Annotated in this window: 79 protein-coding genes and 5 pseudogenes; 36 read left to right on the top strand and 48 right to left on the bottom strand. The window is 64.1% G+C overall.

Annotation, left to right across the window (positions count from 1 at the left end):
- The 4 genes and pseudogenes from ACFTZB_RS01415 to cofG all read left to right on the top strand — a co-directional run.
- Positions 1-447, top strand: a 447-nt coding sequence (locus ACFTZB_RS01415; protein ID WP_378429753.1) for an LLM class flavin-dependent oxidoreductase, incomplete at its 5' end; no start/stop codon positions are given.
- A gap of 2 nt (positions 448-449) precedes the next feature.
- Positions 450-2105 carry a glucose-6-phosphate isomerase gene (gene pgi, locus ACFTZB_RS01410; RefSeq protein ID WP_378429759.1) on the top strand — a complete coding sequence of 552 codons (1656 nt, stop codon included), beginning with the start codon at positions 450-452 and terminating at the stop codon, positions 2103-2105.
- A 125-nt stretch (positions 2106-2230) separates the two neighbouring features.
- Positions 2231-2368, top strand: coding sequence for a WhiB family transcriptional regulator (locus ACFTZB_RS01405; protein ID WP_378429758.1), 138 nt, complete (start codon positions 2231-2233; stop codon positions 2366-2368).
- Between the two features lie 263 nt (positions 2369-2631).
- Positions 2632-3337: pseudogene (gene cofG, locus ACFTZB_RS01400) on the top strand (7,8-didemethyl-8-hydroxy-5-deazariboflavin synthase CofG); the annotation flags it as partial.
- Positions 3338-3449: 112 nt separating this feature from the next.
- Here the strand turns inward: cofG and ACFTZB_RS01395 are convergent.
- The 3 genes from ACFTZB_RS01395 to ACFTZB_RS01385 form a co-directional block, all read right to left on the bottom strand.
- Positions 3450-4145 (bottom strand): GntR family transcriptional regulator, encoded by a 696-nt coding sequence (locus ACFTZB_RS01395; RefSeq protein WP_378429752.1) that lies wholly within the window; start codon positions 4143-4145, stop codon positions 3450-3452.
- Positions 4146-4377: 232 nt separating this feature from the next.
- Positions 4378-5307 carry a hypothetical protein gene (locus tag ACFTZB_RS01390; RefSeq protein ID WP_378429751.1) on the bottom strand — a complete coding sequence of 310 codons (930 nt, stop codon included), beginning with the start codon at positions 5305-5307 and terminating at the stop codon, positions 4378-4380.
- 138 nt (positions 5308-5445) lie between these two features.
- Positions 5446-5868 (bottom strand): limonene-1,2-epoxide hydrolase family protein, encoded by a 423-nt coding sequence (locus ACFTZB_RS01385; RefSeq protein WP_378429750.1) that lies wholly within the window; start codon positions 5866-5868, stop codon positions 5446-5448.
- 453 nt (positions 5869-6321) lie between these two features.
- Between ACFTZB_RS01385 and ACFTZB_RS01380 the strand changes: the two genes are divergently transcribed.
- From ACFTZB_RS01380 to ACFTZB_RS01370, 3 genes are all read left to right on the top strand, one after another.
- Positions 6322-6486, top strand: coding sequence for a hypothetical protein (locus tag ACFTZB_RS01380; protein WP_378429749.1), 165 nt, complete (start codon positions 6322-6324; stop codon positions 6484-6486).
- A 496-nt stretch (positions 6487-6982) separates the two neighbouring features.
- Entirely contained in the window at positions 6983-7576 is a 594-nt protein-coding gene (locus tag ACFTZB_RS01375) for a hypothetical protein (protein WP_378429748.1), read from the top strand.
- Between the two features lie 176 nt (positions 7577-7752).
- Positions 7753-8193 carry a hypothetical protein gene (locus ACFTZB_RS01370; RefSeq protein WP_378429747.1) on the top strand — a complete coding sequence of 147 codons (441 nt, stop codon included), beginning with the start codon at positions 7753-7755 and terminating at the stop codon, positions 8191-8193.
- Between the two features lie 170 nt (positions 8194-8363).
- On the opposite strand, the gene ACFTZB_RS01365 is transcribed toward ACFTZB_RS01370, so the two are convergent.
- Positions 8364-9257, bottom strand: coding sequence for a hypothetical protein (locus ACFTZB_RS01365; RefSeq protein WP_378429746.1), 894 nt, complete (start codon positions 9255-9257; stop codon positions 8364-8366).
- Positions 9258-9510: 253 nt separating this feature from the next.
- Between ACFTZB_RS01365 and ACFTZB_RS01360 the strand changes: the two genes are divergently transcribed.
- The 12 genes and pseudogenes from ACFTZB_RS01360 to ACFTZB_RS01305 all read left to right on the top strand — a co-directional run bounded on the left by ACFTZB_RS01360 (position 9511) and on the right by ACFTZB_RS01305 (position 20336).
- Entirely contained in the window at positions 9511-10449 is a 939-nt protein-coding gene (locus ACFTZB_RS01360; protein WP_378429745.1) for a tyrosine-type recombinase/integrase, read from the top strand.
- Positions 10439-10882 (top strand): DUF6262 family protein, encoded by a 444-nt coding sequence (locus ACFTZB_RS01355; protein WP_378429744.1) that lies wholly within the window; start codon positions 10439-10441, stop codon positions 10880-10882. Before ACFTZB_RS01360 ends, ACFTZB_RS01355 begins: the two co-directional genes overlap by 11 nt.
- Positions 10883-10962: 80 nt before the next feature.
- Positions 10963-11229: pseudogene (locus tag ACFTZB_RS01350) on the top strand (transposase); the annotation flags it as partial.
- A gap of 331 nt (positions 11230-11560) precedes the next feature.
- Entirely contained in the window at positions 11561-12439 is an 879-nt protein-coding gene (locus tag ACFTZB_RS01345; RefSeq protein WP_378429743.1) for a hypothetical protein, read from the top strand.
- An 805-nt stretch (positions 12440-13244) separates the two neighbouring features.
- Positions 13245-14906 carry a reverse transcriptase domain-containing protein gene (locus ACFTZB_RS01340; RefSeq protein ID WP_378429742.1) on the top strand — a complete coding sequence of 554 codons (1662 nt, stop codon included), beginning with the start codon at positions 13245-13247 and terminating at the stop codon, positions 14904-14906.
- Between the two features lie 203 nt (positions 14907-15109).
- Entirely contained in the window at positions 15110-15787 is a 678-nt protein-coding gene (locus ACFTZB_RS01335) for a hypothetical protein (RefSeq protein WP_378429741.1), read from the top strand.
- Positions 15788-15879: 92 nt separating this feature from the next.
- Positions 15880-16455: pseudogene (locus tag ACFTZB_RS01330) on the top strand (enoyl-CoA hydratase-related protein); the annotation flags it as partial.
- A 210-nt stretch (positions 16456-16665) separates the two neighbouring features.
- Positions 16666-17682, top strand: a complete 1017-nt coding sequence (locus tag ACFTZB_RS01325; protein WP_378429740.1) for an SDR family oxidoreductase — start codon at positions 16666-16668, stop codon at positions 17680-17682.
- Between the two features lie 152 nt (positions 17683-17834).
- The gene (locus ACFTZB_RS01320) at positions 17835-18413 is read left to right on the top strand and encodes a hypothetical protein (protein WP_378429739.1); all 579 of its coding nucleotides are present in this window, start codon (positions 17835-17837) and stop codon (positions 18411-18413) included.
- A gap of 21 nt (positions 18414-18434) precedes the next feature.
- Complete coding sequence (locus ACFTZB_RS01315) at positions 18435-19568, top strand: IS701-like element ISRhosp4 family transposase (protein ID WP_378429738.1); 1134 nt, start codon at positions 18435-18437, stop codon at positions 19566-19568.
- Complete coding sequence (locus ACFTZB_RS01310) at positions 19565-19726, top strand: hypothetical protein (RefSeq protein WP_005569480.1); 162 nt, start codon at positions 19565-19567, stop codon at positions 19724-19726. Before ACFTZB_RS01315 ends, ACFTZB_RS01310 begins: the two co-directional genes overlap by 4 nt.
- A gap of 43 nt (positions 19727-19769) precedes the next feature.
- Positions 19770-20336 carry a PucR family transcriptional regulator gene (locus ACFTZB_RS01305; protein WP_378429737.1) on the top strand — a complete coding sequence of 189 codons (567 nt, stop codon included), beginning with the start codon at positions 19770-19772 and terminating at the stop codon, positions 20334-20336.
- A gap of 17 nt (positions 20337-20353) precedes the next feature.
- Here ACFTZB_RS01305 and ACFTZB_RS01300 read toward each other — a convergent pair whose 3' ends face one another.
- The 17 genes from ACFTZB_RS01300 to ACFTZB_RS01220 all read right to left on the bottom strand — a co-directional run bounded on the left by ACFTZB_RS01300 (position 20354) and on the right by ACFTZB_RS01220 (position 40281).
- Entirely contained in the window at positions 20354-21460 is a 1107-nt protein-coding gene (locus ACFTZB_RS01300) for a CaiB/BaiF CoA transferase family protein (RefSeq protein ID WP_378429736.1), read from the bottom strand.
- A gap of 31 nt (positions 21461-21491) precedes the next feature.
- The gene (locus ACFTZB_RS01295) at positions 21492-22349 is read right to left on the bottom strand and encodes a TetR family transcriptional regulator (RefSeq protein WP_378429735.1); all 858 of its coding nucleotides are present in this window, start codon (positions 22347-22349) and stop codon (positions 21492-21494) included.
- Between the two features lie 360 nt (positions 22350-22709).
- A complete protein-coding gene (locus ACFTZB_RS01290; RefSeq protein WP_378429734.1) occupies positions 22710-23720 on the bottom strand; it encodes an NAD(P)H-dependent flavin oxidoreductase in 1011 nt (336 codons plus the stop codon).
- Between the two features lie 10 nt (positions 23721-23730).
- The gene (locus ACFTZB_RS01285) at positions 23731-25899 is read right to left on the bottom strand and encodes a 3-hydroxyacyl-CoA dehydrogenase NAD-binding domain-containing protein (RefSeq protein WP_378429757.1); all 2169 of its coding nucleotides are present in this window, start codon (positions 25897-25899) and stop codon (positions 23731-23733) included.
- A 13-nt stretch (positions 25900-25912) separates the two neighbouring features.
- A complete protein-coding gene (locus ACFTZB_RS01280) occupies positions 25913-27124 on the bottom strand; it encodes an acetyl-CoA C-acetyltransferase (protein WP_378429733.1) in 1212 nt (403 codons plus the stop codon).
- A 936-nt stretch (positions 27125-28060) separates the two neighbouring features.
- A complete protein-coding gene (locus tag ACFTZB_RS01275; protein WP_378429732.1) occupies positions 28061-29413 on the bottom strand; it encodes an NlpC/P60 family protein in 1353 nt (450 codons plus the stop codon).
- Between the two features lie 74 nt (positions 29414-29487).
- Positions 29488-30540 (bottom strand): ABC transporter ATP-binding protein, encoded by a 1053-nt coding sequence (locus tag ACFTZB_RS01270; RefSeq protein ID WP_378429731.1) that lies wholly within the window; start codon positions 30538-30540, stop codon positions 29488-29490.
- A 68-nt stretch (positions 30541-30608) separates the two neighbouring features.
- Positions 30609-31139, bottom strand: a complete 531-nt coding sequence (locus tag ACFTZB_RS01265; RefSeq protein WP_378429730.1) for a hypothetical protein — start codon at positions 31137-31139, stop codon at positions 30609-30611.
- Complete coding sequence (locus ACFTZB_RS01260; protein WP_378429729.1) at positions 31136-31750, bottom strand: hypothetical protein; 615 nt, start codon at positions 31748-31750, stop codon at positions 31136-31138. Before ACFTZB_RS01260 ends, ACFTZB_RS01265 begins: the two co-directional genes overlap by 4 nt.
- Positions 31726-33195, bottom strand: a complete 1470-nt coding sequence (locus tag ACFTZB_RS01255) for an MCE family protein (protein ID WP_378429728.1) — start codon at positions 33193-33195, stop codon at positions 31726-31728. The genes ACFTZB_RS01260 and ACFTZB_RS01255 overlap by 25 nt, the downstream gene beginning before the upstream one ends.
- Positions 33195-34346 (bottom strand): MCE family protein, encoded by a 1152-nt coding sequence (locus ACFTZB_RS01250; RefSeq protein ID WP_378429727.1) that lies wholly within the window; start codon positions 34344-34346, stop codon positions 33195-33197. Before ACFTZB_RS01250 ends, ACFTZB_RS01255 begins: the two co-directional genes overlap by 1 nt.
- Positions 34343-35452 carry an MCE family protein gene (locus ACFTZB_RS01245; protein WP_378429726.1) on the bottom strand — a complete coding sequence of 370 codons (1110 nt, stop codon included), beginning with the start codon at positions 35450-35452 and terminating at the stop codon, positions 34343-34345. The genes ACFTZB_RS01250 and ACFTZB_RS01245 overlap by 4 nt, the downstream gene beginning before the upstream one ends.
- Positions 35449-36447 carry an MCE family protein gene (locus ACFTZB_RS01240; RefSeq protein WP_378429725.1) on the bottom strand — a complete coding sequence of 333 codons (999 nt, stop codon included), beginning with the start codon at positions 36445-36447 and terminating at the stop codon, positions 35449-35451. Before ACFTZB_RS01240 ends, ACFTZB_RS01245 begins: the two co-directional genes overlap by 4 nt.
- The gene (locus ACFTZB_RS01235; protein ID WP_378429724.1) at positions 36447-37451 is read right to left on the bottom strand and encodes an MCE family protein; all 1005 of its coding nucleotides are present in this window, start codon (positions 37449-37451) and stop codon (positions 36447-36449) included. The genes ACFTZB_RS01240 and ACFTZB_RS01235 overlap by 1 nt, the downstream gene beginning before the upstream one ends.
- Positions 37448-38611 (bottom strand): MCE family protein, encoded by a 1164-nt coding sequence (locus ACFTZB_RS01230; protein ID WP_378429723.1) that lies wholly within the window; start codon positions 38609-38611, stop codon positions 37448-37450. Before ACFTZB_RS01230 ends, ACFTZB_RS01235 begins: the two co-directional genes overlap by 4 nt.
- Position 38612: 1 nt before the next feature.
- The gene (locus ACFTZB_RS01225) at positions 38613-39392 is read right to left on the bottom strand and encodes an MlaE family ABC transporter permease (RefSeq protein WP_378429756.1); all 780 of its coding nucleotides are present in this window, start codon (positions 39390-39392) and stop codon (positions 38613-38615) included.
- A 139-nt stretch (positions 39393-39531) separates the two neighbouring features.
- A complete protein-coding gene (locus ACFTZB_RS01220) occupies positions 39532-40281 on the bottom strand; it encodes an ABC transporter permease (protein WP_120662218.1) in 750 nt (249 codons plus the stop codon).
- Positions 40282-40600: 319 nt separating this feature from the next.
- Here ACFTZB_RS01220 and ACFTZB_RS01215 point away from each other — a divergent pair, with 319 nt between their 5' ends.
- Positions 40601-41209: a TetR/AcrR family transcriptional regulator gene (locus tag ACFTZB_RS01215; RefSeq protein WP_378429755.1), complete on the top strand. Its 609-nt coding sequence runs from the start codon at positions 40601-40603 to the stop codon at positions 41207-41209.
- A gap of 29 nt (positions 41210-41238) precedes the next feature.
- Here ACFTZB_RS01215 and ACFTZB_RS01210 read toward each other — a convergent pair whose 3' ends face one another.
- Together ACFTZB_RS01210 and ACFTZB_RS01205 are read right to left on the bottom strand one after the other, a co-directional pair.
- Complete coding sequence (locus ACFTZB_RS01210; RefSeq protein WP_378429722.1) at positions 41239-42483, bottom strand: acyl-CoA dehydrogenase family protein; 1245 nt, start codon at positions 42481-42483, stop codon at positions 41239-41241.
- A gap of 9 nt (positions 42484-42492) precedes the next feature.
- Positions 42493-44067, bottom strand: a complete 1575-nt coding sequence (locus ACFTZB_RS01205) for an acyl-CoA synthetase (protein ID WP_378429721.1) — start codon at positions 44065-44067, stop codon at positions 42493-42495.
- Between the two features lie 115 nt (positions 44068-44182).
- Between ACFTZB_RS01205 and ACFTZB_RS01200 the strand changes: the two genes are divergently transcribed.
- A complete protein-coding gene (locus tag ACFTZB_RS01200; RefSeq protein WP_378429720.1) occupies positions 44183-45298 on the top strand; it encodes a LuxR C-terminal-related transcriptional regulator in 1116 nt (371 codons plus the stop codon).
- Positions 45299-45311: 13 nt separating this feature from the next.
- Here ACFTZB_RS01200 and ACFTZB_RS01195 read toward each other — a convergent pair whose 3' ends face one another.
- From ACFTZB_RS01195 to ACFTZB_RS01170, 6 genes are read right to left on the bottom strand one after another with little or no spacing between them, the layout of a single operon-like run.
- Positions 45312-46589 carry an NAD(P)/FAD-dependent oxidoreductase gene (locus ACFTZB_RS01195; protein ID WP_378429719.1) on the bottom strand — a complete coding sequence of 426 codons (1278 nt, stop codon included), beginning with the start codon at positions 46587-46589 and terminating at the stop codon, positions 45312-45314.
- An 8-nt stretch (positions 46590-46597) separates the two neighbouring features.
- Positions 46598-46816 carry a ferredoxin gene (locus tag ACFTZB_RS01190; RefSeq protein WP_378429718.1) on the bottom strand — a complete coding sequence of 73 codons (219 nt, stop codon included), beginning with the start codon at positions 46814-46816 and terminating at the stop codon, positions 46598-46600.
- 5 nt (positions 46817-46821) lie between these two features.
- Positions 46822-48150 (bottom strand): cytochrome P450, encoded by a 1329-nt coding sequence (locus ACFTZB_RS01185; protein WP_378429717.1) that lies wholly within the window; start codon positions 48148-48150, stop codon positions 46822-46824.
- 32 nt (positions 48151-48182) lie between these two features.
- Complete coding sequence (locus ACFTZB_RS01180; RefSeq protein ID WP_378429716.1) at positions 48183-49703, bottom strand: aldehyde dehydrogenase family protein; 1521 nt, start codon at positions 49701-49703, stop codon at positions 48183-48185.
- A gap of 4 nt (positions 49704-49707) precedes the next feature.
- Positions 49708-50766: an alcohol dehydrogenase catalytic domain-containing protein gene (locus ACFTZB_RS01175; RefSeq protein ID WP_378429715.1), complete on the bottom strand. Its 1059-nt coding sequence runs from the start codon at positions 50764-50766 to the stop codon at positions 49708-49710.
- Positions 50767-50770: 4 nt separating this feature from the next.
- On the bottom strand, positions 50771-51169 hold the full coding sequence (locus tag ACFTZB_RS01170) for a hypothetical protein (protein ID WP_378429714.1): 399 nt from the start codon (positions 51167-51169) through the stop codon (positions 50771-50773).
- 351 nt (positions 51170-51520) lie between these two features.
- Here ACFTZB_RS01170 and ACFTZB_RS01165 point away from each other — a divergent pair, with 351 nt between their 5' ends.
- Positions 51521-51778, top strand: coding sequence for a hypothetical protein (locus ACFTZB_RS01165; protein ID WP_378429713.1), 258 nt, complete (start codon positions 51521-51523; stop codon positions 51776-51778).
- 168 nt (positions 51779-51946) lie between these two features.
- On the opposite strand, the gene ACFTZB_RS01160 is transcribed toward ACFTZB_RS01165, so the two are convergent.
- The 7 genes and pseudogenes from ACFTZB_RS01160 to ACFTZB_RS01130 all read right to left on the bottom strand — a co-directional run bounded on the left by ACFTZB_RS01160 (position 51947) and on the right by ACFTZB_RS01130 (position 58426).
- Complete coding sequence (locus ACFTZB_RS01160) at positions 51947-52783, bottom strand: SDR family oxidoreductase (protein WP_378429712.1); 837 nt, start codon at positions 52781-52783, stop codon at positions 51947-51949.
- Between the two features lie 151 nt (positions 52784-52934).
- Complete coding sequence (locus tag ACFTZB_RS01155) at positions 52935-53819, bottom strand: hypothetical protein (RefSeq protein WP_378429711.1); 885 nt, start codon at positions 53817-53819, stop codon at positions 52935-52937.
- Between the two features lie 8 nt (positions 53820-53827).
- Positions 53828-54664 (bottom strand): annotated as a pseudogene (locus ACFTZB_RS01150) (serine/threonine-protein kinase); the annotation flags it as partial.
- Between the two features lie 191 nt (positions 54665-54855).
- Positions 54856-55164 (bottom strand): annotated as a pseudogene (locus tag ACFTZB_RS01145) (acyl-CoA dehydrogenase family protein); the annotation flags it as partial.
- Between the two features lie 232 nt (positions 55165-55396).
- A complete protein-coding gene (locus tag ACFTZB_RS01140) occupies positions 55397-56527 on the bottom strand; it encodes a hypothetical protein (RefSeq protein WP_378429710.1) in 1131 nt (376 codons plus the stop codon).
- Positions 56528-56984: 457 nt separating this feature from the next.
- Positions 56985-57689, bottom strand: coding sequence for an RES family NAD+ phosphorylase (locus ACFTZB_RS01135; RefSeq protein WP_378429709.1), 705 nt, complete (start codon positions 57687-57689; stop codon positions 56985-56987).
- Positions 57683-58426 (bottom strand): helix-turn-helix domain-containing protein, encoded by a 744-nt coding sequence (locus ACFTZB_RS01130; RefSeq protein WP_378429708.1) that lies wholly within the window; start codon positions 58424-58426, stop codon positions 57683-57685. Before ACFTZB_RS01130 ends, ACFTZB_RS01135 begins: the two co-directional genes overlap by 7 nt.
- Positions 58427-58677: 251 nt before the next feature.
- Here ACFTZB_RS01130 and ACFTZB_RS01125 point away from each other — a divergent pair, with 251 nt between their 5' ends.
- Positions 58678-59526 carry a hypothetical protein gene (locus ACFTZB_RS01125; RefSeq protein ID WP_378429707.1) on the top strand — a complete coding sequence of 283 codons (849 nt, stop codon included), beginning with the start codon at positions 58678-58680 and terminating at the stop codon, positions 59524-59526.
- A gap of 202 nt (positions 59527-59728) precedes the next feature.
- Here ACFTZB_RS01125 and ACFTZB_RS01120 read toward each other — a convergent pair whose 3' ends face one another.
- From ACFTZB_RS01120 to ACFTZB_RS01110, 3 genes are all read right to left on the bottom strand, one after another.
- Positions 59729-60304, bottom strand: coding sequence for a hypothetical protein (locus tag ACFTZB_RS01120; protein ID WP_378429706.1), 576 nt, complete (start codon positions 60302-60304; stop codon positions 59729-59731).
- A gap of 241 nt (positions 60305-60545) precedes the next feature.
- Positions 60546-61451: a hypothetical protein gene (locus tag ACFTZB_RS01115; protein WP_378429705.1), complete on the bottom strand. Its 906-nt coding sequence runs from the start codon at positions 61449-61451 to the stop codon at positions 60546-60548.
- Positions 61441-62079 (bottom strand): serine/threonine protein kinase, encoded by a 639-nt coding sequence (locus tag ACFTZB_RS01110; protein WP_378429704.1) that lies wholly within the window; start codon positions 62077-62079, stop codon positions 61441-61443. Before ACFTZB_RS01110 ends, ACFTZB_RS01115 begins: the two co-directional genes overlap by 11 nt.
- 564 nt (positions 62080-62643) lie before the next feature.
- Between ACFTZB_RS01110 and ACFTZB_RS01105 the strand changes: the two genes are divergently transcribed.
- The 4 genes from ACFTZB_RS01105 to ACFTZB_RS01090 all read left to right on the top strand — a co-directional run bounded on the left by ACFTZB_RS01105 (position 62644) and on the right by ACFTZB_RS01090 (position 67304).
- Positions 62644-63174 carry an MmpS family transport accessory protein gene (locus tag ACFTZB_RS01105; RefSeq protein ID WP_378429703.1) on the top strand — a complete coding sequence of 177 codons (531 nt, stop codon included), beginning with the start codon at positions 62644-62646 and terminating at the stop codon, positions 63172-63174.
- A 423-nt stretch (positions 63175-63597) separates the two neighbouring features.
- A complete protein-coding gene (locus tag ACFTZB_RS01100) occupies positions 63598-65175 on the top strand; it encodes a serine/threonine-protein kinase (RefSeq protein WP_378429702.1) in 1578 nt (525 codons plus the stop codon).
- Positions 65176-65455: 280 nt separating this feature from the next.
- Positions 65456-66043 (top strand): hypothetical protein, encoded by a 588-nt coding sequence (locus ACFTZB_RS01095; RefSeq protein WP_378429701.1) that lies wholly within the window; start codon positions 65456-65458, stop codon positions 66041-66043.
- Between the two features lie 355 nt (positions 66044-66398).
- Positions 66399-67304, top strand: coding sequence for an HNH endonuclease (locus tag ACFTZB_RS01090; protein WP_378429700.1), 906 nt, complete (start codon positions 66399-66401; stop codon positions 67302-67304).
- A gap of 262 nt (positions 67305-67566) precedes the next feature.
- Here ACFTZB_RS01090 and ACFTZB_RS01085 read toward each other — a convergent pair whose 3' ends face one another.
- Positions 67567-68394: a class I SAM-dependent methyltransferase gene (locus tag ACFTZB_RS01085; protein WP_378429699.1), complete on the bottom strand. Its 828-nt coding sequence runs from the start codon at positions 68392-68394 to the stop codon at positions 67567-67569.
- Between the two features lie 548 nt (positions 68395-68942).
- Between ACFTZB_RS01085 and ACFTZB_RS01080 the strand changes: the two genes are divergently transcribed.
- The 4 genes from ACFTZB_RS01080 (at position 68943) to ACFTZB_RS01065 (ending at position 71871) form a co-directional block, all read left to right on the top strand.
- Positions 68943-69401, top strand: a complete 459-nt coding sequence (locus ACFTZB_RS01080) for a hypothetical protein (protein WP_378429698.1) — start codon at positions 68943-68945, stop codon at positions 69399-69401.
- Between the two features lie 268 nt (positions 69402-69669).
- Positions 69670-70095, top strand: coding sequence for a hypothetical protein (locus tag ACFTZB_RS01075; RefSeq protein WP_378429697.1), 426 nt, complete (start codon positions 69670-69672; stop codon positions 70093-70095).
- 87 nt (positions 70096-70182) lie between these two features.
- Positions 70183-70353, top strand: coding sequence for a hypothetical protein (locus ACFTZB_RS01070; RefSeq protein WP_378429696.1), 171 nt, complete (start codon positions 70183-70185; stop codon positions 70351-70353).
- Between the two features lie 1029 nt (positions 70354-71382).
- Positions 71383-71871, top strand: a complete 489-nt coding sequence (locus ACFTZB_RS01065) for a hypothetical protein (protein ID WP_378429695.1) — start codon at positions 71383-71385, stop codon at positions 71869-71871.
- Between the two features lie 216 nt (positions 71872-72087).
- Here the strand turns inward: ACFTZB_RS01065 and ACFTZB_RS01060 are convergent, their stop codons facing one another.
- The 5 genes from ACFTZB_RS01060 to ACFTZB_RS01040 all read right to left on the bottom strand — a co-directional run bounded on the left by ACFTZB_RS01060 (position 72088) and on the right by ACFTZB_RS01040 (position 77115).
- Positions 72088-72864: a hypothetical protein gene (locus ACFTZB_RS01060; RefSeq protein WP_378429694.1), complete on the bottom strand. Its 777-nt coding sequence runs from the start codon at positions 72862-72864 to the stop codon at positions 72088-72090.
- 118 nt (positions 72865-72982) lie between these two features.
- The gene (locus tag ACFTZB_RS01055) at positions 72983-73639 is read right to left on the bottom strand and encodes a hypothetical protein (protein WP_378429693.1); all 657 of its coding nucleotides are present in this window, start codon (positions 73637-73639) and stop codon (positions 72983-72985) included.
- A gap of 379 nt (positions 73640-74018) precedes the next feature.
- Positions 74019-75605, bottom strand: a complete 1587-nt coding sequence (locus tag ACFTZB_RS01050; RefSeq protein ID WP_378429692.1) for a protein kinase — start codon at positions 75603-75605, stop codon at positions 74019-74021.
- Positions 75606-76132: 527 nt separating this feature from the next.
- On the bottom strand, positions 76133-76447 hold the full coding sequence (locus tag ACFTZB_RS01045; protein ID WP_378429691.1) for a hypothetical protein: 315 nt from the start codon (positions 76445-76447) through the stop codon (positions 76133-76135).
- Between the two features lie 278 nt (positions 76448-76725).
- Positions 76726-77115: a hypothetical protein gene (locus ACFTZB_RS01040; protein ID WP_378429690.1), complete on the bottom strand. Its 390-nt coding sequence runs from the start codon at positions 77113-77115 to the stop codon at positions 76726-76728.
- 385 nt (positions 77116-77500) lie between these two features.
- On the opposite strand from ACFTZB_RS01040, the gene ACFTZB_RS01035 reads away from it, so the two are divergent.
- From ACFTZB_RS01035 to ACFTZB_RS01020, 4 genes are all read left to right on the top strand, one after another.
- Complete coding sequence (locus ACFTZB_RS01035; RefSeq protein ID WP_378429689.1) at positions 77501-78574, top strand: hypothetical protein; 1074 nt, start codon at positions 77501-77503, stop codon at positions 78572-78574.
- A gap of 8 nt (positions 78575-78582) precedes the next feature.
- Positions 78583-79725, top strand: coding sequence for a hypothetical protein (locus tag ACFTZB_RS01030; protein ID WP_378429688.1), 1143 nt, complete (start codon positions 78583-78585; stop codon positions 79723-79725).
- A gap of 482 nt (positions 79726-80207) precedes the next feature.
- A complete protein-coding gene (locus ACFTZB_RS01025; protein WP_378429687.1) occupies positions 80208-81344 on the top strand; it encodes a hypothetical protein in 1137 nt (378 codons plus the stop codon).
- Between the two features lie 647 nt (positions 81345-81991).
- A complete protein-coding gene (locus tag ACFTZB_RS01020) occupies positions 81992-86503 on the top strand; it encodes an NACHT domain-containing protein (RefSeq protein ID WP_378429686.1) in 4512 nt (1503 codons plus the stop codon).
- Positions 86504-86599: 96 nt separating this feature from the next.
- Here ACFTZB_RS01020 and ACFTZB_RS01015 read toward each other — a convergent pair whose 3' ends face one another.
- Positions 86600-91165 carry a hypothetical protein gene (locus ACFTZB_RS01015; RefSeq protein ID WP_378429685.1) on the bottom strand — a complete coding sequence of 1522 codons (4566 nt, stop codon included), beginning with the start codon at positions 91163-91165 and terminating at the stop codon, positions 86600-86602.
- Between the two features lie 1316 nt (positions 91166-92481).
- Positions 92482-93114, bottom strand: coding sequence for a Clp protease N-terminal domain-containing protein (locus ACFTZB_RS01010; RefSeq protein WP_378429754.1), 633 nt, complete (start codon positions 93112-93114; stop codon positions 92482-92484).
- Here ACFTZB_RS01010 and ACFTZB_RS01005 point away from each other — a divergent pair.
- On the top strand, positions 93052-93198 hold the full coding sequence (locus ACFTZB_RS01005) for a hypothetical protein (protein WP_378429760.1): 147 nt from the start codon (positions 93052-93054) through the stop codon (positions 93196-93198). The two genes, ACFTZB_RS01010 and ACFTZB_RS01005, sit on opposite strands and share 63 nt — an antisense overlap.
- A 246-nt stretch (positions 93199-93444) precedes the next feature.
- Here ACFTZB_RS01005 and ACFTZB_RS01000 read toward each other — a convergent pair.
- Positions 93445-93770 (bottom strand): hypothetical protein (locus tag ACFTZB_RS01000; RefSeq protein WP_378429684.1); only part of this gene is annotated, 326 nt, incomplete at its 5' end.

Below are 93770 nucleotides of genomic sequence, written 5' to 3'. Positions count from 1 at the left end.
GGTGACGGGTTCATCTGCACGTCCGGTAAGGGCATGGAGTTGTACACGGAGAAGTTGATGCCTGCGGTCGCGGAGGGGGCGGCCAAGGCCGAGCGTGATGTGGCGGAGATCGACAAGATGATCGAGATCAAGATTTCGTACGACACGGATCCGGAGTTGGCGCTCGAGAACACGCGGTTCTGGGCGCCGTTGTCGTTGACGCCGGAGCAGAAGCATTCGATCGACGATCCGATCGAGATGGAGAAGGCGGCGGATGCGTTGCCGATCGAGCAGGTCGCGAAGCGGTGGATCGTGGCGTCGGATCCGGACGAGGCGGTGGCGCAGATCCGCCCGTACCTCGACGCCGGGTTGAATCATCTCGTGTTCCACGCTCCCGGGCACGATCAGAAGCGGTTCCTGGAACTCTTCGAACGCGACCTAGCCCCGCGGCTGCGAGCCCTCTCATGATCATGAGTTCCGAAGTCATCGAATCCCCGCTGTGGAAGAAACTTGCCGATCACCAGCAGGAGGTCGCCGCTCTCCATCTGCGGGAGCTGTTCGAGACCGATCCGGACCGCGGCACGGATCTGACCGTCACCGCAGCCGACTTGTATGTGGATTACAGCAAGCACCGGGTGACCCGTGAAACCATCGGACTTCTACTCGATCTCGCGTGTGCCGCCGGCGTAGAGGAACAGCGCGACTCGATGTTCGCCGGTGCACATCTCAACGTGTCCGAAGACCGGCCGGTCTTGCATACAGCGCTTCGCAGTTGCCGGGATTCCACTCTGGTCGTGGACGGCCAGGACGTCATCGGTGATGTCCACCATATCCTGGATCGTATGGGTGAGTTCACCGATCGGATCCGATCTGGAGACTGGCGCGGGGCCACCGACAAGGCCATCCGAACCGTGGTCAGTATTGGCATCGGTGGCTCGGACCTTGGTCCTGCGATGGTCTACCGTTCGCTGCGCCACTACGTCGACGGACCTGAGGTGCGATTTGTGTCGAATGTCGACCCCGCGGACTTGCTGTCTGTGTTGTCGGACCTCGATCCCGCCAGCACACTGTTCGTCGTTGTTTCCAAGACGTTCTCGACCCTGGAAACCATGACCAACGCGAAGTCTGCGCGCAGATGGCTCACCGGTGCGCTCGGCGAAGCCGCGGTCCAGCAGCACTTCGTCGCTGTATCGACCGACGCCGACCGGGTGGCCGCCTTCGGCATAGACCCGGAGAGCACCTTCGGATTCTGGGACTGGGTCGGGGGACGCTACTCGGTGGGCTCGGCCGTCGGACTTGCAGTAATGGCGGCCATCGGCCGAGAACGATTCGCGGACTTCCTCGATGGATTCCACCGGCTCGACGAGCACTTCCGGATTGCGCCGCTCGAGTCCAATGCTCCAGTGCTCCTGGGTATGCTGGGCGTCTGGTACGCCAGCTTCTTCGGCGCCGACTCACGCGCCGTGCTGCCCTACTCGAACGATCTCGCACGGTTCCCGGCGTACCTGCAGCAACTGACGATGGAATCGAACGGAAAGTCCGTCCGGGCGGACGGAACTCCGGTCACAACAGGCACCGGTGAAGTCTTCTGGGGTGAACCCGGCACCAACGGTCAGCACGCCTTCCATCAGCTCCTACACCAGGGAACACGATTGATCCCCGTTGACTTCCTGGGGTTCGCGGAACCTACCGAGGACCTGCCGACGCTCGACGGCGCGGGTTCGATGCACGGCGTGCTGACGGCGAATATGCTCGCTCAGTCGAAGGTTCTAGCATTCGGAAAGACCGCCGCCGAGATCACCGCCGACCGGACACCGTCCGAGCTCGTCCCGCACAAGGTGATGCCCGGAAACAGACCTTCGACAACCATTCTCGGAACGAAACTCACACCCTCGGCCCTCGGGCAGCTGATCGCACTTTACGAACACCAAGTCTTCGTGCAGGGAGTGGTGTGGGGTATCGACTCGTTCGATCAGTGGGGAGTTGAACTCGGGAAAACATCGGCTCTGGAATTGGCTCCCGCGCTATGGGACCTCGACCGCACCGATCATGTCGTGGATAGTTCCACGGCTGGGTTGATTCGCACCTACCGTCTGGCGAGGGGAGAACACAGTTGCCCGCTTTGATGTTGCGGCTCCCGTCACCAACTGCCGAGTCCTGGGATTGGCAGCTCTCCGCAGCATGCCGGGGTACCGAAACTACGATGTTCTTCCATTCCGACAACGAACGAGGCGAGCCCCGTGCGCGTTGAATACGCGCCGCCAAACAGCTGTGCCGAGGATGCCCAGTGCGTGCCAGGTGTCTCAACTACGCACTCGACGCATACGAACCCCACGGAATCTGGGGTGGCTACACCGAGGACGAACGAAGGAAACTCTGGCGCCGATAGGACACGCGAAGCTCATCAGCATCCATTTGGAGTGAGAATGCACGTCAACAACGGGCAAACGTCGTCGGAGTCTGTCGTCCGCGAGCGTAGCCAATCTGCTAGTGATGTACCGTGCTCAGTCCATATGGAAGAGTAGAGATCTCCCGTAATGCTGAACCATTTGACACTTGGCGCAACGAGGTACACCACTTGTGTCCAGGTGATTGGGTGCCTCGTTCGCAACAAAGCCGTAGACAGGACCCCTGGTGACTGAGACAAGCTCAATGACCCCACACGCCCCGGCACCGTCCGCGTCTGCGATGCGGCGGGTGTTGCGGCGGGCGCGGGACGGTGCCACGTTGAACGTGGACGAGGCGACGGTGTTGTTGCAGGCGCGCGGCGAGGATCTGGTGGATTTCTGTTCGTCGGCGGCGAAGGTGCGTGATGCCGGGTTGCTGGCGGCGGGCCGACCGCGGGCGGTGACGTATTCGCGGAAGGTGTTCATCCCGTTGACCCGGTTGTGCCGGGACAAGTGCCATTACTGCACGTTCGTCACGGTGCCCGGCAAGTTGCGGGCGGAGGGGCGCGGGGCGTACCTGGAACCGGACGAGGTCCTCGAGATCGCCCGGCAGGGCGCCGAATTGGGCTGCAAGGAGGCCCTGTTCACGTTGGGGGACCGGCCGGAGGAGCGGTGGCCGGAGGCCAAGCAGTGGCTCGACGAGCGGGGCTACGATTCGACGCTGGACTATCTGTGGGCGATGTCGATCCGGGTGCTCGAGGAGACCGGGCTGCTGCCGCACCTGAACCCGGGTGTGATGAGCTGGGAGGAGATCTCCCGCCTCAAGCCGGTGGCCCCGTCGATGGGGATGATGCTCGAGACCACCTCGACCCGGTTGTTCACCGACAAGGGCGAATGCCATTACGGCAGCCCGGACAAGGATCCGGCGGTGCGGTTGCGCACCCTGACCGACGCGGGGCGGCTCAGTATGGCGATGCGCGAAATCCGCAAACCGGGGGCGAGTACGACCACATCCGCAGTGCGCGGAGTACTCCAGTCCAATGCCGCCTCGCGATCCGAGGCGCTGAACTTGATTCTGCGCAGCTAGGCGTTCAACGCGGGGAAGTTCAGCTGAGGTGCTCGCCGGGCCGACGACAGGTGATGCCGCATCGCCGCTGCGGCGGACTCCGGGTTATGTGTAACGATCGCCGCGAGGATGGCCTCGTGCTCCCTGACGGAGTCGGCGCGCGGGTCCGCGCGATCGCCGTCGCGGTACTGCTGCATGACGAGCGGATAGAGCAGGCTGTCGACGAACCTGGTGAGGGTGGCCTGCCGCGCCGCCTGCTTGACCTGTTCGTGAAACGTGCGGTTGAGGTTCCAGTATTCCTCGCGCCCACCGGGTACCTGCAAGTCCCACATGCGCTTACATGTTTCGGTCATCGCGGCGATGTCTGCCTCGGTGGCGCGTTCGGCGGCCTTCGCTGCCAGTTCCGACTCCAGGACTGCGCGGGTCTCCATTATCTCGATCGCCTCGTCCACCGAGAACGTGCGAGTGCGGGCGCTGCGGTTCGCTTCGGTGGTGACATAGCCCTCTTGCGCGAGGCGCGCCAGTACCGACCGGATCGTCCCTCGTGAGACCTGGAGTTGGGTGGTGAGGCCCGACTCGGTGAGGCGTGAGCCTGGTTCGTAGTGACCGGAGAGGATCAGGGCGCGCAGGTCGTGATACGCCTGCAGCGTCCGGTTGCCGCCCGCATCGAGGCCGCCTTCGGTGTCCGGGTCTGCGCCCGCAGCTAGCACCATCGTGTGACACCTCGGGAAAGTGCGGACCCGAGGGCAGGCAGATCCCGCACCCCGGCCACGTCAGTCGGTCCAGAACGTCGATGCCACGGACCTCACAAGGTCAAGCTTCGCCGCCTGAACATCGGCCGTAAGGTCCGGATGCGACTCGACCATGGAGGCAAAACCACACTGGGTAGAGAGCGCGAGTTGACGGCAGAGACATACTTCGATGCATCGCGTAGGCGATCGAGGATCAGTTCTTCGCTCTCGACCGCTGACGTCTTCGTCGATACGAGCCCGAGGACAACAGCCTTGTCCGACGGAGTCGCGGCCAAGGGCTCGAAAGTGCCGGATCGATCGCGTCGTCGTACTCGAGCAGGAACCGATCGAACCCACTGCAGCGTGCGAATAGAGCCGCTGCAACGTAATCGTATCCACCCGCCGCCATCCACCGACCGTGACGATTTCCCCGGCAGAGATGGATGCCAAAATCGACCCCAGCCACGTCAGTGACAGAGTTCAGTAGATCGAGTCCCTCCGTGAGAATTCGATCGATCGAAATGCCCTGTCGCTCGTACCATGCCCGTGTCTCTCGCTGCACGAGAGTGGCGATCTCCGGTGCATCGATGTGGATGTAAGTGCAGCCCAGCGCTGCCAGTTCACGAACCTCCTCTCGAATGATCGCGGCGGCGTCGTCGACCATCTCGAATGCATCGCGGTAGGCGGCAGTGGAATGCTGTGGTGACCAGCGCAGTAGCATCATCAGGGGACTGGGCAGCGTCACCTTGACGGGAGTTCGAGCACGCGCTCGTGCGTAGGCGAACTCCTCCGTCACCGCCGAGCGACGGAGACGGAGCCGCTCAGTGACCACAACGGGAAGCTCCTCTTCGACAGGTCCCTGCGGGGTGTACCACGTCCGCGTCACTTCGGGCACATACTCGAGTCCGTCGATGTTCTCCGTTAACGGGCCGGTGAAGATACCGCGGCGCAGTTCGCCGTCCGTGATCACGTCCAGGCCCGCGGCTTCCTGGACGGCGATGGCAGCGTCGACCGCGCGATCCTCGATGACCTTGAACGCGTGCGTCGATAGTCGACCGTCGGCATGGTCCTGACGGGCACGGACGAGATTCGGTTGCCGTAGGAGTGATCCAACGACTTCAGCCCGGATGGGACGCGACGACATGAGTTCCTCTCACTTCAGTGAAGAATGCGTTACAGAAGCCGACGTGCGGCGTCGGCGTGCGGGTTATCGGTCGCGTGACCGTCAACCCAGGGTGGATTGTCCGGAGTAATCCCAGATGTACAGGGCTGTTTTACTTGGTCAACCAACGCTATTCGACTTCTGCAGCTTCTCGATATCTTTATGCAGTTTTGCAGTGTCGAAGTAATCTCTCCAGTGTAGAAGTCGACCGTTCTCAGCCTCCAAGACACCGGCCACGCGGATCGTCAGCAACGGTGTCCCATCCGCCGTGCAGAAGTGATCGACGCGCTCGGTCAGCACTTTGTTTCCGGACGAGGACATCAAGAGGTCCTCGACGCGCATGTGGTCGAACGAGACTGGGAATGCGCGAGCGAAGGCCACTGCCTCGTCGCGACCGACCGTTCGCGCGAGACCCACGTTCTCCCACACCGTGCGTTCGTCGAAGTATTGATCGAACGAAGACCAGAAGGCTTCAGCAGTCGGCCCAAGTGATGCGAAGTAGCTTTCGACCAACTCCTCTGCGGAGCTACCGGCGACAGTCATAATTCCCTTTCGTCGCGATTTCATGCGGGCTGACCAACGGTTTCTCCGTCGTATCGAACCGCTCCCCAGCGACCGAGTACATGACGTCCTTCCGAGTGGCAACGATTCGCGTAGAAGACCGACGGTATGTCGCCAACTGCTCCGGAGCATCGACCCTTTGACCGACGGCGAACGGCTGGCCATCCGGCACCTACTACGTCATCTGACAGACCTGAAGTTCAGCTGGCCCGGACTGGGCCCGCGACTATTGAGGGACCTCGCTTATGCGGAGTATGCGAAGTTCACGATCCTCGATGTCGAAGCGCCGCAGCACATCACTCGGGCCCGCGCTCTGACGCGGTGGTGGCGGGGCCGGCAGGACGCGATCCGCGGCGGTGACGGGTTTGGTGGCCGGTTCACCCCGGGGTTCGTCATCGATGCCCTCTACCCTCAGGATGCCGGTCCGTTCGAACGGTGTGCGCGCAGAATGCGCGGGCGGCGTTCGATCACGCACTGTCCGCGGAGATCCCGACGGTCGAGTTGCTCGTCGAGCATGCCGGTGGCGGCGACGAGACGTGTGTGAAGGAGAACGGTGTGGTGGTCTACCCGCAGATTCCGGCCGACCGGCCCGAGGCCTGACCCCAGGCCGAGGGCGCGTAGCGCGGACGGAACAGGGCATCCGAGATTGGTGGATCCGATCCGCGTTTCTCGCGGCCGCGATCAGGGCAATCCCCGCGGTCCCGATCGGGTGCACGTTGAACGAGCCATTCGCGTGGATCGCGGGTCGGGACGGAGGTGAGCGAACCCCGCCAGCCACTGGGGGTCGGTTGGCGGGGTCGCGGCACCGGCTCGAATGCGGGGGAGGGCCGGTGCAACGATGAGTGTAGAAAGTTCGGCACGACGATTCGGATGTTGTGACGCAGGACACGCCACTTTCTAGGTGGGATGTTGCGGTCGTCGGATCCGACGTACCTTCCTCATCGATGATGCGGCCCTCGGAGCATGGGTGTGCGAGCCTGTGGTGCGTGGAACAGGGTTGTCGCGCTCACTGGTGGCCACGGGATGGGTGTGCCGGATCCGCGCCGGTGGGCGTGGCGCCGGGACCTCGACCGGCCGCGTGGCTAGGGTCGGGTAGGTGAGCGGCAGCGAGCGAGTGGTGATGTTCGACATCGACGGCGGTCTGGCCGACCTGTCGGCCTTCACCCACCTCCTGACCGGCGACTCGGACGGAAGCCGCCGACAGGCGTGGCAGCGGTTCTTCGACCATGTCGGGCAGGCGGCGGTCGTCGAACCGGGCCGAGATCTGGTGGAGGCGGCGGCCGGTCTGGGGTTGGTGGTGGTGTATTCCACGACCCGGCCCGTCTCCTGCGCGGAGCAGACCCGGATATGGCTCGGGGGGAACGGATTTCCGCCCGGTCGCGCGTTGTTGTGCCGCTCCCGCAATGATGTCCGGCCGGCGGTCGAGGTCAAGGCCGGCCACTGCCGGGCCGTGGGGAAATGGTTGTCAGCGTTCGTCGACGACGAACCAGACACCGTGGACGCACTGCGTTCCGGCGGGGTGCGGGCGCACTCGTTCGACGAGTTGTCGGGCCTGCGGGTCCGCGAGCTCGAGACGGTGCTGGCCGCCGGGAGTCCCGGTGCGCGGACCGGCGACGGGACGCGCCGGCGACGGCGTCCACGCAGTACACCGCACCACCGACCGGGCCGGGTGGCCCAGAGATCGCCCTGAACCGAGACTCGACCAGACGCCGGCGATCGGTGTCGAAGCGACTCCCTAGACTCTTCACTCATGCTGACTGCCTGGGGCGATGAGAGCGGATCGCAGCCCCCGACCGCGATCCCGACATTTACCTGATCGCGACAGCGTTGTGCGACGAGGACGATGTTCCGGAGATCCGCAAAACGATGGAATCGTTGCGTCTGACGACGGAGAAGAAGGTCCATTGGCACGGCAGCAGCGCCGACCGCCGGCACGACCTGGTCGAGGCCATCGCAGCCCTCCCGCTGGCAGATCTTGTCGTCGTTCACACCGAAGCCGCGGTCTCCGACCGGCGCCACCGCAGAAAGTGCCTGGAGTATCTGCTCCCCAACCTGGCCGAGATGCCGTGCAGTCACCTCACACTCGAATCCCGCAGTCACCTCGACGCCAGCGACGTCGACATCCTGCAGAAGTTTCGGGCCCAGAAGGTGATCACCTCGTCACTGCGGGTGAACCACGCCGTCGGAATGGTCGAGCCGGCGCTCTGGGTCGCGGACATCGTGTGTGGCGCGGTGGTCCAATCCCGGGTCGGGAATCCGAGCTACCTGGCGAAACTCTCGGGTGCGGTCGACGTGCGACAGATTTGACCTGGAAACGACGCGAGCCACAGGCCTCGTCGTCCGGCGAGTTGTCCTGTGGCTCACTTCCAGCCCCACCTCGATGGGGTGGCTTCACCACGGAATATACCAATCACGTCGCATTTCTTCCAATGAAGATGCAATTCGCCTGCTCATCGGCGCAAACGGTGATGCCGACGCTAGTAGGCCCCGATATGGGCAGCCGCGTCCATAATGGTCGAGAAGGTGGCTGCAGTCGCACCGATGTCCGTGATTGCCCAGACGTGATGCGCTTTTGTACTGGTGGCCGTTCCCGGGCTGACGGCATATTCGAGTCCTTTCGCCGTCGCTGCGGATCGAACATCTTTGCCGGTGAGTTTCTTCGGACCGCCCCACTTCAATCCGTTCTGCCGAGCCCTGGCCTGTGCAGTGAGTTGGTATTCGGTGGGCGCCCCGAGCTCTAGCGCGGCGGCGCGGAGCTGCGACCGGAGCGCCAGTCGGTCCTTCTGGATGAAGCGAACTGCGGACAGTGCCCACAGCATCGAACATGCGATGAAGTGGACGAAGGGTGCCGGGTCTGGTTCCTCCGGCACCGGAATGAATTCGTAGCCGTTTGATCCGGGCGACTCGTCGAGCGCGAGGTATTGGTCGGTCAGCATTGGTGAGGCGTGGTTGAAGCCGCACAGGAAGCGGTAGATCACGTACAGATCGCGACCTCGTTCGAGATCGTTGGTCATCTCCGCGAACTTGTCGGCTTGCGTGTCAGACGACGATTCGATGTCGAGGGGATCGGTGCTCGCGACCTTGGCGGCCACCTCGCGGAGTTCTGGGCTGTCTGCGTAGCGCAGACTGGCCTGCATTGCTCGCCGGGTGGCGGGTTCCCGCGCGAGCCAGGCCTGGACGCCGTCCACGGATTGAGCTATCCACATGGCGGTAATCGAGCACTCGAAGCACGCCCTGATCGTCGGAATCGAGACCAGCACCCCGTCGGAGGCAATGTCATCGAGGGCAGCAGCCGCCAGCCGGCGCACATGATGGGCGAGGGACAGCACCCGGGTAGCCTTCGCCGGGTCGAACTGACCGCCGCTGATCACCTTGAACGAACCTCCCTGGAGGCATTCATCCCAGATGCTGACGAGTTGTTGCGCGATCGCGTCGTAGTTCGAGGGCGTTTCCGTGAGACTCACGGGCCGATGTTATCTGCGGGGTGGGACCGAACCGCTGGCAAGCCCCCAGGCGATCCGCCAACACGACTGGGACCAGAGTCTGCCGACCACCGCGACATTCTTCCCTGGCGACATCCCCTCTCGTCCGCTCAGAGTGGCTCGTCACGTTGCCGAGCACATCATGGCCCAGGTCGAGGAACCGGCCAACCTCGACAGGTGGCCCACCGTCGAGGGCCGACTGATTACGATCATCTTGATCCGGTGCGGCCTGCGCGCCACAGACGCCTGCACGTTGCCCTTCGATTGCTTGCTCCACGATGGGCAGAAAGCTGCCTACCTGCGCTACTTCAACAACAAAATGCGGCGCGAGGCCGCCGTCCCGATCGATGAGGAACTCGAAAACGAAATCCGCGCCCAGCAGCAGCGGGTTTCGGCCCGCTGGCCCGAACATCACCCGCACTTGTTCCCTGCCCTCACCCGCAACGCCGGCGGTCAGAACCCGATGACCTACTACAGCTATCGAGGCATGCTCAACTCGTGGCCGACCACCTGTGAGGTCCACGACGAGTATGGCCGTCCCGCGCACCTCACGCCACATCAGTGGCGTCACACGTTCGCCTGTCGCCTGATCAACCGGGACGTCCCCCAAGAAGTTATCCGAGTCCTGCTCGATCATGAGTCGAACCAGATGACCGCCCACTACGCCCGGCTCACCGACCAAACTGTCCGGCGCCGGTGGGAGGCGGCGACCAAGGTCAACATCAAGGGCGAAAGGGTCTCGATCGATCCGAAAGGACCACTAGCACAAGCACAATGGGCCAAGATCCGCTACAGTATGGCCACGCAGACCCTCCCCAACGGGTACTGCGGTCTGCCATTGCAGCGAACCTGTCCGCATGCCAACGCGTGCTTAACCTGCCCGGTCTTTCTCACCGGTCCGGAATTCCTGCCCGAACTGCGCGAGCAGCAGCGGCGCACTCTCACACTCATCGATGTGTCCGAACGCAACGGGCAGACTCGCATGGTCGAGATGAACCAACAGGTCATGACCAACCTGGACTGGATGATCGGTGAGGTCGAGAAGGCAGCAGCCGAGGAGGAGACAGAGCATGCGGGTTGACAACTCCCACCACATCATCGCAGCGGCTCGGCGCCGAGCGACCGCTACGCGCCGCCGAGCTGCCGCCGCCCTCCGCCGGATGGACAATGACGGACAGCCGATCTCGTTCGACGCCCTCGCTCGGGAAGCCAAGGTTTCCCGCTCCTGGCTCTATAGCCAGCCCGACCTCCGCGCGGAGGTCGAACGCCTCCGCGACCGGCGGATTCCATCACCTGCCGCCAGGCAAGTTCCCGACCGGCAACGCGCATCCGTCCCATCCCTTCGACGACGACTCGAGGTCGCGACACAACGAAACCGAGAGCTCGAGATCGAAAACCAGCAGTTGCGCGAGGCGCTCGCCATCGCCCTCGGCGAACAACGGGCGTCAGCGATCGTCGGCAGACCCCGCGACACGCCGCGGAGCAAATCTCAAACCATCATCGGACCATGCTGACTGCCGCGTCGACGACACTTCCCGCAACGTGTCCGCGCAGGTCAGCGACCCAGGAACCGCCCGAGCTGAAGATAACCGACGGCCGGTTCACCGCGAACGCCGCCTGGCTGGTCTGCGCGGTGATGGCATTCAACCTCACCCGCGCCGCCGGTACCCTCACCGGCGATCCGAAGCTGACGAGGGCGACCACCGGCACCCTCCGCCGCACCATTGTCTCGGTCCCCGCCCGCGTCGCCTTTTCCGCCCGGAGGTTGACGCTGCACCTCCCGCAGAACTGGCCGTGGGAAACAGCGTGGCGCAACCTGTTCGACAACACCATCGGTCGCACACAGCCGATCCTCGCCTAACGCCCGCGACACCTGCCCGCCCTCGACGCGAAAGTCTCAGTGGAACAACCCGACACGAGAGGTCGGACGCTCAACCATGCCCACACACCGTCCCATGCCACCCAACGAAACTCGCAGCGATCAGGCCAGCGAATCGGTGCATCCGGGCTTAAACGCGACTGTAGTACTACCGGTGCTTCGCCCCAGCCCGACGAGTCGTGTGGTGACCGCTGCGGTCCGGGGGGGCTCCGGCCGGTCGGGGTGATGACCCTGGTCGACGACGTCGATCGGGTGTATGAACCGTCGCAGCGGTTGGTTGGCCTATTGGCCGCCCGATCGTCCGGAGCTCATCATGACCCTACCGCGCAGCGTCGCCGACGTGTTGAGCACGCACACCCTCTTCGAGGTCGAGTGCATCGACCGGATGTACCTCAACGTCTACGTCCCCGGTTTGCAGTACGCCCCAGGCCTGGTCGCCTACGTGCACCGACAGCTCGGGTTGCCGGTCGCCTCCACCGCCCCGTTGGCCAGGATCACCGACCGCTTCGCTGCGGCGGTGCACCGCTTCGCCGACACCCGACACATCCCATGGGTCGACTTCGTCAAGGGTCAGCGTAAGGACGACGTCATGCACGAACACCTGCGGCAGTTCACCGCACCCGAGGGGGTGGTGTTCATCGGCCGGGCCCAGGAAAGGACACCGCTGTTCCGCACCGAGAAGCGCCGCGACGCCGCCGGCAAGAGTTATCCGTGGATCGTCAAGTCCACCGGCATCTTCAACCATTACTACTTCTATTGCGTCGACGCCGACTTCGGCCCGTTCTTCCTCAAGTTCTGCTCGTACTTTCCCTACAACGCCAAACTGTGCATCAACGGCCATCACTGGGCCCAGCGTCAGGCCGCGAGAGCCGGGCTCGGGTTCACCGCACTCGACAACGCCTTCGCCGCCGTCGACGATCCGGCCGCGCTGCAGGCGATCTGCGACCGGCTCACCGATCCACGCATCGATGCCCTGCTCCGGAAGTGGCTGGCGATTCTGCCCGATCCGTTCACCGACGCCGATCGGGACGCCGGCTACCGCTACGACCTGTCGGTGCTGCAGGCGGAGTTCTCCCTGACCCAGATGCTCGACGCCCCGGTCTCCGGGCGGGTGTTCTTCGAACAGGTCATCCGCGACAATCTCGACGTCGGTCGCCCCGATCAGGTCACGCGGTCTTCGACCGCAGGTTGATGCGCCGCGGCCCGCGTGCCACCCCGGGACGATTCCGCATCCGGGTGATCACCGAGGGCGTCACCCCGAGCCTGCACGTCGACTACAAACACACCACCATCAAGCAGTATCACAATTGCGACGTGAGGTCGCACGTAAGGAGTGGCTATGCCGATTGGAGGGTCAGCCGATGCTGAAGACGTAGCCCGGGTCAGTGTCTGAGACCTGTCCCCACCGTGACGTGCGTGACCGCTGCCGCCAGCGGCGGTCGGGTGCGAAGCTCACGGGAAAGCCCAAGAGATCCCGCTCCGTCCGGGGTCCACAGGCGAGGGGAAGGCTGGGCATGGGGTGAATGCCAGTGAACCCTCGCTGATGCCTCGTTAATTGCACATCCTGGGACGGGTTGCGACGCCAGGGTGACAGGGACCGGCCGTTGAAAGGCGGCAGGTGGCGGCCAAGGATTGTGCGCGGCCGCGTGGACACCACCGTCCCCGGGGTACAGGGGGCACCCAATCCCAGCCGTGTCTCATGCGTGTGGAACACGGAAACCCCGTCGGGGTCCGCCACGCCCTCGGGGGTGGCGGTAAGCCGGAGGTAACGAAGGCTCAACTCCCCGGCGGGTACAGGATGCCCAAAAAGCAAATGCCGGCGGCCGAAAGGCGACAGGAAGGCGAACGAGGTCGATCGGCCCTCCGCCGATCGGTTCGTATAACTGGCCGGATACCGGGCCGTGTGCCCGGGCGCGAAAGCGCGCCCACATGGGCAGGTGAGCCTTTGACGACGATCTGCCGAAACAGCTGAAACCCAAGGACAAGTTAGGCGCCTGATGGTGAACGGACCGAAGGACCTCCCGCCGGAGCTGGACCTGGACGCGGTCGATTGGGACCGGGTCGAGTGGTCCACCTGCGAGCGGGAGGTACGGCGACTGCGGCAGCGGATCTTCAAGGCGACGCAGGAGGGCGACTGGCCCAGGGTCAGAAGCCTGCAGAGGCTGATGCTGCGTTCCCGGTCGAACACGCTGGTGAGCGTGCGGCAGGTGACGCAGCGCAATGCTGGGCGCAAGACCGCGGGGATCGACGGGGAGGTTGCGTTGACCTCCGAGGCGCGGGCGGATGTGGCGGTGCGCGTGCACTCGAGCATCCAGACCTGGGAGCCCTCCGCGGTCAAGCGCGTGTACATACCGAAGGCATCAAACCGTGCGAAGCTGAGGCCGCTCGGGATTCCGGTGATAATGGATCGGTGTCACCAATCTCGGGTGCGTAACGCACTCGAGCCCGAGTGGGAAGCCCGGTTCGAACCACGCTCGTATGGGTTCCGGCCGGGCCGCAGCTGCCAGGACGCGATCGGCGCGATCTACGCAACGTGCAAAGGCCCTCGGGCCAAGCGCGTGTGGGCGCTCGACGCGGACCTGGCCTCGGCGTTCGACAGAATCGATCATTCCCGGCTACTCGACGAGCTCGGATCGTTCCCGGCCAGGGAAATGGTCCGGAAGTGGCTCAAGGCCGGGGTGATAGCTCAGCGGTGCAGGACTCGAAGTGCACCAACGAAAGGACACACATGTCCGGCAACAAAGAGCGCAATCGAGAACGGCGGGTTCGCGCCGACCGAGGAGGGTTCTCCTCAGGGCGGTGTGATCAGTCCGTTGTTGATGAACGTCGCGTTGCACGGGCTGGAGGAGGCCGCCGGGGTGCGGTACGCGCCCGGAACTCGTTCCAGGCACACACGGCCAGGCACCCCGGTCGTGATCAGATACGCCGACGACCTGGTCGCGCTCTGCCACACCCGGCAGCAGGCCGAACAGGTCAAGGCGCGGCTCGCGGAATGGCTGGCGCCCAGGGGCCTGTTCTTCAACGAGGGCAAGACGCAGATCGTGCACCTCGGTGAGGAAGGATTCGATTTCCTGGGGTTCAACGTCCGCCGTTACCACTCCAAGCTGCTGATCAAGCCGAGCAAGGCGGCCATCAGGCGGCTCCGGCAACGGCTCGCGTCCGAAATCCGCGCACTGCGCGGATCGAATGCGGCGGCGGTCATCGCCAAGCTCAATCCGATCATTCGGGGTTGGGCAGCCTATTACCGGGGTGTGGTGTCGTCCAAGGTGTTCCACACGCTGGATCATCAGATGTGGAAACTCACCTACAAATGGGCGACATGGCACCACAACAACAAGCCGAAGCAGTGGACCGTCGACCACTACTTCGGCAGGCACAACAGGTTCAGAAACGATCGGTGGGTATTCGGCGACCCCGGAAGTGACGCCTACCTGATCAAATTTTCCTGGACCGACATTGTTCGGCACGTCATGGTCCAGGGCGCGGCCTCACCAGATGATCCCGCCCTGGCCGACTACTGGGCCGAGCGGCGACGAAAGGTCAAGCCCCCGTTGGACAACTACACTCTGCGCCTGCTCGCCAGGCAGGACGCGCGCTGTCCGCTCTGCGGGGACCACCTGCTCACCGCCGAACAGCCGCCACAATCCCCGACCGAATGAGAGCGCTGGTGGCTGCACGTCACCCGTCAGGCAATAGCCGCGGACTACCTCGTCCACCTCGGGCGACCGGCCCCACCGCACAATGATCCAACCCGCCTCGTGCACGCCTCCTGCCGACGCGGGCTCCATGCCCGCCGAGGTCGGAAACCAGCACAGTCAACCTGCACGCCCTCGCGGCTTGCTTGAGCCGTATGCCGCGATGAGTGGCACGTACGGTTCTGAGGGGGATCGGCGGGGCAACCCGCCGGTCCTACCCGGCGGAAGGACGGGCGCTGCGCACCGAAACCACCATCAACGACACCCGCGATTTCCACCTCGGGAAACGACTGACACATCTGCCCGCCCTGCAGGAGATCGGCTTTCACGCCAACCGACGCCTGCTGCGCGTCCAACGACTCAGTCACGACCCGATCACCGGTGCCGACGCCCTCACCACGATCACCGGGCCCGTCACCACCGCCGCCGGCACCCGAGTGCCGGGACTGCGATTCGCCGACGGGCGCAGCCACGCCCTGCTGTCTGCGCTGCTGGTCTTCCGGCTGCACCCGAACGGTTTCATTAACAAGGACCTGCGCAACCTCACCGGCGAGCTGCGCGGACTCGACCCGGGCACGGTGTCCACCGGGCCGATGACCTACGACCTGCGCCGCCTGAAGGCCCGCAACCTCATTGTTCGGATCGAAGGCCCCCACCGCTACCAGGTCACCGACCTCGGACTCGACACCGCGAAGCTCCTCACCTGTGTCCACGATCGGGTCCTACGCACGGGTCTGGCCGAACTTGCCGCCCCGACAACCACTCTCGGCCGCCTGCGAGCAGCTGCCACCGCGTACCGCATCGCCGTCGACACCCTTACCGACACAGCGCAACTCGCGGCCTGAAATATCAAGCAGTCGAACATGACCCGAACTCCTCAAACTTGACTCAATAATCTGGCTACGCCGCTTTTAGCTACCTAGGTGAACACGACGGTGGCATCGACGGGCTGCTCATCCGTGAACAGGGTGAATTGGCCAACTACGCCCAGCGTGCAGCCTACGATTGGGTCGAGCTTCCTATTCCTGTAATTGCCGCAATCTCGGGCAATTGCTTCGGAGGGGGACTACAGATCGCGCTCGGCGCCGATATACGTATCGCGTCTCCGGACGCGAAGTTGTCGATCATGGAGGTCAAGTGGGGACTTGTGCCCGACATGGCCATCACCCAGACACTCCCACGGATAGACGGTATCGATGTCGCCAAGGAACTGACCTTCACCGGACGCATCGTTACCGGTGATGAGGCCAGAACCCTCGGTCTAGTGACCCGCACCGACGATGAACCACTCGCCGCAGCGCTCGCGCTAGCTCGTGAGATCGCAGGAAAGTCTCCTCACGCGGTACGTGCAGCAAAACGACTCTACGACGAAACCTGGACAGGCGCAGATCCTTACGCTGCACTTGTTCTCGAGAGTGAATTGCAGACCGGCCTGTTGGATACCCCCAACCAGGCGGAGGCCGTTGCTGCCGGCCTCGCCAAGCGGACTCCCACGTTCGCCGACCCGGACTGACATATGGGCGGTGGCGCCGAGCCACGTGCCACAGATGCGGCCCCGCCGCGAGCGTTCTCGTCCGATTTGATGAAGGCTTGCCGGACCATTCGCCGCAATCAGTAGGGGCTCGTTCCGGCGCGAATAACCCGGATCAGACCATGCTCCGCTTCGGAGTACTTCTTGCTCCCGCCGTGTCCTACCGCGCATCCGCGATGTAACAGATGCTTTGTGAGCGCCACCACATTGCTTGGTGGCATTTACAAAGCAAAGGAGCTTGCAATGGGCATCAAACCAACTCTTCAGCGGATCCTGGTATTCGGCGCGAACGGTCACATCGGGGGTCCTGCCGCCAGCGCCATCCGACGTGACGCGCCCGACACCTCGCTGAGACTCGTCACACATCGGGCGAGTACCGCAGAGGAATTGGGGAAGCAGTTTCCCGAGGCCGAGGTGGTCATTGCAGACTATTTCGATCTTCCGGCGTTGATCCGTGCCTTCGACGGTGTCGACGGATGTTTCATTGTCACCCCAGACTTTCTGGATGAAGACGTAGCTATGACCAATGTCGTCGCCGCCGCGCGACACCATGGCACTCTTCGCCATCTGGTTCGGCTCGTTGCCGACCCCATCGGCATGACACTGGAACGAGTCCCCGCTGCCCTCATGGCGGTCGGCGGTGGGACCGCTGTACAGCACCTTCGCGCGAAGGCGATCCTCGATCGCAGCGGGCTCCCGGTCACCTACGTCAACAACGCCGCGTACTTCATGGACAACTTCCTGTCGTTCTTCGCGCCTCCGATCCAGCAATTCCGAAAGCTTGTCGTCCCGCGCAACAGGCGCATGGGATTCCTCGACACCACGGATACGGGCGAATGCGCCGCCGCGCTGCTCGTCTCCGACAACGATGTGCACATCGGTCAGATCTACCATCTCGACAACGGACACGACGTCATGCGTTTCGACGAGGTCGCCGAGCTCGCATCGCAGGTACTCGGAGAGACGATCACGTACGACGGCACTGATGAGGGGTTCGAAAAGTACTGCGGCGAAGCGATCCGGGCGTACATCGGCGAACCCGATGCGGTCCAGTACTACCTGGACTACTTCCAATTCGAACAGGATAACGAAACAGGGTGGCGCAAGTCCGATATCGTCGAGTACCTGCTCGGGCGGCCTGCGAAGCGGTTGGAGACCTGGCTGGGAGAGAATCGCGAAGCGGTTTTGGGGATTGCGCCTACCGCGTAAGCCTCGATATCCTGAGTGCAGGGCGGGGATCGTTCTCAGCGGCAACGTTTCCCGCCTTGTCTCATGGAGGTATAACCCAAATGTCGGCGCGACGATCGCACGAGCTTGGTGACCAAACGGAACAGCTCCTACGCCGCGTGGCCGTTGGCCTCTTGGCCGATCTCGATTCGCTATCGACGAAGATCAGCACCAACGTGTCGAAACATCAGCTACCGCCGGCGTCGCTGAACGACACCGCCTATCTGGATGTGCTGCACCGCTCCACAAGTGTGAATGTTGGTGCGTTCCTTTCGACGCTGGCGTACGGGGTCCCCGCGGATTCAGTGGATCCGCCGGAGGGGGCCTTGGAACTTGTGGACCATATCGCATGCAACCCAGAGGGCTTGCCCACACTACTGCGCATCTACAGGCTCGGCGCAGCCGAGTCATGGCAGCAGTTCGCCACATACTTGGGTGAGAATGTGCACGACGCCGCGACGCTGGCAAAGCTGGTACTGGTGGCAAGCGAGCACCTCAACACCTACGCGGACCATGTCGTGCAGTGCCTGAGTGAAAGATGGGGCGAGCGCAGTCGAGAAGCAGCTCGCAGTGGACGCAGACGCGAAGCCGTGCTGAGAGCGCTCCTGGCAGGTGAGAACGTGGACGCCGACGAACTCGCGCACCCGCTGGACCGCTTTCATGTTGCGATCGCGCTACGGCGCTGTGCTAATACTGCAACGGCACTTGCTTGACAGGTAGACGATACTGGTTGTGTGGTCCTCGATCTGGTTGCTGCCGAGTTGGAAGCGTTGCATGAGCGGATCTCCGGTCGGTTCGCCCGGTCGGAGCCGCGGTCCCGGGTCCGTGAATATGTGACGGGTTTGGTTGCGGGTCTGGAACGCAAGAACGGGTGGACCCTCGCCGAGCGGGCCGGCGAAATGAGCCCGGACGGGATGCAACGGCTGCTGCGGCGGGCGGACTGGGACGTCGACGGGGTCCGCGACGACGTCCGTGACTACGTGGTCGAACGCCTCGGCGATCCGGCCGGTGTGTTGATCGTCGATGACACCGGATTCTTGAAGAAGGGCACCCGCTCGGCCGGGGTGCAACGCCAGTACTCGGGCACCGCCGGGCGGGTGGAAAATTGTCAGATCGGGGTGTTCCTCGCCTACGCGAGCACGGCCGGGCACGCGCTCATCGACCGGGAGCTGTACCTGCCCGAGTCGTGGACCTCCGACCGGGACCGGTGCCGCGCCGCCGGGATCGGTGACGAGGTGGAGTTCGCGACCAAACCGAGACTGGCGCAACACATGATCGAACGCGCCCTCGACGCCCGGGTCCCGTTCTCCTGGGTCACCGCCGACGAGGCCTACGGGCAGGTGAAGTACCTGCGGGTCTGGCTCGAGGAACGCGATGTTTCGTATGTGTTGGCTACCCGGTGCAACGACGATGTGTTCACCCCGCACGGTCGCGCCGGTCGCGCCGACGAGATGATCGCCGCGGTCCCGGCAAAGCAGTGGCGCCGGATCTCCGTCGGCGACGGCGCACACGGGCCGCGGGAGTATTCCTGGGTGCGGATCCCGATCCGGATCGCCTGGGCACCCGGGCGCGGGCACTGGCTGCTCGCCCGCCGATCCCTCTCCGATCCGACCGAGATCGCGTACTACATCTGCGCCGGACCCCGCCGCACCACGCTCACCGAACTCGCCACCATCGCCGGCTCCCGGTGGCGGGTCGAGGAATGCTTCCAGCAGGCCAAGAACGAGGCCGGCCTCGACCAGTACCAGGTACGGACCTACCGGGCCTGGTACGCCCACATCACCTTGTCGATGCTCGCCCTCGCCTGGCTCGCCGGAACGAAAACCGAAGCGGTAAAGGGGGAATCGGGATCGAAGATCAGGGCATGATCGCGTACACGCTACCCGAGATCCGCCGCCTGCTCGTGCAACTGATCCTGCGACACGCCCACCCGGACGAGCACATCTGGTCCTGGTCGAACTGGCGACGGCGCCGACAACACCAGGCCCGCACCTCCCACTACCGACGTCGCGGACACCTCCCATAAGTGCCGTTGCAGTACTAATACACGGTCCGATTCGCCTGCTCGATTGGGTGAGATCGTTCGTCGTCTGCTCCCCGGCGTCCCGTGGGTCGACCTCGAAGGCTACGACGGAACTCAAATGTTGTGGATATCGCCAACCGCACCGCCGGATCATGAATTGCTTCACCGACTCGGCGCTTCGGTCGGTCCAGGAAAGCTCGTAGCGGTGTCCGATGTCGCTACCGGACGTGAGGGATTCGTCGCGGTTGCCCGCGAGGCTCGTGACACCCTGCACGTTCTCGAAAGGCTTCACCCGGCCGGCGGGGCAGTGACATTTCGGCAGGCGGCGCTACTCGTCACACTTCTCGCCGAGCCCGATCGCGCTCGGCGATTCGCAGAAGTGATACTCGGGCCGTTGTCCGCTCGAACCGACGACGCCGAGCGAATGAGGACTACCCTTCGGGCCTACTTCGGCTGTGGGGGAAGCAAGATCGCGGCAAGCTCGGTATTGCACCTTCACGAGAAGACGGTGGCCTATCGACTCCGCCGTGCCACTAATCTACTCGGAGTCTCGATCGACGAACACCGCCTCGATCTGGAGGCCGCGCTATCCGTGTTCGCAGCGATGTCATAGCCGCGCACACGGGTCGACTAATTCGTAGCGCGCCCCAACCAGTCATGAAACACATCCTGTGTGTCCGCACCCGACGGCCGCGGACCGGACGGCGCGGACGCAGGGGTCCGGGAAAAGCGCGGCGCCGGTGCAGGCTGACGCACACCGTCGACCTCGGTGATGATCGCGCGGTGCACCATGTGCGGCTCCGAGGCGACCTCGTCCAGCGACAGGACGGGCGAGACGCAGGCGTCGGTGCCGGAAAACATGGCACACCAGTGATCTCGATCCTTGCTCGCAATCACATCCGAGAGATGTTTGCGGAGGACCGGCCACTGATCGCGGTCATTCTGTTCGGGCAGAACGTCGGCGCTCAGTCCCAGTCCGTCGAGCAGCTGCGCATAGAACTGCGGCTCCAGCGCACCCACGGCGATCCACTTGCCGTCAGCACACTGATAAGTGTCATAGAAGGGAGCACCGCCATCGAGCAAGTTGACGCCACGCTGGTCGGTCCAGACCCCTGCACTGCGCATCGCCCAAACCATCTGCATCAGGACGCTTGTGCCATCGACCATGGCAGCATCGATGACCTGACCGAAACCGGAGGTCTGCCTCTCGAACAGTGCGGAGAGGATGCCCACGAGAAGAAGCATCGATCCACCGCCGAAGTCACCCACCAGGTTGAGGGGTGCGACCGGTTTGTTCCCGGCAGTTCCGATCGAATGCAGTGCGCCGCTGAGGGCGATGTAGTTGATGTCGTGCCCTGCCCGGGAGCTCAAGGGGCCGCTCTGTCCCCATCCCGTCATGCGCGCGTAGATGAGTCGCGGATTCACACCCGCGCACTCGTCCGGGCCGACACCCAGGCGCTCTGCAGTCCCAGGCCGAAAGCCCTCGATCATGACATCGGTGACAGCGGCGAGCGCGAGGACCTCCTCGCGGCCCTTGGGCGACTTCAGATCGACATGGACGGACCGTCGGTTGCGAAGCATTTGGTCGGGATGCCCACCGACAATATCCAGCCCGCCCGACGGACGCTCGACCCGCACCACGTCGGCGCCGAGGTCACCGAGGATCATTGCAGCGTGGGGAGCTGGGCCGATTCCGGCCAGCTCGAGTACTTTCAAACCCTGAAGTGGTCCAACCATCGTTTGTGCCTTTCATGTCGAAGCGAGCTGCTCATGGCGTGCGCGGATCCGCTGGAGGGGTGGCGGACTCGAACTTTCTAGGTACGAGGCTCGGTCGAAGGGATAGGAGGTCTGCCCGCGTGGTGCTACCCGGGAATTGCTGAGGCGACACTTCCATGATTGCGCTACCGGAGTTGTGGTCCACCCTCTGGATCGGAAGATCGGTGAGAGAGACGCTTCTTCGTTCGATCCTCCGACCAGGACTTTGCGCTGAAGCCGTCTCCGCGGTGTGAGCCCGGAGAGTTACGAACTGGCGGAAATACTTGACGTGTTCTTCATCGACCAGCCCCGGTAGCAGCAGCAACCAACATCGTGCAATCCGAACAGGCGAACGGCGTGCGCCGACTGTCAAGTGCCGGACGCCATACGACAGATCTACAACCAACCGCGCGACATCGTCAGGGTCGACGTCATCGCGAAGATCCGCCTGTGAGATCGCTCGACAGACGAGGTCTCGGATCGCGGTCACCAGCGTGGTCAATATCGGAGCGATGTCAGAAAGACAGTCTCCGACTTCGGCCGACAATCTGAACGCACTCTGGATAAGGGTGTTCCGCTCACCCGCCACAGCGACCACGAAGGAAATGTCGATCAGCGCTTCGAGGGCCGGCGACCGTGCCTGTAGGGGACTCGTACACAGAGTGACGAGCTGGAGTATGCCTTCCTCGACCACGGCTCGCGCGAGCGATATCTTGGACGGGTAGTGGCAGTACACGGCGCCTTTGGTCAACTGCAGGCCTTCCGCGATGCCTCGGATCGTGGTTCTGGAGTGGCCCAATCGTCCGAACTCCTGCGCCGCCACGTTGCGAATCTGCAGTGCGGTCCCGTCCAGGGGGTTGCACCTGGGCATCACCGGTCACCAGTCACGATTGGAGCCAGAATGAGCGCTCGTTGGTCCGCAATCGTGCGGAGTGGTAGTTTCGGACTCCTTTTGGATAGACGAATGACGAAGAAAGAGCAATCATTCTGATGTACAAAAGAAAGAGCTGAGTTCGCGATCCCACATCCTGTGCGAGTCGCGCGGGACCCCGAAGAAATAAATGTGCAAGTGTGATCATTACCTGGACGAAGAGAGCAATCATTTGTAACCGTCTTGTTCTGGAGTTCCGGACCGCACGCGAACGTCGGGTGGTAGGTGAGCAAGTCCTCGGCCCTTCGGCTGTCGGCTTTCGGCGCGTCGAAAGGCCGAGGACTGCTTCGTAGTCGATCCCTACGTCGCCACAGTCGAAGGCACCATGAGTTCTTGGAAAAGAGACTGCGTGCGGAACAGCTCGGCGTGGGCCTGCGTAACGATACGTCGTACTAGGTCGCCGGCAGTGGGGATGTCCTCGATGAGACCCTGCACCATTCCGACAGTCCATATTCCGGCCTCGGGGTCGCCGAGCTCGTAGACCTTGCGGCCACGGACGCCGGCAACCAACTCCCGAACGTCGGGGAACTGTCCGCCTCGATCGAGGATGTCGACTACTTCACGGCTGACGGTGTTACTGGATACGCGAGCAGAGTTGCGCAGTGGCCGGAAGATGAGTTCGGTATCTCGCTCATCGGCGGCAACAATTGCATCCTTGATATTCTGGTGAATCGGAGATTCGGCCGTACACATGAATCGTGTTCCCATGTTGATACCGTCGGCGCCGAGTACCAGGGCTGCGGCCAGACCGCGACCGTCAGCGAAACCGCCCGACGCGATCATCGGAATAGTCAGCTCACGTGCCGCGGTGGGAATCAGAACAAGGCCGGGTATGTCGTCCTCACCAGGATGCCCGGCGCACTCGAACCCGTCGATACTGACCGCGTCGACTCCCACCCGTTCGGCTTTGATGGCGTGCCGGACGCTGGTGCATTTGTGCAGAACCTTGACGCCGTGTTCCTTGAACAGCTCAATGTGAGGTTCAGGATTGGATCCTGCTGTTTCGACGATCGTGATTCCCGCATCGATGATCGCGCGCCGGTACTCGTCGTAAGGCGGCGGTGTGATCGAGGGGAGGATGGTCAGGTTGACCCCGATCGGCTTGTCCGTGAGGGCTCGCGCCCGTTCGATCTCTGCGACGAGATTCTGGGGAGTGGGTTGAGTCAACGCGGTGATCATGCCCAGGCCGCCGGCCTCGGAGACCGCGGCGGCAAGTGCGGCCCGACCCACCCATTGCATTCCGCCCTGCACGATCGGGTGCTCGACACCGAAGGCTTCGGTGAACTTCGTGGTCAGTGTGGTGTTGGTCATCGTCCTGGCCCTACTCGAGGATTCCGCCCGTGGCGGCGACGGCTTCCAGCGACGCCGGGGGCCGCAGGTGATCGCCATAGCGGTCGGCGAGTTCGTGTGCGCGTATCACGAACCCCGCCGGTCCACCGGGGTGGCCGTTGATGTATTGAACGACGCCGCCGGTCCACGACGGGTATCCGATGCCCAACAGCGATCCGACATTGGCGTCGGCGACCGAAGTCAGTACACCTTCATCGAAGCAACGCACGGTCTCGATTGCCTCGGCGAACAGCAACCGCTCCTGCAGATCGACAAACGGGATCGACACCTCGGGTTTGGTGAATTCGGTCCGCAACCCGGGCCAGAGGCCGAGACGGGTGCCGTTGTCGTCGTAGTCGTAGAACCCGGCACCGGCCGCCCGGCCGGGGCGCCCGAACTGTTCCACAAGTTTGTCGATCACAGCCTCGCTGTGATGAGGTGTCCACGGCTCGCCGGCCGCCTCGGTGGCGGCTCGGGTCTCGAGGCGGATCTTGCGCACGAGCCGTGCGGTTAGCTCATCGATGAGCTGTAGTGGTCCGGCGAGGTACCCGATTTGAAGTGCGGCTTGCTCTACGGTGGCCGGGTCGACGCCTTCCGCTACGGCACCGACCGCCTCGTTCAGAAAGGCGATGATGACGCGGGTGGTGAAGAAGCCACGGCTGTCGTTGACAACGATCGGGGTCTTACGAATTTGCCGGGCGTAGTCGAAGGTTCGCGCAAGTGTTTCGTCCGATGTGTTCTGTCCGCGAATGATTTCGACCAACGGCATTTTGTCGGCGGGTGAGAAGAAGTGAAGTCCGATGAACTTGTCCTGCTTTTTCACTTCCTCCGCGAGGTCGGAGATGGGGAGGGTCGAGGTGTTGGACGCGAGTATCGCGTCCGGGTCGACGATATCCTGAATTTCCTGGAAGACACTCTGTTTGAGGCCGGGGTCTTCGAAGACCGCCTCGATGACGAAGTCCACTCCTGCGAAGTCGGTAGGGTCGTCGGTGGGGTGAATGCGGTCGAGGAGTGCTTGCGAGGTGGTTTCGTCGGTTCGCCCGGCTTTGAGTGCCTTCGCTTCCACGCTCTGCGCGTACTTCTTCCCGCGCTCGGCGGCCTCGAGTGTGGTGTCCTTGAGGACGACGTGAATTCCCGCCTTGGCGGAAACGTAGGCGATACCCGCACCCATCATGCCGGCGCCCAGGACCCCGACTTTGGTTACCGGAACTCGATCGATACCGTCGGGCCGGCTCTCTCCCGAGTTGATCCGCGCGAGGTCGAAAAAGTTCGCCTTGATCATATTGGACGAGACCTGGTCGGTGGCGAGGCTGACGAAGTAGCGAGTCTCGATCAACGACGCGGTGTCGAAGTCGACCTGGGCACCCTCGACAGCAGCTGCAAGAATAGCGCGCGGTGCGGAAAGCGGTGCTCCTCGAAGTTGCTTGCGCAGGAGGGCAGGAAGTGCCGGAAGATTGGCGGCGAAGACCGGATCAGCAGGTGTGCCGCCGGGGATCTTGTGCTTCTCGAGATCCCAAGGCTGCCGGGCGTCGGGGTGAGCCTGAATCCAGGATTTCGCGGCGGGCAGCAGATCGTCTGCTGAGGTGACGAGTTCGTCGATCAGCCCGAGTTCGGCGGCCTGGGCGGCGCCGCGGCGCTGTCCATGCAACAGGAGTGCAGTCAACGCCTTCTGAATGCCGAGCAGACGGACCGTGCGTACGATGCCGCCGGCTCCGGGCAGCAGGCCCAAGGTCACTTCGGGCAGGCCGACCACGACCGCGCGGTGGTCCACGGCGATGCGGTGATGTGCGGCGAGGGCGATTTCGAGTCCGCCGCCGAGTGCGGCGCCATTGATCGCCGCGACGACGGGACGGTTGAGGGTTTCCAGTCGCCGGAGCTGCGACTTCAGCCCGTTGGCGAAGTCGGTGAACTTCTGTGCGTCGCCGGGGCCGGCGGTGACCAGGTCATTCAGGTCGCCCCCAGCGAAGAACGTATTCTTGGCCGAGGCCAGGACCACGCCCGTGACCGAGTCGATTTCGGCTTCGAGCCGATCGAGGACGGTATTCATCGAGGAGAAGTAGTTGGCATTCATCGTGTTCGCCGACTGATTCGGGTCGTCGAAGGTGAGGACGACGACCCCGTCGGTATCCTGCTGCCAGCGGATGGTTTCAGTGCTGTTCATGATGGCTCGGTCCTCAGATTCGCTCGATGATGGTGGCGATGCCCATGCCGCCGGCGACGCACAGCGTGACGAGGGCGCGTCGGTCACCGCGTCGCTCCAGCTCGTCGATGACGGTTCCCACGAGCATCGCGCCCGTGGCACCGAGGGGGTGACCCATTGCGATGGATCCACCGTTGACGTTCAGTTTCTCGTCGGGAATGTTGAGGTCCTTCTGGAACTTGAGGACCACCGAGGCGAAGGCCTCGTTCAGCTCGAACAGGTCGATGTCGTCGACAGAGAGTCCTGCGAGATCGAGCGCCTTCTGAGTTGCCGGTGTCGGGCCTGTGAGCATGATGGTCGGGTCGGCTCCGGTTACCGCGGTGGCGACTATGCGGGCGCGAGGAAGCAGCCCGAACTTTTCGCCTGCCGATTCGGTTCCGACCAGAATCACCGCTGCGCCGTCGACGATGCCGGAACTGTTGCCGCCGTGGTGAACGTGGTTGATCTTCTCGACGGCTGTGTATTTCTGGAGGGCGACGGCGTTGAAACCGCCGGCCTCGCCGAGTCCGGCAAAGGCAGGTTTGAGTCCTGCGAGCGATTCGAGTGTGGTGGCGGGACGTCGATGTTCGTCGTGGTCGAGGAGAGTGATGCCGTTCATGTCCTTCACCGGTACGACGGACTTGGCGAAGTATCCGCCGGACCATGCGCGCTCGGCGCGGGTCTGTGATCGAACGGCGTAGCCATCGACATCCTCACGCGTGAAGCCCTCGATTGTCGCGATCAGGTCGGCACCGATGCCCTGTGGGGCGAAATGCAGGTCGTAGTTGGTAGTCGGGTCGTTGAACAGTGCTCCGCCGTCGGAACCCATCGGTACCCGCGACATCGATTCCACACCGCCGGCGATGACCAACTGTTCGAACCCGGACCGAACCTTCTGTGCGGCCAGATTGGTTGCCTCGAGCCCGGAAGCGCAGAATCGATTGATCTGGATGCCGGCGACGGTGTTCGGCAGCCCCGCCGCGAGTGCAGCGGCGCGGGCGATGACGCCACCCTGGTCACCGACAGGGGAGACGACTCCGAGCACGATGTCGTCGACAGCCGTCGGGTCGAGCTGAGGGAAGCGTACGGAGAGTTCACGAATCAGCCCGACCACGAGATCGACAGGCTTCACCCCGTGAAGGGCGCCCCGTTTGCCCTTTCCGCGGGGCGTTCGAATCGCCTCGTATACAAATGCTTGTTCTGACACAGTTGTGGCCCTCCTGGCAGTTGGCGTGTGCTACATCGCATGGATGGTGTGGTCGATCGACGGACGACGCCGCAGATCCGTGGATTGTGTACGCAACCAGCACAAGTAGGGCGCGCACGGTGCGATTCAGCGTAGATCCCTGGCTGCAACCAGTCAAGACTGACTGTTAATGTCTGTAGGCATGTCTGAGGGCTGGCCGTCGACGCGCCGGATCCGGGGTATCGGTGTCGACGGAGCGGCTGTCCTGTGTCAGCGAATCGTCCTTGAGGCCGACGCGGACCTGGGGTGAGGAATCTCGAGTGGCGAACTTGGTCTTGGTCAAGGCTGCTGGCAGACCGGGGATCCGGAGAATTTCGCCATTGGATCTTGCTTGATTCACGTGAGTGGCCGCGGTGGAGGATCTGCGAAACGCGGATGACGGCGTCGAGGCAGATCGCTGCATCCGCATCGAAAAAGCCCAGCTCAACCAGCCATACATGGCCCTCTGCGCACTCGGCAGCAGCTTCGCTTACGTGCTCCCATCCAGCCCGAACGATCAGAATGCGAGCAAACCGTAGTGGCAGGCGAGCAGCACGAGCAAGATTCAGTGACAAAAAGGACGATCAACTGTCACAGGACGGCGGTGGCGCAGAGGCGGTGCCGGTGCAGCAAGAAGGCTGTGGGTCCTCGTCGCACTTGTCGCCGAGTTGTCTCGTAACCTGCGGTTTCGCGCAGCTTTCTCACCGTTCTGTCGGTGGCTTTGTCATCGAAAGGTCGCTGTCCTCGGGCAAGGGCCCGTTTCTACCGCTCGGCGGAGCCTGCCGCCCAATACGCATGAGTCGCTGACCTGGAGGTTTGTTAGTCATCCGGTTTGCCGACGACGAGTTGGCGACAGAATCGTGAGAAGGGCGAGAGTAGCGTGAGAACCTGCAAAGGCATCGGTGCACCTCAGTGCGCTCACATCCCGTGACGTGCCCGCATGTCGTTGAAGACTGATGCCACACGTACGACGTCTCCGGTTGTGGGGGCATGAATCATCTGCCCGTTCCCGATGTAAATGGCGACGTGGCCGGGACCGTTGGGGCCCCAGTTCCCGAACAGCAGGTCGCCGGGCACTGCCTCCGAGAGGGGCCGTTCGACCCCGACGTTCCATTGGGTTTCCGAGGTGCGGGGCAATGTGACCTGGCCGGCGGTTGCGGTGTATATCGCGTACGACGTCAGGCCGGAGCAGTCGAATCCGCCCTGGGACGGTCCGTGGATGTTACCGCCGCCCCACACGTAGGGAAGGCCGAGGAAGTTCATGGCGCTTTCGACCACCCGCGCGCCCAGCTCGGACAGGACCGGTCCGCCGAAGGGGGAGAGCAGTCGGGCGAAGTAGTCCTGCGATGCACGGATCTTTGCGACGTACGGTTTGGTCTGGTTCTCGTAGTCGGGACTGCCGGAGGGCATGCCGCCGGACGCGAGCACGGCGCCTGCCCCGGCGTTGTAGCCGGCGATCGCGAGGTCGAGCGTGTCCCCACGGACTCGTCCTTGGTGCTTCCATGTGTCGATCTGGTTGTACATGTCGCACAACAGCTGTCCCGACGCCATGACAGAGTCCGCGACGCCGAGGATGTCGGCGGTGCCGTCGCCGTCGGCGTCCTTGCCGTAGGTGCGCCAGGTGCCCTCCATGAACTGGCCGGGACCTTTCGCGCCGACCGGTGACACCGGCGCCGAGGGTCCATAACGGAACCCGTTCTCGGCGGAATAGAGCGCCGCCAGAGTGGGCGCTGTGATCCCGTCACACAATGTGCCGGCCTTGGTAAACCAGGGTACGAAGGTAGCGAACGCATTGCCGGGGGCGAAGGTGAGGCGGGGCAGCACGCTGCTGATCGGTGTGGGAAACACAGTTTCGGTGCCGATGTCGGCGTTGTTTGTGTTTGCCCCGCTCGAGACGCCGGGGCTGTCCGCGCTGCCGAGCTCGGATACGACACGACCCTCGGTCGGTGGCGCGGGTGTTGCAGGGGGTGAGTCCGGGCGTGGTGGTGTGTCGGCGGGTGGGAGCGGGGGTGCGGCCGGGGCCGGAGGGGGTATCACCCCGGACAGGGCCTGTGCGGCGTTGTCGATACCCTGCTGCGCAATTTGCTGGACGGGGGCGGGAAGTGTAGCCAGTACATCCCCGACCTGCTGATCTAGGGCAGGTGCTGTCTGCTCGACCGCGGCCAGGGTGTCGGTGACTTGCGTCTTCACCTCTGGGGGCAGGTCAGTGTTGTTTGCGGCGCCACCGGCGGCGATCACGATCGCCGCAATGATGGCGGAGGGGTCGGACATCGTTCACTCGTTTCTCTACATCGGACAGGCGTCGTCGGATTCCGGTGCCGGGCTCGCTCGTGCGGTGAGTTCGGTCACGGAGTGCTCCAATCGTGGACGTCGATGGCGCCGAGTTCCTCTGTCACGGAATCGAAGTCGCTGTAGAGGTCGTGTTCTTCGAAGCTTTCCTGGATGGCGATCTGGGCGCTCTCGGGCAGGGTATGCAGGATCTCGCGGACCCGTTCCTGCCGGCGGGCGACGGCCTGGCGGAACGGCATCCCCGGGGTGGCCTTCATCTGCGGGACGATGCCCTCGACGTCGTCGACACCACCGGCGTGGTGGCCGGCGTCGACCATGGCCTGTTCGGCGGCCATGGTGGCCTCGTCCTTTTCCTCGGACATGCCGATCGGGCCGATCATGGTGCCGTTGAGGAACTGTTTGACCACTGGTTCGTCCGAGGTCAGTAGCACCTCGCGGGGTCCGAACATCACCAGCTTCCGGCGGAAGAGCATGCCGATGTTGTCCGGCACCGTCCGCGCGAGGTTGATGTTGTGCGAGACGATCAGGATCGTCGCGTCGATCTCGGCGTTGATGTCGATCAGCGTCTGGCTGATGTAGGTGGTGCGCACCGGGTCCAGGCCGGAGTCCGGCTCGTCGACGAGGATGATTTGCGGGTCCAGCACCAGCGCCCGGGCCAGGCCGGCCCGCTTGCGCATACCGCCGGAGATCTCCCCGGGCAGCTTGTCCTCGGCCCCGAGCAGGCCGACGAGTTCCATCTTCTCCATCACGATCTTGCGGACGTCCGACTCGGATTTCTTGGTGTGCTCGCGCAGCGGGAAGGCCACGTTGTCGTACAGGTTCATCGATCCGAACAACGCGCCGTCCTGGAACAGCACCCCGAACAGCTTGCGGATCTCGTAGAGCTCCTTGGACGAGCATTCGAGAATGTTGGTGCCGTCGATCACGATCGAGCCCTGTTCCGGACGGAGCAGACCGATCAGCGACTTCAGGAACACCGACTTACCGGTGCCGGACGGCCCGAGTAGCGCGCTGACTTCACCGGCGGGGAGGGTCAACGACACGTCCTGCCAGATCCTCTGTGAGCCGAACGACTTGGTCAGGTCGCTGACTGAAACTTCGACACCCATCGAGTCTTCCTTACGTCGATTCGTGAATTTGCGGGGTGGAACACGTCATGCAGTCGGTGCTCTGTGATTCACACCGGAGTCATCTCGGTGATCTGCCAGGAATCGCCATCGCGCTGCAGCGATACCTGCACGCGGCTGCCGTCGAGCTTGGGGGCAGGACTGTCGGTACTTGTCGTGGACTGATTGAGGAACATCAGCACGGTGGCAGCATCGGCGTCGACCGAGACGACAGAGGACTCGATGACGGTGGCCGAGGTAACGACCTGCCGCTCCTTCGCGGACGGAATGATGACGTCCTTGCTCACGCTTTCGAACTGGTTACGGAACTCACCCCCGAGATGCTCGAGCGAACTCGTGAAATGGTTATCGACCGTGTTGAAGTCGTAGGACAGGATGTCGGGAACCAATTGCGCGGCCTGCGTGAGGGCCTGCGCTCTGATTTCCTCTTGGCTGCGGCCGTCGTGGGCCCGGATGGTCAGCGTCACACTGGTGACCGTCACCGCCATGGCCGCAATGGCGAGGCCGGCGACCACGAGTGTGCGTTTGCGACTGCTCCAGGCGTCGAGGAGCGCGGTGATACGAGCGATGTAGGTGATCATGCGACAAACTCCACGTTCGATACGAGCCAGCGACCTTCGACGAGGTCGAGGGTCATCTTCATGCGGTAGACACGCATCTCACCGTCGGGGGCCTCGGTGTTCTTGACCGTCGACGTCACTGCCGCGAGGACGGTGGCATGATCGTCCGTCGCGTCGACAACGCCCGCGGATTTCACTTCACCGGTCGACTCGACCTGACCCTGGTTCAGGACATCACCGAAACCACTCGAGGACGTCGCGAACTGCTCGTGGAACGGTCCGGTGGTCCCATCGGCGACCTTCTGGATGTCCTCGTCGATGCTCTGGTGCCGAAGGGTGACCAGATTGGTCGCCATCTGGGTTGCGGTGTCGAGGACCGTGGCGTTGCGTGCCGCGGCCGCTTCCGTGGTTCGCCAGTCGCTGAACGACTTCACCCCCAGCACGCCACTGGCCAGTGCGACCACACCGAACAATACGATCGCGGCCAGGGTGAGACGGCCGACGGGACGTCGGCCGCTCCCGTCCGCATCGTCGGTGCGGTCGGTCCCACTCTCCGGGGGCGGTTCGGGTTGATCGAGGACGGTTTCCTCGTCGATCGTCTCGGGTGCTAGCCCAATAGCAGACTTTGCCATGTCAGTTCCTCCTCGGACTGGGTTGGGGATGTGGTGTCGATGGAGTACAGGGCGCCGTCTGGGGCGCGGAAGGTGCCGCTGATCGGGTCGTAGGGGGCGGTGGCGGCGGGCGGGTTCTGACCGCCCTGCCAAGACGCCGGGGTCGCAGCGACAGGAGCCTGGTTGGGAGCCTCCGCCGGTTCGGGCGCTGGGGACGCCTCGGGCGGTGCGCTCGGGGCCGGGGAGTAGGGCTGCCCTGGCCGGGCCAGCACCTGCGGCCAGGTCGAGGGCAAGCCACCGGGGCATTCCCCGACTTCGGCGGTCCGCACAGAGGGGTCGGTGGCGCAGGGAACATTGCGGGCACCGCGGACCACGCGGGGCTCGTTCGGCGGCAACTTGCAGTACGGGTCGGTGGCAGGTTCGGCCGGGGTCAGATCGCCCGGGTCGCGTCGCTGTGTCTGCTCGTATCCCTCGGTGCAGGGCAGGGGGTTGGCGGTGTTGCCGAGCTTGATATCCAATGGCCCCTGACCGTAGGTGCGGTCCTCGCCTTGCATCCCGATGTGCATGTGATTGATGGCAGCCGACAACGCGGGGTAGATCACCAGAATCTGCCGGATACCAGGAATGTTGACGCGCAACACTTCCCCTGTGCTCTGCAGGTTTGCCAGCAGGAGCGGCAGTGAGGGTTGCAGGTCGGCCATGGTTCCGCCGAACGCGTCGAAGAAGGCGGGCCCGGTGTCCAATGCGCCGCGAATCTGAGTGTCGTTCATGGTCAGTTGCTCGGTGAACGAAGCCAGATTGGTCGAGAAGCTGGCGATATCCGGCCCTGCCTCGTTTGCGGCACCGAGCACCGGTTCGGCGTCGTTGATCAGGGTGGTGGTCGGTTTCAGATCCGCTTGTGCGAGAGCGATAAGTGGGCGGGCGGAGTCGATCAACCGGGACAGGGGGGGGCCGGCGCCGTTGAATGCGGTGTACGCCTCGTCGACGGTGGTCTTCAGATCGTCTGTGGGTAGTCCTTCGAGGAGGGTGTTCACCTCGTCGACCACCTTGGCCGCCGGCACGGGCAGGGTGGTGCGGGATCGGTCGATCACGTCGCCGTCGGCCAGAAACGGGCCATCCGAGGTGGAAGGGACAAGGTCGACATATTGTTCGCCGATCGCGGAGACGCTGCGCACGTATGCGTCGGTCGACTGGGGGATCTTATGGTCCGAGTCCAGTTGTAGGTGCACGGTCACGTGGTCGGGATTAACGTCGAGCGACTCGACCACCCCGACGTCGACGCCGCGGTAGGTGACGAGCGCGTTCGTGTAGAGCCCTCCGGCGCGATCGAGTTCGACGTCTATCGAGTACATTCCGATTCCCGAGACCCTCTTCAAGCCCATGTAGCTGTAGACGGAATTGCCGACAGCGACCACCGCGACGACGGTGAAGATGACGAGTTGGGCGCGGACCAGCTTCGTACGCATCAGCGCTGCCCTCCCTGCGGTTGAGGTGTGCCGGCCGCTGGAGTGACGGGCGGTGGTGTGCCCGGGCGCGGCTGCGTGGGCACCAACAGTGGGTTGGCTGCTTGTCGCGCCGGGTTGAGTCCGGCGAGCTCGGCGACCGGGATGCTCCCGAGGACCTTCCCGCCCACCGTTTCCGCACTCAGGTCGAGGGTGAGGAACAGGTTCATGTAGTCGCCGCGCAACGCCCGGTCGGCCGTTTCGACGGGGAAGGGGATGGTCCCGGCGATCTTCAATGCCTCGGGGATCGACTCGCCGACCGAGGCCAGCTGGCTCAACGTGGGCTGCAGAGCCGTTAGGTTGGCGTGCAGATCGTCGCGGCTGCTCTCGAGCACGTGCGTCGCAACCTGGCCGAATTCGCCGACGCTGGTCAGCATCGTTGTCAGTTGTTTCTGTTGGTCGTTGAGTACTTGCACGGCCGGGGTGATGGTCTCGATGCCCCGATCGAGTGTTCCGTTCTGTGCCGCGAGTTCGGCACCCAGCCGGTCCAGCCCGTCGATCGCGCGCACGATGTCGCCGCGCTGCTGATCGAGTCCGCCCATGAGGCTCTCCAGGTTCCCGAACAGCGCGTGCAGGTTCTGCTCCCGACCATCCAGGACCCGGACGAGTTCGGAGGTCACGGTGCGGACCTGCTGCAGTCCACTGCCATTGAGGACAAGCGAGAGGGCCGACAGTACCTCTTCGGTCGAGGCGTACTGGCTGGTGCGGGACAGGGGAATGACGGCGCCGTCCTGCAGGGTTCCGATCGGCTCCTCGCCGTCGGGCACCGTCAGCTCCAGATACTGGGACCCGAGCACACTGGTCTGCGCCAACTTGGCGCCCACGTTGGCGGGAATCTTGGCGTCGTCGCGCAGCTCGAGGGTCAGGTGGGCGATCCAGTCCTTCCCGCCGATGCCCGCGATGTTCCCGACGATGACGTTGTCCGCCTTGACCGGAGAGTTGCCGACCAGGTTCTGGATGTCGGCGAGCTCGACGATGACCTCGTAGGTGTCGCCACTGAGCGCGTTGCCTGGTAGGGGAAGGGAATTGACTCCGTCGAATCGGCATCCGGTGGCGGTGACCGCTACGCCGAGCGCCATAGCGGACCAGGCGGTGAGTCGTCTGATCGAGCTCATCGTGTTCCTCCGGTCGGGGCCGGTGCGCCGGCGTGCTGGATCAGACCATTGGCGAGTGCGCCCGTGGCCTTGGTGCATTCGTCGGCTGGGGCATTGGCGGTGGTGAGAAGAGCGCAGATCAACGACCGCGGGTCGGGTGCGTCCGCGACGGCCAGTGCACCGGTCAGCGAATTCGAGTCGGGGTCGTAGATGTTGTAGAAGTTCGCCATCGAGGTCGGGCCCGTGTGGAGGATCGAGGCGAGGGTGTCCTCGCGGTCGACCAGCTGCCGGGTGAGGTCGGTCAGCTTGCCCACGTCGGTGGTCAGTGCTCCACGATTGTCCTGCAGAAACTGGGTGACCTCGTTGAAGGTCGTGAGCATGCTGTTGAGCAGGGCATCGAGCTCGGTGCGGTTGTCGTTGAGCACCGACGACGTGGTGGCGAGCTCCCGGCTGAAGGCGGTGATCTGCTGCTCGTTGGCCGCGAGTGCACTGGTGAAGGTCTGCAGGTTCCGGACGGAGGCGAACAGGTCCTCGCCGCCCCTGCTGACCGTGCTGGTCGCATCGGAGAGCTGCACGAGCGAATCGTGCAGTGTCTGTCCGTTGCCCCGCAGCGCATCTGCGGTGTTCGTCACGAAATCATTGAGTGATCCGTCCGGGTTCTCGGGCGTTCGCCCGACGTCCTGGGCCAACTTGACGACCTGTTCCTTGACCTCGTCGAATTCCACCGGCACCGCAGTGCGCTCGACCGGGATCGTCTGTCCGTCCTGCATCTTCTCGCCCCCGGTGTAGGCGGGCGCCAACTGGATGTATCGACCGGTGACCAGAACCGGCGCCACGATCGCTGCTCGCGCGTCGGCCGGTACGTCGTAGTCGCCGTCGTACTCGAATCCGACGCGCACCTGATCGCCTTCCGGGACGATCTCGTTGACCCGGCCGACCTGAACGCCGAGGATCATGATCCGGTCACCGACATACAGTCCCGTCGTGCTGCGGAAGTACGCGGTGACGTGGTGGGTCGAGTTCCCGGCGACCCAGGCGCCGGTGCCGACCACAAGCGCCGCGATGACCACGAGCAGCAGCAGTGCCTTCGCCGGAATCCCGGACGTGGATGTGCGCACAGCCTTCATCGCGGACCTCCCAGGCTGCCGGGCAGCTGACCGGACAAGTTCGCGGGGAGAATGTTGTGCAACAGGACCCCGAAGAACGGTCCGCTGCCCACGACGTCGCCGATCTGCTGGGAGTAACGCTCGAGGCCGGTCAGGGACGCGTTGATGTTGTCGTAATTGTTGTTCAAGGTGGTTACCAGCGTGTCCATCTGCGCGAGGGTGGGTCCGAGGGTGTCCGCGTTGTCCCGCTTCAACGCGGTGAGTTCGTCCGTGATCTGCCTGGCTTGCACGAGAATGTGGTGAATGGAATCGGCGCGCTGATTGAGTGCGTCGAACAGGGTCTGTCCCTGCCCGAGCAGCTCCGCAACACGCTGACTGCGATCGGAGAGCACGGTGCTGACCCCCGCGGTGTTCGTCAGCAGGTGCCGCAGGTCGGCGTCGCGACTGGCCACTGTCTCGGACAACCGTGAGACTCCGGTCAGCGACGACTGCAGGTTCGGCGGCAGGGCCTGCTCGACGGCCGAGAGTTGATCGAGGGCGCCCGAGAGATCGACAGTGTCGGTCTTGGAGACCTTGTCGGTCACCTCCTCGAGCGAGCGGGTCACGTCGTATCCGGATGTGGTGCGTGCGAGCGGGATCGTGTCGTCACTGCCTATTTCGCCGTGACCACCCGGGGTGAGCTCGACGTACCGACGCCCGAGTGCAGTTTCGACTTTGATTGCCGCACGGGTGCCGTCGCCGAGGCGCACGTCGCCGCTGTCGGCATCGAACTCGACATCGACCTTGTCACCGTGCAGCGAGATCTCGCGCACCTCGCCGACCTTGACGCCGGCGATCTGGGTGGTATCGCCGACCGCCAGGCCGCTCGCGTCGCCGAATTCGGCGTGATAGGACTTCGCCGCGACGCCGGGGAGGGTGTCGAAGTTCAGGGCCAGGGCGAGGGCGCCGACGAGGACAAGGGTGCCGACGACGCCGATGCGGATTGGGTTCCGTTCGAGGAACGACTTGGTTGCCATTACTTGCACCTTTCGGCGGGCGCGGTGAACATCGGGGTGACTCCGCCCGGGCCTTGCGCGTACTTGATCGCCAGCCCGCACACGAAGAAGTTGACGAAGTTGCCGTAACCGGCTGCCCTGCCGGTCAATCGGTAGGTTTCGGGCAGCTTGGACAGGACTAAGTTCAGCGTGTCGGTTTTGGCGTTGAGTTGCCCCGCGAGATCACCGAGGGCGGTCACGTCCTGCGCGATGGTGGGACGGTTTTCGGTCAGAACCTCTCCCAGGGTCGCGGTGACGTCGTCGATCTGTCCCAGGGAGCGGGTGATCAGGTCCCGATCACCGTTGAGGCCGGCAACGAGCTGCTGGAGCTGATCGACCAGCGTCGCAAATTGATCCTGCCGGTTGTTGACCGTGCCGAGAACGGTGTTGAAGTTGGTGATGACCTGACCGATGGCCTGGTCCCGGTCGGCGAGGGCATTGGTGAAGGTGTCGATCTGAGAGATCAACGTGCTGATACTCGCCTCCTGACCGTTGAGAACCTGAATAAGCGAGGCGGACAGCTGATTGGTCTGATCCGGATCCAAACCCTGAAGAAGGGGGCGGAAGCCGTTCACGACCTGATCGAGATCCAGAGCCGAGGTCGTCTGCTCGAGCGGGATGGGGCCGTCGAGCGGCTGTGTGCCGAACGCACCCTGGGCCAGGTCGACGTACCGGTCCCCAATCAGATTCTTGTACTTGATCTTCGCTTCTGTCGCGGAGGTCAGCGGCCGCTCGGTGGAGAGGGAAAACGTGACCAATGCCGTGCCATCGGAGTTGAGGGCAACATCGGTGACCTTGCCCATGGGCACTCCGGCCACCCGCACGTCCTCCCCGTTTCCCAGACCGGAAGCGCTGGTGAAGACCGCACTGTAGGTGTGCGAGCTGCCGAACCGAAGGTTACCCACCACCGTTGCCACACCGAATCCGGTCAGCGTGGTCGCCAGCACGAAGATCAGCAACTTGATCACTGGTGTGCTCTTGGTCATCGCAGACCTCCCAGGAAGAACTGCGCGAAGGGGTTTCCGATCAGATCCATCGGGGTGCGCGCGGGCCGGTAGGCGGCGCTTCCGTCATTGAAATCGGTGTGGCCCTGCGGCTGTGCCCAGTCGTAGCACGCGACGGGGCCGTCGGCCTCCACCACCGGGAGATTGGCGGGGTTCGTATAGGGCGGATCACCCATCAACAGCGTTCCGAGGATGTTCAGACCGGGCTGGTCACTGCCGCCGACGGTGCGCTCGAGGTACGTGTTGGTCTGCGCGAGGCTCTCGACGAGGCACGACAGGGTCGGTGCCCGTTCGGCGAGTAGTTCTGTGGTCGGTGCGAGTGAGGACAGTGACTCCGTCAGCGGTGTGCCGCTCGCGTCGAAAAACGAGCGGCCACTGTTGCCGAAGCCGGTGAAGCTGAGGATGAACGCATTGAGTTGATCCTGGCGTTCGGTGATCGTCGATGAGGTTGTGCTCGTGTGATCAACGGTCGCCATCACATCAGGAGTGGCGGCCGCCAGGATGTCGGTGGTCTGTGCTCCTTGCATCAGGTCGCGCTGCAAGGTGGGAAGGTTGTCGTTGAAACTCGACAGGTAGGTGTTGAGTTCGACAAGCGTGTCGCCGAGCTGGTCGCCGCGCCCGTGCAGCGAAGTCGCCAAGGCATTGAGTGATCCATTGACCTTCTCCGGCTCCACGGTGCGCAACACCGTCACCAGCGACTCGAGCAGATCATTCACCTCGGTCGCCACCTGACCGGTCGACAACACCGTCCCCGCTGAGATCGGTTTCCCAGAGGGGGATTCCGGTTGGGCGAGGGTGACGAACTTGCGACCGAACAGGGTGGTGGTGTCGATCGCCGCGGAGACGTTCGCGGCGATCGAGTTCGCCCGGCTCTTGTCGATGTCCATGGATATTTCTGCCTGCCCGTCCACCAGTTTCACGGCGGTGACGCGGCCGACGACGACCTCGCGCATCTTCACGTCGGACCCGGGTTCGAGCATCAAGCCGGCACGTGTGGAGTAGAGCTTGACCGGAATGGCCGCGGAGAAGCTGCCTCGGTAGACGGCGATCGAGGTTGCCGTCGCGAGTACCCCCACCACGACCAGGACGAGGCCGAGTGCGACGTAGGCCTTGCGGCTGCGTTCTGCAAGATGTCCACTCATGTCAGCCCGACACCCTTACCGCACCAGCGGTGCCGCCGTACACGGCGATACCGATGAGCAGGTCGATGACCATGATGGAAATCAGTGATGTGCGGACTGCTCGACCGACCGCGACACCCACCCCCGCGGGCCCCCCGCTGGCGTTGTAGCCGTGATAGCAGTGCACGCACATCACCACAACGGACATCGCCAGCACCTTGACTGCGGACCAGATCACGTCGCTCGGTACGAGGAAGACGTTGAAGTAGTGCCAGAACGTTCCTTCTGCCTCCCCGACCATGTAGACGGTGACCAGTTGGGTAGCGGCGTACCCGACGAACAGCGCCACCGAGTAGAGCGGGATCACTGCGATCACGCCGGCCATCACGCGGGTGGTGACGAGATAGGGGAGAGAGGGGATCGACATCGTCTCCATTGCGTCGATTTCTTCACTCACACGCATGGCACCGAGTTGTGCGGTGAATCCGGCACCTACGGTGGCGGTCAACGCGATCCCGGCGATCACCGGAATCGCTTCACGGGTGTTGAAGAACGCGGAAATGAAGCCGGACAGCGCACCCAGGCCGATTCGCCCGAGTGACGTGGAACCTTGCTGGCCTACTTCGTAGCCGACTGCGGCGGTCAGCATCGAGATCACCACGAGAGTTCCGCCGATCACCGCGAGCGCTCCCGTGCCCATGCTGACTTCGGCCAGCAGCCGCACCGTCTCGGCACGATAGCGTCGGAACGTTCGAGGGATCGAGGTGATCGTGTGGTTGTAGAACGAGAACTGCCTGCCCATCTCCTCGAGATGGCCGACCGGTGCATCAAGAACTTTGATCGCCACGGCGCCAGTTGCCCGGAGCCCGGTGGGTTTGTTCGATTTCGACACGAGATTCCCGTCGTCCTTTGGTGCGGATGTTGTCAGTTGCCCAGTGTTCTCAGTGCAGAGCCAAGGTCGTGATGATCGAGTTCGCGAGAAAGAGCAGCAGGAAGCTGAAGACGACGGTCTGGTTGACCGCGTCACCGACGCCTTTCGGACCGCCTCGGACATTGAGACCGAGATGGCAGGCCACCAGACCGGCGAGCATTCCGAAGACTGCAGCTTTGATTTCGCTGATGCAGAAGTCTCCGAGACCGGTGAGGATCGAGATCGCGGTGACGTACTGCCCCGGAGAGGCGCCCTGCATGTACACGGTGGCGATGTAGCCGCCGACGAGGCCGACCGCCGAGACGAGACCGTTGAGAAACATTGCGATGACGGTCGAGGCCAAGACCCGGGGAACACAAAGGCGGTGAATGGGGTCGATGCCGAGGACCTTCATCGCATCGATCTCTTCGCGGATGGTCCGGGAGCCCAGGTCTGCGCAAATCGCCGTCGATCCGGCGCCGGCAACGACGAGGACTGTGACGACCGGTCCGATCTCTCGGATGATCGCGACACCGGCACCGGCGCCGCTGAGGTCGACCGCTCCGATCTCCGCCAGCAGGATATTGATCTGGTAGACGAACATCATGCAGAACGGGATCGCCATCAGGAGCGCAGGCATGATCGACACGCTGGCGATGAACCAGGCCTGCAGGAGGAACTCTCGCAGGTGGAACGGCCGGCGGAACATGAAGCGATACGTTTCGAGCGAGGTGGCGTAGAAGGCGCCAACCGCGCGCGGTGCGACCCGCAGCGCGGCCATTGCCTGGGCACTTGTCGCACCCGCCGAGCCGGATTTGTCGAGCAATTGCACGTTGTCCTCCGCGCTGATGTTTGAGGTGCCTGAATGGCGGATGCGACCCGCTGTGAGACACGACACGTTCGATGTGTTCAGCATGCCGCATCACGCCCAATACAGTCAACCCTGACCGTTCGGTGAAAGGTAGGTGTTAGGAAGTGAAGCCTTGGGGCGAGACCGTTTTCGCAGCAAACCCCTACTAACGTCGGCATTGGTCAGGACCGCTGGAATAGGTGCGGCCCTGGTCTACCGCACCGCGGGTCGGATGGGGCATGCTGTGAACATGCAGCCGCGCAGCACCATTACCCAAGGGCGCATCCTCGACGCCGCCGTTACCGCACTGGTCAAACACGGATATGCCGGGGCGTCGACCCTGCGTATTCAGGAAATAGCAGGAGTGAGCCGTGGCCGGCTCCTGCATCACTTCCCGTCGCGCGATGACCTCCTGGTCGCAGCTGTCCAGTACCTCGCGTCTGCCCGCGTCGATGCGTTGGCACATGCAGTGAAATGGCCGCCTAGTCCCAGGAAACGGATTTCGGCAGCCATCGACGCCATGTGGTCGACCTACCAACAGGACTACTTTTGGGCCGCTACCGAGCTCTGGATGGGTGCACGACACAACGCGCAGATCCGAAGCGTGCTGGTCAATGAGGAGCGCGCTCTCTACCAAAAGATCCGTACCGCAGCAGATTCAATGTTCGGAACACCACTGAACGAGCACCCGAGCTATACCGATGTGCGCGAACTCCTCAACACCAGCATGCGCGGCGTCGCACTGACCTACTCGTTCGACCGCCGACCGCCTGGGCGCGATCCCCACCTTCGCCTCTGGAAGAAGTACGCCACCGAAACCCTGCTCACACCGGCGCCCGACGCCGGTGCCGATTCATAGAGAACCGGCACCAACGCGGGCGGCGGCGCTCATCCGGTCAGGTCCCTCCCCAGCGCGGCACGCGCAATGCTCCACAGCTGAACTTCATTCGCGCCCTCGTAGATCTCGCCGATCTTGCAGTCCCGCCAGATCGATTCCAGGGGGTAGGAGCAGCCGTCGGCGCTGAGCTCGCGGAGGAATCCGTAACCGCCGTGCACTTGGATTGCATCACGGGTGACATCGACCGGAACCCGGCTCCCACTGACCTTGGCCATGGACGCCTCGGGCTCGGGCACCCGGCGTGAATCAACCTTGAGCGCCGCCTTCTGGTACAGGGATCTCGCCGATTCGATCGCGATGGCGTGTTCGGCAAACCGAAACTGCCAATGCTGAAACTCCGCAAGCTTCTTGCCGAATGCGCTCCGCTCGCGCATGTGAGCCACCGCAAGATCGAAGGACCGCTGCGCCATACCCACCCCCACCGCACCGATCCCGATCCGGCCGAGCGCCAGACTCGCGAGAGCCGCACGCAACCCCGACCCGGGCGCAGCAATGACCTGGTCGTTCGCCACGAAGACGTCATCGAAGTACACGTCCGAGGTGAGCTGCAGCCGATTGCCCATCTTGCGGTCGGGATCACCGACGTGCACCCCGTCCTCGTGCATGTCGACCAGGAGCATTGCCTGCTCTCCATCGACTACACAGAGGACGGTCATGATGTCCGCAACACAGGAATTGGTGATCCAGCGCTTCTGCCCCGAGAGCCGAAAACCACCCTCGACGCGGCGGGCGATGGTCTTCATCGCCTGCGCACTCAGATCGGTGCTCGCTGCCGGCTCGCTCGTGGCGAACGAGCCGACGATCTCGCCGCGGATGAGCATCGGAAGATAGTCGTTCCGGATATGGGCAGGCGCGGCTTCGAGGGTCTTGCCGACCAGGATCGCCTGGCCGTCGTACAGCGCGGAGGCGACGCCGGGCGAGTAGTAGGCGAGCTCTTCGAGAACTGTCGCAGTGGCCAACATCCGATGCTCGAGCCCGCGGCCACCGACATCCTCGGGATAGGGAATCTCGTAGAGACCCGCCGCCGCCATCTGCCGCAGGATGTCGTGCGGAAAGACGTCCTTGCTCTCTTCCGCAGTGTTCAGTTCGACTGCACGTGGCGCGAGGACGGTGTCCGCGAACTCGCGCACTTGCGCACGAAGCGTGACGATTTCGGGTGGAAGCAAGAAGTCGTCGAAGAGGTCGTTCGCGGTACGACGCAGCGAGGACAAAACAACCGGGGTTGCGGTAGACATGATGATTCCCTACTGACTGACGGGTTCGGCCGAGGCCGACGGGCTGGAGGCAAGAGACGAATACTTCTGCTGAAGCTCACGTTTGACCAGCTTGCCGGTCGGTGTGCGGGGGAGGCTGTTGGCGAACTCGATGCGGCGCGGCACCTTGTAACCGGCAATGTTCGCCCGCAGATGCGTGATCAGCCGTTCGGAAACCTCCGGGCCCTCTTGGATCTCGGAACCCAATTGGACGACGGCGAGAACGGATTCACCGAATTCGGGGTCCGGAATTCCGACAACCGCGACGTCGTAGACATCCGGATGCAGGACGAGGCAGTCCTCGATCTCTTGCGGGTAGATGTTCACACCCCCGGAAATGATCGTGAACGCCTTCCGGTCCCGCAGGAACAGGAACCCCTCTTCGTCGACGAATCCGATATCACCGCACGTCGACCAGTTCGGATGGGCGGGATGCTGCGCGGCAGCGGTCTTCTCCGGGTCCCCGTGATACGCGAACGGCATGGCGTCGCGTTCGAAGTACACCAGACCGGTCTCCCCCTGAGGAACCTCGGCGCCGTCGTCATCGCACACGTGGATGACCCCGAGCTTGGCCCGGCCCACCGATCCGGGCTTGTCGGCCCATTCGTCGGGACCGATCATCGTGACACCGTTCGCTTCGGTCGACGCATAGTACTCGTGCAGGATCGGCCCGAACCACGCCATCATTTCCCGCTTGACCTCAACCGGGCACGGTGCTGCGGCGTGAATGGCGTGGGTTTGACTGGTGAGGTCGTACGACTCGCGTACACCGCGTGGAAGGCGCAGCATTCGAACGAAGTGCGTTGGTACCCACTGGCTGTGGGTGACGCCGTAGTCGTCGATGATCGAAAGGCACTGTTCGGGATCGAACTTGCGAGTGGTGATCACCGTTCCGCCGAGCGAGTGGATCACCATCCCGAACCGGAGCGGCGCGGCGTGATAGAGCGGCGCAGGCGAGAGGTAGACACTGTCCGGTCCCATCGCGTACCCGCCACCGAAGACCGCGACATACGGGTCTCCGGGATCGCCGACCTGACGAGGCGGACGCGGCGGTTTGACGCCCTTGGGCCGGCCGGTCGTCCCTGAGCTGTACAGCATGTCGGCGCCGCGAGGCTGGTGATCGGGTGCGACCGGAGATCCGCTGGCAACAAAATCCTGATAGTCGCCGTAACCGGGTACCGCGCCACCGAAAGCGAGGAAAGTCCTCACCTGCGGTACCGAGCCCACCAATTCGGCTGCGATGTCCCCGAGATCGGCCGAGACGATGAGAGCCTTTGCGCCGCAGTCGTCGACCACATAGGCAACTTCGGGCACCGCCAGGTGGGAGTTGATCGGGGTCAAGTACAGTCCTGAGCGCAGGCACGCCCAGTACGCCTCGAATATCTCGACAGCGTTCGTCGACAACAGGGCGACGCCATCACCTTCGACCAGGCCCGCATCGCGAAACGCGTTGGCGAGCCGACACGACCGGGACTCGAGCTGGCTGTAGGTCAGACGCTGATCCGTGCCGGCGACGATGACTGCCGGTTTGTCGGGGGTGGTGGCGGCATGTACTGCGGGATACACAGGAGCTCCTCTTCGATGGTTCGTGCGTCGGGTGCGGCTGCGCGGATAGCGCGTTAACGGGATGACCTAGGATTGTGGTGTGGATCACCATTGCGACGGAGGTGAAGCGCCTGTCATGGGCGACCAGGAAGCTGTTCGAGACGTCCTCGCGGGACTTCGTTCTGTCCTCGACGCGGACGACCCGTCGACCGCCCTGCAGTCGGCGCAAGCCCGTGCCGTGGTGGAACAGGCGTGGGGCACGCTCGCAGCGGTTTTGGGTGAGGCCAACCACGTAAGCGCCACCGAGGTTCTGGCGGCGCTGCGTCGACTGCGCGGTCTCGACCAGGCGCTGCTGCATGCCGGGCCCGAATTCGACGCGTCGGCATCCAGCCGTCGACTCGGTGAGGCCCTGGCACGCCTCGAGGCCGCGCCGTGCTCGATCTCTGCTCTCGTCGAACTCGCACCGCGCCTGGTGTGCGAACTCGGCTTCGACCGCGCGATCGTCTCGCACGTCGCCGACGGCCTGTGGGTGTCCGAATCGGTGTTCGTGATGGACGACCCGCAGTGGGCCGCCGACATCAACAGAATCGGACAGGAGCAACCGCAACCGCTCGTGGCGGGGCTGTTCGAGACGGAGGTCGTGCGACGCCGCGAGCCGATCGTGGTGACCGATGTCCAGCATCAGTCCCGGGTCCACAAGCGGATCGCTGACGCGTCGATGTCGCGGTCGTACGTAGCCGCCCCCATCGTGTCCCGCGGACGTGTGGTGGGTCTGTTGCATGCTGACCGCTACAACCAGGGGAGGGACACCGACGAGCGCGACAGTGAGCTGCTCCTGTCGTTCTCCCACGGCCTGCGCCTTGCGCTCAGCAGGGCACAGATCACGGAGCAGTTGGAAGCGACCGGAGACACGCTCGCGCGGCTGACCGCATCTCTCGAGGATGCGTCCGCGGGTGTGCGTGAGGTGTCTCTGAGGCTGACCGGCGCACCCGCGAGCGAGCCGGTCAACGATCATCCGCAGTCCCGGCCTGCGCTGATACGGAACACGCCGCGCACCCTGCCCGCGGAGCTGACCAGCCGGGAGCTGCAGGTCCTCGAGCTGATGGCGGAGGGCCGGACGAACTCGGCGATCGCGAAGGAACTGGTCATCTCCGACGGCACCGTCAAGCAGCATGTGAAGCACATCCTGCGGAAGATGCAGGCCGGAAACCGGGCGGAGGCCATCGCCCTGTGGTTCCGGGCCGGCAGGTGAGGCCGCGGCCGGATCAGCTGGCCGCCGCACCGAACTGCACCCCGTCGAACCAGCTGGCCTTCTGCGCGATCAGACGCCGGTACTTCATCACCAGGTCCGGTCGCCCAATCGTCAGCGTTCCGACCAAGCGGTCTTCCTCGCGATAGAGCACGACCGTGCCGCCCTTGTTGTCGGTGCGGTGCTGGACCAGGATCTCGTCGGCCTGGGGGACCCCGACGAACTGCAATCGGGTGTCGTACCAATCCGACCAGAAGTACGGAACAGTTGTGTACTGCTTCCACTGGTCGGGGGTGGTCAGTGCGTTCCGCGCAGCGGTGGCGCCCTGTTCGGCGGCGCTGGTCCAATGCTCGAGTCGCATCGTTCGATCGAATAACGGGTTGTCCCAGTGAGCGACGTCTCCCGCGGCCCAGACGTGCTCGAGCCGTGATCCGTCCTCGTGCAGGACGCCCATGGTTCCGTCGCAGACGATCCCACCGTCTCGTTCGTGCAGCTTGACCCCGCTGCCACGAAGCCACGCTGTAGACGGGGCGGCACCGACACCCACGACCACCAGATCGGCGGCCAAGGACGATCCGTCGGATAATTCGACGGTGCCCACCGGGCGCCTACCGGCGTAGTCCGGTGCCGAACCCGCAAGTGGTGTCAGTGCCGCGACGCCGACACCCAGCCGCAGGTCGGCGCCGTTTTCGAGATGCAGCCGCGAGCACAGGGCCCCCACCTCCACTCCGAGCGAGCGCACCAGCGGGGCGTCGAGCGCTTCGACGATGGTGACCGGTCGGCCGCGCTTGCGCGCCGCCGACGCCACCTCCGACCCGATGAAGCCGGCGCCGACCACGACGATGTTCGCGCCCGCTTCCAGACCGTCGCGGACGGCGTGCGCGTCGTCGAGGGTGCGGAGCGCGAGGACACCGGTGAGGTCCTCGGCGCCGGGGAGGGTCTGCGCGGCGGCCCCGGTGGCGATCACGAGTTCGTCGTAGCTGATGTGATCCACCTGTGGCGGGTAGCCGGACTCGACGGCCACTGTCTTCGTGGTGGTGTCGAGTCCGACCGCCCGCCTACCGGTCCGCGCGTCGATGTCGAGTTCCTCGTAGATCATCTCGGCGGGCCGAAGGAGCGGATCGCCCACATCGGCTCCCTCGGCTGCCAGGAACTCCTTCGACAGCGGCGGCCGGTCGTACGGCAGGTGGGTTTCCTCGCCGAGCAACACGAGGGGACCGTGATGGCCCGCTCGGCGGGCTGCCTCACAGGCACGCAGCCCGGCCAACCCGGCGCCGATCACTACCAACTTCACGTCATCGCTCATTGCTCTGCGTCGACCTCGATCGTGATTGCTTGCGTCGGGCACGCTGCGGCGGCCTCCTCGAGTTCGGCAGCGCGCTCGGTGTCGACTTCGTGTGCGTGGACAACGAGATGACCGGTGTCGTCGATCTCGAAGACATCGGGTGATACCGCCTCACACAGGCCCAGTCCGGAGCACTTGGCCATGTCGACGACGACTCGGCACTTTCCGGTGGTCATCGTCATCACTTCCTCACATTTGTCTTGAAGGGCAGGCTGATGACACCTCGCATGAAGTTCGTCTTCATCAGGTTCGGCTCGCCGGCCACGAAATCGGGCATCTGCTCGTGGAGCTCACGGAACAGCGATCGCAGCATCGACTTCGCCAGCTGGTTCCCCAGGCAGAAATGCACGCCACCTCCGCCGAACACGACGTGGGGGTTCGGGCTGCGCTGCAGGTCGAACTTGTCCGGGTCGGTAAAGACGTCGGTGTCCCAGTTGCCGGATCCGTACATCATGACAACCTTGTCGCCGGGCAGGATTGGTTGACCGTTGAGCGTGTGCTCCGCGATGGCAGTGCGGCGGAAGGTGAGGACGACCGAGGCATAGCGGAGGAACTCCTCGATCGCAGGGTTGATCCGTGCCCCGTAGTCTTCCCACAGCCACGCCCGCTGCTCCGGAAAGTCGGTCAGCGCCTTGACCGCAAAGCTCGCAGTGTGCCGGGTGGTGTCCGTGGCTGCGACGGCCATCAGGGTCATGACCGCGCCGATTTCGAAATCGGTGAGATGTTCACCGTCCACCTCGGCATTGACGAGGTTCGTCAGGAGATCGTCGGCGGGTTCGGCGCGCCGCTCGGCGATGAGCTTCTCGGCGATGTCGTGGATGACGAGCGCCGCCTCGACCTGCACCTCAGCGGCATCACGGCCTGCCAGCAGTTCTGGATCAGCCCAGGCCACCACTTCGTCTGCGGCGTGGGCTACCGTCGCCCGCAATTCATCGGGAATGCCGAACATGTCGCCGAACATTTCGATCGGGAGGTGACGCGAGATGTCCGCGACGAAGTCGATGTCGTCCTTTTTCGCGGCTTCTGCAACGATCCGCTTCGCGCGAGAGGCTATGTCTGCGTCGATCTTACGGATCTGCTTGGGAGTGAACGCTGCGCTGACGAGCTTGCGGAGCTTGTCGTGCTTGGGGTTGTCCATGGCGAGGAAGGCCATCGCCATCTCCAGCAGCATCGGCGGGAGGAGGTCGAACATGACGCCGTAGCCCGACACGAACACGTCGTTGCGCTGACTGACCTCGACGATGTCCTTGTGCTTGACGACCGCCCAGAATCCGGGGTCGTCCGGGTCGGGAACGACGGCGGACTCGATCGGTCGCTGCCAGGTGACCGGCCGCTTCTCACGCAGTTCGCGGAACACCACTTCCCGTGCCGGCGCATCCTGGCTCCAGAAGGCGTCACTGGAAATATTGATGTCGTCATAGTCGCGGGTCGCCGCAACATCGTTCGTGGGGACGATGTCCTCGTTGTCGTCGTCGAAACTGAGCTCGGTGTCATCGAAAGATGTGGTCATGGTGTGCTCCATGTCTGTGAAGGTGAAATGGATCAGTCGTCGGCGTGGCTGAGCAGGATGTCGTACGGCTTGCGATCGCGGCCACCGGACAAGTCGAGGTGCACCACTTTGGTTTCGGTGTACTCGTCCAGCGCGTCCGGGCCGAGTTCGCGGCCGACGCCGCTCTGCTTGTAGCCGCCGAACGGCACCTGACAGTTGATCTGATGGGCGTCGTTGATCCACACACTTCCGGACTGGATTCGCGCCGAGACACTCAGGGCCCGTTCGTTGTCCGAGGACCAGACACTGGCGGCGAGCCCGTACTCGCTGTCGTTGGCGATCGCAACCGCTTCGGTTTCGTCGCCGTAGGGAATCACCACGAGCACCGGTCCGAAGACTTCCTCGCGGGCGATACGCATGTTGTTGTGCACATCGGTGAGGATGGTGGGTTCGACCCAATGGCCCTTCTCGAACTCCGCTCCGCGGGGGGTGTCTCCGCCGAGAGCAACGGTTGCGCCCTCCGCGACGGCACCCTCGATGTAGGAGAGAATGCGGGCCTTCTGCTTTCCATCGATGACCGGTCCGAGGTCCGTGTCCCAATCCCGGGTGGCGCCGATCTGAATGGTCCTGGCCCGCTGAACGAGACGCTGCACGAACTGGTCGTGGATCGACGCCGGGACCAGCGCGCGGGTGCCGGATTCGCAGACCTGGCCGGAGTAGACGAAGCATCCGTACAACACACCGTCGACGGCCATGTCGAGATCGGCGTCATCGAGAACGATCGAGGGCCCTTTGCCGCCGAGTTCGAGGGTGACCTTCTTGACAGTGCCCGACGCCAGGCGCATGATCTCGCGGCCGACCTCGGTGGAACCGGTGAAGGCGATCTTGCCAACCCCCGGGTGCGACGCCAGGCGCGCGCCCGCCTCGCGTCCGTCACCGGGCACCACGTTCAGAACACCCTTGGGGAGGCCGTTCTCCTCCGCGATCCGCGCGAACGCCAGGATCGACAGTGGAGTGTGCTCGTCCGGCTTGACGACGACACTGTTACCGGCGGCCAACGCCGGACCGACCTTCCACAGGGTCAGCAGCAGCGGGAAATTCCACGGTGCGATTGCCCCGACGACGCCGATCGGCTCACGATGGATGGTGCTCTGCCCGAGGGCGGGGAAACTCGACATCGGTGCCGGCCGAGACCACCGGTAGCTTTCGGCCAGATCGGCAAAGTACAGGAAGTGCGACAACGCGTATCCGATATGAAATCCGGTGGCCTGGCGTACGGTTGCGCCATTCGCGGACATTTCCAGTTCGACGAGTTCCTCGACGGCGTCATTGGCCGCGTTGGCGATTCGGCGCATCACCGCGGCGCGTTCCTGCGGTGTGGCCCGCGACCAGGACCCTTCCGCGAACGCCGCCTGTGCCGCCGCGACGGCGGCGTCGATGTGCGAGGCGTCGCCCTGCGCGACGGTGGCGACGACGGACTCATCGCTCGGGTCGTAGATGTCCATGCGACGATCGGAATCGACTTCCTTGCCGCCGATGCGCATGAGTTGGTGCTGAACTTGCAGCGTTGTCATCGTGTCAGCTCCTGGGGTCGAGGATGATCTTCGTGGCTTCGCGGGCCTCGAAGAGCTTGTAGGCTTCGGCGGCCTCGGACAGGCCCATCCGGTGCGAGATCATGGTGCTGGGGTTCAGCTTTCCCGACGCCATCAGTGCGATGACCTCGTCCATGTACTCGGTGATATGAGAAACACCCATCTCGACCTTGACCCCCTTGAGGTACAGCTCGGAGAACGGCAGGGTCAGCGATTCTTCGGTGTAGACGCCGGGGATGGATAGGGTGCCGCCGGCGCGCACCAGTGAGATCGCCGAGACGAGTGCTGATTCGTGGCCGACCGCGTCGACGACGACGTCGGCGCCGCGCCAGTTCGTCAGGTCGAGAACGGCATCCGAGGGGTCGCCGTGGCTGGCGTCGACTCCGACGGCGCCGTAGCTTTCCGCCTCCTTCAGCCGGGCGGCGACCCGGTCGACCACGATGACCTGCCCGGCGCCAAGGGCGACGGCGGCCATGGCGGCGCACAGGCCCACGGGACCGGCGCCGACGACGGCGACGGTGTCGCCGGGTCGCAGGGCACGTGCGACGGCCTCGTACCCGGTGGTCATGATGTCGCCGGCGAACAGGATGTCGTCGTCGTTGGCGGTGCCGCTGTCGGGGATCTTGCGGGTGGTCAGGTCCGCGGAGGGGACGACCACGTATTCCGCCTGTCCGCCGTCGAGATCACCGAGCGCCAGCCCGAGGCCGAAGATGCGGCTTCCGGCGCAGTTTCCGGGCTGGTGGCGTCGGCACTGGTAACACGCGCCGCAGCTGACCACGCAGGAGGAGACCACACGGTCGCCTTCGGAGAGCTGGCCGACGGCGTCGCCGACCGCTTCGACCGTGCCGAGGAACTCGTGGCCGAGGATGACGTCGGGCTCGATTTCGAGCCGGCCCTCGTACGGATGAAGGTCGGTGCCGCAGATCGCGGTGCGTTCTACCCGCAGAAGGATGTCGGTGGGTTCGGTGATTGTCGGGACGGGCACGTCCTCGATCTCGACCATGTGCGGCGCCTTGAGAACAGCCGCCTTCATCGTCTTCGTCATGGGATCAGACCTGCGCGTCCTTCTTGGCCACCAGTTCGCGATACATCGGGAACAGCGGCTTGGTGAGCGGCACCAGCTTGAGGATCTTGTTCACCGGGCCCTTGGCCTTGACCTGGCCCTTGGCCAGACCGACGGCTAGGTTGTAGTCGCCGCGCCAGAACTGATCGGCGGTGTCACCACGCATGAGCAGGGTGATGTCGGGCTTGAGGTCGGAGGGCCCGGTCACGACGTGATAGTCGTCGCGGAACGCGATCGTCACCTCACACTCGGGGTCGGTGTAGACCACGCGCATGACGATGTTCGCGGCCCGGAACTTCGGGCCCGCCTCCGGATGGTCGCCGGCGTCGCGGAAGACACCACCGATGTACTCGTCGAGCTCGGCGGCGTCTTTGAAGAATCCCATCTCAATGCTCCTAAAGGGTTGTGCGGGTTGATGGATTCCATGCAATCAGCGGACGGCGTGCGTGTGCAGATCCCGTTGGGGGACTCTTCATACCCCCAAAGAGGTATGAAGCAGGTCACAGCATCACTCGAGGGCGACGCCGTTCACAGATTCGAGACCACAGCCCCTGCCCATATCGGCACGGCAGGCGCACGGCGGCATGTCAGCCTGTGACCTGGGGCATATACCAAAGGGGATAGGTAGATACCCCCTGCAGGGGCTGCCGTGGACATACGGCCGGTGTTTGACTTTCTACGGCCGTGGTGAATCCGGCCTCATCCTTCGGCTCCGCGATGACATGCGAGGAATCTCATGACCCACGAAGAACATTCGATGCTGACCTTTGCCCTCCGGTGGTTGCCATACGGCGGGGGAGACGAGCATCTGTTTCCCGAGTTCGGGTTACTTCCATCAGCGTTCTACCAGCGTTTGCAAACAATGCTGATCAGTCGAGCATTTCTCGGGATCGACTTCGCCACGCGACAGCGGCTGCTCGAGCAATGTGCACTGAAACTCGCGACCACGGCTGAACCGACCAACCCCAAGCGGAGGGGAATGCAGATCGCCTAGGATCTGCGACCTCTTCGGCCGATCCCGCCGTGAACACCGGACCCGACCCGCGTCCGGTGCTCACGGGGGTAGGTTGCCTCTTCCCAAGGTAGACGCGAGTGAACTGTCAGCAGTGAACTGGCGTAGCCGCGAGATTGACCAAGAAGTCGAACAGCCTTACGCGCGGACCTATACCGTGCCCACGTCCGATGTCGCCTCCGCCACCGCGAGGCTCAAGGATCCCAATCCGGACAAGCCCAGGCCCCCATCGACCACGATCTGCGCTCCGGTGACGAAGGACGCGAGCGGTGACGACAGGACCGCCGCCATCGCCGCCATCTCGTCGACCGACCCGAATCGACCTAGCGGGATCGCCTCTGTCCACACCTGCTCCCCGACAGGTCCGGCGAGCCTCTTCATTCCCTCGGTTCCCTCGATCGGGCCCGGGACGAGAGAGTTCGCTCGGATGCCGAACCGGCCCCACTCGAGCGCGAGATTGCGCATCAGGTTCTCGACGCCGGCCTTTGCCGCGCCGACATGAGCTTGCAGTGCGAAGGGAAGGTACGCCTGCCCCGCCGAGATGAACAGCAGACTGCCGCGGGTCTCCCGCAACTGCTCGAACGCTGCATGAGCAGTGTGGAAGCTACCGAGTAGGTCGATCTCGATGACCGTCCGGAACCCTTTCGGGGACAGAGTTTCTGCCGGAGCGAAGAAATTGCCCGCAGCACCCGCGACTACGATGGATACCGGCGCCAACTCGTCAGCTGTCCGCTGCAATGCTGCGTTGACCGCGTCGGGGTCCCGCACGTCGGCTTGCGAGTAACTCACGCGGGCACCGAGCCGCGTCAGCTCCTCAGCGGCAGCCTGCAGTTTCAGTTCGGAGCGCCCGCAGATCGCAACATTCGCGCCGGTACGAGCAAAGGCGCGTGCGATGCCCAGATTGATGCCGCTACCGCCGCCAGTGACGAATGCGGTATGCCCACGCAAGAGTTCTGGTGGCAGCAAGTCGACGGGTCCCGGGGTCATGAACGCTCCTCATTACGATGGAGACCCGTCGGACCAAGCTCAACGACCCTCCGTGTCCTCTCTGGCGAGTCAACCAAAAGTCAGCTCACAGCGGCACTGACCGAAGGGGATATTTTCGTCCCCCCGACGGTATATACGCGGCGGCTACCCCTCACGTTCTCCCGGAGTCGCCACCGCCCCTGACGTTCGAACCTCCCTCGAGGGTGTCGAGAAGGAAGGACGCAGTCACGTCGGGCCACTCCTGCAGCCATGGAGATCCGGCGTGAACGTCGGTAAGCAGCATCGACAGGACACCCGAAATCTGCCCCCCGGCGTCGAGGAGGATCCGCGGCAACCCGAGCGACGCGCATCGCGAGACCACCGATGCGATCGACCGTTCCGCTTCTTCCAATCGCCCTGTGGCGGCAAGGCAACACACCTCTAACCCCTTCCACGCCAACAGGGCCCGTGGGCGGCCCTGTTGCGCGACCCGCCCGACCATCGCACGACTTCGGGCCAGCGCCTCCGCGATCGCCGTGTTAGATCCGTCGGCGAGGAGGAGCCTGATCGTCGAATCTTCGTCGAGTTGGGAGCAGACCTCCGTGATGCCGTCGCGCCCGAGTTCGCGGGGCCTCGCGTGTCGCAGGCGAGCACGTGTCGTGGGGTCGAGTGGCAGTCCCGCGCGGATCCGCTCATTCGAGATGCACTTGTCCAACCGACGCAGTTGGAGCTTTGCCGCCGCGGCCGCCCCTTCATCCAAGCGGATCGCCGCGGCAGAAAGATCGCCTCGAAGAACCTTGATTCGCGATCCCACACCATAAGTCGCGAGCATCATGTCGACCACGCCGCCCTCGGCGCCGAGTTCGTTGGCATGATCGAGCAACTGTTCGGCGGTGTTGACATCACCCTTGTCGTACAACAGCGAGCCGAGGAGGGCACCGGCCAGCCGCGCGGCGTGACTGTGCAGACCAGTCCGGCGTCCGAGCGTCAACGCTGTTCGGAAGCTTTCTTCCGCGTCCGCGACATCGAGAAGCTCGTACGCGGCTATCCCGGCCATGCAGTGCCCTCGCCCAGCGCTGCAGCGGTCGGGGGTCGATCGGTCGGCCCCTTGGCCATCGCATGCTCGATCGCGGTCACCACGTCCGGCTGAAAATCCTGCATGCGGAGGTCGGGGATCGACGCGTTGGTGATTCGGATGAACTGCGCGACCATGCCCTCACCGGCTCGGCGCTCGAAGGCGGCGTGGCCACTGATCAGTGTGAACAACGTCGAGCCCAGACTATAGATGTCGGATGCCGGTCCGGGCGCCCGCCCGTGCAGCAGCTCCGGGGCGGTGTAGGCGGGCGAACCCGCGACATTTCCCGTCGACGTCTTGAAGGCCCCACCGACCCGAGCGATGCCGAAATCAGCCAGCTGGGGCTCACCGTAGTCGGTGATCAGGATGTTGGCCGGCTTCACATCGCGATGCAGGATTCCGAGATCATGCGCCGCCTGCAAGGCGCCAGCGAGTTTGATTCCGAACAAGAAGGCGTCGGGCCACGGCAAGGGACCGTGGTGGCGAACCCAGGTGTCGAGAGAGTCCCGTGCGTGGTACGGCATCACGATGTAGGGGCGGCCCCCGTTGAGGACCCCCACCTGCAGTATCTGGACGATATTCGGATGCCCGGACAGCCGACCCATAGCGCGTTGTTCCCGGACGAAGCGTTCGCGGTCACCATGCTCGACGCCATCGAGAACCTTGATCGCGACTGTGCGATCCAACGAGGTTTGCACGCACCTGTACACGGAGCCGAAGCCGCCGCGCCCCACCTCGTGTGCGTTGTCGAACCCCTCGGCTTCCAACTCGGAGACGACAGAGACAGCCAGGTCGCGTTCAGTACCCGCCGGGTCTACATCCGCCATCTCCGAAGCCTGACTCCACTGACGTGCCGCCACTCATTTGGGAACCCCTATCGGAAGAATACGGCTGGAGAGTTCCGGCCACTACTGAATCGGCAGGCCAGAGGCTCAACAATGTGGTCTCACCTCCGTCCAGGGAGGTACAGCGAACTCCCTCGCTGCACCTCACGCGACCGCACAGATTCGCTGACGGCTCCCCTGTGGTTGGGGGTGGCGGCCGGATCGGTCTTGCACAGCAGCGCGATCAGCCCGGACCGGCGGGCATTGGAAATCCACGTCTTCGAGCCGCTGATCACCAGATCGTCGCCGTCGGTCTTGGCGTTGGTCGACATGGCCTGCAGATCCGACCCGCCACCGGGCTCGGTCAGCGCCATCGTGGTCCGGATCTCGCCGGTCGCCATCTTCGGCAGGTACTGCTGCTTCTGCTCCTCGGTGCCATACAGCGACAGCAACTTCGCGACGACGGTGTGCCCGCCCATCGCCCCGGCCAGACTCCAGCGACCGTGCGAGCTTTCAGCCCGGTGACTACCAGTTCGGCGGACGCGACCTCGACGCCGTCGCGCACGGCCCGTCCGCCCACAAGAGCGCGGTTGGTACGCAAGCGCATCGGTGATCAGCCCGACCACCACCTTGGCGGCGACCGGTCCCAGGAACCATGGCCGGTGCCGGAATCGGTTGTGATTCGCTTACGAACCGGCCCCTACTTCCGGGCTGTCGGGCCCCAGTCATCCCGCCCTAATCTGTGGCTTGTTCCGCAGTGTCAACGCTGAGTTGCTCAGCGAATGTCAGCACTTTCGGTGAAAGCAGTTGGTAAGGAGGTACTCTGACCGCCTTGGTGAATCCGGGGCCGAGTTGCAGTGCGTACATCCCCTCTCTGCCCTCGAACCGACCGATGAGTTCACGCACGATGGCGGCGTCCTCGCTGGTTTCGGGGTACAGGATGTCGTCCAGCTGATCCTGTATCGCGGCCAGCGCCGGCATGGCTTCCTGCGTCATCGTGATCACGCTCGGGTCGGTAGTCATCGCTAGCAGCGGCTCGCGGTTGTACTTTTTGTCCATCACTCCGGAGGACTTCTTCATCCACTCGCGATCCATGTTCACCTCTAGGACGGGATCCTCGTTGATGCTGGCCCGTGTGCATACCGCCGCCGCCTCGATGCTGATGTGCAGCATGGTGTGACGGAGCTGCAGCAGCCATTGGTAGCCCGAACAGCGGTTATACAGGTCGTGGAAGAGTTTCTGCGCCGCCTCGTACTCGGCCGTTTTGGTGCCTCCGAATTTGTCCTGGATGAGCCAGTACGTCTGTGTTTGGTGCACGTGAAACGCGCTGCTCACCGTGACGACGCCCGACCGGATGCGGCGGCAGAACTCGTCCGCCGCGTCGGGAATATTCCACCGGAATTTGCCGTCTCCCACGTCTCGAAGTGCGCGTTCGAGAACGTCCATGAACACGTCGAGTTCGTCGAACACGTACATGAGCAGGCCGCGGTCGACGCGGCGCTTCAATCGTTGGTAGGCGGCTGAGTATCTCTCGTGCTCTTCGTCGGTGAAGCTGCACACCTGCGTGAAGATCACCGCGGCATCGATGGCGGGGTCGGTGTATCCGAGGAGGGCACCGTGCGCCGAGGACGGGGAGTTCTCCGCTGCGATCTGTGCAGCCAGGTCATCCTGCATCGCTTGCATCCTGACCCGGAACTCCTCGACCCGCTGGGCCGCAATCTCCGGTGCGAGAGCGCCGTTGACGAGCCAGTCCTCGGCTCGAACGATGGCTCCAGACACGGTAGCGGCGACAGCATCTCGAGCCACACCGACTGTGACTCTCCCGTCCTTGGCACCTTCGATGCCGAGCAGCAGAAGTGCGTGCATTGATCTCCAAGATAAGCGGGTTCGCGGGAGCGCCAACCTGCGGAGGGTCGTTCTTGACGACGCTTTGGAACGCGCCAGTAGCGGTCTCGAAGAACTCCGAGGCTGTTTGCGCGGGGAGGCTAGCCAGTGAACCCCGGAAATCGCGCAATGCGTCTACCCACCGTCGGAGCTGCTGCATGCCGTCGGTGTTCTCAGCAGAGATGCCGGCACCGCCGGGCGTGAGTTCCATGGCTGAGACAGTAATCGGCAGATCGTGTGACTTCTTCGAAGGAGTCACAAGCACCATCCGATCACAGGAACACATGGGGACATGTCATTGCTCCAGGTTATGGAGGGTTTCGGCGCTGGCCAGTGCGGTGAGGTCCTGGAAACCCGGCTCTCGCCTCGCGTGTTCCCTCCACGTCTCGAGCCAGAGGTGCCGTCGGCGAAAGCCCACGGCTGGCGCCGTCGCCCGCGATCAGGGTGTGGCGGCGCGTTGGCAGTTGGGGCAGTGGGTTTCGCCTGTGTGGGTGACGGCGATGTGCATTGGAATCAGGGCGGCGAGCAGCCGGGGGTGGATGCGCGGGTGCGTCAGGGGTAGGTCCAGCGGCTGCCCGGTGCGGTCGTGGGCGACGGTGATCGCGTTGTCGCAGTCCCAGAGCGCGAGGGCGTGGTCGTCGTTGTAGGCGGTGCGGTAGCGGATGCCGTCGACTTTCGTTGCGGCCGGTTGGTCTTCGTAGATCGCCCTCGCCCATTGTTGGGTGAGGCCGCGATGTTCGTTGCCGGCGGCGAGGGCGGGCAGCGCCCCGATCGCCAGCGCCGCTCCGGGGGTGGTGAGGTCGTAGGTGACGATGTCGAGGACCGGTAGGACCTGGGTGACCCGCCAGTGCGGGCACAGGGCGGCGACCCCGGCCTCGCCGAACACCTCGCAGGCGCTGGTGGCGAGGTCCACGGCCAGGTACAGCACCCCGCGCTGGTCCGGGTCCATCGCGGGCGGGGTGGGGGTGTGGTGGTCGAAGCGGGCCAGCGGCCCGAACCGGCGGAAGGTGATCCCGTTCGGGGTGAACCGATCCCGGTGGTAGACCCGGAACCACGGCGTCGTGGTGGGGTCGCTGGGTGTCCAGGTCCAGCGGTGATCGGCCGAGGGGAGGGGCCGGACCGGCGCGGGGAGGGGCTTTACCATCCGGCGGCGGTCAGGCCGGTCGCGACGGTGATGACGTGGTCGCTGTCGCGGGCCATTTCCTGGGCGGGGGTGCGACCGGCGAAGGCGGTGTTGGGGCCGGTCATCCACCGCGAGAGGCTGACTTCACCGCCGGGGAACGCGCGGGTCAGGCGGTCGAGGTCGGGCAGGACCGGGTCGGCCCGGTCGGGGGTGAACTGCCAGGTCGGGAACCGCCACTCCCGGCCGTCCTTGAGCCCGATGAGCCGCCCGTCGGCGGCCATGTCGGACACGGTCTGCCGGGAGACGCCGAGGATGTCCGCGACCTGGGTGCGGGTGAACGAGGCGGCGAGTTGCTCGCGCCGCTGATCGACCTGCAACTGCAGGTTCTCCTCGTCCAGGGTGGCGGTCTGCGCCGAGGTCGGTGCCGGCCCCCATTCGTCGTCGGGGACGCTCGCGAGACGGCGGCCGGGCGCGGACGCCGGCAAAGGATCCATGGGGGTGCTAGCCCCGGATTGTTCGTCCCGCAGGATCTGCGCGGCGATCTCGAGCGCCTCGACCTTGGTCTGGACGATCCGTGCCGGTGACCGCGGTGTCGGGGTGGTGATGGTGAGTTCGGTGACCCGTGACCACGCGAGGGCGCCGCCGCCCTTGGCGACGGTCACCTTCCAGCCGCCGGCGCGGTGGCGGCGACCGGCGAGGTGGCGTGGTGCCCGCACATAGGGGGTGGTGTGCGGGGTGTGTCGTCGTGTCCCGGGCATGGTGTACCTCCTCGACCTCATTGTACGGGTAATGCGGGTTACGCGGGAAGTGCGGCCTTCGACCAGGGCATTCGGTAACGCTGCGATCTGCACGCCGATATGTGACATGGGTCACACCATCGGAGTTGATTATGTCGTCCCCTCAGCCGTACCCGGGCCCACCCCAGCCTTACGTTGTCTCACCTCCAGCAAGAGGCAGCTCTGGTCACCTTGCGGCTCTGGTTGCGGCGGCCGCGTCGAGTGTGGGCATCGTGATCGGCAGTTTCGGACCGTGGGCGAGTTTCCTTGGTTTCGGTACCAGCGGGATCGATGGTGACGGCGTCTTCACGCTGATCCTCGGGCTCGTCGGGGCGACGGCGATCTTCACGTTGTGGGGGTCAGGTCGGTCCCGGTACGGACTCCGGTGGGTCGGCCCGGTCGTCGGTGCGCTCTGTCTCGTGGTGGCGATCGTGGACATTGTTGCCGTGGCCTCGATGCGCGGTGAGTTGTTCGGTGAGCCGATGGGTGCCCGGGTCGGCTGGGGCTTGTGGATGGTGACCCTCGGGTCGCTGGCTTTGTGCGTCACCGCGGCGATCGCGGCGGTTCAGATCGGGCAGCGCACTGATCGGGGTCCACAGCCGCGACTGCAACCGGCAATCCCGAGCGCCGGTGGCCCACCGGGGTGGATGTCGGTGCTGATCGGTGTCTTGGCGATCGCGCTACTGGGTTTGATCGGATACATCGCGATTGGACCTCGACTCGTGGAGGAGGCCGATCGCGCTGAACGCTCTGCCGGTTCGACGGAATCGGCCCCGACCACACTGCGGGTCACCCTGAATCCAGGAGTCGACCCCGTCGAGGCGTTGCCGTCCAGTGCCCGGCCGTGCCCGCCGCTGTTCGCCGCCGCCGAATTCACGTCCTCGGCTGTCGGTACCGCCGTCACCTCATGTGGATTCGCCGAAGAGGTTCGACGCCAGTACCTGAATCAACCGCAGCGTGGAAGGCCCGTGACAATCGAGGCCGATAGCCCGGTCACCGGACAGCGGTACCCGATGGGCTGCGGCGGGGTGCGGGTGGTGACCTGCAGCGGCGGCAACAACGCAGTGGTCTATGTGTATTGACGTGTATTGATGTCGGCTGACGATGTGCCGACGGTGTTTGCCATCTGCCTGCCTCGGCGTGCGGGGATCACGCGTTACGGTCGACTGGACCCGAATCGGTTGGCGCCCAGGATCGGCGGAAACATTTCGCGCACCGGACGAGCAGACTGAGCAGCTCCCTGCGGTGGTCCGTTGCCCGCGATGAGCCAGTCGTGAGTGCAGATCAATTGCATTGGGGGCCGGTGATGTAACCCTGTTCGCACCCGTACTGCAGTTGGATCTCACCGCTTGTCGGGTCTTCCCCACAGGCGAGGCCGCATCGTTCGTACCCGTTGACGACTCCATCACCGTTGCGGTCCTGGGAGGGGTCGTACGGATAGCCGGACGCACCGCTGCCGGGATCGACCGTACTGGCACATGCGGGGTCCGTCGTCGAGGAGGACCCGTCGGTGTAGACCGCCACGCCCCCGTAGTCGCAGTACTGCAGGACCGGGTCGGCCGGGGGAACGTAGGTGTCACATACCGCTTCATAGCCCACGGTCCCGTCCGAGTACAGGGCGGTGCCGGATTGGTAGACGGCCAGGTCACCGCACTCGAAGGTGACTGGCGGCGGTGCGGGCACAGCCACCGGCTCGCTCGACGGCGGCGGCGCCGGCGGTGGAGTCGGTGAGGCGGGTGACGAGGCAACCGACGATGGCGCCGGCGTCGGCGTCTGGGGTGAGGTGTCCTCGGTACCGCACGCTGTCAGGACAAGGGCGCTGATCGACACGGCCGCGAGAAAGAAGTGCTTGAGATTCATCGTTGTTCTCGTTCAGTCGATCATCGCGAGTGTGGAGGCGGCGCCGGCAGGCGCTGATTCCGTTCTTGTGCTGTCTATCGTCGGTTCCCTCGGCGGCGTTGCAGGTTCGGCTCGGTGGGTATCTAGCCGAGCGAAGTGCCGGGTTGCACTACGCAACGATGAAGGGCGAGATTCCGATGCTCGTCCGATGCTCGGCGGCCCGTGTGTACCGCGGAGCATGTTGGGTGAGGCGGCGGTTGGTTCAGCAGGAGGCTCCTGAGGTCACCGTGGCGACGCGGGTGCTGATCCACTGGGCGATCTGGGTGAGCATCGCTGTCGCGTCGTTGAAGGATCCCGAGGGCGCTTCCGCCGCGATGGCAACGGCGAGTTGTCCGCTGCCGGTGCTGATGATGCCGAACTGGCGCGCGAGGTAGCGGCCTTGTTCGTCCGGTCCCCAACCGCCTTTGAAGGAGGTATTGGGCAGGGTGCCCAGACCCCACCGCTGGTCGCCGGCGATGTCGTCCATGTATCCGAGGACTTGCGCGGCTTCGGTATGGCACGGCAGAAATGAGGCGAATTGTGTCTGCGCGGCGAGTGACCACACTGTTTGCCCGAAGGCGCTGTACTCGGGACGGGTCTTGCGGGATTCGACGACGGTGGCCGGATCCCCGAATGATTGAAGCACCGCCTGCACCTGGGTGGCGGCGACCGGGGGTGCGCCGAGCGAGTCCCAGAGTTGGTCGGCGGCGGCGTTGTCGGATGCGGTGACGGCCTGGGCGGCGGAGGTGAGTTGTCCGCTTCCCCCGGGTGCGGTGAGTGCGGCGATGGCCAGGGGCACCTTGATCGTCGACCACGCGGGCCCGGTTTGTAAGGTGCCGGCCACGATCGATTGACCGCCTCCGACGGGGGCGAGGGCGATTCCGGTGTCGCCGCCGAGTTGAGCGGCGAGGGCGTCGAATCCGGCCAGCGGGCCCTGCCCGGCCGCGGCCGGGGGCGCCGCCGGGACGAGTGGCGTGGTGCTCTCCGGTGGGACGACCACGATCTGGGTGATCGTCTTGCCCGGCCCGGTATTGGCGTCGCCGGAGCGTGGGGGGATGGTGCACGCCGACAGCGCTGCGGCGGCGACGGCCGCGGCGGCCACCATGGACAGGACCCGGCTAGAACACATAGACCACCGCATTGTTCCCGCCGGTGCAGGTCACCACCTTCGACCCCGAGCAGCTCATCGTGTAGGTCTGGCCGGTGACCGGGCTGGTAGCGGTGACGGTGACGGTGCCGCCGCGCTGCGGTTGGCTGATGTACTCGAACCGCACCTCTTCGGAGAACTCGCAGGAGGTGACGTTGCTGCCGACCGCGGAGGTGGGGAATTCGGTGTTCGGGAAGACGCTCGCGCAGCGGGTGGAGTACGACGGGACGACGTCACTGCCGCCGCCCTGCGCCGGTGCCGGACCGGGAACCTGCGGTGCGGGGGACGTGACGATCACGGTGTGGGTTCCGTCGCCGGCCTGGTTCGCGGTGTCGTTGACGATCAGTGGCCACACCCAGATGTAGCCGATGATCCCCAGCAGGCCGAGGGTGAGAGCAACCAAGAGCACCCACATCCACGCCAGCGATCGGGGTGGATGCTGCGGCGGCGGGGGCAGGTACATCGGATGTGGAGTCACGTAGGTCGGCGGCGGAGGAACGTTGGGCACCGGCGGGGCAGGGTGTTCGGGTTCGTACCCGGGCTGCGAGTAGATCGGCTGGGTGTGCTGCGGATCGGTGTCCCACGGTCGCGGCGGCTGAGGGGAGCTCATCAGGTAGGTCCTTGAGGGTGCTGGGTGCCGTGAACGCGTAGGGCAGTCGTGGGCAAGGGTACGAAATAGGCGAGGAAATGCAGCGGGCGTCGACGGACGTCTACTTCTCCAGCGCTTGGAGCGGGCGATTCGTTACAGGTTCGGCGACCACGGATGGTTCCGGGCCGCCCCTCGCGGAACGAGATTCCCGGGGAAACTATTGCGGCTCTTGTCGTCTCATCACCGATGGTTCATACCACGATTGACCGGAACACTCTGTCGGTCATTCGACCGTATCTTCCGGGTGCAGATATCTGGCGTGCGGTCTCGCGGTCGAACCGACGCGTGCGGAGCGTGCGGTAGGAGACCTCGCGCACCTTCTTCGTCGGAGGCTGGAACGGCGAGGTTCTCGCCGCGTCCTCACCGCCACGCTCGGCGGACGGCCGCCCCGACTCCGGTTGGTGCATGCACCCGCGCCGTTTCGATTCGGCGCGCCCGGCAGGTCGTGGTAACGGACCGGGCGGTATCAGCGATCTCTCAGCGAACCCTCAGGGTCATTTACTTCCAGCAAAGGATTCGCACGTCATGACGCAGCCTCCGCCTCCTGGACCGCCGCAGCAGCCTTACGGCCAGCAACCGTATCCGCAGCAGCCGGGACAGCCGTACCCGAACCAGTACGGGTACCCGCCCGCTCAGCCGCCGCGGAAGCGGAAGAAGTGGCCGTGGATCCTCCTCGCGATCCTGGTGGTCTTCATCGCAGGATTCGCCGGATGCACCGCGCTGGTCGGTGGGGCGATCAACAGCGTGGACGAGGAGTCGAAGAAGGAGGTCGCTGTCACGTATGAAGTGACGGGCGATGGCCAGGGTGCGATCGTCACCTACACGTCGGCCGACATGAACATGGCACAGGAATCCGGCATTGCGCTGCCGTGGACGAAGGAAGTGACGGTCACGGGAATCATCAAGACGGCCAGCCTGACCGCATCCAATGGCTTCGAGGACAGTGGCTCGATCACCTGCCGAATCCTGGTTGACGGTGCCGTCGTCACCGAGAACACCTCGTCCGGCGTGGGGGCGACAGCGTCGTGCGTCCAGGCGGACCTGGGCGGCAACTAGAATATGCCAGTTTTATTGTGCACCAACATGATGTGATCTTCCGCAGGCCCTTCTAGGGGCTGAGGCGCAGGCCTCAGCTCTGATATGAGGGGCGGCGGGCGCAACACGTTTCTCAATCAGTGGTTAGTCGATGCCCCGTCCAGTTTGCGCCAGTCGTGTTTCGTGCTGGCGGGGCCTAGAATTCGGCACGCCCTTGCGCTGCACCCATGCGGCCCGGCGGGGAGACTCGCACAACGCCATCACGTAGTTGGTGAGCACCGTGCTCGATTTCGCGTGGTCCCCGAGGCCGCCACTCTTGGGCAGGGGGCGCAAGCCTCCACCCGCCCGTTGCCGTGGGCGATTGCGCATACTTGGTCGTCGGATCATCGACAATAGGGATGCTCCGGCCGTAGTCGCCGGCGGTGGGCAAAGGGGGAGCGCAACATGGTCGACGGATCGCGGGCCGGCACGACGTTCGGCCGTTACCAACTGCAGGTGTTGCTCGCCAGGGGCGGAATGGGCGAGGTCTATCGGGCATACGACACCGTGAAGGGCCGTACCGTGGCCCTGAAGCTGCTGCCCGAGGAGTTCGCGCAGAACCCCGGCTACCCGGCACGTTTCCGCCGGGAAGCGCAGGCTGCTGCGCGGCTGCAGGAACCGCACGTCATCCCGATTCATGATTGGGGTGAGATCGACGGTCTGCTCTACATCGACATGCGGCTCGTCGAGGGATCCGATCTGCGTACCCTGCTGACCAGGGGCGGTTCGATGCCGCCGGCACGGGCGGTGCGGATCGTGATCCAGATCGGCGCGGCACTCGACGCGGCGCACGCCGCCGGACTGGTCCACCGCGATGTCAAACCGGAAAACATCCTGATCACCGGCGACCGCGACAACGAGTTCGCCTACCTGGTCGACTTCGGTATCGCCAGCGACGCCCTGGCCACCCAATTGACCACCGCCGGCAGCATCATCGGCACCTACGCCTACATGGCGCCCGAACGGTTTGACGACGAGCCGGTGACCGGCCGGTCCGATATCTACTCGCTGGCGTGCGTGCTGTACGAGGCGTTGACCGGTGCCAAGCCCTACCAAGCCAGCACGATCAGTGGACTGATCAAGGCTCACCTCACATCCCCCGTACCGCGCGTCAGCACCACCATGCAGACCATCCCGGTGGGGTTCGACGAGGTCATCGCGCGCGGCATGGCCAAGGATCCCGCGGACCGCTACGCCTCCGCCGGGCAGTTCGCGAGCGCCGCACAATCCGCACTCACCCACCACGACCGCCACACCGCCGGCACGATCGCGGAGACCACGCTGCGGCCGGCCACCGCGATGCCGCTCCTCGAGCCGACCGCCTTCGACCCGGTGCCTCCGGACCGCGAACATCCGGTGCCGCAACACACGTGGTCCCCTCAGCAGCCGAAACCCTCGCATCTGGTGCCGGTTTTGATGACGCTGCTCATCGTCGGTCTGCTCGCCGTGGGCGGTGTTGTCGCCTGGCTGGCCGTGAACCAGGGCGACTCCGGCAGCACACCGTCGGCCGCGGGCGCCCGCACCACAACTGCCGACCTATCGGCTCCGGCGGTGCTCCCACCAGCCGATGTCCGTCAAGCACCCGCAGCCCCAAGCACCGAGACCCCGGTTCCGGCGCCCGTGCCATCGTCACCGGTCACGGCGCGCCCCGGAGACCTCGGCCTCTCCATCCCGATCGCCCAACCGCGCTGCGACGGCACGGGCATCGTTGTGGTGGGATCGGCGGTTACGCCAGGCCAATACGCCGAGGACGTCCAAAGTTTTCTCGTTGCACACCCGGGTTCCTCATACCTGCGCACGGATCAGGCGTGTCCCTCCCTGCGGCAGGCGACGGATGAAGGCAATCCGATCTATGCGGTGTACAGGGCGGCGGGAAAATCGACAGATGCGGTGTGCGCCCTCGTGTGGGCGCAAGGTGAGGATGCATACGGCAAGTGGCTCGACCTGAATACCGATCCCACTTTCATCATCCCGTGCTCCTAGGTTCAAAGTATTAATGCCGGTGCACTGCAACAACAATAAGCATTCAGAGCTCATCGGAAGGCTGCACATCACTTGACACGTGGACGTTGTCCGTCGGTCGGCGGGTGGGTTCGCTTCAGAACCCGGCGCCACTGTCGAAACCGTGCGGGCCTTCTGGTCGTCCGGGTGCGGTCCGACGAGTGAAACCGCTGGCATGTCGTGGTTGTCGTCACTCGGGATCGTTGCTGTTACGCAATAATTTTCGATTCTCGTAAGGGGGAGATGAATCGACGAATGACGTTTGCTGTGCGGTGCACGTAACGGTTCAGGACGAAGTGTCGACATACCAGATATGCCACTCACCCTCCGCCTGGCGGGGGTCGCCTTCCTCTGCGCCGCGCTCGCCGGCTGCGCCGCCACCGAGGTCTCCGACTCACCGCAGCCGAACAGCTCGAACACCAGCACCGTCGCCAGTGCAACAACCGTCGAACCCCCGCCTCCGTTGCCACCACAGGCGACACCCGAGCCCGTACCCGCGCTCGAGACGGAATCGGTCGAAGCAACAGTTGTCGAGGAACCCTACATCCTCGACTGTCAGATCGGGCTCGGCCCAATCGAAACCTACTGGTCGGACGGCACTGTCACCGGCTACTCCGACTACTGCCAGTCCGTCCACGACGAAGTTCTGCAGAATGAAGTCGACGCGAACACGCCGGTGTGTAATGGAACTATCTGCCAATATCCCTCCGGTGCAACAATTCCCGACCCGAACGCGGTACCCGACGATCGATGCACCAACCAGATCAACTACGCGGGTGATCCCCGTTCGAACGCAGAGATCAACTCGATCGGCGCGCAGACCGGACAGTGCCCTGCACCGATTTCCTGATTTTCCACCGCGGGGATAGTCGCCCCTCCGGTGGAGCGCTTGGACCAGAGCAACGTGATGGTCGTGGTCGACGGCTCCTAGGATCGATTTCCCGATCGCGCAGCGGACTTGCCGTTTCGGCACGTCTCCGCTTCGGTGACGCAGAGTTCGCAGATCAGCCTGAACCGGGCCCCGCTGAGGAGTGGCAGGATTTCCCGCTAACAGTCGGACGAGGCCTCAGTAACGACTAGCTAATGCCGGCGTCCTGAACCACGGTGCCAGCTGGCACCCCGTTACGTGGCTGACCAGGCCAGATGAGAAGATTTGCGATGTGAATCGGTCAGAAGGATGTGCCCGTTGCGGGCAACCCACGCGAATGTGGCGGCGGCACTGCGAGAGTTGCAAGCCTTTCGTCCAACAGGTCCTCCAGCAGTACGTTGTTTCGGCGCGGGACCTCCTGGGAGTAACCGGTCCGCTGGGGCAGGAGTGGACCGACCTCCATACTTGGCTGGATGGGGCGCATGTCCCTCGGCAAGACGCGCTCGCAAAGATCAAACCCGATGCGATCGAATGGTTGCGCCGGTACGCGGCGTTCGCGCACAGCGACGGCGTCATCACCGACGACGAACTCGGGACATTTCGTCGTGCGACCCAGATCCTTGGACTTGCCGTCGGTGACGTCGCCGCGCTCGACGGCGAACTGGCCCGTCAGCACATGCTGACTCGCATCCGATCGGGTCAGCTGCCCACCGTCCCCGCACCGGCCCTGCATCTGCCGCTCGATGAGCAGTGCTTCCTGTTGGCCCCGGCTACGAGGTGGCGGGATTTGAAGTCCGGCCCACAACCCACGCCCGGGCAACTCGTAGTCACCAACCGCAAGATCAGATTCGTAGCCTTGCAGCACGGGGGCGAGATACCCCTGTCGAAGCTGCACCGAGTCAACTGGGTGGGGCGCGACAGTATCGCCCTCGACGCGACCAACCGATCGCTAACGGGCCGATTCGCCGTTCACGACCCGGAGTACGCGGCAACCATCATCGATACCGCCCTACGGATCGACCGCAGAGTCTTGCTGAACAATGACGGCGCATCACGATCCATCCCTCAACATGTGAAGGCAGCTGTGTGGCAGCGCGATCAGGGACGATGCTGCGAATGCGGCGCCAACTCCTATCTCGAATTCGACCACATCATTCCCTTCTCTCTCGGGGGTGCAAGCACCGTAGACAACCTCCAGTTGTTGTGCCTGAGATGTAACCGGGCCAAAGGAGCCCGCCTTTAGCCGTTTCCCGCCTTCACCGCGTGCAGCGCCAGCAGCGCCAGCAGCGCCCCGATCCTCCATCCTCCGAGGGGTACACGAACTTGGTAGCGATGCCGGCTTCCACCAATCGCGGCTTGTGCATCTCGCTGACGCTGACGGAAGGGATCCGCGCCGTGCCGGTGCCGGTGCCGGTGCCGGTGGGGTCGGGTACTTGTCGAGAGGCCGACATTCCTATCGCCGGGTGTCGGCGTTTCGTCCAGTCGGGTGATGATGACCTCTAGCCTCAGGGCTGGTTGGTGTGATGCATGACCCACCGCGCCTGTCGGTGGTCCCCGTAGCGGGCGCGATCGTGTGAGTGACCACACGGAGTTGAAGCGGGCGCTGCTGTTCCCGTCGTGGTTTTCCGGTGTGATCCTGCGTTTGCGCCGAGAGAACCACGGCCTGCCCGGTGCCCGGTGAAAGGGCTTTGGTGGGGCAGTAGCCTGTGTGCGCGTAGGACCACGTCGTGGGTGTGGTGTGCGCCGCCGTTTATCGCACGTTCCCGGACCTCGTTGATGTCGATGTGCCAGCTGTGATCGAGGAGCGCCGCCACGTCACCGGGGGTGACCCAGTCGTCGGGGTCGAAGCCGTGCTCGCGTGCCGCGTCCGCGTCGCGGATGTCGTGGTGCACGATCAGCAGGGTGCCGCCCGGTGCGACGGCGGAGATCAGCGCGCGTTCGGCGGCATGGTCGGCGGTTATGCGCAGGGCGGGGTACTGGGCTGAGACCAGGTCGAATCCACCGGTGGGGAGATCGGGTTCGAGCAGTCCGCTCAGCACCCAGGTGATGTCCACGTTTTCCCTGTCTGCGTGGGCCCGGGCCCGGTGGACGGCGATCTGCGAAATGTCCAGCGCGGTGACGGCCCATCCCTGGCGGGCGAGCCAGAGTGCGTCGGCGCCTTCACCGCAGCCGACGTCGAGGGCGCGTCCTGGGCGTGCGCCGGTCATCTCGTCGACAAGTGCGCCGTTGGGTTCTCCGCTCCAGACGCGATCGCGCTCGCTGTAGCGCGCATCCCATTCGTCCGCCTCGCTTGATGTCGTCGTGACCTCGGTGACCTTGCCCGCTTCGTCCATGCCAACACAGTGCAATAGCACTGACGGTTTCGGCGAGAGTTCTCGCCGTATCGGCAAGAATGCCTGTGCTCGGAGGAGCGCGGTGGGCCGATGGTGTTGTTCTGGATTGTGTTCTGCTGCGATCCTGACGGGCACAGTGTCAGGTGGGTTGGTGCCTGTTCGATGTCGAGATAGTCGTCGATGAGAGATGCCAGATTTTCCTGCTGGTGGTGGGGGTGGGATCACGGCGGTCTCCGGCCCTGTGAGGGTGTGACCGGCGCCGCCGTAGTAGTTCGGGACGACCACGATATGTCGCGGGTTTTCGACGATCAGGATGCCGTCATGACGGTGCGGTGCCGCGCGTCAGCCGGGGAGGGCGCATCGTCAACATGGAAGTGATCGGCACACGTCCGCGGCGGACTGTGTAATGGGGTCCCGTGCCGGTGTCCGTACCTCGTCATTCGGATGGTGTATTGACAACCGGAAAGCTTGTATTCGAGTGCATTACGGGTGACGTGGGCTTCAGCCCCGCGGACCTGCGGTGCTGGGAGGTTTGGTTGGATTCAGGAATGAAGACAGCTGTTCGCCTCTCGGTCGCGGCCGCACTTGCCGGCCTCGTGATCATGTCTCTGGCAGCGGGAATTGCCGCCGCGGAACCTGCCCCGCTGCTGCCGCCGCCGTTTACCGCGGATGTCGACGGCTCGACAATCAATATCTCACTGACCCACCCGAACGATTATGGACGGTGCGGTGCGGTGGTCCTGCCGACGGGTGCAGAGTTGGCGTGGGAGAACTACGTGTGGCCGAAATTGGAGGGCTTCGACTACGCGATCTTCCCGGCGACCCACGAAACCATGACCTACTCGATCCCCGATGTCGCTGTCAGTAGCTACAACGTCATCACCGAGTGCTGGGATTCCGCTTCGTCTCAGTATGCGCGCAATGAACCGAAGGTCGTCGTTGTCGCGCCGGCGCCGGTGACTGCGCCATCGAGCGGCAGTCGCGACGGCCTCAACTTTGGCAGCTAGAGGTCGTCCCATTCGATGCGACAGTGCCGCTGTCGTTGCATCGGGAGTCCCCGCCCAGCCTCACCCACCGACACAACCGGAGAAAATTATGTACAGGAACATACTGGCAGCAGTACTTGCTGCCACCACCCTTGCGATGGGGGCGGGTTGTGCATCGGAGGAAGCCTCGCCGCCCCCGCAGCCCAGTGCTACCCGCACACTGACGGCAACCACAACCGTCGGGTCCACCAGCACCCCAACTGAATTGCCTCCAACCTCCGAACCGATCGTGGACCAGGTCGCTCCCGCGCAGCCGATCGAGGTGGAAAAGACCTTCCTGTTCTGCGATGGGCACCCGCTGGTCGGGGTGTACAGCGGCTCCGACGGCCTCCAGTACTCGGTCCCGAACGACCCGCAGTGCGAGTACCTCACCGATCAGGAAACGTTCGCTCCGCCGACCGAAGTGGTGAAGACCTTCCTGTTCTGCGATGGGCACCCGCTCGTTGGTGTGTACAGCGGCTCTGACGGCCGGCAGTACTCCGTTCCCAATGACCCGCAGTGCGGGCAACTCGCACCAGCCGAGACCGCGCGCCCGTACCCGACGGAGGATGAGTCGTTCATCGAAACATGCATGGGCAAGTCCGGTCAGACCCGCGAGGCGTGCATCGCCGATATCCAGGACGGCATCGACAAGGGATACATACGCGTCCCGTGACCTGAATACTGCTCCGAACTGGGGTGCTCCGAGCCTCCGGGCAGCGTAGTTCTGCTCTGCACCCCCTGATCAAGGGAGAATCAGACGGTGAGCGACCGAACCGGCGCAGACCTCGAGCGTGAACTCGCCATGCTCGCCTACATACGTGACCGTCTCCGCGCTTCGGAGGGGAACGATGTCTGTATCCCCACCACCGCCGTCGACCACGTGCTCGATGAGCTCAACAGTCTCGAGCGATCACCGTGGGATACGACATGATTCCGCTCGTTCACGGCCTCGGTGGTGGCCATGCAGGCGAACAATAGGGTTGCTCGCGCCGCCGCGACGACGTCACCATCGGGTCTGGTACGTCCGGGGTACGGAAGCAGCACACGCTTCCTGCAGGCTTTACGTAGTCGCGATCGTCACGCCCGTACCAGGCGGAAATGCCTGACGCGGCCCGCACGGGGCGACTCGCGGCTGACTCCACTGCGTCCCCGGTCGGAGCAGGACCGGGCGACTCTGGGACAGGCCCGGTCCCTCGTCATATGAAGAGCGTTTCCGTCGCCGTGCCTGAAAGCGTTGGCGTCGGCAGACGTTCCCGATGAGACCACTGGAGAACGACACGCCGATCCAAACGGCCGTCGCCCTCATCATGCTTGCCCTGGGCTGACCCTGACTGGCTGCATGGAACCGACGCCGGCGCAGGAATTGCTGCCGATCGCTACGACAGCCTCAACCCCAATGATGTCCGGGCCGAGTTCGAGTCCCTGGCGGACGCCCGATGAAGGCCTGGGCACCATCTGCCGGTATCTGTCCGGGGCGACCCGCCCTGACACCGATTCAGCTCCCCGGACCCCGTCACCGTGGGTTCAGGGCCAACTCGACTGGCAGGCCTGCAAGGAGGCCGGAAACATCGACGAGTACCGGAAGTACTCGTCGTGCGTGGCGGGTCGATCCCGTCGCAGTGCCGCGATCGTAGACCGCGACGTTGTCGTCGTGACGGTGCTGCCGGCTGTCTGAGGGCGGCAGGCCCGGGCACCGCGCGGCGATTCATTCACACGACGTATTGACATCCGGCCGGGGGTCACTGCCAATTTTGTAGTCAAAGATGCTGGTGCACGCGGTGTCTCGTGTAGTTGCTGTAGGGGCAGGGATCTGATTCGATACGCGAACGAGCGGCACGACCCATGTGGGTCGTTGTCGAAGGGCGGATCGCTGCGCACCTCACACTGGTCCACCGAGAACGTTCACTCGACCCGGGCACGACTCGCCGCTCGGTCGAATCCTCATCGCGAAAGAGAGCACATGAAAAGACTTCTCGCCGTCCTCGCCATACCGGTGGCGATCATGGTCGCCGGCCTCGGGCTCGCAGGAACCGCCAGCGCAGACACCGGACCGATCCAGCCGTGGGGCACGGTGCTGACCGGGTCGGGCGGCGGACAGATCGAACTGACCGGCCTCCGCTCGGGCCCCAACCTCACGGTCTTCGAACTCACCTTCACCCCGGGCGACCAGGCATTGTCGGGATCGAACATCTTCACTCCCACGCTGACCTATGGGCCCACTGGCACCGTCGCCGCCGTGGACTACAGCGACGTATCGACGGGAATTCTGTTCAGCGGCACCGTGCCACCGCACGGTCATGCCACGTTGGACTTCGCCTACAAGGTGCCGCTGGCCGCACTCAATCCCGCCACATTGACGGTGGACGTGGGATTCCAGGACTTCACCTGGACCGGCAATCTCGCTGACCAGTGGTCGGCGCCGGCTCCGCGTTCTCCGTTCGGGTCGTAGCACCCTTCACTTGCACCGCTGGCGACATACGGAATGTCGCCGCCGGTGCGCCCTGAACAGGGCGCCGCAGCCGAGTGCTCCGCTGCGTCTGAACCTCAGACGCTGAGCCCTCGGCTGCGCAGGACCGCAACGTCGCCGAACCCCCTGCCCGCGGGGGCATGTGGTCGCCGTGTCGGCCTGTCGCTGGCGTCAGCGCAGCGACCGCGCCGGGGCAGGTCAGCAGGTTGCGCCCGAGGTGACCGTGGAAACGCGGGCGCCGATCCATTGAGCAATTTTGGTGAGCATCGCTGTTCCGTCGTTGAAAGATCCCGAGGACACCTCCGCTGCGATGGCAACGGCGAGTTGCCCGTTGCCGGCGGGGATGATGCCGAACTGGCGCACGAGGTAGCGACCTTGCACGTCGGGTCCCCACCCGCCCTTGAAGGAGGCGCCCGGCAGGGTGCCGAGACCCCACCGTTGGTCGGCGTTGATATCGTCCATGTACCCGAGAACCTGCGCGGATTGGGTGTGGCAGGGCAGGAATGATGCGAACTGTGCCTGCGCGGACAGCGACCACGCTGTTTGGCCGAACGCGGAGTATTCGGGGCGGGTCTTGCGCGATTCGACCGCAGTGGTGGGATCACCGAAATTTTGCAGCACCGCTTGCACTTTGGTAGCCGCGTCAGTGGGTTCTCCGAGGGAGTCCCAGAGCTGTTCGGCGGCGGCGTTGTCGGAGGCGGTGATCGCCTGGGCTGCTGAGGCGAGTTGCCCACTGCCGCCGGGCTGGGTCAGTGCTGCGATGGCCAACGGCACCTTGATCGTCGACCATGCCGCTCCGGACTGCGTGGTGCCGGCTACCAGTGACTGTCCCCCACCGACCGGTGCGATCGCGATCCCGGCGTCGCCGCCAAGTTGGTCGGCCAGGTCGTCGAAACCAGCGAGCGGCCCCTGTCCGGTCGCGGCCGGCGGTGGTGCTGCGACCGGCGGTGTGGTGGATTCGGGAGGAACCACCACGATCTGGGTTATCGTCTTCGCCGGCGCAGTCCCGGCCTCCCCTGATCGCGGGGGAATGGTGCACGCCGACACCGCAGCAGCGACCAGCATTGCTGTGGCCACAACCCGTAGGCGCCGGTCAGTACACATAGACCACCGCGTTGTTCCCGCCGGTGCAGGTCACCACCTTCGACCCCGAGCACGACATGGTGTAGGTCTGTCCGGTGACCGGGCTGGTGGCGTTGACGATGACGGTGCCGCCGCGCTGCGGTTGGCTGACGTACTCGAACCGGACCTCTTCGGAGAACTCACACGAGGTAACGTTGCTGCCGACGGCCGAGTTCGGGAACTCGGTGTTCGGAAAAACCGTTGCGCAGCGGGTGGAGTACGACGGAACGACGTCACTTCCGCCGCCTTGTGCCGGTGCCGGACCGGGGACCTGCGGTGCGGGGGAGGTGATGACCACGGTGTGAGTCTCGTCCGCGGCCTGATTCGCGGCGGTGGTGTTGACGATCATCGGCCACACCCAGATGTAGCCGACGATCCCCAGCAAACCGACCGTGAGGACGACGAGCAGCACCCACATCCAGGCCAGCGACCGGGGTGGCTGCGGCGGCGGGGTCATATACACCGGATGCGGAGCCATGTACGGCGGTGGAACATTCGGCACCGGCGGGGCAGGGGACATCGGCGGGGCAGTGGACTCGGGCTCGGGCTCGTACCCGGTCTGCGCATAGATCGGCCGAGTGTGCTGCGGATCGAAATCCCATGGTTGCGGCGGCTGCGGGGAACTCATCAGGTAGGTCCTTGGAGTGATGTTTGCCGTGACTGCCCAAGCGCAATCGGGGCCAAGACGAAGACAGGGGAGTGGTGGAGCGGTTCCACAGTGCTGTGGATTGTGCACATACACCGATGGGAGCTGGCGTTTGTTACAGATTCAACCATCGCGCTTGCATGGCGGTGACACAGGGGAGGGAATCATGCAATGCGACTGCAGCGCCGGACATCTCACTGCCCTCTCCGCATATCACAATATGCGTAGGTCGTGTGTCAGTCGCGTAACCGTATCTCCGCAAAACAGACAAATTCCGCGCACCCCTCGCGCCATGGCCAACCAAGCGACCACGGCTCTGTCGACAGCCCGGGGCAGGCGTCTCTGGCGTTTGCTCACATCGTCATGGGGCGGGCTGCCATTGCGCGATGGCGATGGCGACGTCGGTGAGATTGCTGGCGTTCGTGCTGGCGGAAAACTGGAAGGCGGGTGTATGGCAGCCGTCGAGGTCCATCCACCCGGCAGTGCCGGTGACTTGTTCGCCGGGGGAGTCGACGGCGTTGAGATTGGTGGCGATGACGGTCGCGTTGGGGTTCACCACACGCCACCGGACGAGGAAGCGGTGGTTGTTGCACCCGTTCATGGTGGCGGGGAAGCGGCCATGTCCGGGTCCAGGGGCGGTCGACCACTGATCGGCGAAGGCCCGGGAGGTCAGGTTCCACGTGTTCTGGAGCGCCCACTGCGGAAGGCTTTGGGGTAACTCTGGTGATGGTGCGAGGCCCATGCTGAGCGGCCCGGGCCAAGCCGCATTCGAGGGGACCTCCTTGGCCGTCGACGGCTCGCTCGCACTGGCGGGCACAGTGGCCGACGAAAACGGCTGGGAAGAAGCGGAATCGGTAGTGCGTGAGGCGACGGCGACATAGCCGGCCGCGGCAACAGCCACGGCGAGGATCACGATGGCCACAAGAAGGACCACCTGCTTAGCGGGTCGACGCACGCTCGGGGCGGCGTGCGCTATCCCTGCCGGCGGCCCGCTGTAGGGGTCGGTCAGGGTCGGCCCGGGCACTGACGACGGGACCGGGGTGGTGTGCTGCGGACGGTGACCGGTCTGCACCGTGTAGGCCAAGGTCTGCTGTCCGAGAGGGGTTTCGACTGGCGGTTTCGGTTGGGGAGTGCCCGGCCCGAGGGCCCAGTGCGCGGCCGCAGCGAAGCCTCCCGCGGAGGGGTAACGTGCGGTGGGATCCTTCGCCATTCCCCGGGCAATGACCTGATCGAATCCCGCCGAAACCATGTCGCGAGTGCGGCTGGGCTGCGGTGGCGGCACGGTCAGATGTGCGGCAATCTGCTGTTCGAGGCTCTCGCCGGGATACGGCTGGACCCCGGTCAGGCATTCGTAGAGCACACAGGCGAGCGCGTAGACATCAGCGCGGGCGTCAGTGGCGCCGGTGGTGAACCTCTCAGGTGCCATATAGGCGAGGGTTCCGATGGTCGACCCCGTGCTGGTGAGCCCTACATCGCCGGCCGCACGGGCGATGCCGAAATCGATCAGATACACGAAACTTCGTGCAGCGACCAGGATGTTGGAGGGCTTGACGTCACGGTGAATCAGGCCAGCAGCGTGGGCAGCGTCGAGTGCTGCGGCGACCTGATCGACCACGGTCACGGCCATGGCTGCCGGCATGGGCCCGTGCCGCGCGAGGAGGGTTTTCAGATCGGTGCCCTCGATCAGGCGCATGTCGAGGAACAACCGCCCGTCGATCTCGCCGTAGTCGTGGATGGGCACGATGTGCGGTTCACGCAGGCCCGCTGCCGCGTGCGCTTCCCGCCGGAATCGTTCCTGGTAATCGCGGTGACCGGCGGCGTGCTCGGGTAACACTTTCAGTGCGACGGTCCGGTTCTTCTCGGTGTCGTAGGCCCGATAGACCTGGCCCATTCCACCCTCGCCGATCAGTCGCTCCAGGCGGTACCGGCCGAAGTGAGTGCCATCCACGTATTTGTCCTCTTCGCACCGGATCTATTGGGCAGCGCCAGCATATCCGTGGGAGCCGCGCCGCCCGCGACCCCAGCTGCATCGGGCCAGTGCGACGCAGCTGGGGCGCCGTCGTGTCCCCTCACAGGAGCCTGCAGGGCAGTCAACTGCACTTGGACTGCTGCAATGGCGGCGACGACAAGTCGGATTTCGGTGCGACGGTCCAAGCCCAGTACGGCCGCCGCGCAGCTGAGCAACCGCTCCGCGTCGCTGAGCGTTATGCGCGCACCGGAGCCCGGGGAATGGGTCCAGAAGAGTTCCCGCTGATCCCAAGTCGCGGTCTGTGCCATCGAGGGCCCGGTGGCCTTGCATCCGAGAATCGACGCTGGTCGGTGCATTGGTTATTCCAGGAGGCAGTTATAGGCACTCCGCCCGCAAATCGACATCAGCTCCGTTGATGGGTAGCCAATGCTCGTGCCCGTCACCGACGACGGTGATGTGGGTTTCGTCGACCAGGCCCCCTACAGTCGTTTGAGCCGACGGCGTACCTACCGGATTACTCCACCGCCCGCGTCGAGGACGCGCGAGGTGGTCTTGCACTGCCAGCATTCGAACGTGGGTTCTGCCTTGTCAACATTCTGGGCGGCATTGCACCGGGGGCAGACCACCGATGACATCCCCTCGGGCGGCGGTGGTGTCGCCTGGGGCATCAGCGCCGTGATCAGAACTCCGAGGGGTCCCAGGAGAAGTCCGAGGAGGATGTATCCCTTTTCGTTGAGGTTCTTCTTCTGTGCGATCACCGAGGAGAGAATTGCGCAGATGACGCCTACCACAATTGCTACGACCACTACTGCATCACTCATGATTTGCGTTCCTTCGGTCGACGTTCGGGTTGGTTGATCTACGGGGGAGAAGTGGCATTGCTGTCGTGAGCAAATGAACCGATCGAATCCGGAATGTGCGATCGGGCACCTTCGCATGCGCCGTAGGTTGTTCACAGCAGCGCCGCAGGCCAGATGATCGTCGCACCGGCGATGCAGCTGGATGTAAACGGCATGGAGAGCGCAGCGGGGTTGGCCGAGTAAGGTCGGTGAGCTGGCGAGGTCCGTCTGGGCCTAACGGACCGACGGGGATCGTGCTGCTACACAGGTGAGTGCTGGGCGGCGCGGCTGGCGTAGATGTCGACGAGGATGTTGACGCGGCGCTGAAGGTACCGGGTCTGTGAGCCGAACCAGATCGGCGCCCACAGCCACGTGACGACCGGCGACACCCGGGTCGACGACCCAACCTGGGTGTGGGCCTGATTGACGCGTTTGGCGGTCCGGGACAGCCCGATGAGCCCATAGATGGGGATCAGCTGGGACCACCACCGGGTCCAGGATTCGCGGTTGACGCCTGCGGCGACGGCGAGTTCCCGGCCGATGCGGTCGTACCAGACCAGGTAGTAAATGCCGAAGGTGATGACGGTCAGCCACCACAGCCCCCAGGCCCCCTGCTTGCGAATCGCCGATCGCGACTGAACTGTGGTCACCGTTTCCCCCTCGTTGTGAAGTTCTTCCGGGTCGCCTGACACCGCCACAATGTGAATCCTTCTGTGCGGCAGAGTCGGCGAGCGCGAGTCGTCACCGCGGATCAAACCATCCATTCCGGAGTAGAGGTATAGATCAGATGAATGTATCTCTGGGTATCGTGCATCCATTGTGGGTCGTCTTTCATCGATGCAGTTCGAAGAATTCGACGCTGGGTAGCGGGACGGCCGCTGATATCTCGCGCAGTGCGAAGCCAGTGTCATTCGGATGAATGACACTGAGGTGCATGGTGACTGACACACCACTGCGGCTCGGGGGCGTCTGAGGGGCGGTGTCGGACCGGTCGGCGATACTGGCAGTTCTGGATGGGCGGGAAGAGGGGTGGGCATGTCCACGAATGATGGTGATCCGGTCGGGACGTTGGTGTGGTCGGAGTCGGTGGCGTTGGCGGCGATGCAGGTGTCGTTGATGCGCTCGGATATCGGCGCGACGAAATCCGACAAGTCCGTGGCCGTCAAGGAAGCGGTGCTGGGCGATGCCGTCATGAAATTCCTGGAGGTAGTGGCCGAGGATCGGCCGGATCGTCCGGACTGGTTGACCGCCCTGGTGGTGGACATCGATGCCGTGGAGGCGGCGGACGCTATTGCCGAGCATGGCCGGTGCGTTCCCCAGCTCTTCGACTCGCGGGAGCGGTCGTTGCTGCTGCTGGTCGACCTCATTCTGTACGATCCGTGGCCGGCGAAAACCTCCTGGCACACCGCGACCCACCGCACAAACCTCGAGGCGTTGGTGGACGAGTTCCCGCACCTCGACCGGACCGATGTGGACCGGATGCGGGACGAGCACAAGCTCCTGCTCCGGCGGTTGCGGCGTAAGAGTGTGCACTGGGGGAAGGTGGCCGTGATCGGTGCGGCCGGGCTGGCAGCCGGTGTTGCGACCGGTGGTTGGGCGGCACCGGCGATCGGCGCCGCGATCGGCAGCGCCGCCGGTTTGACCGGGGCGGCAGCGACCTCGGCCGGTCTGGCCACCCTCGGTGGGGGTGCGATCGCGGCCGGCGGGTTCGGGATCGCCGGGGGCACTGCTCTGGTGACCGGGATCGGGGGCATCGCCGGAGCCGGTGCGGCGGCGGCCGGGGCGCGGTGGACGTCGTGGACGACCGGTCAGGTGGTGGCGGATGCGATGCGCCTGGATCTGATCGCACGGTGTGTGCTGATCGAGGCGGAGAACCGGGACGAGAAGCAACGCCGCGTCGTGCAGAGCCTGCAGGAACGCCTGGAGCGGGTCGTCGCCGACGGGGAGCGACTCCTGGACCGGATCCGGGAACTCTCACGTGAGAACGCACGCCTGACCGCGGAGAACAAGGAACTACGGGAGGAACTGCGCCGGCAGCACGCCGACGCGAAACGGGCCGAGGGGGCACTCGAGGTCATCCTGGACCGTCTCCCGGAACCCGCCGCGTAATGAGCGGCATGGATGACACGGTCGATCGGAACCTCGACACCCTCAGCCGCCGGCTCGCCGAACTGGAATCGGCCACCGACACCGCCCTGGCCGGCGGGGTCCCGGACCGGCTGCCGGACAACGACACCACGCAGCCCACTTCGTATGCGGAGCTGACCGCCGCCAATGACCGGCTCCGCACCCAGCGCGGCTGGACCGACATCGACCTCGACGCCGCACTCACCCCGGATCAGCGGGCCGGTTTCGACCGGTGGCGGGCCCGGCAACGTATCCCGTGGGACCACGAGGACGTGCTCGCGGTCGGGTTCGCGACCGTGCTGGGGGTCGCGGCCCTCTGGTACGACACCGCCGTCGACGGCGCCGTCGCCCAGGGGCTCGGTGCCACCAGGAAGACCGGGTGGATGCGCGGGTGGGAGCGGGCCGGGAAGAGGTTGCCGATCGACTACACCGGTCCCGGGTTCGGCGGCCGCGCCCATCGGGTCCGCTCCCCAGGGCATGATCTGGCCCGACCGTTCGAGGCACTGCGGCAGATCCGGGCGGGCGAGTTCCGCGGCGTCCGCTGGGATTACGGCGACAAACACGACATCACCGTCGGAGGCCGGTTTCGGGAGGTCGACTCCCTCGCCGAGGCACTCGTCCTGTGGGCGCAGCATTTGGCGGCGGACCTAGTGACCCCGATGAGCCTGCCGATGCCCGGCTCCTCCTGGCTGAACGAGCTCGACAACCGGGCACTCCGCACGTTCGCGCACGAGGTGTACCTGGGGACCTCGGCGGGCAACGGGCTCAACGTGCGATCCGGAATCCTCACCCCGTCGCTGAGCGTCATCACCACCGAGGTCATCCTCCGCACCCACGTGCATGCCCGGGCGTACGCGGCAACCGGCAGCGCTCGCCTCGACGAGCGGGAGCAGGCCCGCCGTGATGAGCTGCTCCTCGCCGCGCACTCGCTGGTTGGGCTCGCGTCGGCAGGGAAGACACTGGCGCGGATAATCGTCCTCGATGACCGGAAGGGTATGGCGCTGCGCCACGTGAACGTGCCGGTACTCCTCCGCACGGGATGCCTGTCAGTCGAGGTCGCTCACGATCAGCGGGCGCGAAATCGAGCGGTGGCTCAGGACTGGGACGAGTTGGCAGCCGATCTCCTCGGGTAACCCGCGGCCGCATGAAACGCGACCGGTCCAGGCCGGTGGTGAGCCAGATTCGTAGGAGAGGAGTCATCTACTCGTGTCGTGGGACGTGTCATCTGCGCTGTCGGATGAACAAGTGTGGTCAGGGGTTTCCAGAGGCGGAGTAGTGGGGTCGCCGGTCGGGGGAGAAGATCCGGTTGTCGGCATGGACATAGCTGCACCCTCAGAAGGTCCTCGCATCCCAGTTCTTCGATTACGCGTAGGAGTCCGGTGCGGTGTCGCCGCGCGCGTGTTACCGGGATAGGAGGTGGTGTGTGGGGTATTCCTTTGCGTGGGCGGTCCGTTCGGTCGGATCAGGGTCCCCGCCCGGATAGCCGGAGAACCGTCTGTGCATGACGAGGTGTAAGCGACGTCTGCCAGGATTCACCGTCAGGACTGCCGGTGCCGATGCTCCCCCTGTTGGGGAACAGCTTGCCGGAAAGGTAAGAATCGGAGAATATTCAGAGGTGACTACACCCCCGTCTTTTGAACTTCCTTCGGAACAGCTCGCTAAGGCAATGGTCCATATGCGTGCTCTCCGTCGGCAGGTTTTGTCGTATTGGTACGCAACTATTGAGGACGCTGAAGCGTCGGCTATCGAGGCTGGATTGGCTTCGATGACAGTTAATATCCTCGACGAGGCAATTTTCGAGTTCGCGCATGGAGACAGGTACAAGAAATTTCGGCTGAATGATCGACTGGGGCAGGTCATCACCGGCCTTGAACTGGTCCGAAATTGCGAGACGCATTCACCGGTCCACTATGAGGAACTGCTCGTGGAGAGAACCTGTTTCAGTGTTCCACTGTATAGCGGGGGTGCGGTTATGCGAACCATCTATGCGTGGGCTGAGTTCGGCAGTCTGCCAAAGGTGTACGTTGATCTGAACTCGTCGGCGACTGCTAATCAGAAGCGTGCACGCGGAGAGGCTCAGCACGGCTACCGTCAGGCGATCGGCGGGCGCGTCGTGACGGAGACTCTTCTGGATGCCATATCCTTTTTCGAGCGCCTCGATCCCCGTCTCGCTTTGAACGACGGTCCTGAGTTGCGCTGTGCGTATGGCGAGATTTCGGAACGCCATTCAGCGAGTGAAGCGTCCCGCGTCGTGATTGCACGCCCTATGGGGTTGGACGCAACAGCACTTCTACTCCCGGATATTGTTACGCGCCGCACGGAGCGAAGATCCGCAAGTTGGCCAGCCGCGGATTCGTTCTTCAAGGATAAGGTGCGCCGAGCCAAGCAACATCCGCCAGCGGTAGAGGCTAGGGAAGTGTTGCACACAGTACTGGACGAGAATGGTTCACTTATCGGGTACAGCGGTCTATCCACCGCTGCCAGCGGGGTGCGCGAGGCGTGGGTGGAGCGTAAGAATCAGGTTGGGAAGGATGTCCGAGCCGGTTTCAAATATTACGTTGAAACACGAAATGGCCCTGTCGACGTAGCGTTAGGCGATCACTCCGGTGGACTTCGTGCCGTGAATTCCGAGGACGTTGATCAACTGGCGCTCTTGACAGCCGCAACGGATCCCGTCTTTGACATGCAGAGGCTGATGATGGTTGAAGCATTCCCCGATCTGTATCTTCAAATGCGAAACAACGGATCATAGCTGCGTGTCAGCGCAGTGTGGCTGAGGTTCTCCCCTGCAAACCACTTACGCTGCTCGTCCCAGCCGGATGCGACGGCCATCGGCAGTCGGAAGGTGAACACGGACCGTCCAGACTCGGCCAGGTGTGTCCACGTCGGGCCCGGTGATCGAGACGGCTGGGTCGTGCCTTGACTAGATCGCCCGGAGGCGATCCGCAGCGACAGGGGCGAAACCTGCATCGACTCCCCAACCTGGGGGCATTTCAACGGCCACACTTGTCGCGGCTCGCCGACGTTGACCGAGCGTGTGTCAGGAACCACCGGTGATTGCACTCAAACGACCGGCTAGGCCGACCTGGATTCGTGTCCAACTGTTCCAACAGATCACCGAGTGCCGCCACAATGAGCGAGATCAGCCGATCGCTTAGACGATGACCGATTGCAAGGTGGAGAGCAGTGAGGGCTTAGTGATTCTACTCGGCGACCTGGGCCTCCGCGCCACCGAGTCGAGGAAAGCTGAAGTACTTCGCGAGCGGAAGCACCAGCCGCCAGCCAGCACTAGGGCAAGTGGGTCTGCGCAAGCGCTGGGAGGGACAACGCCAAGACACGGACTGATCCTGCTTGCTGTGTCGTCGCGGTATCGGTTCGAGGTGCTGCAAGAATCTCGATATGTCGAGTGACGTGTTTGGTGTCCGCATCCCGCGAGTCTGCAGGATGCGCGGCACGCAGGACCCCGAGGACCTGGTTGCGCGCGGCGAAAGTACGTTTCGTTCCCACAGCGAGGAGGTGGTAACCGATCTCGGAAATCTGAGAGAGGGAGTGCTGACTCTTCCGTCGGTCGTCGCGAAATCTGGGGCGATGGTCGTGCTCGGCGAGCCTGGCGCGGGGAAAACATCGGTTCTGAACGACCTCACATCGAAGTTGCCTCGAGTGGTGGAGTCCTGGGACGGGCTGAGTGACGCCTGCCTGTGGGTGTCAGGTGGAGATCTGACCGAGTCCTCGTACGGCGAGGAGTTGGGCTGTCATCTTGCCGCGCTTCCACCGACTGAGGACGCAGATGGGGCGGGGGTGCTGACGGTAGTTCTGGACCAGGCTGATGAGAGTTCGTATCTGAGGCGCTTGGCGCGCCGGCTGACGATGTCTCTCCGCGGTCGTGCTGCAAGCCGTGTCAGACTGCTCATGGCCTGCCGCACAGCCGATTACCCGGAAACGATGACAGCAGCGCTATCCGATGTACTCGGGACGTGCCGACTCATCGACCTAGCCCCGCTCACTCGAGAAGAAGCGGAGACGCTGGCCGATAGTGCAGGCGTGCCGGGAAAGGTGCTGGTGGACGCTGCCGAGGCAAGTGGTGCGGCGGTGCTGGCCAGCACGCCGCTGACACTGGAACTGCTCGTTCTGACTTATCAGGCTGACGGGCGATTGCAGGGAACGCCGCATGATCTATTTGCTCGCGGTGTCCGCAGTCTTGTCGAGGATCCTGATCCTGGTCGACTGACTCGGGAGGTGGCCACGACAGCGCAGCAGCGCCTCGCCGTCGCGGGACGTGTGGCCGCCTGGATGTTGCTGTCGGGTCATCGGGCGGTGTGGCGAGGTGCCGCTTTCGGAGCACGTGGCTTCGACTTGAATGGTGACGTTCTGGTGGGTGGGACGGAGAGAACGACCGCCGGCTCGTTCGACGCGACGCCTCAGGTACTGGAAGAGACGCTGGCAACAGCGCTGTTCACCGTTCCGGATGAGAGCAGGGTGGTGTTCCGCCACTCGTCCGTGTCCGCGTACCTTGCGGCGCAGTATCTGCTTGAGCGTACGACCACGCAGCGACAGCTGGAAAATCTTCTTCTAATCGGTACACCGGATGGTGAGACCGCGAATATTCCTGTGCCTCTTCGGGAGCTTGCCGCATGGCTTGTGGCGATGAACCCTGCTGCGACGGGCTGGCTGGCTTCGGCTGACCCTGAAAGCCTGGCGGTGCACAGCACCCTCGTGCGGTCCGACGAAATCCGCGCTTTGACCGTCAGTCGACTTCTTGATCGCGCGGCGGAGGTCGAGCTCAGTGATCTTCGTTGGCAGCTTGCCCGCTGGGACCTCAATCATCCGGGCCTGGCGGACCAGCTCGTGGAGGTACTCGAGACCGCACCGATCGCTGGTGCTGCGGACTGGCAGACGGTCGCGCGGGTCCGGTTGGCCATCCAACTGGCAGAAGAGGCCGGTCCGGGACACGGCAGCCTCGCTGAGGCACTTCTGCGTGTGGTGGAGAATGACGTATGGCAACAGTCGGAGCGTGGGCTCGCGGCACGCGCAGCGTTCGGCTGCGATTCTAGTCGTACGGTGCCTGTGCTCAAGGTCGTTCTTACCGCGCTCGACGATCCTTCCTCTCCCGGGCAGACGCATCCGGGCCTTGACCATGACCTTCGGGGAGCCCTACTGACCCTGCTATGGCCCGACCACATCGACGTCGCGTCGATGCTCGCGGCGCTCCAACCATCGGTTGAGCACGTCTATAACGCTTATACGCAGTTCTTGAGGACCATGCCCGACCATGCTGCTGAGGAGCATCTGCCTCTTGTTCTCGACTGGGCACAAAACGCTGTCCTCGAGGCGGATTCGCTGACGCCCGGCTTCGTTTTCTCCTCTGACCGTATCGAAAACTCACTGATCGAATCCGTAATTAACCGCGCACTGGACAGCCCAAACGCACAGCAGTATGTCGATGCCCTGGCAAAAATGATCCTGCGACTTTTCGAGGACCATCATGACCTCCGCGTGCCGGACTGTTTGCAACCAGACGAGCACGGCGAGGAATCCCTGGAGAGTCAATCGCTCCGCAGGCATTTGTCCCAGGCTCTTGTTAACGAGGCCGCTACCCATGCGGAGATTCACCCGCGCCAAGCGGCATGGATGATTGTGCGAGGTTGGAAGTATCGGTCAACACGGCGATTTGGCGAACCAGATCTGCCTGAATCGGCCATCCGCAACCAACTGCTGGACTCAGCGGACCTGTCCTGGGCAATGACGATGACCGCCGAGTCCGAGGCTTCGGGTGACGATTCGCTCGTTGCTCTTTACGGCGAACTGTCGGCTTGCGTATTCCCACGCGATGATAGGCAGGCACGTGGACTGGCCGAAAACAGAGAACATCCGGCCTGGCCCTATCTGCACTCCTTCGTCGAACCGACAGTTCCAGACGACCTGCCGGCGCAGCAGCTGTCGCCGGGGTCTTCCGACGAGACCGACCTGTGGCCAGACGCAGACGCCTTCCTCGCCGACCAAGCGCAGCTCCTCGCACAAGCACGGAACGGCGACACCGACAGCCTGTGGCAGTTCCTGTGGTGGCTACGTGTTGATCCACAGAATGGACAACTGATTGACCTGTCCGGCTCGATCACCGAATGGGCGAGCAGTGCAGCCCTCAACGATGCGTTAGGAGACATACTCCAGCTTGCACTGCACTATCTCATCAACGAGCACGACCACGCTGAATCCTGGCTGGGCCAATCGACACGCGACAAACGCTCGTGGGCGGGATACGCGCTTCTCACCGAGCTGCACCATATGAACCGCCTGGCTGAGCTGCCGCCAACGGCATGGGGTTCGTGGACTGGTGCTATTCTCACTGAGTTTGTCGGGATGTCCACTAGCTACCGGGAACCGGCACGAACGCAGCTTCTGCACATGGCAGCGCTTCACGCCCCCGAAGGCTTGAGCCAACGAATCACACAATTCGTCACCGCGATGCTTGCGGCCGGCCAGCGGCCGGTGGTCCTCCAGCTCGTGGATCCAAAGTGGGCAACCGAACTTCGCGCTGCCCTGGAAAGCATTGTCACCGAACTATCCAACGGCCTAGGAATAACTCAGAGTGACGAGGGGCAAGCAGGTCCCAGTGAACCGCCAGTGCAAGAGAGCGGATTGAGCCTAGACAGCGACGGCGACATCCGCGAGACGGCACTCGCCACTTGGTATAGCATCCTCGTCTGTCTGCTTACTGCCGATAGTGAAACCGCAGTGGGCATCGTCGACACTGCCTTACAGGGATACGCAGGATCCCCCGATGCCGCCCGAGCCGCAGTGCTGGCCGCGGGTGCCTTGCTAGCCGCAGACGCCGAGACAAACTGGCCACGAGTCAAGACGTTCGTGGAGCCCGATTCGGAACTCGGTCGTAGCCTCGCAGAACAATGCGCGGGAACCGACAGTGCCGAGCGAATTCGACGCACTCTCAGCGAGGTCGAACTCGCAGACCTGTACATATGGCTCAGCGATCTATATCCGCCCGACGAGGATGGAACCGCTCTGGGCTTCCAGAGGGTGACACCGGAATCGGAAGCTCGGAGATGGCGAGACCGTCTGCTGATCGAGTTAAGTCGACGCGCCACCGCCGACGCAGTACATCAGCTGCGAAAACTTGTGGCACTCAACCCCGATAGGCTTTCGATTGGCGCGGCGCTCATCGCAGGCCGAACGGCATACTCTTCCGCGAGGTGGAGCCAAGTAGAAGTGGACGATATCATTCGCGTCCTTAACGACCCCACACGGCGGGTCATCCGAAGCAGTATCGACCTCCTGGACGTCACGTCAGAAGTACTAGAAGCAATTAACGAAGAACTGCCTTCGCACAGCGAACTATTATGGGATCGAATACAAGGGAAGCGGAAGACGAGGGATTCCCCGGAGAGTCAAGCTATTCCAGACCGCTGGCGTCCTAAACCAGAAGCTGCCCTGTGCGCCTATCTCGCCCATGAACTGACGCTGAGATTGGCCGGCCACAGAGTTGCGGTCAACCGGGAAGTCCTCATCCATCCCACTGACGCGTACGGTGCGGGTGACCGAACGGACATCCTCATCGACGCACCGCCGCCACACAAGAGCGCTGATTCTGCGATGCCTGCACGACTGGTCATCGAAGTTAAGGGCGCTTGGAATCCCGGGGTGATGACGTCGCAAGAGGATCAGCTCGCCGGCCGGTACCTGCCCGAGGTCCTGACAGATAGCGGGATATACCTTGTGGGATGGTTCCCCATCGAGCTCTGGGACGATTCGGAGGACAAGCGCAGGACGGAGGCAAAGAAACATCCACCTAATCTCCTGTTGCCCGAGCTGAAGTCGCAGTCAATACGCCTCTCGCAGGAACGATCGGTCGATGTCCGGCCCGTCGTTCTGACCATCCCGCGGCCGCATAAAGAATAGGGTGCTCGGGCCCAGACGTCGCCTTGATGGCCGGTCGCGCCGTCGGCCGTCTCGTCCTGAATGACGCAGCGTATTGTCCACCGCGAGTGTCGCGCGCTATGTCCCTGCCGACTGGATGTAGGCCGCGAACACGCGGTTTCCGGTGTCGCGGTCGAGACGCTTTACGAGGGCCGCGACGATGCGGCTCGTGGCCTCTGGACCGACGGCGGCGAGGAGCCCGCGGCAGAGGATGTCGACGAGCTGGGCTAGGGGGTCGGCTGCGGGGTAGTGCCGGTCGCGGAGGGCATCGGCTGCGGTGATGATGTGCTCGGTGACTCTCCCACCCTGCTCGGGAACTTCGGCGTCGTCGACTCCCTCTGCGCCTTCGAATCCGGTGGTGAAGAAAGGGTCCGCGTTGATGATGACCCATGCCAGGAGCGCGGACACGACCTTGGGCCGATCCGGCGGCAGGGTGGCAAGGGCGAGGCCGTTGGCGGCTAGGTGTGTCCAGGCGGCGGTCGTCTCGGGATCCATGTCACTGGGGCGGAGTCGGATGAGGGATTGGAACTCGTTGATGGCCTTGGAGATGTCGTGCCAGGCGGCGGGGCGGGAGATGGCGATGGCGAGCGGACTGTCGAAGCTCCAGTCGGCTTGGTAGGCGAGGCTGTGCCAGGGCTGGTCGATGGGCAGGTCGACGACCTTGTTGTCACGCAATGCCGCGATGGCGGCGGTGACGTCGTCGTCGTTGTCGAGTGCGCGGATGACGTCGAGCGACCCGAACGCGGTAACGCCCATGGTGCGGGCGAGGCGGCGAATGACGATGTCGTCGGCCCAGACGGCAACGCCGAGTTCTTGGGCGACGGTGATCGCGCTGAGCCACCGATCGTGACGGGCGACCGCAGTGATTGGTGCGACCTGGAGGCCCTGAGAGTCGGCCCAGACCTGCTCGGCGGCGTCGGCATGCACTTGCGCTTCGTCGGGGGAGATTTCGCTAAAAACGGGTCGTTGTTCGCGGCTGTCCCAGCCCAGGGTGGCGGTCGATCTCATCGCGAGGCTGGTGCGAGCGCGGGCGATGTCCTCGCGGACGGGACCCGGGACGATGACGGCGTCAAAGTTCGCGGCCAGCTTCTTGAACGCTCGGCCGGTCAAGGGAGCGACAACGAGTGCGGTGGTGTCGACCACTGCGCGGCCGCCGAGGGCAGCGCGTGCGGTCTGCTCGCCGAGGCCGGCGTCGTCGTCCACAGCCACGATGAAACCGAGATCGCGGCGGATGAGGCTCTCGGTGGTGGTGCGTCCCGCGGCGTCGGAGAGGGCAGCGAGAGGGAAGCGGCCGATGCGGACCTCGTGGGCGAGTTCTTCGAGTGCTTGTTGGCGGGCGTCCCCGGCGCGAAGAAACTCAACGAGTGGGTCGAGGTTGTCGTCTTCGATGGTGAGGCGGGTGATTGAGGTGTTCTCGCCGTGCTGAGTGAAGTACTTCTCGGCGTAGTCACGGAAGTCGGCGATCTGAGTCTCGGTGAAGCTCGTCGAGTCGGGTGCGGTGAACACAACCGACATGGCTGCTGCCGCGATCTGCTCATCGTCGGCCCAGTCTGCGGCAGCGCGCATGAACATCGCATACAGCTTGGGGTCGCCGAGGTCGGCAACGGTGGGGCCGGATCGGATGTCGGCGTGCGCGCGCTGCTCGTCAATTGCGCGTCGGATGATGGATAGGAACAGCTGAGCTTTCTCACGTTCGTTGAAGCTGACCGCGGGAGCTTGGAGCAGCACTGTGAGTGCCTTCTCGAACTTCTCTTGGAAGTAGAGCGCTTCGGCGAGCCGCCAGTATTCGACCTCGGGGACAGGCAGGCCGTTTTCGATGAGCTCCTCGACGACCTGCCCGGTCCGGAACTCAGTGTCGGACCATTTGGCCTCGCTGCGAGCGATCCTCTGGAGTGCACGAAGCGCCTTCAGGCGCACCGGCTTGCTGTCTTCACGGCCCAAAAGGGTGAGGGCGATCTCGCGGGCAATCTCGATCAGGCCGTTGTCCATCGCCAGCGCCAGTGCTTCGGTCGCCAGCGGGATGTCGCCGCGGGCGATGCCCTCGTCGAACACCAGGTGAGCTGCTTCCTCAGCACGGTTGCTCGCGACGAGCGCGTCGGCGTGGGCCTCGAGCGCGAGTTCAGTGCGTCGCTTGAGGCCGCGGACACACCGGAGGGCCCCTTCGTGGTCGCCTTGGCTGAGAAGAACGCGCGCCCGCATCACTTCGGCGAGGTCGGGGTCAAGTTTCCCGAGTCTCGTGATGTGCTCGGTGACGGTATCCTGCTCGGTCTTGTCGAGCGAATTGAATCGGCGGGCAAGCGCCATGAGGGCCTGGAAGTCGTCGTGATGATCGCCGCCGGACAACTCTAGTGCGGCGAAAAGCGCGGCCTTGGCTTCCGAGGCCATCTGCGGGCGGCTTCCGAGGACGGCGGCCCGCATCAACGCGCCCTCGACCCTGTTCACATTCTTTGCCGCAAGGTCGAGCGCAAGCTCGTCGTTGCCGGTGGCTCGTGCGATGAACGCGCCCAGGCGAACCACCTCGGGATCCCGCGATTCCTGCTGCGATGCGACGCCATCGGGCGCCGGCAACAGCATGCGCAGCGCACCGTTGAAGTCGCCCTGAATCGACCGAGCACGCGCGGCGACGGCCAAGGCGCTTCCCGTGGAGCCGCCCCAATCGCGGAGCGCATCCCGCACTGACATCGCTTCGGTCTCCACCCGCCTGGCACGCCGCGAGATCTCGCCGTCGACGTCCGCCGCGGTGCGACCGATCATAGATACAAGCACCGCGAGTGTCGTCTGAGCGAGCGCCAACCGGGTCCCCTCATTATTCGGGCGAAGCTCAACAGCCCACTGTGCGAGTCGCATACCGTCGTCGGCCAAGTCGCGGGTCACCGGGTTGCCGCGTAGGGTACGTGCTGCGAGCCCGGACTGGACGCCGAGTTGGTCGGCCGCGCTCGGCGCGAGCATCACGAGCGCGAGCTGCCGGAGCACGGTCGCGGCGATCATGTCTCGCAGCTCCGGGTCGAGGTTCACGACCTGGACGGGTTCGGTGGGTGTGCGAAGCACGCCGGTCGGATCGATGAGGCTTAGTGAGGCCAGCGCGGCCTCCGCTCTTGCTTTGATTTGCACGAGGTCTTGGTCCAGGACAGCACGGTAGACATCGATGACGGGTTCCAGCCGGGCGAGGACGTCTTCGTCGAAGTCATCAAGGGCAGATCGGGCGAGATCGCCCGCGTCATCGCTACCTTGGATGTCGGCGTCGTTGCTGATGCGTTCGAGTCGCGCGACCAGCGTAAAGAATGCGCTCGCGTCCAGGTCGCCGGTGAGTCTGGCGGCTTCTGCGGCCTGGTCGAAGGCGCGCCATGCGACCTTAGACCCGGATACCGATGCCAGCGACGCGACGAGGGCCCAGGCATCGCCGGTGTCGTCCTCGCGTAGCCATGCCGGGGGACGGTGAAGCACTTTGCTGAGCCAGGTTGCAGCGGTGACGCCGGAGGCGCGCATCTCGGCTATGGCGTTTCGCACTGCGCTCGCGCGGGTAGATGAGCGGCGCTCGAGGCGGTCCATCCAGGTCTGGGCTGCTCCTGGCAGTGGGACCCTCGGGGAGTCCGCCTGATCGCCGGAGGGACCTGAAGGCGGAGGCAGTTGCCTTCCTCTCTTGAAGTCGTCGGGGTGGGCGAAGACCAGAATGTCGCGCAGCAGACCGGCAGCGTTCCCTGCAGCAAGCGGCTGCTGGTCGTCGTTCCCTGCCTCTGCCTTGTCGCCGATGAAGTCCGAGATACCGCGGACGGCCAAGACTGGGAGGTCGTGGATGTCCGACCCCGCGGCTAGGCCGAACGATTCCATGTCGAGGGCGGCTGCGTCCTGAAATCGGTTGCGGATCTCCTGTAAGACAGCACTATTCGGGTCTGTCTGAACAGCTTCGACGGACACGATGGGTGCGACAAACGCGTGCGGGTGTTTGACGTTGTAGTGCGGGCTGCGGGTCGATGAGGTCCACTTGCTGTCGGCGATGCACGCGTTCACGACCGCGACGAGAGTCGCCGGCACGGCGTAGGTCCTGTCGCGGCCGAGGAGCGTCGAGCCAGAAGCAGTTGGCACCTGTTTGCCCGCATACGGGTTGTGGATCCTGCTCCCGACCACGACGTCAAGGTGGCGCTGGTCGTCCGGCTTCAGCCCAGCGGCCGTGCCGACGAACGCGACGAGGTTCGCGCGTAGGTCCCGGGCAGCGAGGCCAACGAGCGCCGCCGAGGTCGCGTTCCCCATCCCGGCGCGGGCGAGGTACACGGTCCAGTCGATGTGGTCACCGGGCACCTCGCCATGCACCATCCAAATGTCGCCGACGCGCACTCGTTTGGCGTTCACCAGGCGGTTGCGGACCTCGGTGTGTTCGAGTTCGACCGCAGTGACCACAAGTGCGACCCGCTCCTGCGACGAGCCCTTCAGTTCCGCGAGTTCGGCCACGTCGGCGGTCGTGGTCCACAGAGTCGCACGCCCGTCCTTTTGGGAACCGACCAGCTCACATTCCTGTAGCGCCTTGAGCGCACGGTTCGCGGTGTTGGGGGCGACCCCCGCGATATCGGCCACTTTTCGGCCAGTGAGCGGTTCGGCTGATCGCCGCAGCATCCGAAGGATGTTGAGTTCGAGCGCAGTCAACGTCATACGCAAATACTGACAGTTGCGCACGGCATGTGCAACTGATTTATGTACTGCACATGGTGTGTGCATCCCCACACTATGGGGATGGTGGATTCGCTACCAACGGCTTTGCGCCGCCCCGGCAACCAGCCGTGAGCAGTCGTCCGTATACGGTGCACCCAGGTTCTTGCCGCAGTACTCGATGAGAAGATGCGCCGAGGCGAGGTTTCCAGAGTCGACGAAGCGTCCATCATCGGTTGACGGGCAAGCTCGCGACAGCGGTGCACAACGGGGTCGAGATGGAGCAGCGGTAGTACGAGGTCACCGCCGGAGGCCGCGTCTGGTAGGTGCTGGACATCGAGCACCGCATCTTGACGTGTCCGGGGAATAAGAGAGGGGTCAGACCAAAGTGGTCTGACCCCTCCAAAGACCTGAGCACGAGCGGCGGACCGCTCGCTGCACCTTGCTCCGGCATGTGTGCCGGCCTCAGGATTTGCTCGACCAGTTTCAATCATCGTGCGGTCAAATGTCAAAATTCTTACATGACATCTTTGGTCTGCTGGGCTGGCGTTGATGATCGGAAGGTTGCGTCACTGTATATCGCGTCGGATAGCCGGTTGACGTGGCCGGAATCCGGTGCTCATTGGGACCAAGGGCGAAAAGCTTTCGCAGCGAGCAATGCCCCCTTCATTTTCGGATACTGGGGTGATGTCTTGTTCCCTGCGCTAGCACTGCCGGTCGTGCAGGAGAAGGTTGATCGTGGCTTCATTTCAGACATGCCGGGTCCGCGTGCACACGACGCGATTGCCCACACAATCCGAACGATGTGGCGTGATTACCCGGAGAGTGAGCGACGTAGCCTGGGAATCCTGATTGGCAGCAGGTCGGGAGAGTTCATGTCATGCCGATTCCTCCTTACTGTGCTGAGGTATCGGCAGGACATCGACGAGTGGGTATCGACGAGCGTCCCTATGCCGAAGAAGTCGTCGGTACTCCGATATGCGGGAAGTGGCGCAACGAGTCTGAAGGATGCTGAGGAGTTGTGGGAAGAGTCGCCGGCTCGGAAAACGAGTCGTGCGGTGTTCAGTGCCTTCTGTGACTCACTAGCTGCAGGAAATGATCCTCACAGCGGCGGCCCGCCGCAACTGGTGGGGCTGCGCAGGAATGGGAATGCATTGTCGTTCGGTCTCATTCACGAACAGCGTCGATACATAGCGGGTACGCCCTCGCATCGCAATGAGGGATGGGAAGGCGTGAACTGGTTCAATCGCCTCTTCGAGCGAGTCCGAGCGGACACAAAGAGGAGAATGCCCGGAGCCCAGAAACACACGCGACCCAGTTCAATCGATCGTTGAGACCGCGTGATGTGGATGAGAGGGCCTGCACCGGCCGCACGAGGGACATGTTGTCGTGAGCAGTTCACTACGGGCACCGCGGCGTTGCCGGCGTTCCTGCTCTACTGCGAACAGCAGTCTGGTGGGCTGCACAGGGCGAGCACGTCGGCGTATGCGACGAGGTCCCCGAAGACTGGACCTCGGAAGGTCTCGGATTCCCCTGCGCCGGACGTGCCGCGTCCTCGGCGCGGTAGTTGGTCGCTGAAGACCTGAACGCCGTCTGGCCGGGAGGCGAAGGTGCGCAGCCGGATTTCGAGGTCGCCGAGCGTCGACCGCGGAGGGCGAGAGGAGGTGGTCGGTGCCGATCTGCTCGTGCCCGAGCAGGGCCGTGTGGCGGAGTCTGCCTTCGATGACCTTCTTCGTTTTCGGGGTGAACGGGATGTGCCCGGCCGCCGGCGTGGAGCCCGCCGGTGCGCTGAGCGCGTCGAGCTTGCTCTCGAGGGCCGGGGTGGTGACGCCCCAGGAGATCAGCGTTGCCGCTCCGGGGCCGTCGGCCTGGAGGATCCCGACGAGTAGGTGTTCGGTGCCGACGGAATCCTGGTGGTGGGCGCGGGCGGCGCCGGCGGCGAGGACGACCACGTGGCGGGCTCGGTCGGAGAATTTCTCGAACACGATGACGCACTTCCTCCCCAGGCGTCGCTGCACGACGCGAACCGCTGCTGACTTCCCTGTTGTTCATTCTGGGGGTTCTGTGCGGTGGGTAGGTGGTTATGAGCCGACAAGACGCGTAATGGTGTTGTGACCTGGTGTGATGACATGTCCCCGGTTTGTGATGTGGGGTCGCCGGCGACCTGTGGGGCGGAGTGTCGGGGGAGGGGCCGGGTGCCGGGTGCCGTGGGCGCGCGGGTGTCCGTTTCGCCCGTCGTGAGGCCGTATTGAAAGTTATTGATCTGCAATATATTTGAGTAATCAATTGTGCAATAACAGTTTACGCACATTACGCACAAATGTGAGATTGTAATGTTCGTAATTTGTTGCAAAGAAATAGATTTGGATGTTTCTTGGTTTTTCGATTGTTTTGAAGTTGCGAGAGGGCGGGTGGTATGCTGTGGGTATGACAATGGAGCGGCGCGGGAAGGCGAGTGCACGACGGGTCAGGCGTGTCGCGTCCCCAGCCCCGTTGGAGTGTTGGGGACCGGGGTCGAACGTTCCGATCAAAGATGCAGGTGAGAACCTAATCTCGGAAACGCAGAGGAGCGAAGCGACTCGATCGACGGCAACGGAAATCGTCCCAC

Origin of the sequence: Rhodococcus sp. NPDC057014 (assembly GCF_042673295.1) — a bacterium.
In the GTDB taxonomy this organism is placed as follows: domain Bacteria; phylum Actinomycetota; class Actinomycetes; order Mycobacteriales; family Mycobacteriaceae; genus Rhodococcus_F.
The sequence above is the reverse complement of the archived record's forward strand: the minus strand, read 5'-3'. Positions and strand labels throughout refer to the sequence as shown.

Coding starts and splice junctions, on each gene's coding strand:
- ACFTZB_RS01045 (WP_378429691.1), bottom strand. CDS start 76,447: ATGAGTGATGCAGTAGTGGTCGTAGCAATTGTGGTAGGCGTCATCTGC.
- ACFTZB_RS01175 (WP_378429715.1), bottom strand. CDS start 50,766: ATGACGAAGACGATGAAGGCGGCTGTTCTCAAGGCGCCGCACATGGTC.
- ACFTZB_RS01130 (WP_378429708.1), bottom strand. CDS start 58,426: ATGCCCGGGACACGACGACACACCCCGCACACCACCCCCTATGTGCGG.
- ACFTZB_RS01085 (WP_378429699.1), bottom strand. CDS start 68,394: ATGGACGAAGCGGGCAAGGTCACCGAGGTCACGACGACATCAAGCGAG.
- ACFTZB_RS01300 (WP_378429736.1), bottom strand. CDS start 21,460: ATGGTTGGACCACTTCAGGGTTTGAAAGTACTCGAGCTGGCCGGAATC.
- ACFTZB_RS01065 (WP_378429695.1), top strand. CDS start 71,383: ATGAAAAGACTTCTCGCCGTCCTCGCCATACCGGTGGCGATCATGGTC.
- ACFTZB_RS01235 (WP_378429724.1), bottom strand. CDS start 37,451: ATGACCAAGAGCACACCAGTGATCAAGTTGCTGATCTTCGTGCTGGCG.
- ACFTZB_RS01100 (WP_378429702.1), top strand. CDS start 63,598: ATGGTCGACGGATCGCGGGCCGGCACGACGTTCGGCCGTTACCAACTG.
- ACFTZB_RS01370 (WP_378429747.1), top strand. CDS start 7,753: ATGGAATCGTTGCGTCTGACGACGGAGAAGAAGGTCCATTGGCACGGC.
- ACFTZB_RS01345 (WP_378429743.1), top strand. CDS start 11,561: ATGACCCTACCGCGCAGCGTCGCCGACGTGTTGAGCACGCACACCCTC.
- ACFTZB_RS01160 (WP_378429712.1), bottom strand. CDS start 52,783: ATGACCCCGGGACCCGTCGACTTGCTGCCACCAGAACTCTTGCGTGGG.
- ACFTZB_RS01240 (WP_378429725.1), bottom strand. CDS start 36,447: ATGGCAACCAAGTCGTTCCTCGAACGGAACCCAATCCGCATCGGCGTC.
- ACFTZB_RS01230 (WP_378429723.1), bottom strand. CDS start 38,611: ATGAGTGGACATCTTGCAGAACGCAGCCGCAAGGCCTACGTCGCACTC.
- ACFTZB_RS01285 (WP_378429757.1), bottom strand. CDS start 25,899: ATGAACAGCACTGAAACCATCCGCTGGCAGCAGGATACCGACGGGGTC.
- ACFTZB_RS01275 (WP_378429732.1), bottom strand. CDS start 29,413: ATGTCCGACCCCTCCGCCATCATTGCGGCGATCGTGATCGCCGCCGGT.
- ACFTZB_RS01355 (WP_378429744.1), top strand. CDS start 10,439: ATGCGGGTTGACAACTCCCACCACATCATCGCAGCGGCTCGGCGCCGA.
- ACFTZB_RS01185 (WP_378429717.1), bottom strand. CDS start 48,150: ATGACCACATCTTTCGATGACACCGAGCTCAGTTTCGACGACGACAAC.
- ACFTZB_RS01225 (WP_378429756.1), bottom strand. CDS start 39,392: ATGGGCAGGCAGTTCTCGTTCTACAACCACACGATCACCTCGATCCCT.
- ACFTZB_RS01290 (WP_378429734.1), bottom strand. CDS start 23,720: ATGACCAACACCACACTGACCACGAAGTTCACCGAAGCCTTCGGTGTC.
- ACFTZB_RS01390 (WP_378429751.1), bottom strand. CDS start 5,307: ATGTCGTCGCGTCCCATCCGGGCTGAAGTCGTTGGATCACTCCTACGG.
- ACFTZB_RS01080 (WP_378429698.1), top strand. CDS start 68,943: ATGAAGACAGCTGTTCGCCTCTCGGTCGCGGCCGCACTTGCCGGCCTC.
- ACFTZB_RS01165 (WP_378429713.1), top strand. CDS start 51,521: ATGACCCACGAAGAACATTCGATGCTGACCTTTGCCCTCCGGTGGTTG.
- ACFTZB_RS01115 (WP_378429705.1), bottom strand. CDS start 61,451: ATGTGTTCTAGCCGGGTCCTGTCCATGGTGGCCGCCGCGGCCGTCGCC.
- ACFTZB_RS01140 (WP_378429710.1), bottom strand. CDS start 56,527: ATGCACGCACTTCTGCTGCTCGGCATCGAAGGTGCCAAGGACGGGAGA.
- ACFTZB_RS01265 (WP_378429730.1), bottom strand. CDS start 31,139: ATGATCACCTACATCGCTCGTATCACCGCGCTCCTCGACGCCTGGAGC.
- ACFTZB_RS01105 (WP_378429703.1), top strand. CDS start 62,644: ATGACGCAGCCTCCGCCTCCTGGACCGCCGCAGCAGCCTTACGGCCAG.
- ACFTZB_RS01360 (WP_378429745.1), top strand. CDS start 9,511: ATGGCCCAGGTCGAGGAACCGGCCAACCTCGACAGGTGGCCCACCGTC.
- ACFTZB_RS01260 (WP_378429729.1), bottom strand. CDS start 31,750: ATGGCAAAGTCTGCTATTGGGCTAGCACCCGAGACGATCGACGAGGAA.
- ACFTZB_RS01200 (WP_378429720.1), top strand. CDS start 44,183: ATGGGCGACCAGGAAGCTGTTCGAGACGTCCTCGCGGGACTTCGTTCT.
- ACFTZB_RS01035 (WP_378429689.1), top strand. CDS start 77,501: ATGTCCACGAATGATGGTGATCCGGTCGGGACGTTGGTGTGGTCGGAG.
- ACFTZB_RS01340 (WP_378429742.1), top strand. CDS start 13,245: ATGGTGAACGGACCGAAGGACCTCCCGCCGGAGCTGGACCTGGACGCG.
- ACFTZB_RS01245 (WP_378429726.1), bottom strand. CDS start 35,452: ATGAAGGCTGTGCGCACATCCACGTCCGGGATTCCGGCGAAGGCACTG.
- ACFTZB_RS01295 (WP_378429735.1), bottom strand. CDS start 22,349: ATGCCCAGGTGCAACCCCCTGGACGGGACCGCACTGCAGATTCGCAAC.
- ACFTZB_RS01190 (WP_378429718.1), bottom strand. CDS start 46,816: ATGACCACCGGAAAGTGCCGAGTCGTCGTCGACATGGCCAAGTGCTCC.
- ACFTZB_RS01210 (WP_378429722.1), bottom strand. CDS start 42,483: ATGTCTACCGCAACCCCGGTTGTTTTGTCCTCGCTGCGTCGTACCGCG.
- ACFTZB_RS01015 (WP_378429685.1), bottom strand. CDS start 91,165: ATGACGTTGACTGCGCTCGAACTCAACATCCTTCGGATGCTGCGGCGA.
- ACFTZB_RS01255 (WP_378429728.1), bottom strand. CDS start 33,195: ATGCGTACGAAGCTGGTCCGCGCCCAACTCGTCATCTTCACCGTCGTC.
- ACFTZB_RS01180 (WP_378429716.1), bottom strand. CDS start 49,703: ATGACAACGCTGCAAGTTCAGCACCAACTCATGCGCATCGGCGGCAAG.
- ACFTZB_RS01110 (WP_378429704.1), bottom strand. CDS start 62,079: ATGAGCTCCCCTCAGCCGCCGCGACCGTGGGACACCGATCCGCAGCAC.
- ACFTZB_RS01055 (WP_378429693.1), bottom strand. CDS start 73,639: ATGAGTTCCCCGCAGCCGCCGCAACCATGGGATTTCGATCCGCAGCAC.
- ACFTZB_RS01310 (WP_005569480.1), top strand. CDS start 19,565: ATGATCGCGTACACGCTACCCGAGATCCGCCGCCTGCTCGTGCAACTG.
- ACFTZB_RS01030 (WP_378429688.1), top strand. CDS start 78,583: ATGGATGACACGGTCGATCGGAACCTCGACACCCTCAGCCGCCGGCTC.
- ACFTZB_RS01250 (WP_378429727.1), bottom strand. CDS start 34,346: ATGAGCTCGATCAGACGACTCACCGCCTGGTCCGCTATGGCGCTCGGC.
- ACFTZB_RS01385 (WP_378429750.1), bottom strand. CDS start 5,868: ATGACTGTCGCCGGTAGCTCCGCAGAGGAGTTGGTCGAAAGCTACTTC.
- ACFTZB_RS01215 (WP_378429755.1), top strand. CDS start 40,601: ATGCAGCCGCGCAGCACCATTACCCAAGGGCGCATCCTCGACGCCGCC.
- ACFTZB_RS01170 (WP_378429714.1), bottom strand. CDS start 51,169: ATGGGATTCTTCAAAGACGCCGCCGAGCTCGACGAGTACATCGGTGGT.
- ACFTZB_RS01135 (WP_378429709.1), bottom strand. CDS start 57,689: ATGGTAAAGCCCCTCCCCGCGCCGGTCCGGCCCCTCCCCTCGGCCGAT.
- ACFTZB_RS01220 (WP_120662218.1), bottom strand. CDS start 40,281: ATGGCCGCGCTGCGGGTCGCACCGCGCGCGGTTGGCGCCTTCTACGCC.
- ACFTZB_RS01020 (WP_378429686.1), top strand. CDS start 81,992: ATGTCGAGTGACGTGTTTGGTGTCCGCATCCCGCGAGTCTGCAGGATG.
- ACFTZB_RS01155 (WP_378429711.1), bottom strand. CDS start 53,819: ATGGCCGGGATAGCCGCGTACGAGCTTCTCGATGTCGCGGACGCGGAA.
- ACFTZB_RS01270 (WP_378429731.1), bottom strand. CDS start 30,540: ATGGGTGTCGAAGTTTCAGTCAGCGACCTGACCAAGTCGTTCGGCTCA.
- pgi (WP_378429759.1), top strand. CDS start 450: ATGAGTTCCGAAGTCATCGAATCCCCGCTGTGGAAGAAACTTGCCGAT.
- ACFTZB_RS01395 (WP_378429752.1), bottom strand. CDS start 4,145: ATGGTGCTAGCTGCGGGCGCAGACCCGGACACCGAAGGCGGCCTCGAT.
- ACFTZB_RS01090 (WP_378429700.1), top strand. CDS start 66,399: ATGTGGCGGCGGCACTGCGAGAGTTGCAAGCCTTTCGTCCAACAGGTC.
- ACFTZB_RS01120 (WP_378429706.1), bottom strand. CDS start 60,304: ATGAATCTCAAGCACTTCTTTCTCGCGGCCGTGTCGATCAGCGCCCTT.